Annotated in this window: 119 protein-coding genes, 2 pseudogenes and 1 riboswitch (2 of these 122 only partly in view); of the genes and pseudogenes, 85 read left to right on the forward strand and 36 right to left on the reverse strand. The window is 43.3% G+C overall.

Going from position 1 to position 114,177, the window contains the following annotated elements:
• The 3 genes from J8Z23_RS01065 to J8Z23_RS01075 form a co-directional block, all read right to left on the reverse strand.
• On the reverse strand, positions 1-610 hold the 5' portion of the coding sequence (locus tag J8Z23_RS01065; RefSeq protein WP_301659471.1) for a YjbF family lipoprotein. It extends 80 nt beyond the left edge of the window; only the first 610 of its 690 coding nucleotides appear in the window; the start codon lies at positions 608-610; its stop codon lies beyond the left edge, outside the window.
• Positions 611-692: 82 nt separating this feature from the next.
• The gene (locus tag J8Z23_RS01070) at positions 693-926 is read right to left on the reverse strand and encodes a hypothetical protein (RefSeq protein WP_258459862.1); all 234 of its coding nucleotides are present in this window, start codon (positions 924-926) and stop codon (positions 693-695) included.
• 161 nt (positions 927-1,087) lie between these two features.
• Positions 1,088-2,425 carry a hypothetical protein gene (locus J8Z23_RS01075; protein ID WP_074191941.1) on the reverse strand — a complete coding sequence of 446 codons (1,338 nt, stop codon included), beginning with the start codon at positions 2,423-2,425 and terminating at the stop codon, positions 1,088-1,090.
• Between the two features lie 571 nt (positions 2,426-2,996).
• On the opposite strand from J8Z23_RS01075, the gene gspG reads away from it, so the two are divergent.
• From gspG to J8Z23_RS01180, 21 genes and pseudogenes are all read left to right on the forward strand, one after another.
• Positions 2,997-3,410 carry a type II secretion system major pseudopilin GspG gene (gspG, locus tag J8Z23_RS01080; RefSeq protein ID WP_301659472.1) on the forward strand — a complete coding sequence of 138 codons (414 nt, stop codon included), beginning with the start codon at positions 2,997-2,999 and terminating at the stop codon, positions 3,408-3,410.
• Positions 3,407-5,071, forward strand: coding sequence for a GspE/PulE family protein (locus J8Z23_RS01085; protein ID WP_301659473.1), 1,665 nt, complete (start codon positions 3,407-3,409; stop codon positions 5,069-5,071). The genes gspG and J8Z23_RS01085 overlap by 4 nt, the downstream gene beginning before the upstream one ends.
• A complete protein-coding gene (locus J8Z23_RS01090; protein ID WP_301659474.1) occupies positions 5,071-6,267 on the forward strand; it encodes a type II secretion system F family protein in 1,197 nt (398 codons plus the stop codon). Before J8Z23_RS01085 ends, J8Z23_RS01090 begins: the two co-directional genes overlap by 1 nt.
• Positions 6,268-6,672, forward strand: coding sequence for a pilus assembly FimT family protein (locus J8Z23_RS01095; protein WP_033004862.1), 405 nt, complete (start codon positions 6,268-6,270; stop codon positions 6,670-6,672).
• 37 nt (positions 6,673-6,709) lie between these two features.
• Positions 6,710-8,758, forward strand: coding sequence for a secretin N-terminal domain-containing protein (locus J8Z23_RS01100; protein ID WP_074191944.1), 2,049 nt, complete (start codon positions 6,710-6,712; stop codon positions 8,756-8,758).
• A 96-nt stretch (positions 8,759-8,854) separates the two neighbouring features.
• Positions 8,855-9,244: a PilW family protein gene (locus J8Z23_RS01105; protein ID WP_301659475.1), complete on the forward strand. Its 390-nt coding sequence runs from the start codon at positions 8,855-8,857 to the stop codon at positions 9,242-9,244.
• A complete protein-coding gene (locus tag J8Z23_RS01110; RefSeq protein WP_074191946.1) occupies positions 9,241-9,912 on the forward strand; it encodes a prepilin-type N-terminal cleavage/methylation domain-containing protein in 672 nt (223 codons plus the stop codon). The genes J8Z23_RS01105 and J8Z23_RS01110 overlap by 4 nt, the downstream gene beginning before the upstream one ends.
• The gene (locus J8Z23_RS01115) at positions 9,912-10,766 is read left to right on the forward strand and encodes a hypothetical protein (protein ID WP_074191947.1); all 855 of its coding nucleotides are present in this window, start codon (positions 9,912-9,914) and stop codon (positions 10,764-10,766) included. The genes J8Z23_RS01110 and J8Z23_RS01115 overlap by 1 nt, the downstream gene beginning before the upstream one ends.
• Entirely contained in the window at positions 10,766-11,839 is a 1,074-nt protein-coding gene (locus J8Z23_RS01120) for a hypothetical protein (RefSeq protein ID WP_104968995.1), read from the forward strand. Before J8Z23_RS01115 ends, J8Z23_RS01120 begins: the two co-directional genes overlap by 1 nt.
• Complete coding sequence (locus J8Z23_RS01125) at positions 11,836-12,390, forward strand: hypothetical protein (protein WP_206949325.1); 555 nt, start codon at positions 11,836-11,838, stop codon at positions 12,388-12,390. Before J8Z23_RS01120 ends, J8Z23_RS01125 begins: the two co-directional genes overlap by 4 nt.
• The gene (locus J8Z23_RS01130) at positions 12,387-12,911 is read left to right on the forward strand and encodes a hypothetical protein (protein WP_206949324.1); all 525 of its coding nucleotides are present in this window, start codon (positions 12,387-12,389) and stop codon (positions 12,909-12,911) included. Before J8Z23_RS01125 ends, J8Z23_RS01130 begins: the two co-directional genes overlap by 4 nt.
• Before the next feature lie 387 nt (positions 12,912-13,298).
• Positions 13,299-13,811 (forward strand): porin family protein, encoded by a 513-nt coding sequence (locus J8Z23_RS01135; RefSeq protein ID WP_074191951.1) that lies wholly within the window; start codon positions 13,299-13,301, stop codon positions 13,809-13,811.
• 379 nt (positions 13,812-14,190) lie between these two features.
• Positions 14,191-16,641: pseudogene (locus tag J8Z23_RS01140) on the forward strand (SLBB domain-containing protein); the annotation flags it as partial.
• 61 nt (positions 16,642-16,702) lie between these two features.
• Positions 16,703-17,605 (forward strand): Wzz/FepE/Etk N-terminal domain-containing protein, encoded by a 903-nt coding sequence (locus J8Z23_RS01145; protein WP_074191953.1) that lies wholly within the window; start codon positions 16,703-16,705, stop codon positions 17,603-17,605.
• Entirely contained in the window at positions 17,598-18,905 is a 1,308-nt protein-coding gene (locus tag J8Z23_RS01150; protein WP_301659477.1) for a hypothetical protein, read from the forward strand. The genes J8Z23_RS01145 and J8Z23_RS01150 overlap by 8 nt, the downstream gene beginning before the upstream one ends.
• An 11-nt stretch (positions 18,906-18,916) precedes the next feature.
• Positions 18,917-19,753, forward strand: coding sequence for a glycosyltransferase (locus tag J8Z23_RS01155; protein WP_301659478.1), 837 nt, complete (start codon positions 18,917-18,919; stop codon positions 19,751-19,753).
• Positions 19,754-19,755: 2 nt separating this feature from the next.
• The gene (locus J8Z23_RS01160; protein ID WP_104969001.1) at positions 19,756-20,568 is read left to right on the forward strand and encodes a glycosyltransferase family 2 protein; all 813 of its coding nucleotides are present in this window, start codon (positions 19,756-19,758) and stop codon (positions 20,566-20,568) included.
• A 13-nt stretch (positions 20,569-20,581) separates the two neighbouring features.
• The gene (locus J8Z23_RS01165; protein WP_434634533.1) at positions 20,582-21,892 is read left to right on the forward strand and encodes a flippase; all 1,311 of its coding nucleotides are present in this window, start codon (positions 20,582-20,584) and stop codon (positions 21,890-21,892) included.
• Positions 21,893-22,158: 266 nt separating this feature from the next.
• Entirely contained in the window at positions 22,159-22,965 is an 807-nt protein-coding gene (locus J8Z23_RS01170; protein ID WP_165616009.1) for a nitroreductase family protein, read from the forward strand.
• Positions 22,965-24,107, forward strand: a complete 1,143-nt coding sequence (locus J8Z23_RS01175) for a polysaccharide pyruvyl transferase family protein (protein WP_434634536.1) — start codon at positions 22,965-22,967, stop codon at positions 24,105-24,107. Before J8Z23_RS01170 ends, J8Z23_RS01175 begins: the two co-directional genes overlap by 1 nt.
• Positions 24,108-24,208: 101 nt before the next feature.
• A complete protein-coding gene (locus J8Z23_RS01180) occupies positions 24,209-24,973 on the forward strand; it encodes a glycosyltransferase family 2 protein (RefSeq protein ID WP_074191960.1) in 765 nt (254 codons plus the stop codon).
• A 115-nt stretch (positions 24,974-25,088) separates the two neighbouring features.
• Here the strand turns inward: J8Z23_RS01180 and J8Z23_RS01185 are convergent, their stop codons facing one another.
• Positions 25,089-26,096 (reverse strand): sugar transferase, encoded by a 1,008-nt coding sequence (locus tag J8Z23_RS01185; RefSeq protein ID WP_302470817.1) that lies wholly within the window; start codon positions 26,094-26,096, stop codon positions 25,089-25,091.
• Between the two features lie 224 nt (positions 26,097-26,320).
• A pseudogene (locus J8Z23_RS01190) lies at positions 26,321-27,636 on the reverse strand (MBL fold metallo-hydrolase).
• A 1,117-nt stretch (positions 27,637-28,753) separates the two neighbouring features.
• On the opposite strand from J8Z23_RS01190, the gene wecA reads away from it, so the two are divergent.
• The 12 genes from wecA (at position 28,754) to galU (ending at position 42,213) form a co-directional block, all read left to right on the forward strand.
• Complete coding sequence (gene wecA, locus J8Z23_RS01195) at positions 28,754-29,860, forward strand: UDP-N-acetylglucosamine--undecaprenyl-phosphate N-acetylglucosaminephosphotransferase (RefSeq protein ID WP_434634541.1); 1,107 nt, start codon at positions 28,754-28,756, stop codon at positions 29,858-29,860.
• 25 nt (positions 29,861-29,885) lie between these two features.
• Complete coding sequence (locus J8Z23_RS01200) at positions 29,886-31,172, forward strand: UDP-N-acetylglucosamine 1-carboxyvinyltransferase (RefSeq protein ID WP_213907289.1); 1,287 nt, start codon at positions 29,886-29,888, stop codon at positions 31,170-31,172.
• Positions 31,173-31,242: 70 nt separating this feature from the next.
• Positions 31,243-32,166 (forward strand): UDP-N-acetylmuramate dehydrogenase, encoded by a 924-nt coding sequence (gene murB / locus J8Z23_RS01205; protein ID WP_434634544.1) that lies wholly within the window; start codon positions 31,243-31,245, stop codon positions 32,164-32,166.
• Positions 32,151-33,455, forward strand: coding sequence for a lipopolysaccharide biosynthesis protein (locus J8Z23_RS01210; protein WP_434634546.1), 1,305 nt, complete (start codon positions 32,151-32,153; stop codon positions 33,453-33,455). The genes murB and J8Z23_RS01210 overlap by 16 nt, the downstream gene beginning before the upstream one ends.
• Positions 33,452-34,645, forward strand: a complete 1,194-nt coding sequence (locus J8Z23_RS01215) for a hypothetical protein (RefSeq protein ID WP_434634549.1) — start codon at positions 33,452-33,454, stop codon at positions 34,643-34,645. The genes J8Z23_RS01210 and J8Z23_RS01215 overlap by 4 nt, the downstream gene beginning before the upstream one ends.
• Positions 34,638-35,768: a hypothetical protein gene (locus tag J8Z23_RS01220; protein ID WP_434634552.1), complete on the forward strand. Its 1,131-nt coding sequence runs from the start codon at positions 34,638-34,640 to the stop codon at positions 35,766-35,768. Before J8Z23_RS01215 ends, J8Z23_RS01220 begins: the two co-directional genes overlap by 8 nt.
• A gap of 1 nt (position 35,769) precedes the next feature.
• A complete protein-coding gene (locus J8Z23_RS01225) occupies positions 35,770-36,819 on the forward strand; it encodes a glycosyltransferase family 4 protein (RefSeq protein ID WP_434634555.1) in 1,050 nt (349 codons plus the stop codon).
• Complete coding sequence (gene pssD, locus J8Z23_RS01230; RefSeq protein WP_139061071.1) at positions 36,806-37,288, forward strand: PssD/Cps14F family polysaccharide biosynthesis glycosyltransferase; 483 nt, start codon at positions 36,806-36,808, stop codon at positions 37,286-37,288. Before J8Z23_RS01225 ends, pssD begins: the two co-directional genes overlap by 14 nt.
• On the forward strand, positions 37,285-37,737 hold the full coding sequence (gene pssE / locus J8Z23_RS01235) for a PssE/Cps14G family polysaccharide biosynthesis glycosyltransferase (RefSeq protein ID WP_258513513.1): 453 nt from the start codon (positions 37,285-37,287) through the stop codon (positions 37,735-37,737). The genes pssD and pssE overlap by 4 nt, the downstream gene beginning before the upstream one ends.
• A 171-nt stretch (positions 37,738-37,908) precedes the next feature.
• Entirely contained in the window at positions 37,909-40,002 is a 2,094-nt protein-coding gene (locus J8Z23_RS01240; protein ID WP_434635283.1) for a YjbH domain-containing protein, read from the forward strand.
• A gap of 97 nt (positions 40,003-40,099) precedes the next feature.
• Complete coding sequence (locus J8Z23_RS01245) at positions 40,100-41,266, forward strand: nucleotide sugar dehydrogenase (RefSeq protein ID WP_053807569.1); 1,167 nt, start codon at positions 40,100-40,102, stop codon at positions 41,264-41,266.
• Between the two features lie 68 nt (positions 41,267-41,334).
• A complete protein-coding gene (gene galU / locus J8Z23_RS01250; protein WP_005397961.1) occupies positions 41,335-42,213 on the forward strand; it encodes a UTP--glucose-1-phosphate uridylyltransferase GalU in 879 nt (292 codons plus the stop codon).
• Positions 42,214-42,313: 100 nt separating this feature from the next.
• Here the strand turns inward: galU and tpiA are convergent, their stop codons facing one another.
• A complete protein-coding gene (gene tpiA / locus J8Z23_RS01255) occupies positions 42,314-43,084 on the reverse strand; it encodes a triose-phosphate isomerase (protein ID WP_434634562.1) in 771 nt (256 codons plus the stop codon).
• A 269-nt stretch (positions 43,085-43,353) separates the two neighbouring features.
• Between tpiA and J8Z23_RS01260 the strand changes: the two genes are divergently transcribed.
• The 3 genes from J8Z23_RS01260 to J8Z23_RS01270 all read left to right on the forward strand — a co-directional run bounded on the left by J8Z23_RS01260 (position 43,354) and on the right by J8Z23_RS01270 (position 45,516).
• Positions 43,354-43,701, forward strand: a complete 348-nt coding sequence (locus J8Z23_RS01260; protein ID WP_114323085.1) for a 5-carboxymethyl-2-hydroxymuconate Delta-isomerase — start codon at positions 43,354-43,356, stop codon at positions 43,699-43,701.
• Positions 43,702-43,916: 215 nt separating this feature from the next.
• A complete protein-coding gene (locus J8Z23_RS01265) occupies positions 43,917-44,339 on the forward strand; it encodes a DUF805 domain-containing protein (protein WP_434634565.1) in 423 nt (140 codons plus the stop codon).
• A 961-nt stretch (positions 44,340-45,300) separates the two neighbouring features.
• Positions 45,301-45,516, forward strand: a complete 216-nt coding sequence (locus J8Z23_RS01270) for a GIY-YIG nuclease family protein (RefSeq protein ID WP_420918773.1) — start codon at positions 45,301-45,303, stop codon at positions 45,514-45,516.
• On the opposite strand, the gene J8Z23_RS01275 is transcribed toward J8Z23_RS01270, so the two are convergent.
• The 3 genes from J8Z23_RS01275 to glpX form a co-directional block, all read right to left on the reverse strand.
• The gene (locus tag J8Z23_RS01275) at positions 45,510-45,860 is read right to left on the reverse strand and encodes a DUF3135 domain-containing protein (protein ID WP_085342723.1); all 351 of its coding nucleotides are present in this window, start codon (positions 45,858-45,860) and stop codon (positions 45,510-45,512) included. The genes J8Z23_RS01270 and J8Z23_RS01275 overlap by 7 nt on opposite strands.
• Positions 45,861-46,020: 160 nt before the next feature.
• Positions 46,021-46,641, reverse strand: coding sequence for a helix-turn-helix transcriptional regulator (locus J8Z23_RS01280; RefSeq protein ID WP_048626579.1), 621 nt, complete (start codon positions 46,639-46,641; stop codon positions 46,021-46,023).
• A 191-nt stretch (positions 46,642-46,832) separates the two neighbouring features.
• A complete protein-coding gene (glpX, locus tag J8Z23_RS01285) occupies positions 46,833-47,840 on the reverse strand; it encodes a class II fructose-bisphosphatase (RefSeq protein ID WP_005383180.1) in 1,008 nt (335 codons plus the stop codon).
• A 348-nt stretch (positions 47,841-48,188) separates the two neighbouring features.
• Here glpX and zapB point away from each other — a divergent pair, with 348 nt between their 5' ends.
• Entirely contained in the window at positions 48,189-48,431 is a 243-nt protein-coding gene (zapB, locus tag J8Z23_RS01290) for a cell division protein ZapB (RefSeq protein ID WP_005379536.1), read from the forward strand.
• Positions 48,432-48,566: 135 nt separating this feature from the next.
• Here zapB and rraA read toward each other — a convergent pair whose 3' ends face one another.
• The 7 genes from rraA to priA all read right to left on the reverse strand — a co-directional run bounded on the left by rraA (position 48,567) and on the right by priA (position 57,204).
• Entirely contained in the window at positions 48,567-49,073 is a 507-nt protein-coding gene (gene rraA, locus J8Z23_RS01295) for a ribonuclease E activity regulator RraA (protein WP_434634571.1), read from the reverse strand.
• A gap of 76 nt (positions 49,074-49,149) precedes the next feature.
• Complete coding sequence (locus J8Z23_RS01300; RefSeq protein ID WP_047009017.1) at positions 49,150-50,067, reverse strand: 1,4-dihydroxy-2-naphthoate polyprenyltransferase; 918 nt, start codon at positions 50,065-50,067, stop codon at positions 49,150-49,152.
• Positions 50,068-50,874: 807 nt separating this feature from the next.
• A complete protein-coding gene (gene hslU / locus J8Z23_RS01305; RefSeq protein ID WP_006742475.1) occupies positions 50,875-52,206 on the reverse strand; it encodes an HslU--HslV peptidase ATPase subunit in 1,332 nt (443 codons plus the stop codon).
• 23 nt (positions 52,207-52,229) lie between these two features.
• Entirely contained in the window at positions 52,230-52,781 is a 552-nt protein-coding gene (gene hslV / locus J8Z23_RS01310) for an ATP-dependent protease subunit HslV (RefSeq protein WP_005383176.1), read from the reverse strand.
• A gap of 115 nt (positions 52,782-52,896) precedes the next feature.
• A complete protein-coding gene (ftsN, locus tag J8Z23_RS01315; protein WP_017820300.1) occupies positions 52,897-53,445 on the reverse strand; it encodes a cell division protein FtsN in 549 nt (182 codons plus the stop codon).
• A gap of 224 nt (positions 53,446-53,669) precedes the next feature.
• Complete coding sequence (cytR, locus tag J8Z23_RS01320; RefSeq protein ID WP_005379543.1) at positions 53,670-54,677, reverse strand: DNA-binding transcriptional regulator CytR; 1,008 nt, start codon at positions 54,675-54,677, stop codon at positions 53,670-53,672.
• 325 nt (positions 54,678-55,002) lie between these two features.
• Positions 55,003-57,204 (reverse strand): primosomal protein N', encoded by a 2,202-nt coding sequence (gene priA, locus J8Z23_RS01325; RefSeq protein WP_434634577.1) that lies wholly within the window; start codon positions 57,202-57,204, stop codon positions 55,003-55,005.
• 295 nt (positions 57,205-57,499) lie between these two features.
• Here priA and rpmE point away from each other — a divergent pair, with 295 nt between their 5' ends.
• The 29 genes from rpmE (at position 57,500) to rplQ (ending at position 71,837) form a co-directional block, all read left to right on the forward strand.
• Positions 57,500-57,721 (forward strand): 50S ribosomal protein L31, encoded by a 222-nt coding sequence (gene rpmE / locus J8Z23_RS01330; protein ID WP_005379546.1) that lies wholly within the window; start codon positions 57,500-57,502, stop codon positions 57,719-57,721.
• Between the two features lie 456 nt (positions 57,722-58,177).
• A complete protein-coding gene (gene rpsJ / locus J8Z23_RS01335; protein ID WP_004410492.1) occupies positions 58,178-58,489 on the forward strand; it encodes a 30S ribosomal protein S10 in 312 nt (103 codons plus the stop codon).
• A 14-nt stretch (positions 58,490-58,503) separates the two neighbouring features.
• Positions 58,504-59,133 carry a 50S ribosomal protein L3 gene (gene rplC / locus J8Z23_RS01340; protein ID WP_005379555.1) on the forward strand — a complete coding sequence of 210 codons (630 nt, stop codon included), beginning with the start codon at positions 58,504-58,506 and terminating at the stop codon, positions 59,131-59,133.
• 17 nt (positions 59,134-59,150) lie between these two features.
• Positions 59,151-59,753, forward strand: a complete 603-nt coding sequence (gene rplD, locus J8Z23_RS01345) for a 50S ribosomal protein L4 (protein ID WP_005379556.1) — start codon at positions 59,151-59,153, stop codon at positions 59,751-59,753.
• On the forward strand, positions 59,750-60,052 hold the full coding sequence (rplW, locus tag J8Z23_RS01350; protein WP_004398471.1) for a 50S ribosomal protein L23: 303 nt from the start codon (positions 59,750-59,752) through the stop codon (positions 60,050-60,052). Before rplD ends, rplW begins: the two co-directional genes overlap by 4 nt.
• A gap of 15 nt (positions 60,053-60,067) precedes the next feature.
• Entirely contained in the window at positions 60,068-60,892 is an 825-nt protein-coding gene (rplB, locus tag J8Z23_RS01355) for a 50S ribosomal protein L2 (RefSeq protein WP_005383168.1), read from the forward strand.
• 21 nt (positions 60,893-60,913) lie between these two features.
• A complete protein-coding gene (gene rpsS, locus J8Z23_RS01360) occupies positions 60,914-61,192 on the forward strand; it encodes a 30S ribosomal protein S19 (protein WP_004394525.1) in 279 nt (92 codons plus the stop codon).
• A gap of 10 nt (positions 61,193-61,202) precedes the next feature.
• The gene (rplV, locus tag J8Z23_RS01365; protein WP_005383164.1) at positions 61,203-61,535 is read left to right on the forward strand and encodes a 50S ribosomal protein L22; all 333 of its coding nucleotides are present in this window, start codon (positions 61,203-61,205) and stop codon (positions 61,533-61,535) included.
• Between the two features lie 18 nt (positions 61,536-61,553).
• Positions 61,554-62,252 carry a 30S ribosomal protein S3 gene (gene rpsC, locus J8Z23_RS01370; protein ID WP_005383161.1) on the forward strand — a complete coding sequence of 233 codons (699 nt, stop codon included), beginning with the start codon at positions 61,554-61,556 and terminating at the stop codon, positions 62,250-62,252.
• Between the two features lie 11 nt (positions 62,253-62,263).
• Positions 62,264-62,674, forward strand: a complete 411-nt coding sequence (rplP, locus tag J8Z23_RS01375) for a 50S ribosomal protein L16 (RefSeq protein WP_005379577.1) — start codon at positions 62,264-62,266, stop codon at positions 62,672-62,674.
• On the forward strand, positions 62,674-62,865 hold the full coding sequence (rpmC, locus tag J8Z23_RS01380; protein ID WP_005379576.1) for a 50S ribosomal protein L29: 192 nt from the start codon (positions 62,674-62,676) through the stop codon (positions 62,863-62,865). Before rplP ends, rpmC begins: the two co-directional genes overlap by 1 nt.
• Positions 62,865-63,119: a 30S ribosomal protein S17 gene (gene rpsQ, locus J8Z23_RS01385; protein ID WP_005379575.1), complete on the forward strand. Its 255-nt coding sequence runs from the start codon at positions 62,865-62,867 to the stop codon at positions 63,117-63,119. The genes rpmC and rpsQ overlap by 1 nt, the downstream gene beginning before the upstream one ends.
• Before the next feature lie 162 nt (positions 63,120-63,281).
• The gene (rplN, locus tag J8Z23_RS01390; protein ID WP_004410450.1) at positions 63,282-63,653 is read left to right on the forward strand and encodes a 50S ribosomal protein L14; all 372 of its coding nucleotides are present in this window, start codon (positions 63,282-63,284) and stop codon (positions 63,651-63,653) included.
• Positions 63,654-63,666: 13 nt separating this feature from the next.
• Positions 63,667-63,984 carry a 50S ribosomal protein L24 gene (rplX, locus tag J8Z23_RS01395; RefSeq protein ID WP_005379574.1) on the forward strand — a complete coding sequence of 106 codons (318 nt, stop codon included), beginning with the start codon at positions 63,667-63,669 and terminating at the stop codon, positions 63,982-63,984.
• Between the two features lie 23 nt (positions 63,985-64,007).
• Positions 64,008-64,547, forward strand: a complete 540-nt coding sequence (gene rplE / locus J8Z23_RS01400) for a 50S ribosomal protein L5 (protein ID WP_005379573.1) — start codon at positions 64,008-64,010, stop codon at positions 64,545-64,547.
• A gap of 17 nt (positions 64,548-64,564) precedes the next feature.
• A complete protein-coding gene (gene rpsN / locus J8Z23_RS01405) occupies positions 64,565-64,870 on the forward strand; it encodes a 30S ribosomal protein S14 (RefSeq protein ID WP_012841173.1) in 306 nt (101 codons plus the stop codon).
• A 29-nt stretch (positions 64,871-64,899) separates the two neighbouring features.
• Complete coding sequence (gene rpsH, locus J8Z23_RS01410) at positions 64,900-65,292, forward strand: 30S ribosomal protein S8 (protein ID WP_005379572.1); 393 nt, start codon at positions 64,900-64,902, stop codon at positions 65,290-65,292.
• A 13-nt stretch (positions 65,293-65,305) separates the two neighbouring features.
• Positions 65,306-65,839: a 50S ribosomal protein L6 gene (rplF, locus tag J8Z23_RS01415; RefSeq protein WP_005392377.1), complete on the forward strand. Its 534-nt coding sequence runs from the start codon at positions 65,306-65,308 to the stop codon at positions 65,837-65,839.
• 9 nt (positions 65,840-65,848) lie between these two features.
• Complete coding sequence (gene rplR / locus J8Z23_RS01420) at positions 65,849-66,202, forward strand: 50S ribosomal protein L18 (protein WP_005379568.1); 354 nt, start codon at positions 65,849-65,851, stop codon at positions 66,200-66,202.
• A gap of 14 nt (positions 66,203-66,216) precedes the next feature.
• Entirely contained in the window at positions 66,217-66,720 is a 504-nt protein-coding gene (gene rpsE / locus J8Z23_RS01425; RefSeq protein ID WP_004745894.1) for a 30S ribosomal protein S5, read from the forward strand.
• Positions 66,721-66,727: 7 nt separating this feature from the next.
• The gene (rpmD, locus tag J8Z23_RS01430) at positions 66,728-66,904 is read left to right on the forward strand and encodes a 50S ribosomal protein L30 (protein WP_005379565.1); all 177 of its coding nucleotides are present in this window, start codon (positions 66,728-66,730) and stop codon (positions 66,902-66,904) included.
• Between the two features lie 5 nt (positions 66,905-66,909).
• Entirely contained in the window at positions 66,910-67,344 is a 435-nt protein-coding gene (rplO, locus tag J8Z23_RS01435) for a 50S ribosomal protein L15 (RefSeq protein WP_005383155.1), read from the forward strand.
• A gap of 20 nt (positions 67,345-67,364) precedes the next feature.
• Positions 67,365-68,699 carry a preprotein translocase subunit SecY gene (gene secY, locus J8Z23_RS01440; protein WP_005379562.1) on the forward strand — a complete coding sequence of 445 codons (1,335 nt, stop codon included), beginning with the start codon at positions 67,365-67,367 and terminating at the stop codon, positions 68,697-68,699.
• 38 nt (positions 68,700-68,737) lie between these two features.
• Entirely contained in the window at positions 68,738-68,851 is a 114-nt protein-coding gene (rpmJ, locus tag J8Z23_RS01445) for a 50S ribosomal protein L36 (protein WP_000868186.1), read from the forward strand.
• 149 nt (positions 68,852-69,000) lie between these two features.
• Entirely contained in the window at positions 69,001-69,357 is a 357-nt protein-coding gene (gene rpsM / locus J8Z23_RS01450) for a 30S ribosomal protein S13 (RefSeq protein ID WP_005383154.1), read from the forward strand.
• An 18-nt stretch (positions 69,358-69,375) separates the two neighbouring features.
• Positions 69,376-69,765, forward strand: a complete 390-nt coding sequence (rpsK, locus tag J8Z23_RS01455) for a 30S ribosomal protein S11 (protein ID WP_001118870.1) — start codon at positions 69,376-69,378, stop codon at positions 69,763-69,765.
• 27 nt (positions 69,766-69,792) lie between these two features.
• On the forward strand, positions 69,793-70,413 hold the full coding sequence (rpsD, locus tag J8Z23_RS01460; protein WP_005383146.1) for a 30S ribosomal protein S4: 621 nt from the start codon (positions 69,793-69,795) through the stop codon (positions 70,411-70,413).
• Positions 70,414-70,437: 24 nt separating this feature from the next.
• Positions 70,438-71,430: a DNA-directed RNA polymerase subunit alpha gene (locus tag J8Z23_RS01465; protein ID WP_005383143.1), complete on the forward strand. Its 993-nt coding sequence runs from the start codon at positions 70,438-70,440 to the stop codon at positions 71,428-71,430.
• A gap of 26 nt (positions 71,431-71,456) precedes the next feature.
• Positions 71,457-71,837 carry a 50S ribosomal protein L17 gene (gene rplQ / locus J8Z23_RS01470; RefSeq protein ID WP_005383141.1) on the forward strand — a complete coding sequence of 127 codons (381 nt, stop codon included), beginning with the start codon at positions 71,457-71,459 and terminating at the stop codon, positions 71,835-71,837.
• 135 nt (positions 71,838-71,972) lie between these two features.
• On the opposite strand, the gene J8Z23_RS01475 is transcribed toward rplQ, so the two are convergent.
• Complete coding sequence (locus J8Z23_RS01475; RefSeq protein WP_222133144.1) at positions 71,973-72,452, reverse strand: DUF2780 domain-containing protein; 480 nt, start codon at positions 72,450-72,452, stop codon at positions 71,973-71,975.
• Positions 72,453-72,605: 153 nt separating this feature from the next.
• Positions 72,606-73,226: an FKBP-type peptidyl-prolyl cis-trans isomerase gene (locus J8Z23_RS01480; RefSeq protein WP_005392370.1), complete on the reverse strand. Its 621-nt coding sequence runs from the start codon at positions 73,224-73,226 to the stop codon at positions 72,606-72,608.
• 232 nt (positions 73,227-73,458) lie between these two features.
• On the opposite strand from J8Z23_RS01480, the gene J8Z23_RS01485 reads away from it, so the two are divergent.
• Entirely contained in the window at positions 73,459-74,055 is a 597-nt protein-coding gene (locus tag J8Z23_RS01485; protein WP_047009022.1) for a LysM-like peptidoglycan-binding domain-containing protein, read from the forward strand.
• 81 nt (positions 74,056-74,136) lie between these two features.
• Here J8Z23_RS01485 and J8Z23_RS01490 read toward each other — a convergent pair whose 3' ends face one another.
• Positions 74,137-74,598, reverse strand: coding sequence for a GNAT family N-acetyltransferase (locus J8Z23_RS01490; RefSeq protein WP_031780248.1), 462 nt, complete (start codon positions 74,596-74,598; stop codon positions 74,137-74,139).
• Between the two features lie 142 nt (positions 74,599-74,740).
• Between J8Z23_RS01490 and dbpA the strand changes: the two genes are divergently transcribed.
• On the forward strand, positions 74,741-76,120 hold the full coding sequence (gene dbpA / locus J8Z23_RS01495; RefSeq protein ID WP_047009023.1) for an ATP-dependent RNA helicase DbpA: 1,380 nt from the start codon (positions 74,741-74,743) through the stop codon (positions 76,118-76,120).
• 43 nt (positions 76,121-76,163) lie between these two features.
• On the opposite strand, the gene J8Z23_RS01500 is transcribed toward dbpA, so the two are convergent.
• Positions 76,164-76,742 carry a Crp/Fnr family transcriptional regulator gene (locus tag J8Z23_RS01500; RefSeq protein WP_256951355.1) on the reverse strand — a complete coding sequence of 193 codons (579 nt, stop codon included), beginning with the start codon at positions 76,740-76,742 and terminating at the stop codon, positions 76,164-76,166.
• A gap of 97 nt (positions 76,743-76,839) precedes the next feature.
• Positions 76,840-78,801 carry a 2',3'-cyclic-nucleotide 2'-phosphodiesterase gene (gene cpdB, locus J8Z23_RS01505; protein ID WP_434634609.1) on the reverse strand — a complete coding sequence of 654 codons (1,962 nt, stop codon included), beginning with the start codon at positions 78,799-78,801 and terminating at the stop codon, positions 76,840-76,842.
• A 275-nt stretch (positions 78,802-79,076) separates the two neighbouring features.
• On the opposite strand from cpdB, the gene cobA reads away from it, so the two are divergent.
• The 5 genes from cobA to cysC all read left to right on the forward strand — a co-directional run bounded on the left by cobA (position 79,077) and on the right by cysC (position 84,988).
• Positions 79,077-79,952, forward strand: a complete 876-nt coding sequence (cobA, locus tag J8Z23_RS01510; RefSeq protein ID WP_048626585.1) for a uroporphyrinogen-III C-methyltransferase — start codon at positions 79,077-79,079, stop codon at positions 79,950-79,952.
• 59 nt (positions 79,953-80,011) lie between these two features.
• Positions 80,012-80,920 (forward strand): sulfate adenylyltransferase subunit CysD, encoded by a 909-nt coding sequence (gene cysD / locus J8Z23_RS01515; protein WP_005379592.1) that lies wholly within the window; start codon positions 80,012-80,014, stop codon positions 80,918-80,920.
• A gap of 18 nt (positions 80,921-80,938) precedes the next feature.
• Positions 80,939-82,369 carry a sulfate adenylyltransferase subunit CysN gene (gene cysN / locus J8Z23_RS01520; RefSeq protein ID WP_046874053.1) on the forward strand — a complete coding sequence of 477 codons (1,431 nt, stop codon included), beginning with the start codon at positions 80,939-80,941 and terminating at the stop codon, positions 82,367-82,369.
• A 252-nt stretch (positions 82,370-82,621) separates the two neighbouring features.
• Entirely contained in the window at positions 82,622-84,346 is a 1,725-nt protein-coding gene (locus J8Z23_RS01525) for an SLC13 family permease (RefSeq protein ID WP_005392351.1), read from the forward strand.
• A gap of 24 nt (positions 84,347-84,370) precedes the next feature.
• Positions 84,371-84,988, forward strand: coding sequence for an adenylyl-sulfate kinase (gene cysC, locus J8Z23_RS01530; RefSeq protein WP_139060150.1), 618 nt, complete (start codon positions 84,371-84,373; stop codon positions 84,986-84,988).
• Between the two features lie 89 nt (positions 84,989-85,077).
• Here cysC and J8Z23_RS01535 read toward each other — a convergent pair whose 3' ends face one another.
• The 7 genes from J8Z23_RS01535 to J8Z23_RS01565 form a co-directional block, all read right to left on the reverse strand.
• Positions 85,078-85,983 (reverse strand): TIGR03899 family protein, encoded by a 906-nt coding sequence (locus J8Z23_RS01535; protein WP_206946797.1) that lies wholly within the window; start codon positions 85,981-85,983, stop codon positions 85,078-85,080.
• A gap of 322 nt (positions 85,984-86,305) precedes the next feature.
• Positions 86,306-86,800, reverse strand: a complete 495-nt coding sequence (locus tag J8Z23_RS01540) for a DUF3299 domain-containing protein (protein ID WP_012841166.1) — start codon at positions 86,798-86,800, stop codon at positions 86,306-86,308.
• Positions 86,801-86,804: 4 nt separating this feature from the next.
• Positions 86,805-88,064, reverse strand: a complete 1,260-nt coding sequence (locus tag J8Z23_RS01545) for an ABC transporter permease (RefSeq protein ID WP_434634615.1) — start codon at positions 88,062-88,064, stop codon at positions 86,805-86,807.
• Entirely contained in the window at positions 88,061-88,789 is a 729-nt protein-coding gene (locus J8Z23_RS01550; RefSeq protein ID WP_301659498.1) for an ABC transporter ATP-binding protein, read from the reverse strand. The genes J8Z23_RS01545 and J8Z23_RS01550 overlap by 4 nt, the downstream gene beginning before the upstream one ends.
• A 52-nt stretch (positions 88,790-88,841) precedes the next feature.
• Entirely contained in the window at positions 88,842-89,507 is a 666-nt protein-coding gene (gene zrgA / locus J8Z23_RS01555; protein WP_134647699.1) for a zinc uptake protein ZrgA, read from the reverse strand.
• Positions 89,508-89,641: 134 nt separating this feature from the next.
• Positions 89,642-89,941: a DUF2607 family protein gene (locus J8Z23_RS01560; protein ID WP_005392338.1), complete on the reverse strand. Its 300-nt coding sequence runs from the start codon at positions 89,939-89,941 to the stop codon at positions 89,642-89,644.
• Positions 89,942-90,177: 236 nt separating this feature from the next.
• On the reverse strand, positions 90,178-90,729 hold the full coding sequence (locus J8Z23_RS01565) for a YtfJ family protein (protein ID WP_005392336.1): 552 nt from the start codon (positions 90,727-90,729) through the stop codon (positions 90,178-90,180).
• A gap of 214 nt (positions 90,730-90,943) precedes the next feature.
• On the opposite strand from J8Z23_RS01565, the gene J8Z23_RS01570 reads away from it, so the two are divergent.
• Entirely contained in the window at positions 90,944-91,144 is a 201-nt protein-coding gene (locus tag J8Z23_RS01570; RefSeq protein ID WP_012841164.1) for a DUF1107 domain-containing protein, read from the forward strand.
• An 86-nt stretch (positions 91,145-91,230) separates the two neighbouring features.
• Here the strand turns inward: J8Z23_RS01570 and msrA are convergent, their stop codons facing one another.
• Positions 91,231-91,869 carry a peptide-methionine (S)-S-oxide reductase MsrA gene (gene msrA / locus J8Z23_RS01575; RefSeq protein ID WP_005392333.1) on the reverse strand — a complete coding sequence of 213 codons (639 nt, stop codon included), beginning with the start codon at positions 91,867-91,869 and terminating at the stop codon, positions 91,231-91,233.
• 167 nt (positions 91,870-92,036) lie between these two features.
• On the opposite strand from msrA, the gene tamA reads away from it, so the two are divergent.
• Genes tamA through J8Z23_RS01595 form a run of 4 tightly spaced genes read left to right on the forward strand, consistent with a single transcriptional unit; the run spans position 92,037 to position 98,315 of the window.
• On the forward strand, positions 92,037-93,749 hold the full coding sequence (gene tamA, locus J8Z23_RS01580; RefSeq protein WP_046874047.1) for an autotransporter assembly complex protein TamA: 1,713 nt from the start codon (positions 92,037-92,039) through the stop codon (positions 93,747-93,749).
• A complete protein-coding gene (gene tamB / locus J8Z23_RS01585) occupies positions 93,746-97,510 on the forward strand; it encodes an autotransporter assembly complex protein TamB (RefSeq protein ID WP_301659499.1) in 3,765 nt (1,254 codons plus the stop codon). Before tamA ends, tamB begins: the two co-directional genes overlap by 4 nt.
• 45 nt (positions 97,511-97,555) lie before the next feature.
• A complete protein-coding gene (locus tag J8Z23_RS01590) occupies positions 97,556-97,903 on the forward strand; it encodes a gamma-glutamylcyclotransferase family protein (protein WP_012841162.1) in 348 nt (115 codons plus the stop codon).
• Positions 97,904-97,952: 49 nt separating this feature from the next.
• Positions 97,953-98,315, forward strand: coding sequence for a DUF2799 domain-containing protein (locus J8Z23_RS01595; RefSeq protein WP_145474456.1), 363 nt, complete (start codon positions 97,953-97,955; stop codon positions 98,313-98,315).
• 74 nt (positions 98,316-98,389) lie between these two features.
• Here the strand turns inward: J8Z23_RS01595 and ppa are convergent, their stop codons facing one another.
• Positions 98,390-98,920: an inorganic diphosphatase gene (ppa, locus tag J8Z23_RS01600; protein ID WP_012841160.1), complete on the reverse strand. Its 531-nt coding sequence runs from the start codon at positions 98,918-98,920 to the stop codon at positions 98,390-98,392.
• 127 nt (positions 98,921-99,047) lie between these two features.
• Positions 99,048-100,064 carry a class 1 fructose-bisphosphatase gene (gene fbp, locus J8Z23_RS01605; RefSeq protein WP_005392321.1) on the reverse strand — a complete coding sequence of 339 codons (1,017 nt, stop codon included), beginning with the start codon at positions 100,062-100,064 and terminating at the stop codon, positions 99,048-99,050.
• Positions 100,065-100,376: 312 nt separating this feature from the next.
• Here fbp and mpl point away from each other — a divergent pair, with 312 nt between their 5' ends.
• The 5 genes from mpl to thiQ all read left to right on the forward strand — a co-directional run bounded on the left by mpl (position 100,377) and on the right by thiQ (position 105,945).
• Complete coding sequence (gene mpl / locus J8Z23_RS01610) at positions 100,377-101,735, forward strand: UDP-N-acetylmuramate:L-alanyl-gamma-D-glutamyl-meso-diaminopimelate ligase (RefSeq protein WP_170902406.1); 1,359 nt, start codon at positions 100,377-100,379, stop codon at positions 101,733-101,735.
• A 4-nt stretch (positions 101,736-101,739) separates the two neighbouring features.
• The gene (locus tag J8Z23_RS01615; protein WP_006742964.1) at positions 101,740-102,375 is read left to right on the forward strand and encodes a flavin prenyltransferase UbiX; all 636 of its coding nucleotides are present in this window, start codon (positions 101,740-101,742) and stop codon (positions 102,373-102,375) included.
• A gap of 37 nt (positions 102,376-102,412) precedes the next feature.
• Positions 102,413-102,549, forward strand: a riboswitch (TPP riboswitch).
• A 71-nt stretch (positions 102,550-102,620) separates the two neighbouring features.
• Positions 102,621-103,613, forward strand: coding sequence for a thiamine ABC transporter substrate binding subunit (thiB, locus tag J8Z23_RS01620; protein WP_006742963.1), 993 nt, complete (start codon positions 102,621-102,623; stop codon positions 103,611-103,613).
• A gap of 77 nt (positions 103,614-103,690) precedes the next feature.
• Positions 103,691-105,241 (forward strand): thiamine/thiamine pyrophosphate ABC transporter permease ThiP, encoded by a 1,551-nt coding sequence (gene thiP, locus J8Z23_RS01625; protein ID WP_048626594.1) that lies wholly within the window; start codon positions 103,691-103,693, stop codon positions 105,239-105,241.
• Positions 105,241-105,945, forward strand: coding sequence for a thiamine ABC transporter ATP-binding protein (gene thiQ, locus J8Z23_RS01630; RefSeq protein ID WP_006742961.1), 705 nt, complete (start codon positions 105,241-105,243; stop codon positions 105,943-105,945). Before thiP ends, thiQ begins: the two co-directional genes overlap by 1 nt.
• 18 nt (positions 105,946-105,963) lie before the next feature.
• Here the strand turns inward: thiQ and J8Z23_RS01635 are convergent, their stop codons facing one another.
• Entirely contained in the window at positions 105,964-106,911 is a 948-nt protein-coding gene (locus J8Z23_RS01635) for a LysR family transcriptional regulator (protein ID WP_048626595.1), read from the reverse strand.
• Positions 106,912-107,003: 92 nt separating this feature from the next.
• On the opposite strand from J8Z23_RS01635, the gene J8Z23_RS01640 reads away from it, so the two are divergent.
• Positions 107,004-108,080, forward strand: a complete 1,077-nt coding sequence (locus J8Z23_RS01640; protein ID WP_048626596.1) for an alkene reductase — start codon at positions 107,004-107,006, stop codon at positions 108,078-108,080.
• 63 nt (positions 108,081-108,143) lie between these two features.
• Here J8Z23_RS01640 and J8Z23_RS01645 read toward each other — a convergent pair whose 3' ends face one another.
• The 4 genes from J8Z23_RS01645 to argR form a co-directional block, all read right to left on the reverse strand.
• A complete protein-coding gene (locus J8Z23_RS01645; protein ID WP_005392306.1) occupies positions 108,144-108,581 on the reverse strand; it encodes a universal stress protein in 438 nt (145 codons plus the stop codon).
• A 42-nt stretch (positions 108,582-108,623) separates the two neighbouring features.
• Positions 108,624-111,203, reverse strand: a complete 2,580-nt coding sequence (locus J8Z23_RS01650) for a TRAP transporter permease (protein WP_048626597.1) — start codon at positions 111,201-111,203, stop codon at positions 108,624-108,626.
• Positions 111,204-111,498: 295 nt separating this feature from the next.
• Positions 111,499-112,467: a TAXI family TRAP transporter solute-binding subunit gene (locus J8Z23_RS01655; RefSeq protein ID WP_005392302.1), complete on the reverse strand. Its 969-nt coding sequence runs from the start codon at positions 112,465-112,467 to the stop codon at positions 111,499-111,501.
• Between the two features lie 405 nt (positions 112,468-112,872).
• Positions 112,873-113,343: a transcriptional regulator ArgR gene (gene argR / locus J8Z23_RS01660; protein WP_031780246.1), complete on the reverse strand. Its 471-nt coding sequence runs from the start codon at positions 113,341-113,343 to the stop codon at positions 112,873-112,875.
• A gap of 359 nt (positions 113,344-113,702) precedes the next feature.
• On the opposite strand from argR, the gene mdh reads away from it, so the two are divergent.
• Positions 113,703-114,177 carry the 5' portion of a malate dehydrogenase gene (gene mdh, locus J8Z23_RS01665; protein WP_005392300.1) on the forward strand. 461 nt of this gene lie beyond the right edge of the window, so 475 of the gene's 936 nt are visible here — the first part of the coding sequence; its start codon is at positions 113,703-113,705; the stop codon falls past the right edge of the window.

Consider the following 114,177-nt stretch of genomic DNA (forward strand, 5'->3'; position numbering starts at 1 on the left):
GAACATTTCCCGAAGTATCAACCCAGTATCTATTCGTAATTTTAGAGTCTAAAGCTTTAAAATAAATGCTTTCTTCAAATATCTGAGCTGGAGAGTTATAGAGTGCGGTTTCTACCGTTGAAGTAATACTTTTAGATAACTGTGCTGTAGCAGAATAGTTGTAGCGATACTTAGGCATCCAATCATAAGTTAATGAATAGCTATGAATAGTATTTACTTCATTAAATTTTGGATAAGTGCCGGATATAGCAACTAGGTTGTTTTTCTGTAAGCCTATTGTTTTTATGATACGTCCGTTCTCTGTCACAATCATTGACTTATCAGCGCTGACCCATTTTAATTGTTTGGTTCCTGTGACTTTGTTTTCTTCAGCAAAAGCTAGCACAACGAAGACTTGCTTTTGAGAGCCTATTCTCAGGTATGCACTAGCATAAGGTACTTGTTTTATCTCATCGGATGTTAACTCTACATCTATATAGTTTGAGTATGCTTCTTCTACCGTTGCGGAAACATCATTAAACTTTTGCGTACAGCCCGCCATCAATAAAATTGATATAATGATCAAGAGCTTTGATTGAGTGTTACCCTCATTACTTCTCATTTTACCCATGCCGTCCTCACCTTGGGTTGGATGCAAATAAAATCGCCCTGAAAAGATCAGGGCGATTAACTTCTTTATCAGACAGTTAAGATTAGTTAGAAACTGAAGCTGAAGTAGAAGTAGAAGTAGAAGTAGAAGAGCTGTCTGAGTCAGACGCTGCTACTGCAACTACAGTTACAGCTGCTGCTGCGCCGACAGCTACAGCCGTTGTACCAGTTGCAGATGCAGATGCTACGCTAGCACTGCCTGCTTCTGTACCTGTTTCAGCGAAAGCAGAAGTAGAAGCACCTAGTGCCACTAACATTGCCAATGCGATATTTTTCATAATTATTCCTTGCAAGGTTCAATAACATCGATGTGAGGGGAAACCTCAGACTGCATTTTAGGGTATATATGCATATGTTGTAAACAGTTGCTTTAAGCCAGAGTAAACAAAAAAAGCAGGCCGAAGCCTGCTTTTGAACGAGTTATACTAAAAGTATTTAATTACTTTTTGTATTGGTCGTTGATTGATTGAACGCGAGAATCGCCTTGACGGTAGTAAGGTACGATGCTTACGTTTTCTTCATCAGCGTCAGAGATGAACGTGATGTTTAGTTTAGTTGCTTCAGTGATACCTAGAGCAGCCATAATATCAGCTTCAGAGTACTTAGTTACAGTCTTAGGAGCAGCGTTAGCTAGTGTACCAGTGTACTCATTGCCGTTGTTGTCGAAAGCAGAAATGCTTACTTCAGCAGCAGCTGAACCATGGTTAGAGTACTCAACGTTTGAAGAAAGATTCTCGTAACCTACTGGTAGGTAAGGTACATTAACTACAGATGCATCCAATTCCCACTGACCTAGATCAGCTGCTTGTGCAAGAGTTTTTGAACCTGTAGTAGTTGGACTTGTAGCTAGGTTGCCATACTCAACGTCTGCGTCGATGGCAAAGCTAGTAAGGGCGATTTTCTCACCAGAACCGTTAGTGAATGTAATAACAGTTGATTTATTAGCATCTAGAGCTGTAAGAGTAGAAGTGAAACCAGCAAGTTTAGAATCAACAATTACTGCAGCTGGGTTAGTAGCTGTTGTACCTGTGATAGCAAATGCTGTCTGATCAGCTTCACCTAGGTGTAGATCTGCAGAAACTTTGATATCTGAGTCGACAGTGAATGCTGCTACATCAAATTCGCTAGCTTTATCCAAGATGTTAACACGAGCGACGTCTTTTAGGTCTGACTCGTCAGCCGCAAACGTTGCAAATGTCTCTTGGTTTACGCGCTCAACGCGGTTGTTGTACTCAGTTTGAACTGCGAATGAGTACTGAGATGCTTCTGTTGCAATCACAGCAGAACCTGTTTCGATCTCTGCACCACCTAGGTTAGATGAGTAATCTAGGTTTGAAGAACCTGCAATTGACATGTCTGCAATTGAAGTACGGAACGCAGAGTTAGCGATCATCGGGTTACCTAGGTTAACATTAAAGCTAATTGTTTTAGCTGTGTTATCAACTGTAACCGCATCAAATGTAAATGAACCAGTACCAACATCGAATGTTAGGTCGTTACACGTGAAAGTACCAGAGTTCAAACCTGAACACGCACCGCCATCAACACCTGATAAATCAACGTTTTCGCTGAAAGAAAGAACAATTTCTGCACCGGCAGAGTGATCTTTTTTAACAATAGTGTCAAAAGTTAGGACACCATTATACTTTAGACCTACTTCTTTCGCTTCAGTAGAGATTTTTACTGAATCACCGTTTACTGAGATATCAGCTGCGTTTGCGCTGAAAGTACCAGCCACTGCTAGCGCAACAAGAGATGCGTTAAATAGCTTTTTCATTTGAAAATTTCTCCAATTTCATGAAATCGGTGTCATGAAAGTCTAACCAAAAGTTATTGTTTTCCATAACTGCCAACTAAAAGAGATTTTGCCATTACCGACGAGGCAGCATTGCCACCCGGGTTGGAACTAATGATGCCCGTGACACCGATCAGGACAAAATCTAATTATTGTGTAGCTACCCCCTCCAAAGGTTTAACTACAAGCAGAAATATAAAGGAATTAAATACCAACATCAACTACTGAAACTGGGTTATTGTCAAAAAAAATTGTTCTAACTCACACTTATGTCAGTAAAATGTTCGAAGATATAGTTTAATTTATAAAAGTGTCATTTATCTGTTCAAATAATGTTCAGGCGTGACGTTTTTATAACGTATTCTGTTGGTTTTATAATTAGTGGCGCTATTATTGGTATTGTTAATAATATTTTATTGACAAAGTTGTGCATTGTCTTATTAACGGTTTTGTAATGTTGTTTTGAGCAACTGATTCTATATAGAGAAGTGGTATGGATTTAAAAATGGCTATGATAATATCGCCTTCCAATTGTCTATCTGGGAGCAAACTTGTGGTTGTTAATTCTTTAGGTTCTCGCAAACGTGGTTTCACTCTAATGGAACTACTGATTGTTATTGTAATTATGGGTTTGTTGATGTCGTTAGTCGCTCCAACGATGTTTTCGAAGGTTGGTGCTTCTAAAACTAAGACAGCTGAAGCACAAATGCAGATGATGGCAACAGCCTTAGATGTCTATCGCCTAGACGTTGGTAACTATCCTTCTACTTTAGATCAACTTCGACAAGATGATAAAGCTGGATGGGATGGCCCTTACCTTCCAAAAGCTATTCCTCTAGACCCTTGGAATCGAGTATACATTTACAAAGTGCCTGGTGAAAACGGTGCACCATATAGCCTTAGAAGCCTAGGTGCTGATGGAGTTGAAGGTGGGGAAGGTGAAGCGGCGGATGTGGTTTATCAATGAGTCAAATTGAGGCCATCTTCAGGTCGCACTTCGATGTCTCTAGTGAAGATTTAGTGAAAGCTCGTCATTTCCAATCGCGGAATGGCGGGCAACTAGAACAGATTTTAGTCAACATAGGCGCGTTGACAGAAGAGAATCTTCCTGAATTTTACGCGACTTACTTAAAGCTACCGCTTATCACTGGTTTCAAATTGCCACAAGATTTGCTGTTTGAAAACGGTGAAAAGTATTCTGCTTTGCAGAACATGGGTTGGTTGGTTGCCAAAAGAGATGAGGGTGAACTCGTTGTTTTTGCACAAAACCCCCTTCACCCAGAAGCTATTGAGCTTTTATCAAGCTTGGTTCCAACCGAACATGTCCAGTTTGTTGTTGTAAGTGAGTCTCAGTTTGATGAGCTAATACAATCTCATGTTTCTGATGGCGAGAACTCTGATGAAAATGACTTCAACAACCTCAGTTCATTAGAAGAGGACAAGCTGAGAGAGCTTGCTTCTGAAGCTCCAGTAGTAAACCTTCTTAACGGCCTGATCACGAAAGGTTTAAAACTTGGTGCATCTGATATGCACTTAGAACCGAGTGAAAATACCTATCGAGTGCGAATGCGTGTTGACGGCGTACTCCATGAAGTGGAAAAAGTTCCCGCTCGCTTGAGTGTGCCGATAATCTCACGATTGAAAATTCTCTCAGGTATGGATATCGCGGAGAAACGACGACCTCAAGATGGCAAGATCGCAATTAAGATCGCGAATGAAAAACTAGACATTCGTGTATCAGCCCTGCCTCTTGCAGATGGCGAAAGCATGGTTTTGCGTTTCTTGCGACAACAGTCGATTCGTTACGATATTGGTAGTTTGGGTTTATCCAGTGATATTCAAAGCGCTATTCTAGGCGATATAAAAAAAACAGCAGGCGTGGTATTGCTTACTGGCCCTACAGGCTCAGGTAAAACGACCAGCTTATATACCTTTCTGAGTTTATTGAACGACGAATCTCGTAAAATCATTACTTTGGAAGACCCTGTAGAATATCGTCTAGACGGTATTAACCAAGTACAAGTTCAATCGGATATTGGATTTGGCTTTGCTGAGGGCTTGCGTTCTATTGTTCGACAGGACCCTGATGTCATTATGCTGGGTGAGATTCGTGATGCAGAAACGGCGCGTATTGCAATGCAATCTGCATTAACCGGACACTTGGTGTTTAGTACAGTACATACCAATGATGCTCCTTCAGCGTTTACTCGTTTACTCGACCTTGGGGCTGAGGAGTATTTGTTGAATGCGGCGTTGGTATCTATCGTAGCTCAGCGACTGGTTAGGAAGTTATGCATTCATTGTGCGGAGCCGATCGACCCTTCAGAAACATTGAAAAGGCACCCAACACTGGCAATCTTAGCCGAAAGAAGTGGACATACGCTCAACCTAAAGCAAGCAAAGGGATGCGAACACTGCGGGAATACTGGTTATAAAGGTCGTATGGCGATAATTGAATACATGTCTATTGACGATGAGATTCGAGCCCTCAAGAAAGACCAACACTTTCTGCAAAAAGCCATCGCTTATCATAGAAGTATTGGTGGTCGCGGTTTGACTGATGATGGGTTATTAAAAGTATCTCAAGGACTTACAACCATCGAAGAAGTTATGAGGGTGGCTAACTAATGAAGTTTGACTATCAGGCGTATGATCGTCATGGAGCCAAACATAATGGTGCAATTGATGCGTCTTCACTAGAGGACGCAAAAAAACAGCTCAAGCAACAAAATTTAACGGTCGTAAAGCTACAAGAGACACTGGCAAATAACCGTAGCAAGGCGAGCGGGCCAATTAAACCATTAACGTTGAAAGAGCTAGAAATTATGACATCTGAGCTTGCTCTTTTACTTGAGAGTGGTGTTCGGATTGATAGAGGTTTAGAAATATTGGCAAAAGGCAGTGAGAGTAACTTAGGCCGCGTCATGTCTCAACTTGCCAGTGCTGTTCGAAAGGGGGACTCTTTATCTTCTGCAATGTCAAATCTTAAAGGTTTTGACCATGTCTATGTCAGCTTGGTTAAAATGGCGGAAGAGAGCGGTAACCTACCTCTAGTATTTGGTCAGCTAGCCAAAGAACTTAAGTTTAAATGTGAGTTGAAAGCAAAAATCATTCAGTCACTTACCTATCCGGCAGTGATTTTGTTTGTTTGTGTAGCCTGTATTTTATTTGTCTTTAACTTCATAGTTCCGAGAATGAGTGGGTTATTTGAGCAAGCAGCGGAGTTACCTGTTTATACAGAAATGCTCCTAGGGTTAAGTGCTTGGATGCAAAGTTACCAAATCTACTTGCTGATTGGAGTCATCGGGTGTGTGTGTTTTACTCTTCACTTAGCTAATACGGGACAGCTTAAGTCTTGGGTTTCGAGGGTTTTTAGTCAAACGCCAGGCCTTAAGAGCTCAATATTGCTTGTTAATCGAATTCAAGTCAGTAGTTCAATGGCAATGCTATTAACTAGTGGAGTGAAGTTAGATCAAGCTTTGAAGCTAGCTTGTGATGGAATCACTTGGATTGAATTACAAAATTCACTCAATGCGGCCCGTAGCAAAGTGAGTGGTGGCGAGAGCTTAACGTTAGCTCTGTCAAATACAGAGTTATATTCAGATCTTTCTCTCTCTTTAATTGAAGTTGGTGAAGAAAGTGGTGAGCTAGCCAGGGTTTTTGACGAGGTTGCACATCGAAGCCGAGCTGATTTTGAATCTTGGACGTCGAAATTAACTTCTATTCTTGAGCCATTGATGATCCTTGTTATGGGCGGGATTGTTGGTGGTGTTGTTGTGGTTATGCTTTTGAGCATAACTTCATTGAATGATGTGGCGATTTAAATGCACCCACGTGGCTTTACTCTAATAGAGCTATTAATTGTTTTGGCTCTAATGGGACTTGCAGCCTCATTAGTTGGGCCAGCTACAATTGCCCAAGTTGAAAAAGCTGAAGCCAGAGCTGAACTACAAAAGCTAAAAAGTCTAGTTCGCAAGACAAGTAATCTTGCGTTTAACCGTGGTGGTGATATCGGGCTATATGTTCGAAATAATGAGCTAACGTTGTTGGATACTTCTCAACAGCCCACAAGTGAAAAGCATATTACTTTTAAATTTCTAGGTTTTCCGGAAGAGCAAATGGTGGCCTTTAATCGCAATGGATATCCAGATCCTGAATATCTCATAGTTGTGTTTAGAGGCGCTCGTCAGGAAATCAATTTATTCCGCCTCGTCGAAGCGACAGATTGATATAACGACTGAGGCAAACTCGTTTCATGGAATCAAAATGAATAAACAGTTCAAGTTAACAACGTCTGCACTGTTATGCAGTTCATTGTTGTCAGGGTGTGTGTTAACAGACGCTTCTGAGCGTCAATACCCGGTCAGCGGTTCATTTTTAGAGTCTGAGGCAACAAACAGCGTACCATCAAAAGATGAGGTCACTGAAAAGAAAGCTAGTTCAGACTTAGAGCCAAAAGTAGCAAAACCAGGGGCTGTGTATAAAACAGTACCTACTCTAAAGGTTAGTAATGACCGTTTTGAGGCGGGTCAGGCACTCTCAACGAACTTCAGTGATGAAGCTAGCTTAAAGCTGGCTGCTGACGCTATGCCTTTGAATGATTTCTTGCATTATGTTTTTGGTCAGATACTGCAAGTTGACTACATTCTTGGGGATAACTTGCAAGGAGTTACAACTCCGGTCACTCTGAATGTTCAAAATGATATTAGCCCAAGACGTCTGTTTGATTTGACACAGGAGCTTTTGGTTCAGCGTGGTATTAGTGTGCAGGCTCGTGATGGTTTATATGTCATTATGAACTTGAAACAAGATGGTAAATCTAGTGCCGTTTTGGGTTATGGCTCCACGCCTGAATCCGTGCCAGATGGTGCTATCGATGTAGTTCAAGTTGTTCCTCTGAAGTTTACTTTCAGCAACTCGACTATGGGCGTAATTAGAGAACTTACGTCCGTTAGAGTTTCTCCTGATTTGAGGCAGGGTGTACTAATTTTGAGCGGAAAGCGCTCGGAAGTTGTTAGAGCCATTGAACTGCTAAAAATCCTTGATGCGCCTTCGAATACGAGTAAGCATATAGGTTTAGTCAAGTTGAGGTATATCACAACCGAAGACTTTATTGCTACTGTTACTGAGTTGTTGCAGAACGAGGGGATCGTTTCAGATGGAGGTGCGAATGATAAACGCCTATCAATGGTACAAATTCCTCAGTTAGGCGCTTTAGCGGTATTTGCTTCTGAGGATTCTTTTATTAAACGAGTTCGATATTGGGCTGCGCAAATGGATCGACCAAGTCAAGGTGCTGACTTGCGTTATTTTATATATCAACCTAAGTATGCTAGAGCAGCTGATATAGGTGACAGCTTAAGTAAGTTAATAGGTGGACGTTCACTTTCGGTGCAAAAAAGTGCAGATAAAGATTCCTCTAAAATAGAAGTAAATAGTCAAAGTAGCAATTCAGTATCCAATGATAAACTGAGTTTAGTTGTTGATGAGAGAGCAAATACATTGATATTCAGATCCAGTTCTACCGAATATCAAGCTTTGCTACCGCTTATTGCTCAGCTAGATGTAATGCCTAAGCAAGTTATTTTGGAAATGACAATTGCGGAGGTAACGATGACTGATGAATTTAAGTTTGGGGTCGAGTGGGCCTTTTCTAATGGTAATTTTTCAGCTAGCACAAAAGATGCTTTTGGTTTGGATAAAGTCGGAGGTGGCTTGATCAAATGGATGAGCGGTGATGACTTCATTAACTTACAGGCATTCGAGAGTAATAATAACGTTAATATCATGTCAAAACCTAGCTTGTTAGTAAGAGATGGTGTTGAAGCAAATATTAATGTCGGTACAGATATTCCTGTAGTTGGACAAACAACTACAGACAGCAATAATGGTGTAACACGTTCAGTGGAATACCGAAAAACTGGTGTAAAAGTTGCCGTTACTCCAACAGTCAACGCTCAAGGTATTGTTTCAATGGTTATTTCGCAGGAAAACAGTAACCAAGTTGATGGTGGTACCTCTGTAGAAGGCAACCCTTCAATTTTTGATCGTAGCATTACAACAGAAGTAGTTGCTGAATCTGGTCAAACAGTAATTCTGGGTGGCTTGATCAGTGAAAATGTTACAAACAATGGTTCAGCAGTACCATTCTTAGGTTCTCTACCCGTTGTTGGTGGTTTGTTTGGAACTAAAACTGATAACAAGACCAAAACTGAGCTTGTGATTATGGTGACGCCAAGAATCGTTGAAAGCAGCAGCCAATGGGATGATCTGAAAGCACGTTTTGCTCAGGGGCTTGAGCACGTCAAAATTTAAGATATATAGTGCATAGGCTCATTAATTTGGGCCTATCGACACCTTTTTAGTTATACGTTATACGTTAATTTTTGCCTACTATAAGCGAATGGGAATATGTATAAGCACAAAGGCTTTACGCTTATTGAAGCTCTGGTAGCAAGCATGATCCTTTTTGCTGTCATCACATCTATGTCGATGCTTTATCAAAGCACAATAAAAGCAGAGCTCAAAGCCAAGCAATCTATCGAATACTCAAGTGCAATCCCTTTTATTCTTGACCAGATCCGTTATCAAATCCGCAATGAGAGGATTGATAATGGAGAGGGGTACGCCCAAGGAGCTTATTATCATTGGAATGCATCAGAAATAGATAGAAAAGCAGGATACGTGCCTGAGGGGTTGGAAGATGAGTATGGTGCCCAGCAACGTCGTTTTGTTTTATGGTCCGTTACGCTGACGGTCGAAAACCGGGCTCCTATTGTCTATAAGGAGTTTAGCTGGTGAAGGGGCAACAAGGTTTTACCCTAGTTGAAATGCTAGTGGCTAGTGTCATCATGATGGCTGTTTTGTTGATAGCTAGTACGAGCTATAGCTTCTTTCATGATAGATGGTTTAAAGACAAGGGGCAGTTTTATCAGTTGGTCGTTGAGAAAAAAAGCCAATTAATGATGCTCGATGTTCTAAACGGCACATTACCATATCTAGTCAGGGGGAAGGGTAAAGCTTCTTACTTTTTCGAAGGTGATGGGCGGCAGTTTGAGGCCGTGACTGAACTACCTATTTTTGGTACTGATCCAGCACTAGTTCAGATATCTGTACAGGCTGTCGGAGATGGTACATTCCAAGTCATATACAAAGAGGCACCAATACTCAATTCATCTTTTGCACTTGATTCTTCCAAGCCTGACTTTAAGTATGAAAAGGTTCTATTTGAAGGGCTGGAAATAGCAGGTTTTCGATATTTGGGGTGGGAAAGCTTAGAGGATAAAAACCTATTCCTAGATGAATTTGAAGGGAAGCCTCAATGGAACGATGACTATAGCGCACAGGCTGTAAAGACGATGCCCGTCGCTATCGCTCTTACAATAGGTGACGAAGTATTGCGATTTCTGCTTCCAGAAGATAACAGTTACATGCTCAATTTCTCAACTGACACATGGGATGAAGCGTAGTGAACTTTTTCTACACTAAGCAGTCCGGCGTTGCCTTACTGCAAGTTTTATTAATGAGTGCTGTGATTAGCGTACTCGCTTTGCAAATGAGTTATTCGGCAAAAGATAAAGTATCTATCGCTCAGGTCATACAGGATAAAGTTATGGCTGAGGTTGCGGTAAGAACCATGGAGTCTGAATTACTTTTTGCCTTGTCAACGGCTCGCTGGGCCAAAGACGAACAACACGAAAACAAATTGGCTCAGATATGGAATTTTTATGGTTCTCCTTTTGAGTATGAAGATATTGGAACAATCACAATCCAAGATAATTCAGGGCTGATTTCAGTGTTTAACGGAGGGGATCGCTCAACTGTGGAGAGAGCATTTGAGCGTTTACTAGGCAGTAAGCATCAGGCTAGAGTTGCACGTAATGCTCTGATTGATACGCAAGGCTTCCAGAGTTCGACGAATGGGGCTGGCATTAGTGGTCAGTTTTTTCAAAGCCGACAAGAAATGTTACGAGCTTTGAAAGAGTTAGGAATACCTTCGTCAAAGGCGGAAGTGTTTACACGTATTCCTTATAGTGCCTATTTACCATTACAGGCCCCAGACGAATCTTTAAAATTATGGTTGCCTGAACGCCAGGCAAAGGCCGTGATCGAATCGAGACAAAATGGCGAACTTACACCTCAACTATTTACCCAGCTGACGGGGTTGCGGAAAAGTGATTATATGCTGTTTTACCCTAGTGGCCGTTTTATTATTACGTTGAAGAAACAAATTGGAGATGCTCGAGTGCAGAGGAAAATGTTCATCAATGTGTCTCCCACAAATAAATCCCAACCCATTTGGAGTTTTGGAGTCGAAGGGTAGTGAAAAAAGAAAAGTTTCAGTTGGATACTCTATTGGGTGTGTTGTTTAAATACGTCACGCCGGAGTCAGTCGGTGAACATCAAGAGCGTTCGGGGGCGAAAAGGCCTGTTTATGTACTTAATCGAGAGTTATACCGAGAGCAAACACTGACGTTGCCAGTGATGGAGCGCAAAGCCCTCAAGCAGGCTATTGAATTTGAGCTTCAAGGAAAAGAAGAGCATGGTTTATACGTTGTAAATCAGAATTCTAACAACTCGATTACTGTGGATATATATTGGATCGCCCCGTCCCTAAATGAGCTTACCGGTGTATTAATTCCCGAGAGCCTCATTATTGGCCGCTCGATAAAAGAAGGGGAGTTTGTTCGGTATCAAAATGGCAGTAATTTGGTTTACTTGGCAAAGAATAGTAAAGGGATATTTTCAAAGCTTTCGGCGGGTATGTTTGCTAATGCGGAGTATTTTTGTGCTGCGCATGGTATTGCTGCCTTAGAATTTCGACACATAGAGGTCGTTGAGTTTAGAAAAATCCTAAACGAAAACTGGTTCCGCTTACCTTGGCATAAATGTATGGGCTTGTGGCATCAAGCTCCGGGAAGTGATGAGTCTCTTTTTGATAGATTGAGTAAAGCTGTCTTTCCATTTTCTCTTCTATTTACCGTTTACTTGTTACTTAGCTCTGCCTTTGTGAGTATGCAAATGAATTCTGCTTCTGATGAGCTTAGCGATTTAAAGGCTAACGTTGGTAGTGCCTTAAAGGTTCGAAATGAAGTCAGAAATTTGGATGAACACTTGCACAAGCTCTCTGTTGTACAAAATGCAGTGCAAACAAGATGGGAGCTATGGCCAGTCTTAGTCCCTCTATACGAAATGGGGAGCCAAATTGAGCGAATTACGGTGGTGGATGATTTAGTCAATATTCGTGTTAGAGCTGACTCATCGAGTGCAGTTCTACAAAACTTAATTAATAACGTGAACGTTTCATCTGCAAAGTTCAGCGGTCCTGCGAGAAAGGTGCGTGATAAAGAAGTTGTTAACGTTGAGGTTAAGCTGGCTCAGAAGGTAGAGAGATGAATACAGAACAGTATAAGAAGTACTTGCCTTGGCTCAGCTTACTTGTGATCGCCAAATTTCTGTGGGTACCTGTACTTGAAAGCCGAAATGAGCATCGAGAAGGGTTAAGTGCACTTCAAAGTCAGATTATCAAGACGCAAGAAGTCATCAACAACAAAGATGCATTCGAACTACAGAAAACGTCTTTGGAGCGAGCCATCGAGAAAGTTGAGCATAGGTTTTACCATTCAGATGATGAATCTGCTTTTCGACTTGAGTTTCAAAAACGGCTTGAAGTCGAGGCTCAGGCGCTTGATGTCAAAGTTCAGTCTATTACCTGGTTGGAGCCAATTAGAGATGAAGTTGTGAGCTGGTATAACTTGGAGGTTGTACTTTCCGGTTCAGTTGATGACATCGCGGCATTCCATCGTTATTTAGCACAAAGCAAAGAACAAGTCGCAATATCGAGTTTTAGCTGGAGAACTCCAAATACAAGAGGTCGTAATTGGCAATGGTCCATACAGAGTAACTACAAACTCGCGGTACCAGTATTAGAAGGAAAGGAAGTATGAAAGCGATTTTGACGACGCAATCTCTATCTTGGGCTATTCCTCTAGTTTTACTGGCCGTTATTATTGATATTACCATTTCTCCTAAGGTGGCAGTTCAAAGCTATGGGGCTCGTTCGCTAACGCATAGAGACGTTTCGTATGTAGAGAAGTCGACGCCAAAGAGTGAAGAGGTCAGTTCTTTGCTCGCTCACTTTGCATCGATTAACCCCTTAAAAGCTAAAGAATCAGAAGAAGTTATTGATGGTAAAGCTGAGGTTGAAAGTTCAGAGAAGGCTCTTGAAGCTGGTGAGAAAAAAATTATGTCTTCAGCTATTCGACTCTCCGCTGTTTTTGAGCAAGAGAACTCAATGTTTGCTGTAATTCAACTTCGCAATTTAGAAACGGGAGAGGTGTCGAGAGAGGTACTAAAGGACAACTCTGTTTTGTCAAACTACAAAGTGAGTCATATAGGTAGAGATAGGATTGTTCTTGATAGCTACGGGGCTGATGTACTCGAATTGGTATTGTTTAAGCAAAACTGAGAAATAAGAACGATATTAAAGTTGTGGAACTTATCCGCAACTTTTTCTTTCGTAAGTTAGTAAATGTTTGTGATGTCTAGTCGAGCATTTACTACTAGCTTAATGTTTCTGCTTGTTCTTTGACAGTTGTAACCTTGCCGTTTTTAATCATTACGTGCATAATTTGCCAGCTTTTGTGCTTATATCGAGTTGAATCGCAATTTTCTCTCTAGTGGGTACATATGTGATTAATTCAATGTGTCTAACCTATAGGTGAGTTTAATGTTACTGCGAAACGGTGGTTATTCGCTTGCCTCAGGGCGGTAGCGTAGGCAAAGAATGTGGCTGTAAGTAAGCTGCGTGTACAAAGGTAGTGCTTTATAAGTTACTGATTTAAAGGAAGTGTTCGTGATAAGTAAACGAGTTTTGTTGAATGTGATTAGTACTCTAGGTTTAAGCTTGTATTCTATCTCGGCTTCGGCGGATTATTATGCAGGAGTGTTAGCAAGTTACTCTAACGCAGAATATAAGCAACCAGCTTCTACTCTAGAAGCAAACCCTTATGTTCTGCAAGGGCAGCTGGGCTATTTTTTCAATGATTATCTGGCCTTAGAGGCTCGTTATGGTACTTCAATACAACGAGATAACAACCTCAATATTGATAGCATTACCAGTGCGTTTACTAAGTTCAATATTCCGGTTTCAAATCGCATTGCAGTTTATGGCTTAGCTGGCTATTCATTTTTGCAAATGGATCAACAAAACGTCGGATCTAATTCAGAAGAAAGCTTCAGTTTTGGTCTAGGTATGCACTACGCCTTAGATACAAACAATGCCGTTACATTCGAGTTTGTAGATGTATCTTCAGATAACACTGCTCGTCTCAATACTATTAGTATTGGATTTCAACACCGATTCTAATTTTAAGTAGACAAAAAGCTTCATGGCGACGAATGTTGCTAGATCGCAAACGCCCTTGCTCTTATTTTTTCATCCCATATAACTAAAGCGACCCATCATGCTTAAAGGATATATCTCTCTTGCTATAGCTCTACTAGTAGGCCTATTTGCATCAGTCAGTTATGCAGCCACTCCAACACCTGAACAGATCCAAATGTTCCAAAGTTTACCAGCAGATCAACAGCAAGCTTTGGCTACGAAATACGGGTTTGCCATCCCTTCGGGTTCTTCTCAACCTAGTTCATTTCAACAACCTGATGTAATTAAACCTAGAGCGGAAGAAAGTTCAGCATTTTCTACAGCAATGGAAAAAGAATTTGGTAAAAATCCAGACGACGAAGAGCTAAAACGTTTCGGGTTAGAGTTATTCGCAGGTTCGCCAACTACATTTGCACCTATTAGTGATGTTCCAGTACCCGCAGATTATACTATTGGGGCAGGTGATGAGATTATTGTTCAATTATTCGGTAAAGATAATGTTACTCATCGTTTGAGAGTTAACCGAGCTGGCATAATTAATTTTCCGTCTTTAGGGCCTGTGAGCGTTGCAGGTATGAGTTTCTCAGAGATGCGCGCGTCACTAAGCAAAAGAGTCGAAGAGCAAATCATCGGGGTACGTAGTGATATTTCCTTAGGGGAAATGAGGACTATGCAAGTATTTGTGATGGGCGATGCATACAAACCCGGGGCTTACACGGTTAGCGCTTTGACTACGATATCACAAGCTATTTACTACAGTGGTGGCTTTGGTGAAAGCGGTGCTTTGCGAAATATTAAGTTGAAGCGAGATGGTCGAGTTATCAGTCAGTTAGATATGTATGACTTACTCTTGAAAGGTGACTCAAGTCGAGATGTACGTTTAATGTCTGGCGATGTCGTATTTATCGGCTCTGTTGGCAACACGGTCAGTATTGATGGTGAAGTTAATCGCCCAGCAATTTATGAGATCAAACCAGGTGAATCTTACGAACAAGCTATTAAATATGCAGGCGGCTTTACTGCAAATGCATATTCTGAGCAAGTTGAAGTAAGAAGGTATGAGTCAAAAGGTAATAGAGAGGTTCTCTCTCTTGACTTTTCAATTCCCTCTCAACGCAAAATTCAAGCAAAAGATGGTGATGAAGTTAATGTGCATAAAAAAAGCGAGGAACTAACTCGCTATGTACAAATAGAAGGTGATGTTAAACACCCTGGCTTTGTAGAATGGAAGTCTGGCCTAAAGGTTGCAGATTTGTTCCGTTCGGTTGATACGGCTTTTAACTCTACAGCAGATATCAACTACGCAGTTGTCGTTAGAGAAATTAACCCACAGCGCGATATTAAAGTACTCCAGCTAAACCTTGCAAACGCTATTTTATCACCAAATAGTTCCGACAATATTACATTAAATTCTCGAGATCGAGTTTTAGTCTTCAACAGATTCAACAACGAAGATCTTGATGCTGTTGTTGAGAATGAAGTAGTAAATAAAGCCAAGACACTAGAGCAAGCTCAAGAGAAAGCAGAGCTTGAGCAACAAAAAGAGCAAGAACAGGTGAGCTCGTCAGTTACGATTGGCTCTAACCAAAACAACATTCTTAATAAAGACAACACAAACAACGCTAATCCCAACGGTAAGAATAATCTTCAATCAAGAGAACCGTTACCTAAGATCATCTTTAGAGGTAAAGAAATTACTCAAGAAGATTTTGAAAAGATCAAAATGAATACTCGCAGAACGTTGTTAGCACCTATTTTGTTGCAATTGCAGCAACAATCACGGTTAGGGTTAGCACCGCAAATAGCTGAAGTTTTTGGTGAAGTAAAGCATCCAGGCCGATACCCAATCACTCAAACAATGAAAGTATCTGACTTAATTGCAGCAGCAGGTGGTTTGACATATAACGCATTTACTATCAATGCAGAGCTAGCAAGAAGTATTGTAAACGATCTAGATGAAAGTGCTTCTATATCAGTAGAAAGAATTGATCTTCGAAGCGCTATCCAAGGTGACGTTTCTAGTGATGTAAAAGTTGTAGGTAGAGATAGACTTAATATTCTAGAAAAGCCTAATGTTAATTTGCAAAGTACAGTTGTACTGCAAGGTGAAGTTCGTTTTCCTGGGACCTATACCGTTAGCCAAGGTGAAACTTTGGGTAGTCTGTTAGCTAGAGCTGGTGGTCTTACTCAATATGCACATCCTCAAGGAGCTATTTTTACTCGAGAGGCATTGCGTTTACAAGAGCAGAAGTTATTAGATCAATATGCAGCAGATATAAGAGCTGAAACTGCTAAGAAAACTTTCCGTGCAGATAGCAATATTGGTTCAGTTATCTCTGACCCAGATAAAACACTGAAGTTTGTTGAAGAGGCGAGCAAAAATAAGGCTCTCGGAAGAATGGTTGTACAGCTTGACAGAATCATAGCTAAGGATAAATCTGCTGATTTTGTGCTCGAGGATGGCGACTTTCTATTTATACCAACATTCCGCAATACGGTCTCTATTATGGGAGAAGTTCAAGTCAGCATAACATACTTACTTGATAATCGTTTAGATGTAGATGATTACATAAACAAAGCTGGTGGCGTTAAGAAACAAGCTGATGAAGATCGTATTTTCGTAGTACGTGCAGATGGCTCAGTGTATAAGCCAAGTTCTGGCTACTGGTTTGGTAATGACAAGCAGGAATTGAAGCCTGGTGATACGATCGTTGTTCCAATTGACACCGATTACAGAGATGCACTAAGTACTTGGACTGCTGCGACACAGATCCTATATCAAACAGGTGTAGCGATTAACGCACTCAAGTAATAAATAATTAGATCAAAGAATAAAATTGAGAGACGGGGGGAGTAATCTCCCCTTTGGTATAATGGAAAAAAATCAATTTGAAGTGGATATTAGTGAACTAGTTCGATTGCTCTGGAAACAAAAGTGGTTGATTATTTCAATTACATTTACTTTTGCAGTTGCATCGGTGTTGTTTGCTATTTCAAAACCAAACATCTATAAATCTGAAGCAGTGTTGTTCCCTGTTACTGATAACTCTACAAGTTCCGCAATGGGGCAGTTAGGTGGTTTAGCTGCATTAGCGGGTTTTGGTGGGCAGGAAAGCTCAAAACAAGCGATCGCATTGGAAGCATTGCGTTCGAGAGCTTTTTTAGGATCTTTTATCGAACGACGTGACATCTTAATTCCATTAATGGCAATTGATAGCTGGGATGCATCTGCAAAACGAATCGTTATTGATCCAGAAATATACGATGAATCAACAGGCGTTTGGACTCGTTCAGTCAGTGAAGGAAAGTTGCCAAAGCCAACTAAGCTTGAAGCAATTAAGTTCTTTAACGAATTGTTATCAATTGACTCCAATAAAGTAAGTGGCGCTACGATTATTTCATTAACAAATCAGTCTCCAGATCTAGCAGAGCAATGGTTGACGTGGTTGATCTCTGATCTAAATGAATGGATGAAGAATAAAGATATTAACCAAGCTAAGAAGAATATTGAATATTTGGATAAGCAGCTGAAGTTGACTAACCTCTCTGAAATGCAAAATGTTTTTTATCAGCTTATTGAAGAACAGACTAAAAAATTAATGCTAGCTGAAGCTCAAGATCAATATATATTTGAAGTGATTGATCCTCCAGTAGTACCAGAAGAAAAGGATAGTCCTAGCCGGGCAATAATTTGCGTCTTAGGTACATTGATTGGTGGTATTCTTTCTATATTCATTGCATTAATTAGAATTGCAGTAAAAAGAAAACATGCATAGCATAGATCTAGCACCGAAAAAGCTATTAGAGGCACATATGTGCCTCTTTGCTCTCTTTGCACCTTTGTCAGTGACACAATGGAATAAAATTTTTTTAGTTATCTTATTCTTTTCCTCATTATTAGCATTTTCATACTACTTAATTAATTCAAGAACAGTTAGTTTTGAAAAATACCCTGTATTCGTTTGCCTTTCATTTTCTTCCGTTTTTATTATCTCACTTTTTAGTATATTAATTAGTCGAGATTACTTGGTAGCGGAGTATTTGAGAACAGTAATCATAGGCAGGATGTTTACATTTTTTGCTCTTATGCTGAATGTTATTATCTTTCTTCTTTGGATCTCGAATGCAACAGAGTCTTCCTTAAAGAAATTTATGAAATTAGCCTTGTTAAGTGTACTGGCTTTTATCGCTCTTGGTTACTGGCAAGTAATTGGTAAGTTCTTGGGTATCCCATTCTTTATTGAAACACGAGACTGGATGCATGGCGTCCCTGCAGCTTTGAGGGCGGTGTTTCCTTCTCGCGTAACTTCGATCGCTGAAGAGCCAAACTATTTATCGCCTATCCTAATGGAGTCATTGATTCTTATCACTTTTTTGGTAAGACATAGCTTCTCAAGATTAGTATTGTTGTTGCTGTCATTTGGCATTGTAATACTCTCTTTCTCTGGTGGTGCATATGTAAACTTTGTCTTATTACTAGGCTTTGTATTCGTATTTACTTTTCTAAAAACAGTTCTAACTGGTAAAACAAGGATAAGTCACTTTTTCATACTTGTTATTGTAATGGTATTGGTGTTGCTTCTAATATATGTAGGTACTATTTTAATTGAATTTATCTATTATAAGATGTCGACAGAAGCTTCTGGTGGGTCTTCTCGTAGCCAATTTATGATATCTTTTGTTCAATTAATAACAGAGTCAAACTATACTCAACTTATCTTTGGGCACGGACTTGGTACAATGTCTGTTCTTGATGAGTTTGGAATGAAAAGTGAAGACTATTTATTTAGGATCACCAATAACTATATTTTAGACATGTTTTGGGAAAGTGGAGCAATTGGCGTTCTTATGATCTTTACTTTCTTTATGTCATTATTCTATCCTTGCTTTAAATATGGTTTTACCTCTGTAAAGTACTTTCTTGGTGGCCTATTAACGTTTCATCTTTTAATTGCTTCTACTTATCGCTCTGAGTATCTTAGCACTCACTTTGCTTGGATCGTATTTCTAATACTATGTATTTATAAGTTGGCAGAGCTCGAAAGAGCAGAAAAACTAATTAGTAAAAATAAATAATAGAGTTGAATATGAAATTAGTGACTATTTATATTGTTACTCATAATCGGAGTCAACTGCTCAAACGAGCAATTGAATCTGCTTATAACCAAACTTACGAAAACATCGAAGTTATCGTAGTAGATGATGCGTCAACAGACGACACCCAAGATGTTATTAAACAGATGCAAACAACTTATCCATTAAAATACTTCAGAAACGATGAAGGGAAAGGAGCTTGCTACTCTCGAAATGTTGCATTGAACGCTGCATCGGGTGAGTTGATTACAGGTATGGATGATGATGATTACTTTGGAGCATCCCGTGTAGACGATTTAGTCGGTGTGTATGAGGACAAGTATTCTCTAGTTTGTGCAAACATTATTGAAGTTACCATCGACAGAGAAATTCATCGAAAATTTGGATTTGAGCAGGGTGAGTTTGATCTGAATAACCTAATGTATCAAAATTTGGTTGGAAACCAGATGCTAACCAGCGTTTCTAAGCTCAAGGCTATTGGCGGCTTTGATGAAGCGATGCCAGCATTTCAAGATTACGACACTTGGGTAAGACTTGTAGATCGATTTGGTAAAGGTTACAAAACTGATAAATACAACTATTACCTAAATACGGAACATGCGGGAGAGAGAATCTCAAGTTCGAGTAATCGTAAAACGAGAGGTTTTGAACTGTTTTTCGAAAAGCATCAAAACAAAATGAATGCCGATCATAAAAAATCAATGGAAATCATGAGATACAAGGTGACAGGAGAAACTCTCCCTCTTTTGACTATGGCTCGATTGATTTCTCGTGATAACTACAAGTCTGCACTTTCACTTTTCTTGAAGCAGCGAAATTTGAGAAAATAAAAATGGAAAAGGTTACATTTTTAGTTGCTGCTTATGGTGATCGGTTGCTCAACGTTCCTGACATCTTTTTGAAGCAGAGGGAAGAAGTGTCTTACATTGTCGTTTCCCAGTGCACCTCAAAGTCTACTCAAGATGAATTTCTCAAGAAAATCTCACAGCGTAGCGATGTGTTTTCTGTATTTTCAGATGAAACGGGTGTTACAAAAAGCAGAAATCTAGCGATAAAGCACATCCCAAACGACGCAAGTTATGTGTTCTTCCTTGACGATGATGTCGAGTTAGAGGAATTCGCTTACGAGAGGGTTGTTCAGGCTTTTGCGAAAAATGATTACGAAGTGTTGACTTTCTCAGTGTCAGACCTAACAGGAAACAGGCTGATCAAAAACTATGCAGATAAAGAATTTAAGCATAATAATATTTCCATCTTGAAAGTCGGAACGATTGAGATTGCAGTTAAAGCTTCTGTTTTATTAGAAAAGCCCCATATTACTTTTCCTGAAAACCTTGGGGCTGGTGCTAAATACCCTCTTTGTGATGAACCAGTATTTTTGAACCGATTGAGTAAATCTGGATGTAAGCTAGGCTATGTTCCGGAGGTGATAACTCGACATCCATTAGAGTCATCAGGTAAGGAAATAAAAAGCAGCAATGAGATGATAGCTAGAGGTATTGCCTTTCGAGAGATATTTGGTAGTTTGAGCCTGGTTCTCAACGTTGCATTTTTTATAAAGTCATTTAAAAAGATACGATATAATAAGGCTTTAGCCTTACGAGATATTTATAAAGGCTATTTTTACAATGATCAAGTCTATTAAGTGATTTAGAATAATGAACTCAACAAAAAAAGCATTGAGAAATACAGCTTGGTTATTTAGTGAGAGAATAATAACTTTAGCCATTACCTTTTTAATAAATATTTTTCTAGCGAGATATTTAGCCCCGGAACAATTTGGGCAATACAACTTTATAGTTTCTTTTTTAGCCCTTTTAGCTCCTTTTACTTCTCTTGGCCTCAACGCACTTGTTACTCGTGAAATTGTAAACGGTCGAAGCCAATACGAAGTATTGTGCTCATCCTTCTTATTGCGGTTAATCGGAGGATTAGTTGGGGCAACGATCGCTGTGGTTGGTATTTTGATTTGGCAGAGTTCGATTGAACTCGTCGATCCTAAATGGTTGATTGTAGCCGCAGTTATAAATATTTCATCCGCCTTATATGTTATTGAATTTTATTTTCAAGCTGAGGTGGCATCCAAATATATTGTCTTTATTCGAGTCACCACACTAATAATTTCAAGTGCAGCTAAGTTAGTTGGGATTTTGTTGAAGGCTGATCTTGGCTTCTTTATTTGGGTGTTTTTTGTTGAGCTAATTATACGTGGTGTATTGTATGTATCTGGTTATATTTACTACAATAAACACTTTTCTGAAGTTATCACACTTAAACATTTTTCTTGGAATAAGACGTATGCATTTTCTTTACTAGACCAATCGAAATGGCTAGTTTTATCTGGGTTTATGTCCGTTGTTTATCTTAAAATAGATCAGCTAATGATCGGCCAAATGGTAGGAGCAACAGAGTTAGGTGTTTACTCTGTTGCCGCTCGTTTGTCTGAAGTTTGGTATTTTTTCCCACTAGCTCTAACAACTTCTTTCTTCCCTAAACTGCTTAAAGCTCGAGGAAACAGGGAAAGCTATAATTTCCAGCTTGAACAGCTATGTGGCGTGTTACTTTGGATGGCCATAATAATTGCTATTGCCGTATCACTGTTGGGCGGGTGGCTTGTTCCGTTTGCTTTTGGAGAACCTTATGCTCCAGCTGCGCCAATTCTGACTATTCATATTTGGGCTGGTTGTTTTATCTTTATGCGCGCTTTATTGAGCAAATGGCTCATTGCTGAAGGGTTACTAAAATTTTCTTTGTTTACTCATGGTATCGCAGCAATTGTTAACATTGTACTCAACTACTTCCTTATTCCTAAATTTGGAGGGGAAGGTGCTGCTATTGCTACGCTCATTTCATATGCTAGCGCGAGTTATTTCGTTCTTTGGCTACATCCAAAGACACAAATTATGGCATTAATTATGACTAAATCTGTATTTATGCCTGCAACATACTGTATTAGGAAATTTAAATGAAAAGCCTGTTATTGAAGCTTCTGAGTAAAAATACCAAAAATCGTATTAAGACGTTCATTGAAAATACAAGAGCAGGTTTGATCCGTACAATGTCAAAAACCAGATTTACCTCTTCTCTATATTACACGTTCTTCAGTACTAGGTTTTACAGAGAGCACCAATCGGTTTTGAAAGGTAGTTTGAAATACTATGATGACAACGCCAAAGCCAAGGACAGTCGAGTTCTTTTAAGACGAAATGTACACCGTCTTGAAAAGGGCTTGATTATGCGTCCGAGAAGGGATGTATTTGCTACTCGTTACATTCAAGAAACCGTTGACGCTTTTGTTGTCGCTTGCAACAACCAACAACTTAAGAAAGAAGAGTTGGATTGGTGTGTGAGCGTACTTAGCCATTTCTTCGAAATTGCGGGTAAAGACAATGATATTGAGAAAGCAAAAGTTGATTACTTCGCGTGCTTAGAGAACGTTCAATCTCTAGATGAGCTAACTATGCGTTCAGTTCCGTATGCGAAAAACGCGAGTGAAGTTTCAGAAATTACGACAGAGCAGCTAGAAAAATTGTTTAGACAACGCCGCTCGACCCGCTGGTACCTTGAGCAGGCGGTTGAAATAGAAAAGATTGAGCGAGCAATGACAATTGCAAAGCAAGCGCCTTCTGCTTGTAACCGCCAACCATTTAAGTTTCATGTTGTAACCGACAAAGACATGGTGAATAAAGTTGCCGATAGCGCTATGGGAACTGTTGGTTTTGGGCATAACTTCCCAATGATTATTGCTATCGTTGGAGATCTTTCAGCATACCCAGCAGAGCGAGACCGCCATGTTATTTATATTGATGGCTCATTGGTAGCAATGCAATTTGCGTTGGCACTGGAAACTATGGAGCTAAGCTCTTGTATGATCAACTGGCCAGATGTAGAGGACCGTGAAAAGAGACTTGAAAAACTGCTAGGTTTGGAGTCTCACGAACGTACGGTTATGCTGATGTCAGTAGGTTATGCAGATCCTGAAGGTTTTATCCCGTTCTCTCACAAAAAAGACAACTCAGATTTAATAAAGGTAGTGAAATAATGATCGTTGAAATTAAAGGTGTTCAATTTGTTAACAAAGGCGCGGAGCTTATGTTGCACGCTGTTATTCAAAAATTGAATGAGTTTGATCCTAGTGCAGAGATTGTTTTGGCACCTAATGGTAACTCGGCATATAAAGCGCGTGCTGAGGTCAACGCTTATCAGAAGCTGTCTTTGAAAAAGCGTTTTTTGGACCTAAACGAGTTGTCTTACCACCTACCGACAAAAATTAGAAAGTGGCTAAAAACCAATTGGGGTATTGTGACAGAAGCGGATGTGGATGTAGTGCTGGATGCATCTGGGTTTGCTTATGGTGATCAATGGCCGACTAAGCATTTAGAGGCAGTAGCTAAAGAAGTTAAGCGACTAGCAAAACACAACAAAACATTCATTTTCATGCCTCAAGCACTAGGCCCGTTTGCTGATCCAGAGAAACAAGCGGCAGTAAAAGATGGCTTTAGCAAGGCTACATTGATTTTTGCTCGTGAGCAGAGCAGTTTTGATGGCATTCGACCTTACCTTGAGGATACATCAAAGTTAAAAATTGCTCCTGACTTCACTAACCTAGTGAAAGGTGAACTCGAAGAAGATTATGCGAAGTATAACAATACCGTGTTTATCATCCCTAACTACAATATGGTAAACGAGCGCAATAACAATACTACTTGGAAATCACGTTACCTAGACTTCTTAGTAGAATCTGTTGAAAACATTCTTGAGCTAGGCTACGTGCCAGTACTGTTGAACCATGAAGGCAAGCACGATGGTGAGCTGTGTGAAAAAGTGAAAGCGGCAACACCTCATTCGATTGAAATTATTCAAGAGACCAACCCTTTAAAAGTGAAAGGTTTGATTGGCTCAAGCCGAGGCATTATTTGTTCTCGATTTCATGGCTGTGTTAGTGCGTTAACCCAGGGCATCCCTTGTGTAGGTACTAGCTGGAGCCATAAATACGAGAGCCTTTTTGACGAGTACAATCGTGCCGACTTCTTAGCGAAGCCAGAGTGGTCGAAAGAAGAACTGAAGGAAGCATTAAGATTATCTATCTCAACAGTAGAAGAAGAAACCTACAATACCAAAATTGCAGAGTACAAAGCTCAGACAGAGCAAATGTGGGCAGAAATCTTCAATCGAATTAAATAACTTATAGCCCCCTCCAAGCTAATAATCGCGTTGTTTGGGGGGACTTAAATCTCGTCAATCAACTTAAAGCAAGTCGAATAGGTCCTTAAGTAGTCTGTATTATGCCAAATACTCAACCTCTTGTTTCTGTCATCATGCCGTCCTATAACTCAGAAGGTACGATTGCAGAGAGCATCAAAAGCGTTATATCCCAAACTTATACAAATTGGGAAATTATAGTTGTTGATGACAAGTCTACAGATGGTACATGGACAATACTCAAACGTTTTTCTGAGCAATATCCTAACATTCATATCTTCCAAAATGACATGAACCGAGGCGCTGGTGCAAGCCGAAATTTAGCCATAGAAAAGGCTCAAGGCCGATTTATTGCATTTTTGGATTCTGATGATTTATGGACAGAAGATAAATTGTCAGAGCAAATCGCGTTCATGTTAAATAATAATTACGCTCTAACATATACGCACTACAGTCGCTTTAATAGCGAAGAAGAAATTAGCGTTGTGACTGCACCTGATTCCACTACGTATAAAAAGTTATTATACAGTAATGTTATTGGATGCCTGACAGCAGTTTATGATGCTCAGACTTTAGGTAAACGTTATATGCCACTGATTCGTAAGCGGCAAGATATGGGCTTATGGTTGGAGATATTAAAAGATACTCCTAAAGCTTATTGTTTGCCCAAAACATTAGCCAAGTATCGAATGGATACTGGTATGACAGCGAATAAGCTTAGTGTTTTGTCATATCAATGGAAGTTCTATAGAGATGTAGTGGGTTTGAGTTTCCCTAAAAGCTTACTAACATTTTCTGTGTATGCTGTAAAAGGAACAATCAAGCATAGAGCGAAGCGCAAGTTTTAGTCTCGTTCCTTTTAACTCTTCACTACAGTGCTATAAACGTAAAAAGAGCAGACCCCGTAAAAGGGCTGCTCTTTTTATCTACAGTTACTTAAAAACGTATTGTGATACTTCTTGTTTAACGTCCCATACCGAACAAGACCGTTTTTACTGTTAGGAATAGAATTTTCACTTCCATAATCCAGTTTTGGTGTTTGATGTAGTAGATATCGTATTTATGCTTCCAAATAGCATCTTCTACCGATGCGCCATAAGGGTATTTAACTTGAGCTAGACCAGTTACCCCAGGTTTCACTGCATGACGAAAGCGGTAATAAGGAATTGCTTTTTCCAATTCAGAGATGAACACTTCGCGTTCTGGGCGAGGGCCAACCATCGACATCTCTCCCTTTAGAACATTGATCAACTGAGGGAGTTCATCTATACGAGTTTTACGAATAAAACAGCCGACTCTCGTCACACGGGTGTCGCCTTTGGTCGCCCATTGGGCACCGTTCTTTTCCGCATCGTTTCGCATAGAGCGAAACTTGATCACTTCAAACTCTTCATTATATTGGCCAGTACGACGCTGCTTAAAGAATACCGGGCCTGGTGACTCAAGCTTAATGAGCAGTGCCGTAATAAGCCCTACTGGGATAGCAACCCACGATAGCATAAAAACAAACAAGAGATCGATGAAGCGCTTTTGCCAGCTGTTCTTACGATTAGAGAGGATAGAAAAAGCTTTTTGGTGTAAGAAGTAGCCACTATGCAAGAGCTCAGTTTCTGTGTAGCCTAAAGAGCGGTCAAAGTAGCTGACTAGAGGTTCGACCCAAGCTCCAAGCTCTGTAGCTGCAACCAAAAAAGCCTGCTGTTCTACACTCAAATTTGAGCTTTTGAAGTGACAAAGAGTTTTACTCTTAAACTCCCTGAGCGCATAGTTGTTTACCTGAGCGTTGATCTCAGGATGTCTCTTAAGCACTTGAGCAATCTTTGCCTCATCTTCTTTTGGGCAGTAGATGTAAAGGCAAGTTTCTGTTTCACTTGCTGATAATTCGTCCAATGCTGATATGGTGTTGATAGAATTATTTTTATTTAATTCAGAAACTTCGCGTTCTTGAAGCGTGTCGCTCATACTGTCTGTCATAGGAATGGAATAAGTTGTTTTCGACTAGCCAATGCTTATAGGTCGGCGATTATAGTTTATTTCGTATAGAAATTATATCCCTTAATCCTGAACATGCTTACAACTTTGTTAGCTTTCTTGAACTTGAGCCCTCTATATTTAGTTACTCAAGTGGGCGAATTTTATAAATCTCACCCGGATAATTATGCTATTTCCCGATGAAAATTTGATTTTATATACTTTACTTACAGTATGCTTGTATATCCGAGATTGATGAGTTGCGTATGTAAATGCCTTTTCGAATCTTCCTCACCATGTATAAGGTGAACTTCTTTAGGAGGAGTAGGAATTGAAGTCACAAATTGTATTAAGTCGTTCATATCGGCATGCGCAGAGTATCCTGACATCGTATGAACTTGAGCTTTCACTTTCACGCGCTTACCTTCAATCAATACACTTTCTTCTCCATCCTGGATACGCCGACCTAAAGTCCCTTTCGCTTGATAGCCGGCAAATAGAACATCATTTCTTTCATCAGGCAGTAAAGCTTCCAAATAATTGACGACACGGCCACCTTCACACATTCCGGAGGCCGCAACTACGATAGCGGCTTCTGATGTACTTGCTAGTCGGTTAATGAGCTGTAAATGGTCGGCGTGGCGTTCGATCGTGATGCATTGGTCAAACGCGAGAGGGTGTCTATGATGATCGAGTCGCTCTTTCGCTTCAGATCCCCAAAGTTTTTTAAATTGGCGATAGGTATTGGTCACCTTTTTAGCCAAAGGAGAATCGAGAATAATAGGCAGTGAATCTTGCAAAGCGTGCTCATGTATAAGCTGCTCTATATCAAAGAGTAACTCTTGGGTTCTCCCGACACTAAAAGCTGGTATCACAATTACGCCACCATCCCGAAGTGCGTGCTCAATAATAGAAAGTAATCGCCTGCTGCGGGACTCTACATCCTCGTGAATTTTATTGCCGTAAGTTGACTCGATAAACAAGTAGTCAGCTTTTTCCGGTGATAAAGGATCCGGTAGGAGAGGTGTGTTGCGAGGTCCCAAATCCCCAGAGAAAACAACAACCTCTTGATTTGGCAGGTGAAATTCAACATACGCAGAGCCTAAAATGTGCCCTGCAGGTTGAAACCGGAGAGAAGTATTCTCTTCTATTTCTATCCACTCTGAGTAAGGGCAAGGGCGAATAAGCGTTCGAATAAAATCGAGCACTTTCTCTCTTTGATGGCGTCGCATACCCAATTGGAGCTTTAAACCATCTTCTAACATAAGCGGCAGGAGCTCTGCGGTGGCTTCCGTACAGTAGATGGGGCCCTTATAGCCAGCAGCTAACAGCCAAGGTAGCCTACCAATATGATCGATATGAGCATGGGTCAGCACAACCGCCTTGAGATGAGGGATAGAGAAGTCGATATCCAAACTCTGCTGCTGAGTATTGTCCTGACCTTGTAACAAACCACAGTCGATCAGCACACTTCCATTTTGTAACACGAGCTCGTGACAAGAGCCTGTGACCGTATTTTCCCGCCGTGGTGGAATACCTGCATAAAAAGTCTCAAGATCTCTCTAATAAATGGCTTAGTATATCTCCTCCTAGATCTGATGATATTGTGAAGCGCGTATCTGACTAAGTTGTAGGTGGAGATGCAGTAAGCAAGTATTCATATTTTAAATAAGAAAAACAAAGGGAAGAAAACAGTAAGTCGGAGAACCTGTAAAGATTTAGATGTCTGTCATAAATTTGACGTCTATTGTCGCGACCAAAGTGGAAGTCATTCATAGTATCGTAACTATGCGTACGTAAAATGAAATCAATACATGGAGAAACTATCTATTGAGTATGTTTCTGTACACTAATTATAATATTGTAATTAGTGTCATGTTTATGACGGAATGAGTGTCAGGGAAAGAGCATTCCACTGCCAGAGTTTTATAAATGTTACTTTTAGTTGCAACGTGTTTACTATACAATGCGTCCCTCATTTAGAAATGCAACGCATTTACATTACGTGCAAAACTTGCTTCTAGGAGCCAGACCTAGGGGCGGTAGCGTGCCCAAATCATCGGTGAAGCCTCCTTCCTAATAAAAGAAAGAGGTCAAACTAAAGAATTTTCAATAATAATAAGCACCTAAGTGCATTTCTGGCAAGATTGATTTATAAAAAACGAGAACTATTACAAATTTATGTAATTCCCTTTTGTCAGAGGGATGCTCAAAGCTAACAAAGTGGCGAGCAAATGTTGGTTAGGCATAGGTTACAATTTAAATCTCCATTTCTCATACCTATCAAAACCAAGCACTAAGCGTGTAGAAGTAGTTAACTGTCGGCTCAAACCGTTAGTTAGCATATACAAGCTTTGTATTTGGCCTGCCTATAAAAAGCTGTGAAACCGTGACCGTCATGAGCGAGTATCGGGGTGATTCAGTTACTTACATATTCAATATTAAAAATTAGCGTTTGCTGTGCGTTACAACCCATGTTGTCTAATGTGGTTTTGTCACGCCAAAAAATCACCTGCTTGTTCTTAGGTTCGGCTTTATTCAGATATGAGCGAAAAAGAATCAGCAGTATCGGACCTGTGATGCAATGGAATCCGTAAAGGGAATCAGTCGGATGCGTTATAGATTTACCTCAAACTTATTTAATAACACAGTTGGCTATCATGAATAATGCATATTTATTTGTATTTATTTTGTCGTTCGTTCTACTTTTTGTTATGCGCAAGGTCGCTAAGCGCGTAGGTCTAGTAGATAAACCCAATGCAAGAAAGCTTCACCAAGGTGTGGTGCCACTTGTAGGAGGGATCTCCATTTTCTCTACTATACTGGTGGGGTTCCTTCTGTTCTTACCAATGAATGACAACCTATCACTCTACTTATCTTGTTCGGCTGTACTCATCGTGCTCGGCGCATTAGATGACTATTACGATGTAAGTTTCAAAATTCGCCTTATAATCCAAGCAGGAATATCCCTTGCGATGATTTACATCGGAGGCCACAGCTTGCACGATTTAGGTTATCTAATGGGAAGCGAAACCATTGCCCTGAATGAAGTCGCTGGCGCGGTGATCACCGTGATTGCGGTAATAGGCGCCATTAACGCATTTAATATGGTCGATGGTATAGACGGCTTGCTGGGCGGGTTAGCCTCGGTCACCTTTACAGCATTAGGTATTGTGTTTGCCTACAATGGAAACGAATATTTAACCACGATCTGTTTATTGATCGTGACTGCGATGCTTCCTTACATCTTCCTGAACTTAGGTTTCCCACTTGGTCGTCGCTTTAAGATCTTTATGGGTGATGCAGGCAGTATGTTCATCGGCTTTACCGTGGTCTGGATGCTAATTCGTGGCACGCAAGAACCAGGAGCTGTAGCCTTCAAGCCAGTCACTGCACTGTGGTTAATAGCCTTACCATTGATGGACATGGCAACCATTATGATTCGTCGCGTTCGTAAAGGTCAGTCACCATTCCAACCAGACAGAGAACATCTACACCATATTTGCCAACGTATCGGGCTTTCTCCAGGTGCAACGTTAATTTTCATCTGTTCGATGGCATCAATTTGTGCTGCGGTAGGCTTATGGGCTGATTTTACTGATGTCAGTGAATCTACAATGTTCCTCGCCTTTATAATTCTGTTTGCGTGTTATTTCTCCATTATAAGCCACATATGGAAGATTACAGCTTTTATGAAGAAAAAAATCAAAGTATTAGGTACTAAAACCACAAGTTACGTCAGAAAATATAAATTGCAAAGTAAATGAAGCTATTTATTGTTAGGAATTAATAATGTCATTGTATAAAGATATATTAGAAATTGAAGGTGGTCAAAAGCCTACAGGTAAGGTCGTTATTTCCGGTGCGAAAAACTCCGCAACGAGGTTGTTAGCAGCTGCAACACTTTGCGATGAACCTGTTAAATTGAGCGGTTATCCGATAAACTTAGTAGATTCAAGACATAAAGAAAGATTTTTAAACTCCAATGGGGTATATACTTATTATGAGGGCATTGAAACTGTAATTATCAATAGCAATGAATATAGTCCAAGAAAACTTGATGATTACTTTTATCCGATAAGAACAACATATTTGTTAGTAGCTGGTCAATTAAAGCGCTCAAACAAAGCATATATACCTTATCCTGGTGGATGCAATATTGGCTCTAGAAAATATGACATTCATATTGCTATATGGGAAGAGTTTGGTTGTCAGGTAGAAGAAACCGAAGATTGTATCATCGTAACTAGACCTGAAAAGCTTGTTGCAACAGAGTATGAGTTCCCGATTTCAACAGTTGGTGGAACAGAAAATGCGCTTTTAATGGCATCTATTTCCGAAGGGACTACAACGCTCGCCAACGCATATATAACTCCAGAAATTGAAGACTTAATTGAGTTTCTTAAGAGGTGCGGAGTTGGAGTTGAAGTTGTAGGACAGAGTCATGTGAAAGTAACAGGTAAGACATACTTAAAAGGACACCATTACCATGTTCTTCCTGATCGAATAGAAGCCTTAACTTGGCTTGTTTACGGGGCAATCTCAGGAGGAGATATCTTGATTGAGAATGTTCCATTCTCTTCAATGGAAATTCCTCTAATGTATCTACGTAATGCCGGAGTTGACTTTTTTCAAAACAGCACAAGTATTTATATAGATTCCTCTTGCCTAGTTAATGGGCACGCTCATTCTTTTGAAGTTGCTTGTGGTACACATCCAGGTATTATTTCAGACATGCAGCCGTTTTATGTGATGTTAGGGTTAATGTCGATAGGTAAGTCAAGAATACATGATTATAGATATCCAAAGAGAATCTCTTATATTGATGAGTTGCAGAAGTTTGTGAATCTAAAAATTGATGCTGAAGATGGGAAAATTACAACAAACGGACCTGTGATTTTCAGTTCTTCTGAAGCAAGCTCCACCGACTTGAGAGGAACCATGGCTGCTGTATTAGCTGCGTTATGTGCAAAATCAGGTACTTCGAAAATATATGGAGTTTCGATGGCCTTGAGAGGATATAATGATCTTATACCCAAGTTAGAAGGTTTAGGTATAAAAGTTAAATACAAGTCTTGATGAAGCAAAATATTAACTGAGAGTTGGAGATTTAGCAGCCTGGCTACTACTGGGCTGCTGCTGTGTTTTTATGAAATTATCAAACAAAACATTTTGGAAGATTGGTGGGGGATGTGAGTCCTTCTTTGAATTTAATACAGAAAGTGATGTCTGCAACTACCTAAGTACTGAATCAAGCTCTCCTGTAGTTATTGGTAATGGGACAAACACTTTGTTTTGCTCCTCAGGCTTTAATGGGCCCATTATAAAATTAGGTCAAGATTTTGATTTTATTAATGTTATTAATTCTACAGAGATTGAAATTGGAGCTGCAACATATGTTCCTAAATTAGTTCGTAAACTTTCGAATAAAGGGCTAGGTGGTATAGAACACTGTGTAGGCATTCCTGCCACATTTGGTGGTTTAGTTGTCATGAATGGAGGTAGTCAAAGACGATCCATCTCGGAGAATTTAATATCAGTAAAGGTTGTTGATTGTGATGGAGTTATAAAAGTCCTTTCAAAGGAAGAGTGTAACTTTTCATACAGAGAATCAATATTTAAACATGAAAATTTCATAATACTAAGTGCAAGGGTTAAGCTTGAGAAAATTAATATTGGCGAAAATAGAAGAGTGCTTCTAAATATTCTAAAAGAAAGGAAGAATAAATTCCCTATAAAGTTTCCAAGCTGTGGTTCTGTTTTTTTAAGCAGTCCTGAACTTTTTAATATGGTAGGGCCTCCAGGTTATGTTATTGAATCTCTTGGTCTAAAAGGTTACAAAATAGGGAATGCTCAAATATCAGAACAACATGCTAATTTTATTGTTAATTTAGGCGGGGCAAGTTCTGATGATGTCTTGTCTTTAGTAAGTCTTATTAATGAAAAGTGTAAAGATAAATATGGTTTTGAACTCGAGTCAGAAGCATTATTTTATAGCAATGATATGAAAGGAGTTCCATTAAATAAGGCAGTGGAAATAAAAGGGAAACAATCAAAGTGCGAGATTTTTTAGGGTTACTGTTCTCGAAGTTTACAGTTTTGATATTATCCGTTTTTGTGGTTTTTGTTCAAGCGAAAGCTCTAGGTGCAGAACAACGAGGGATGCTTGCGATGATACTATTGCTCCCTCAGTTATTTGTTTCCATTACTGATGGTGGAATGAGGCAAGCTATCAGTTATTTACTAGGAAAGAAATCTGAATCTGAAGCTAATATACTTGGAAGTGTAAGACTATTTACATATATATCTGTGATGTTTTGGGGAAGTATTTTACTAGTGCTTCAATATTTATACCTAAAAGATGACGTAGATATATATATATTACTTCTTTCAGTTCTAATTCTACCCTTTATAGTATTAGTAAACTCTTATCGAGGGGTTTTTATTGGTAGAGAACGTATTAATAACTTTTCAAAAACGTTGCTAGTCCCTAGAGTTACGTATTTTTTTGTTATAGTTTTACTATACTATATGGATCAACTGACTTTAGAATTTGCCTTTTTCTCTTTTCTATTTTTTCATTTTTTTTCATTCGTGTTGTCAAGGTTTCTTTGCAAAAGAGACAATGTGTCTTTCAATATTTCACTAGCATCAAGGACCACACTTTCAAAAATATTTCGACTAGGAATAATCTATGCCGTATCACTGTTTTTTATTGACTTTAATTACAAAGCAGGTTTGTTTATTATCAGTCAGTTAAGTGATAGTTCTGATGTCGGTAATTATATCGTTTCTACACAAGTCGTTGAATTCATATGGCAGATTCCTGCAGCACTATCCATAATTATCTTTTCAAAAAGCGTGAATAAAAAAGAACACGGGGATGTTTGGGTAGATAAACTCAAAAAGGTTTCTAGAGTTCAGTTTTTTATCGGAGGTGTTTTTAGTTTATTTATTGGTTTCGTTCTCCATTTTTTTGTTCCTTTAGCGTTGGGGCAAGAATATGATAAAGTTTCAGCTCTATTTTTTATCCTTATTCCTGGAATTGTTTTTATGAGTGTATTTAAGCTGATTAATGTAGACTTTGCTGGGCGAGGAAAACCAATTATTTCACTTTATTTTATGCCGATAATTTTAGTTTTAAACTGTCTGATGTCATATATTATATTTCCATATTATAATGTTTATGGGGTTGCGATTTCTGTATCTATTTCTTATGTTTTATCTACCCTGATTGCAGTGTTGATATATGAAAAAAAATATTCGGAAAAATTATCAATATTAGATTACTTTATTGTGAATAGAAAAGACTTTAATGAGTTTCATGATAAAATTAAATCTATTAGGTCTGAGAAAGCATGAAGAGATTAAGTGAAAATCAATTTGTATCATTGTCTTGTTTATTCTTGTTTTTTGATGCATTGAATGGCTTTTTTCTAACGGTTGTAGGCTTAGACATAAAAATATCGATAGCTTATAAGTTGTTTTTCTTATGCTTTGCTTTAGTTTTTTTGGCTAAGAAAAATAAAAATTATTTCTTTTTTTCATTATTCCTTATAATATACTCATTCATTTGGAGTGTTTTTCAAAATATTTTTGGTAGCGGTGACTACCTTTTGAATGACTTTTCTGAAATACTAAAGTTATTTTACACATTTATTATTTTTTTTACTTTCTCGAGTTTTCAAACAAGCAACCCAAACGTGGCTTTAATTAAGATATCCTTTTTCTCTACAATAGTTTTGTTATTTAATGTAACTATTGGTTATCTTGGTGTCGGGAACACAAGTTATGATGATTATGGATTTAAAGGTCTTTTTTATGCGGGTAATGCGCTTTCTGGTGTATTAGTGATTATATTCTCTTTCTATTTGTTTTCCAATTACTCCAATGGAAAGTATCGCTTCACTTCATTTTTTATTCTTATGTTCATTGCTTTGATGTTAGGAACTAAGAGTGCTGTTCTTGGTTTAGTATTAGTATTTTTTCTGTCTTATACCAAACTTTCGGAACTTAAGAGTTTTCTAGTTTTAATGGTTATTCTTTTTCTAATTACTTTTTTAGTGTTTAGTAATTTTGAATTGATAACTAACTCAGCAGTTTACACAAGGATTAGTTATTTTTATGACAATGGAGGGATTATTAGAGTTTTGTTGTCTGGCAGAGATGTTTTTTTAGACAATATTTTTCCCATCTATTTAAGTACACATGTTGGCGGATTGATTTTTGGACTCGGGTTTGAAGAACTTAGAGAAGGCGGTAAGCCTTTAGTTGAGATGGACTTCTTTGATATTTTATTTATATTCGGCATGTCGGCTTTATTGTTTTATGTAATTTCTATTCTTACTTATGTCTGTGTTTCAGTTAAAAAATTTGCATTTATTAATGGTGTTAGGGTCGTTTTTTCATCTCTGTTAGTTTTATCATTAATTGCTTTTTGGGCCGGACATATATTGTTTAATGGCTTAGTTACTCCTTTTCTTGGGATTCTGCTTTCTATACCTTTCTGGAAATATAATTATTTAAAATGGAGTGAGTGTGACAATGAGTAATGTACTATTTATGGTTTATACTATGGATACCGGACTGGGTGGCCATATTTACAGTTTAAAAAACATTTCAGAGCGATTAGAGTGTGAGTTTAAAATTTTATACTTTGGATATATGCCACCTAAAGTTGAGCTTAAAAATTTAACATTTGTCGATTTAAACAAAAACTCTATTTTTGATTGTATAAAAATATCTTGTAAAGAAGGTAAAAATACTCAAGTAATTCATTCTTTTAATGAACACTCATATTTCTTTTCTAGGATATCATCTCTAGTAAATAAGTCTAAACTAGTGCTTAACAAGTGTGGTGGTAAAAATAATAAATATTATCCTAAGACTAAATCGTTAGTTGTTTTTTCCAAAGAAAACTATGATTTTTTTAAAAGAAAAGGAAATGGTAATGTTTATTTAATACCTAATAGGGTCTCAAGCCCTACAGTTTTACCCCAAAGTATTACAATTGATAAAGAAAAGAAGAATATAATATGCATATCTCGATTTAGTAGAAAATATAAAGAAAAAATAGAAAAATCAATTCATCTATTAATGTTTTTGAATAAAAAAAGAAACTCGACAACACTGTCTATTGTTGGAACAATCGATGATGTAAGTGTTTTCGAACAGATAAGAGATTCTTATGGGAATATTCCTAATCTTTTTATTTATACCGATCCTGTATATACCTCAAATGCTCAAAGACATATACCTTATTTTGATCTTACTATCTCCGCAGGAAGAAGTTTAATGGAGTCTTTTTCTTACGGAGTTCCTGCTGCGATCGTAACAGAAGATAGAGAATACCCAACTTTAATAAATCAGAAAAATTTTGACACAGCATTTTATTACAACTTTTCTGAAAGAACAAAATTTGAATGCGAAAAAGAATTAGATAAACAAGAAGTTTTTGATTATTTTTTCTGTGACTCAAACTCAGTGGTAAACTTTACAAAAGATATGTATGTAAAGTACTTTGACTCATCAGTCATAAACAATAGGTATCAAGAAGTTTATTTGAACTCAAATGGAGAGTCTTTTTATAATTTTGTTGATATTATTTTGAATGGACTATATATATACTGGATAAGAAGAAGTGTTAATATTTCTAGTCTGACTCAGGAATACTAAGATGAGAATCTTGTTGATATCTAATATGTACCCATCAGAGTTTAGTCCTAGCTTTGGTGTCTTCGTAAAAAATATCTATAATCAACTACGAGATGAAAATAAAAGCATTAACAAAGTAACAATTAGTAAGAGCCATGCTAATAATTTGAGAAAAGTTTTTGATTATTCTTTTTTCTTTATTTTTATTTTTATTAAAATTCCGTTTTATCAATTGTTTTATGTTCACTTTGTTTCTCATTCAATGATTCCATTTGTCTTGTTGTCATATATCGGAATTAGGCCTAGAATTGTAAGTCATGTGCACGGTGGTGATGTTAAATTACTAGATGGCTTCAGTCGTAATCAATTTAAAATTAAGCGTAAGATCGTACAGAGAGCATTAAGTATATCAGAAAAAATTGTCGTCCCTTCTTACTCATATTCTAAGTATGTACAACAAGAGTATGGAGTTAGCGCTGATAAGATATTAGTTTATCCCTCTGGAGGTGTTGATCTTGATAAATTTAAGCTCCTACCAATTGAAAGAGAACAGAAGTTGCTTGGTTATGCAGGTAGACTTATAAAATCTAAGAATGTTGATATTATTATTCGAGCATTAGTCGATCTTCCTGACTTTCATTTAGAAGTGGTAGGTGATGGAAATCAAAAAAATGCTTTAATTGAACTAACTAAAAACCTTGGTGTTGAGAACCAAGTAAAGTTCCTTCCGCCTATGTCCCAAAGTGAACTAGTTCTTTGGTACAATAAGATTAATACTCTTATATATCCATCAGATAGCGAAAGTTTGGGGTTAGTGCCTATCGAGGCTATGGCATGCGGCGCGCAAGTTGTATTATCAGATATACCTGCTTTTACTGAGTTAGTAGATCTTTCTTTCAATGTCTGTATTGTTAACGAAAAGAAACCAGAGCGTTACTCTAAGGCTATTTTAGAGAAAATGGATATTGAGAATCAAGATCGTAAAAAAATAATAGAACACAACCTGGATATTATTCGTAAAAATTATTCATCCGCTGTAACCTTAAAGAGTTTAAAAAATGTCTTGTTCTAAAAGTATCCTTTTTTGTTATGGTGTCGGTGGGCACAATAGTCAAATGAATCGTTTAGTTAAACGTTTAAAACCTCATTTGGAAAATGCGAAATTAATTTCACTTTCCGACAAAAAAGATGCTCCTGATTGGGCTGATGAACATTATGTCTGTGGCGAGTTACGCTCTAAACATAGACATATAGACTCTCTTTTAAATACAGGCCCAGCGAAAATAGTTACTTGTCTCATTAAAATTCGTCGTAACCATCATATTCATAGCGTTGTATCAACAGGACCTGGTATCTGTATAGTTGCTGCTTTATTTTATAAGATTATGGGAGCAAAAATCGTTCATGTGGAAACATGGTCCAGATTTAAAACTAGATCATTAACTGGTCGTATTATGTATAAATTAGCGGATAAGTTTTATGTACAAAACGAATCCCTTGTACGTCTCTATCCCAATGCTATTTACGCAGGATTATTATGAAGATTTTTGTGACTGTTGGTACAACAAAATTTGACACTTTGATTCGAGCAGTTGATTTCTCTTCTGATACTGAAAGCCATCAGTATACTTATCAAATTGCTGACGGCGAATACAAACCATCATCTGGAAGCTATTTTACTTTTACTTCAGATATAGAGGATTACTATAATCAGGCGGATGTTGTTATAACTCATGCTGGTGCAGGTTCTATTTACGGTCTTTTGGAGCGAAACAAGACCATAATCATTGTTCCAAATCTAGACCGCGTAGATAAACATCAAAGCGATATTGCAGATTTTATGGAAGAAGGTGGGTATGCAAGAGTATGTTACAATATGGAAATAATAGGAGAAATAATTAACAGTATTGTTGAATTTCAACCCAAAAGGTTTATTAAGAAAGACTTTTTTAAGCAAGAAGAAATTTCCAGATTTATCTTGGGTGTGTAAAAACTTATTTGATGTTTTTTTACTATATGGTGTTTTTTGTAAAATACATTATAACCTTAATAAAAGAACATTTATGTCGTTATTAATCATTTCGATATTTTTTATTACTGTTATGGTTAGCGATTAACTTCTGCATTCTGAATGCAAACTTAATATATTGAAAATGGAATGATGGTAAATAAACCTAATGCACTAGGGATTGTATTTTTTGCATTATCTCTATATACAGGCGAAACGCTTGCAACATCCTTAAAAGAATTACCTTCTAACCAAAGTTTTACTGGTTTGACTTTTATACCCAATGCCCAAGTTCAAAACTACGGGAGCTTTGGCTTTGACTTTGCACATGGGTTACCGCTTAGGAATAACGTCTCTGATATAGAGTCTTTAACGTTCTCTCTCGGACTAATCGAAGGGTTAGAGGCACAAGGCCGAATCGTGACTGAAGACTATAGTTCTAATGGGTTTGTTGTGGGGAGTGTTAGAGACCTATCAGCCTCTTTTAAGTATCAACTTCCTTTTTTTAAAGATTTTAATAAACTCAAGTTGGCAGTTGGCGTGCAAGATCTTGGAGGAGAGTTAAACTACTTTAATACGAATTATATAGTTGCTGACTACTCTTTCGATTTTGCTCCAGTTCGAATGTCGTTGGGGTATGGTCAGTCAGATATTCCGCTTGGTGTTATGGATGGCCCATTTGGTGGTGTTGAGTACCAACCATTCAATTTTATTCAGTTGGTAGGTGAGTACGACTCAGAAGAGTTTAATTCTTCAGTAAAAATTTTTACGCCAAAAGAGCTGCTCCCGTATGATATAACAGCTTCCCTTAGTTATCAGGTCTATTCAGGCCATGACACTGATACTAAAAATGTATGGAATGCCGCTTTTTCAATCCCTCTGATATCTGATTACACACGCTCAGTTAGCTTTTTTCAAAACGATATTTCTTTGATAGATAAGCTTTTTGTAGAGCAGAAGAAGTTTCAAGATGCTTCGATCTTAACTTTGGTGAGTGCGTTAAAAAACGAAGGTTTCGTTAATGTTCAAGTGGGGTTAGTCAATGGTAGAGTCGTGGTGGCTTTAGAGAACCGTCGATACAACCATAATCAAGCAGATGGATTAGGTGTAGCTCTGGGGATTGTATCGAGTTATTTCGGTCAAAATGCGGCGCAAGATATTGGCGCTGCATCGGGTCAATTTGAACTTGTGATGCTTGCCAACCAAAAACCAGTGGTCAGCGTTTTGTCTGACTCTAACTGTTACCAAAGTTTTGTCAATGGCAGCGCATCTTGTGATGACATTCAGTTTATCACGCGCGGCTTGTCGGAAAGATTAGACATGGTTGATTGGAAAACGGAACGAGTCAATTCAGGCACTTTAGATTCGCAGATCGTATTTTCCCCTATGGTAAGGCATGGCGTAGCAACCGAGTACGGTGTGTATGATTACTCTTTTGCCATGTCCAGCAACTTATACACCTACCTATGGTCTGGCGCGGCAATAGATGTTCGTCATATTTTACCTTTAGCAGAAAGTGATGATTTTGAAGAGGGCGGGTATTTCGAAGACAGCGTATACGAGAACGAGATTGAGCGTGCAATGGTACATCAGTTCTTCCGTTTGCCATATGTCGATATAGCCAACCAAGTATCTCTAGGCTTGGTTAAATCGGACTATATCGGTGCGCGTAGTGAATCAGCTTGGTTCTCTCAATCGGGCAACCATTGGTTGGGATTAGAGATGAGCTATTTCCAACATCAAGACGAAAAAGACAAAAATGGTTATGCGAACCCAGATCGCCAAACCTTTTTAACTCGTTACACATTCTCTATGCCAGAGTGGGATTGGCAGTTTAATGCGACTGCTGGCGAGTTTTGGAAAGGGGATGTTGGCGCAAAATTCACGACATCACATTGGTTTGAAGACATAGAAGTATCCGCAAGTTATCAGGTGACAAAGTTTAACGATACAGACGAAGAGCAGTTTGTCACTGTGTCGGTAAAGCTGCCATTAACGCCATGGCGTGATATGTCACCGGGAGTGATACAAGTTCGTGGTAACGAGGCTTATGATTTCAACGTTACGACACGAGTTGGCAATGATTATAACTACTTAGCGGCAGACCAAGGGGATGAACTTGTGATGGATAATAGCATGCTTCGTCGCTACTTTAACCGAGGCCGTTATGGCCAAGAGTACTTTGAGCAGAACAGGCAGCGAATCCGCAACGCTTATTTGCGTTACTTGGGTACTCAATTGAATTAAGTTGTGTTGCTAGTTAGGCTTTGAGTTAATCACTGTACTCTACCGAGAGTGCAGGTATTTTGATATGCTAGCGTCAGTTAAATAATAGGAAATAAAAATGAAAATTGCTGTAGCAGGCACGGGCTACGTCGGTTTGTCCAATGCCATGTTATTGTCACAAAACCATGAGGTTGTGGCGGTTGATATTATCCAAGAAAAAGTGGACTTGTTGAACGACAAGAAGTCTCCAATTGTTGATGCGGAAATCGAACATTTTCTTGCAAACAAAGAGCTCAACTTTGTCGCGACGCTAGATAAAGAGCTGGCTTACAAAGGCGCAGAGTTTGTTGTTATTGCCACACCAACGGATTATGACCCTCAAACGAACTACTTTAATACTTCTTCAGTTGAAGCAGTGATTAAAGATGTGATGGCAATTAATCCAGATGCGGTTATGGTGATTAAGTCGACTGTACCTGTGGGTTATACTGCGCGTATTAAAGAGGAGCTCGGTTGTCAGAATGTTATGTTCTCTCCAGAGTTTCTTCGTGAAGGTAAAGCACTTTACGATAACCTCCACCCGTCTCGCATAATCGTTGGTGAACGCAGCGAACGTGCAGAGAAGTTCGCTAACCTTTTGGTTGAAGGTGCGGTAAAAGAAGACATCTCGGTTCTGTTTACTGACTCTACAGAAGCAGAAGCGGTTAAGTTGTTCTCAAACACATACCTCGCGATGCGCGTAGCTTACTTCAATGAGTTAGATTCGTATGCTGAAGCACACAACCTTGATGCTCGCCAAATTATTGAAGGTGTTGGCTTAGACCCTCGTATTGGCAATCACTACAACAATCCGTCATTCGGTTATGGTGGTTACTGCTTACCAAAAGATACAAAGCAATTGTTAGCAAACTACCAAGAAGTTCCTAATAACATTATTGGTGCAATCGTTGATGCGAACCGCACTCGTAAAGATTTTGTCGCAGAGTCTATTCTCAAGCGAGAACCAAAAGTCGTGGGTATTTACCGCTTAATTATGAAAGCTGGTTCAGATAACTTCCGCGCTTCGTCTATTCAAGGCATTATGAAGCGTATTAAAGCGAAAGGTATTGAAGTAGTGGTGTACGAGCCAGTACTTAAGGAAGATGAGTTCTTCCACTCTGCTGTTATCCGCGATATTGAAGAATTCAAACAAATGTCTGATGTCATTGTTTCTAACCGCATGGTGGAAGAACTAGCTGATGTGGCTAATAAAGTTTACACCCGCGACCTGTTCGGTAGTGATTAATTAGTCTTTATATTCAAATAATATAATAGGCTCCCTTAAGGGAGCCTTTCTTTTAGTTGGTAATGGTTATGATTAAAAAATGTTTATTCCCTGCTGCGGGTTACGGTACACGTTTCCTTCCTGCAACTAAGTCGATGCCGAAAGAAATGATGCCAGTGGTGAACAAGCCATTGATTGAATACGGTGTTGAAGAAGCGATTGAAGCCGGTATGGACGGTATGTGCATCGTCACTGGTCGTGGTAAGCACTCGTTAATGGATCACTTTGATAAAAACTACGAGCTAGAGCATCAAATTAGCGGTACAAGTAAAGAAGCGCTGCTTGATGATATTCGTTCTTTGATTGATTCTGCGAGTTACACTTACATCCGTCAGCGTGAAATGAAAGGCTTAGGTCACGCTATTCTTACGGGACGTGAATTGGTCGGTGATGAACCGTTTGCTGTAGTGCTTGCGGATGACCTTTGTGTGAATGAGGACAAAGGCGTTCTAGCTCAAATGGTTGAGCTGTACAAACAGTTCCGCTGTTCAATCGTTGCGGTACAAGAAGTGCCGGAATCAGAAACGCATAAATACGGTGTGATTGCTGGCGAGATGATCAAAGATGATATCTTCCGCATTGATAACATGGTTGAAAAGCCAGAGCCAGGTACTGCACCTAGCAATCTAGCGATTATTGGTCGCTACATTCTGACCCCTGATATCTTTGAGCTGATTGAAAATACAGAGCCGGGTAAAGGTGGCGAGATTCAAATCACCGATGCGTTGATGCAACAAGCTCAATCTGGTTGTGTTTTGGCATACAAATTTAAAGGTCAGCGCTTTGATTGCGGTAGCGTAGAAGGCTACATTGAAGCAACAAATTACTGCTACGAGAACCTTTATAAGAAGGATTCCAGTGCGGAGCTCGCGAAAAAACCAACCGTGAAAATTGCCGAGCCAGCATAATTCAGAACTTCCTATCGGTGTACTCCGAGTGGATAACACGCAAACAAAAAGGGATGCATGATGCATCCCTTTGTTATTTCGACTCTGAGTAAAAACGAGATTAAGCTTTTTCTTTTGCCGCTGCTTTAGCGATTGCCGCGAAGCTTTTCGCGTCTAGAGAAGCGCCGCCAACTAGAGCACCGTCGATGTCTGGTTGTGAGAAGTAAGCTTCAGCGTTTTCTGGCTTAACAGAACCGCCGTATTGGATGATTACTTGTGCTGCAACTGCTTCGTCTTTCGCTGCGATTAGTGCACGGATAGAAGCGTGGATGCGTTGTGCATCTTCAGCTGTTGCTGCTTTACCAGTACCGATAGCCCAGATTGGTTCGTAAGCGATGATTGCGCCGTTTAGAGCTTCAACACCGTAAGTGTCGATAACTGCGTTGATTTGACGTGCACATACAGCTTCAGTTTCGCCAGCTTCGTTTTGCGCTTCAGATTCACCGATACAGAAAACAGGAGTTAGGCCGTTTTCTTTTAGGAAGTTGAATTTCTTCGCGATGAACTCGTCAGATTCGTTGTGGTATTCACGACGCTCTGAGTGACCGATGATGATGTGAGTAGCACCGAAATCTTTCAGCATTTCTGGAGACATATCGCCAGTGAACGCACCGCTGTTGTTTAGGTCAGTGTTTTGAGCACCTAGGATGATCTTGTTACCGCCTTCAGCGATTACGCGCTCTGCTAGGTCGATGTAAAGTGCTGGTGGAGCGACTGCTACGTCAACACCTTCAACGCCTTCAAGCTCAGCGTTAAGACCAGTTAGCAGCTCAGTTACCATTGCTTTGCTACCGTTTAGTTTCCAGTTACCCATCACTACAGGACGACGCATAGGAATATCTCCCTTATCTTTAATGTAAATAGTCAATTAATGTAAAAAATCTACGTAGGAATATAACAGAATAATGTGAACAGATCATGATTGGCGTCATGTCTTGTCCGGCTTTCTTTACTGATTCGACCAAGCATCGATCCTGTTATTTTTGTCAAAAGCAATCGATTGGTGATCACGTAGACAGAATGATAGTTCATTCCTCGGAAATTGCTGCTGAGATTGGTATTACTACGCGCTGGAGTTAATTGTTGTAGAAAGGAATCAAAATGCCAAATCTCGTTTTAGAGTATTCAAACTCGGTGGAAGAACGCGTCAATGTTCAGGGGTTGCTGGAGGATTTACATAAAACGGCGTTAGAGAGTGGCCTTTTTGAACTCGCGTCAGTGAAATCTAGAACGCTCAGGTGCCACAATTGGTTAATTGGGGAAGAGGGCGATAGCCTCGACTTTATCCATATCAACTTTGATTTGCTATCTGGCCGTTCCCAAGAGCAGAAGCGGGAACTGTCACGAGCCTTGATGGCGACACTTCAAGAGCAAGCCAGTCACGTGCACAGCTTAACGGTCAACATCCGAGACATGGACGTAGAAAGCTTCCAGAAGGTAGTGAATTAGGTTGAACAGAGTTTCTTGAGAATAACGAGTAGGGTTAAGCATCGCGAGATGCAAGGGAACTGAAAGCTAATAGGCCTTATCGAGTGTTTATCGTTGCTTGAGCTTAGTCTCTCTGCTTGTTATAACGGCGTTGTTGGCGCTTACACTGCAGGTGTACTTTCCAAACTATATCGACTCGGCTAATCTATAACCTTTCTATTTTGGGGTAAAATTTGATGTCGACTAAAGAGTTACTGTTTTCTTTTCAAGGGCGTATAAACCGTAAAACCTACTGGATTTGGAACGTCATTTACTATGTCTCTATTCTAGGTTTTGGTGCTGGAATCAGTAAGCTATTTCCTACTTTCTCCTATTTACTTCTCCCTATTTTCTTGGTGATTTTGTTAATCCCTGATTTGGCGATCACCACCAAGCGTTGGCATGACCGCGACAAATCAATCTATTGGCTAGCGCTGAATATTCCGCTGATTATCGGACGAATCGCTACGCCAATGACCAGCCCTGTCGCACAAGAGCCGTCGACACCGCAAATGTTCGTTGCATCCATTTCTCTGATTTGTGGTTTATGGATTCTAATTGAATGTGGCTTCTTAAAGGGGACATCAGGACCAAACCAATATGGCCCTGAGCCGGAGTAATCGCTTTAAGTAACGTGCTCGCTGAAAGTAGACTCTTAGTCTCGCTGAGGCTCGCTAGAATGACGAACTCCTTTGGTCTAGGGCTTGCTATTATAACCGTCATTCTGAACAACGAGGTACGAGCGTGATTCAGAATATATTGTCTGGTTGCGAAGTGGTTAAGGTGAGTGGGTAAGAATAGGAGTTTGCTGTTACTTGATTCTTAGTCTCGCTGGAGCTCGCAAGAATGACGAACTCCTTTACTTTAGAGCTTGCTATAGTGACGGTCATTCTGAACAACGAGGTACGAGCGTGATTCAGAATCTATCGTCCGCTTGAGCAGTAGCTAAGGTGAGTGGGAAAGAATAGGAGTTTGCTGTTACTTGATTCTTAGTCTCGCTGGAGCTCGCTAGAATGACTAGCTTTTTTGATCTAGAGCTTGCTATTTTAACCGTCATTCTGAACAGTGAGGGACGAGCATGATTCAGAATCTATCGTCCGCTTGAGCTGTGGCTAAGGTGAGCGGGAGAGAATAGGAGCTTGCTGTTACCAGATTCTTAGTCTCGCTAAGGCTCGCTAGAATGACGAACTCTTTTGATTTAGAGACTGTTAAAGCCACTGTCATTCTGAACAACGAGGAACGAGGTGATTCAGAATCTATCATCCGGTTGAGCAGTGGCTAAGGTGAGTGCGAAAGAATAGGAGCTTGCTGTTACCAGATTTTTAGTCTCGTTTGAGCTCGCTAGAATGACGAACGCTTTTGACCTAGAGCTTATTAAAGTCACCGTCATTCTGAACAACGAGGCACGAGTGTGATTCAGAATCTACGCACAGAGCGCTCCGAGTTTGAACTGAGCGATTGAATTACAATGGAAAAGTAACAGCGAATCATGAAGGAGAATGAATCATCGATAGGACACCTTGCGTTTATATCCTAACGTCAAACAACAACGCCGTTCTTTACATTGGTGTTACCAGTCAGATGCCCCAAAGAATATGGCAACATAAAAACGGAGTAGTGGAAGGATTTACTAAGAAATACAACGTTCATAAGCTCGTTTACTTTGAGTTATTCGACGATATGGCTACTGCTATAAACCGAGAAAAGCAGCTCAAGCAGTGGAAGCGTGAGTGGAAGTTAGCCTTGGTAAGAGAAACGAACCCTAACTTTCTCGATCTATCTACAGAGTATCAGTAAAAATCATCCCTACCTTTAAATGCCTCTAAGCTAACCACATCCGCTTTTTGAGTCGGTGCCGTTTCCCCTTGTAGAGCCGCTCTGAACTTCACGACCTGTTTTTGTAATTCGTTCATCAATACCACATTGGTGTGGTGAGGGTTTTTACACGTGCTGATGACCCTATCGATGTGGCTTTGCTGAGCCCACAGTCTTTCTTGCATGTTTTCTGATGCGCTTTCGATCATCTCTTTTGCCATTTCATGACGAAATTGCTCAAAAGCTTCTGGGTCTCGCTCAGCCATTCGAACCATTTCATCGAATGGCGGAAGCGTTTGAGAAGAGTAGTGACGTAGAGTAGACATCAATGTTCTCCAAATCCTTATGGAAATTGCCTTTAGTTACTAAAAGCCTATACCACTAGAAAGAGGAGAGAGGATGAATTCTTCAGCCGTCTCATTTATAAGAGAAGCTTTCAGGCTTGAGATTGAATAAGTGCGGCATGTCGATGTTTGTTTGTGGTGGTTACTGCAGTTGTTGGATGCGGTACACGCAGCGTCTTTGACCGCTAATGATATGCTCGGTGCGCTCTATTTTGGTGTCACGTCCAAGCAAAGACTGAAAGACGCTCAATTCCGATTGGCACAAGCTTGGGCAGCGAGTTGCGGCTTTACAAATCGGGCAGTGATTTTCGATCAAGATAAATCCGTTCTCATCTTGCTCAAGCTCGGCCATATAGCCTTCTTGCTCTCTGAGTGTCACAAGAGTTTCTAGTTTGCTTTGCAGAGAGTTACATTGCTCAAGATGCTGACGATAACTTTGTAACGTGAGTTTTTCTCTTTCCGATGTGACTTTGTCCAGTCCATCTTTGCCAAAAATGTGTTCGACAGCCTCTATAAACTGAATGGTCAACTCACCGTGACGGTCAGCAAATTGCTCATGACCTTTCTGAGTGAGAGACCAATGGCGAGCGGGGCGACCCACTTTGACTTTGACGTCATGAATAGACAGGATGCCATCATCTTCTAAACTCTGAAGGTGCTGACGTGCCCCCATAGTTGTCATACCCAGTTCAGAAGAGAGTTGTTTTGCAGTGACGGAACCATCACGCTTAACGATTTGCAATATCCTATCTACGGTCTTCATATACCCACCATTTATACGTCAGTACATATTATGCGCGATAGGGTTAGTAAAGAAAAGTGTTGACTTAGTTTGAGTGGGGATCTGTTGGGTCTATGTTCATGCGAACCAATATATATCGCCACTCTGAACAGCGAGAAACGAGTGTGAGAAAGAAAGGCTCCAACTCAGATTGGCTAGAGCCTCGAGAAATGCTAAAGAATAATATCACGCACTTCTGGATCTTTACGATCTAGGTAGTGAGTCGACTTAATACGACGAATAGTACGGCATCGACCACGCACGAGCAGCGTTTCTGTGGTTGCGATATTGCCTTGGCGAGAGATGCCTTCTAGCAAGTCACCTTTAGTAATGCCTGTTGCTGAGAATACCACGTTGTCGCTGCGTGCCATGTCTTCCATTTTGAGGACAACATTCGCTTTTACGCCCATTTCATCGCAGCGTTTTAGTTCGTCTGCGCCGTAAATGCGGTTTTCTTCAGTATCGCCTTTTACTTCGTGACGCGGAAGTAGACGACCGTGCATGTCACCGTCTAGCGCTCGAATCACCGCGGCTGAGACGACCCCTTCTGGCGCGCCGCCAATACAGTACATCATGTCCACTTCACTGTCTGGCATACAAGTCAGAATAGAGGCAGCCACGTCACCATCAGGCACCGCAAAGACACGTACGCCCATTGCTTGCATTTCTGCAATAACGTCATCGTGGCGAGGTTTCGCAAGGGTAATAACGACTAAGGTATCAAGTGGTTTGTTCAGGGCTTTTGCTACGTTTTCTAGGTTCTCTTTTAACGGCTTTTCTAAGTCAATCACGCCTTTTGCACCAGGGCCAACAACCAGTTTTTCCATGTACATATCTGGCGCTTTAAGAAAGCTGCCTTTCTCACCTGCGGCAAGTACGGCTAGTGCGTTTGATTGCCCCATTGCCGTCATGCGCGTCCCTTCAATCGGGTCGACTGCAATATCTACTTCATCACCACCAATACCCACTTGCTCACCAATGTATAGCATTGGCGCATCATCGATTTCACCCTCACCAATGACAATTTCACCACTGATATCTGTTTTGTTCAGTAGGGTGCGCATAACTTCAACAGCTGCGCCATCGGCTGCATTTTTATCGCCACGGCCAAGCCATTTGTAACCAGCCAAAGCTGCACCTTCAGTCACACGGGAAAATGCCATTGCTAAATCGCGTTTCATGATGTCTCCAAGTAAGCAAGAGGGAAGAAGAATTTGCGCGGCGATTCTATCACAACGCAGGGTAAACGTTTGCCTTTTTGCGGAGCTTTTACTTTATCTAACTTGAATTTGATCAATACTTAGGGCGATTTTCAGCGTTGTGGGAGGCAAAATCCTTGCTCAAAAATGCTTCGGCGATAAGAAAAGTCAGCGTTTAGTGAGATTGCGCCGATTTTTTGACCGAATGATGCGAAATATCGAATATAGTGAGTGTTTCTCATCGCGACGCTGAGTAGAATGAACCTTATATAGGTTAGGTGTGCATCAATCTTGCACATCGTCCCAACGGAATAACATAGGTAGGCCAAGATGTCTTTTGAAGTACTAGAACAACTAGAATCTAAAATTCAAACTGCAGTTGACACAATCACTCTTCTTCAGATGGAAGTCGAAGAGCTGAAAGAAGATAAAGCAAAACTTGCGGAAGAAGCGAACGAGCTTCGCTCTCAACGTGAAGAGCTAGAGCAAAAAGCACAGCAAGCACAACAAGAGCACGCGCAATGGCAAGAGCGCATTCGTGCACTACTTGGCAAAATGGACGAAGTGGAATAATCCGGCTTCTTCATTCCAAATTAAAAACACCCGCGTTAAGCGGGTGTTTGTGTTTTGGGCAAGTTGAAAATCGTTAGGACAAGCTCGATTCTGATAGCCAAGAGAAGGTCCTATAACTTAGGTACCTAAGACTCGTTATTCTTCTTCATCCAACTCTAAATCAATATTCAATGGCTCAGGCGACAGGATGATCCCAGTGCTATCAGCATAAATATAATCTTCAGGTAAGAAGCTGACGCCGCCAAAGTTGACTGGTATATCTAATTCGCCGATACCCTGGCTGGTCGCTCCAACAGGAATAGAAGCGAGGGCTTGAATGCCTAAGTTCATATCTTCAAGTTCATCTACTTCACGAACACAGCCGTAAACGACAATGCCTTCCCACTCGTTTTCTTCCGCAATAGTTGCGATTTCTGCATCGATAAGGGCTTTACGTAGGGAACCGCCACCGTCAATTAACAAAACGCGACCAAGTCCATCTTGCTCTAATGTCTCGCGGATCAACGAATTATCTTCAAAACACTTGATGGTGGTGATTTGCCCGGCAAATGAAGCGCGACCGCCAAAATTACTGAACATTGGTTCAACCACATCTACCTGATCGAGGTAGATATCACAGAGTGCTGAGGTATTGTATTCCATAGCGTACCTTTCTAAACAGAAATTGGTTGTCTTTGAGTATATCTAGGCATTAAGTCAATGCAATGACAATCCTTTTTTAACTTACTAGAGTTTGAGCTACCACAATTGTTGCAAACAAAACGTTGGTGACTAAAGAACATTTCACGATGACTGGCATCATTGGTGCTATCTGAGCAGGCTTTTGTGTATGCCAAACCGCTTTACCATGATCGGCCACGAAATAAATACTAAGTAAAAATGGCAAGCTAATCCAAACGGGTTTGTCTTGAATTAACAAGTAAGCCGCAAAGGCAAGAATAGCACCGCCAAGTAAAACAAAGTGATACTGCTTGGCTTTGCGTTGACCCAAACGCACTGCGACTGTGCGTTTACCACACTCTCGGTCGTTCTCGATATCACGCATATTGTTGATGTTGAGTACTGCAACGGCGAGTAAACCGCAGCCTAGAGCAGGTAAGAATAGCGTGGTATCTACGTGACCAGTATGCAAGAAATAGGTACCGGATACGCCGAGTAAACCAAAAAACAAGAAAACTGAAATATCGCCAAGCCCCACGTAACCGTATGGTTTGCTACCCATGGTGTAAGCAATCGCCGCGAGGATGGCTAAAATTCCCAGCCCGATAAACGTCACAATGCTTTCTAGTGAGCTTAGTGAATAGAAAACTAACACTAAGCCAGAAATGGCGGTCAGAACGATGTTAAAGATAATCGCCTGTTTCATCTGTTTCGCACTTACCGCGCCAGACTGCATCGCTCGTAATGGGCCAAGGCGTTTGTCGTTATCTGTACCTTGAACGGCATCGCCGTAGTCGTTCGCAAGATTGGATAGAATTTGCAGCAACGTCGCGGTTACGAAAGCCATGATGGCAATTGTCGGTGAAAAATGACCCGCCGAGTAGGCGAGTACACTACCCGTTAAGATAGAGACTAATGCCAGAGGTAGTGTTTTTGGGCGAGCGGCTTCAAGCCAGATCTGTAAAGATTGTTTCATGGAAATTTCGTGCTAGTAACCAATGTGCCCAGTATAAGCACAAAGAGGCAGATACGCTATTGACCTAAAACAACTCAACTAAAAGTCAAATGGTGAAGGAGAAGGAAAGCAGTTTCGATATTTGAGGCGATAAAATAGCCCTCTTTTTGGAAAGTGGAGGGTACGGAGAACGCTGCTATTAGATTCTTAGTCTCGCTTGAGCTCGCTAGAATGACGAGATCTTTTGATTTAGATGTTGTCAAAGCCACCGCCATTCTGAACAACGAGGAACGAGGTGATTCAGAATCTATCATCCGATTGTGCGGTGGTTAAGGTGAGAGATGAAGAGTAGGCGTCTGCTGTCAGCAGATTCTTAGTCTCGCTTGAGCTAGCTAGCATGACCAGATCTTTTGATTTAGATGTTGTCAAAGCCACCGTCATTCTGAACAACGAGGAACGAGTGTGATTCAGAATCTATCGTCCGATTGTGTAGTGGTGAAGGCGAGTTCGGAAGAATAGGCGTTTGCTGTTACTAGGTTCTTAGTCTCGCTTGAGCTCGCTAGAATAACGAGATCTTTTGATTTAGCTGTTGTCAAAGTCACCGCCATTCTGAACAACGAGGAACGAGTGTGATTCAGAATCAATCGTCCGATTGTGCGGTGGTTAAGGTGAGCTGGAAAGAATAGGGTGTGCTGCTACTAGATTCTTAGTCTCGCTGGAGCTCGCTAGAATGACGAGTTCTTTTGATTTAGCTGTTGCCAAAGTAACCGCCATTCTAAACAAAAAGCCCAGAAACAAGGCTCTGGGCTTTGGTGGGATAGATTACGATTAAAGAATAAAGCGGCTTAGATCTTCATCTTCAATCGTGTCGCCTAGGCGCTCTTTCACATAAGCGGCATCGATAACAAACTTCGCGCCAGATTGCTCTGCTGCATCGTAAGAGATTTCATCCATTAAGCGCTCCATAACGGTATGCAAGCGACGAGCACCGATGTTTTCTGTGCTTTCGTTGACCGTCCATGCCGCTTCCGCGATTTGCGTGATGCCATCTTCTGTGAACTCGATGTCCACATCTTCCGTTTTCATCAACGCAACGTACTGCTCTGTTAGAGAGGCTTTTGGCTCTGTCAGAATGCGTTTGAAGTCGTTGCTGCTTAGTGCTTCTAGCTCAACACGAATTGGTAGACGACCTTGCAATTCTGGGATCAAGTCAGATGGTTTTGCCACTTGGAATGCACCAGATGCAACAAACAGAATGTGGTCTGTTTTTACCATGCCGTGCTTGGTTGATACCGTGCTACCTTCAATCAATGGAAGTAGGTCGCGCTGAACACCTTCGCGTGAAACGTCTGGGCCTGAGCTCTCTCCGCGTTTACAGATCTTGTCGATCTCATCGATAAATACGATGCCGTTGTTTTCAACGTTGAAAATCGCCGCTTCTTTTAGCTCTTCTTGGTTAACCAGTTTTGCCGCTTCTTCTTCCGCTAACGCTTTCATTGCGTCTTTGATTTTCAGCTTACGCTTTTTCTTAGTATCGCCAGCTAGGTTTTGGAACATGCCTTGCAGCTGATTTGTCATCTCTTCCATACCTGGGGGCGCCATGATCTCTACGCCCATTTGCGGTGCGGCTACGTCGATTTCAATTTCTTTATCGTCCAGCTGGCCTTCACGCAATTTTTTACGGAAAATCTGGCGAGTGTGAGAAGACTCTTCCGTTTGCTCTGCTTGACCCCAGCTATCACGTGCTGGTGGCAGTAGCGCATCAAGAATGCGTTCTTCCGCTTGCTCTTCAGCGCGGAATTTTACTTTTTCCATCGCTTGTTGATGCGTCATTTTCACAGCGACATCAGTCAGGTCACGGATGATGGTTTCAACTTCTTTACCAACGTAACCCACTTCTGTGAATTTTGTCGCTTCAACTTTGATGAATGGTGCATTTGCCAGTTTTGCGAGGCGGCGTGCTATTTCAGTCTTACCAACACCAGTAGGACCAATCATCAAAATGTTTTTTGGCGTCACTTCGGCACGCAAACTTTCTTCAAGCTGCATACGGCGCCAGCGGTTACGAAGTGCAATCGCAACCGAACGCTTGGCTTTTTCTTGACCGATAATGTGGCGGTTCAATTCATGAACGATTTCGCGAGGCGTCATTTCAGACATATTCTTTCCTTACTTCGTTACGATTACGCGGTTGGTTTTTCAGGCTCTACCGTTGAGTCTAGCTCTTCTACTGTGTGGTGGTGGTTGGTGAAGACACAAATATCACCCGCGATGTTGAGGGCTTTTTCCGCGATCTCACGAGCATCTAGATCTGTGTTTTCTAGTAGGGCGGTTGCTGCAGCTTGTGCGTAAGCACCACCAGAGCCAATCGCAATCAGGTCGTGTTCTGGCTGTACGACATCACCATTACCAGTAATGATTAACGATGCAGTTTCGTCGGCAACGGCAAGTAAGGCTTCGAGCTTGCGCAGAGCACGATCGCTACGCCAGTCTTTGGCTAGCTCAACTGCCGCTTTAGTTAGGTGACCTTGGTGCATTTGCAGTTTGCTTTCGAAGCGCTCAAAAAGGGTGAAGGCATCCGCAGTACCGCCGGCAAAGCCCGCTAGTACTTGGTTGTTATATAAGCGGCGAACTTTGCGCGCATTACCTTTCATTACGGTATTGCCTAGAGATACTTGGCCATCACCCGCGATGACGACTTTATTATTTCGACGTACAGATACAATGGTAGTCACAGTCGACCTCTTGATTATTTCTCTTTGGATTTAATTCAGTATATGGGGGAGGGAAAATAGGGATTCAAGGGGGCAAAAAGAAAGGCCCTAGGATCTTAGCTCCTAGGGCCTGAGTTTAAAGATTTTCTTTCCAAATCGCACATGGCTCGATTTTCGCGCGTTGCAGTTTATGACGGTCACGTTCTGCATCACGTTTGAACTTATACGGACCTAGCACCACGCGATACCATGAACTGCCTTCTTTCTTACGAATCTTGCTCGACATCCCTTGGAACGCGATTGCAAGCTTGCGCTCTTCCGCTTGTGCCTGGGTTTTGTACGCGCCACACTGCATGATGTAAGGAATTTTAGAAACTTCAATTTCTTTGGCCACAACTTCAACTTCACGTTTCGGTAGTGACTCAACATATTCCCACTTTTCTTCTGGTGGTGGCGGCAAGTCTTTTTTCGGCTTTGGTTTGCTTACAGTGGTTGTTGGCTGCTTCACGACAGGTTGTTTGGGTTCTGGGTCGCTACTCAAAAGGTAAAGACCATAGCCAAAACCACCCACGAGCAAGATAGCGAGCAGGCCACTACGCCAAGGTTTTTTTCTTCTCGGCGGCTGTTTTTTTGTCGACTTTTTTGGGGCGCCTCGCCCCCGTCTTACATAATCTCTATTTGCCACGGTTATTTCTGGTCATCAAGGATTCTTGCAAATATGTTAATCCAGAACGAGTTGAGAAAACACCCTATTGATAGAATCTTGATAGCTAAAGCGCGACAACGCCCGAGTGTAGGAGTGTGTTTCCGTTCTTGCTTATATTTATTCGGGGATACACAAAAAGCAGGAGGGGCAAATAAAAAGCGGCGCCTTAGCACCGCTTTGGGTATGAATACCTAATCTTTAGGTTAAGGGCGCTGTGGTGGCGCTGCACTTCCGCGAATGACGAGGTTAGTTTCAAGTAGACGCGAGCCTGAATGCACGTCGTGTCCTTTTAACATCTCAAGCATCATTAGCATCGCTTGTCGACCAATCTCATAGCGAGGCTGAGAGATAGTGGTCAACGGTGGATCGCAGTACTGAGCGAAGTTAATGTCATCAAAGCCCACAACAGAGAGATCTTGCGGTACTCGTAAGCCAAGCTTTTTCGCTTCTTGAATTGCGCCGATGGCCATTGTGTCACAGTGGCAGAAAATAGCCGTTGGTGGCTCTGGCAATTCGAGCAGTTTACGAACGGCTTTTGCTCCGCCATCAAAAGAGAACTCAGTAATGACACTATATTGTGGATCTTTATTGATGCCGGCACGGCGCAGGGCTTGTTGGTAGCCTTGCTGGCGGAACTGACACAATATTGCTGTATCTGGTCCAGAGATTTGAGCGATGCGTTTATGACCTAGTTGGGTTAGGTAATTCACCGCTTCAAATGCTGAGGTCAGGTTGTCAATATGTACTGTCGGAAGTTCTAACTCTGGCGCAAATTCACACGCCATTACCATCGGAGGTAAGTTCTTTTGTTCTGGCTTACTGACATCGAACGGTAGATCTGTGCCAAGCAGTAGCATTCCATCCGCCTGCTTAGTAAATACGAGGTTAACGAAAGAACTTTCGCGTTTCTTCTGTTGTCCGCTATCGCCCAGCAGGACTAGATAGCCATGTTCCATGGCAGCATCTTCAATGCCGCGAATAATTTCAGAAAAATAAGGATCACAGATGTCGGGAACGATAGTGACAATGGTTTTTGATTCGTTTCTACGTAAGTTACGCGCTAATGAGTTTGGAGAATAACCCGCTTCAAGTACGGCATCTTCTACTCTTTTTCTCGTTGAAGAAGAGACCTTCTCTGGGTTCATTAATGCTCGAGATACCGTAGCCGTAGACACTCCCGCAAGCTGGGCAACATCCTTCATTGTCGCCATAGTTTTTAACCTCTCGTTTATTTTTTTGCCAAGATGACGTTATTCCGGTTTGAAATCATAGTAATCACGCTGAGTTAGAGCAGCGTTCGCTCTTCGCTCAGTTCGTGTTAACAAGTGGAAAAATGGATTCTTCACTGCGACATCAATTTGTGGGAATAGTCATTGTTTTAATCTAAGTCTGTGCGAACAAGTCACTTTAGACTTTTCTAATTTGGATAGTCTATTCATTTCTAAAGTGAAAGTTACGGTCTGTTTAACAAAAATTGCAATCCCGTCGTGATGCTCGTCACATTAAATGGTAATTCATTACATAGTTAAACGTTTGCTAGCTGAGATCTTGTGGCTCTATGTCTAAATTCCAGCGAACTTTCTTGGCATTTGGCAACAACTCAATAGCAGGTTTGGCACTGGTTAATAACTTTTGCATCAATGAACGATGCTGGGTTTGAAGTAACAGCTGCCAGCGGTATTTGCCTGCGCGTTTGGCGAGAGGTGATGGTGTTGGACCCAGCACCATGCAAGTGTCGTCAAATAAAGGGTGCGATTCTAAGGTAAAGCGAACCTGACGTAAGAAGTCTTCAACCACTTCACTTTGGTTTGCTTCTGCTTTAAACAGAGTCAAGAAACTATAAGGCGGAAGCTGAGCCAGTTTGCGTTCTTCCAGAGCTGTCATAGCAAAGTGACGATAGTCTTTTTGAAGTAGGGCTTGCAGCAAGCTGTGCTCAGGATGGTGAGTTTGCAGGATCACTTCGCCAGGTTTACTTGCTCGGCCAGCACGACCTGCGACCTGAATAAACAGCTGAGCTAATCGCTCCGAAGCGCGAAAATCACTACTATACAAAGAGCCATCAACATCCAAAAGAGCAACGAGCGTTACATTTGGAAAGTGGTGCCCCTTAGCCAGCATTTGAGTGCCTATCAGTATTTGGTATTCACCTTTACGAATCGATTCAAGGGCATCTTCCAAACTACCTTTACGACGTGTACTGTCTCTGTCGATACGAATGGCTTTGTATTCTGGAAACAACTGAGCCAATTGTTGTTCGAGCTGTTCCGTTCCTACGCCGACGGTAACCAGTTGAGTTGAACCACATCCCTGACACTGATGAATGACAGGTTGTTGTGAGCCGCAGTGATGGCAGCGTATTTCGTTGCTGTAATGGTGGAACGTATAGTACGCATCACAGCGTTTACATTCTGCAATCCAACCACATTCATGGCACATCAAAGCGGGCGAGAAACCTCGGCGGTTAAGAAACAACATAACCTGATTGCCCATTTTTAAGTGTTTGCGCATTTCGGCAATCAGTTGGGCGGATAAGCCACTTTCTAAATACTGACCTTTTACATCTAACACTTTATTGGTGGTTGGCACGGCAGAGCCAGCTCGTTGGGTGAGTGTTAAATGGTGATATTTACCAGACAGCGCATTATGTAGGGTTTCTAACGCTGGCGTCGCTGAGCCAAGGACAATCGGCACTTGCTCTTTATGGGCGCGCATGACAGCAACATCACGAGCGTGGTAACGCAAGCTGTCTTGTTGCTTATAAGAGGAGTCATGCTCTTCATCAACGATAATAATCCCCAAGTCAGCAAAAGGTGTCAGTAGGGCTGAGCGCGTACCAATGATGATTCCCGCGGCTTTATCGCGAGCCGATAACCAGGCGTTCAAACGCTCTGTTTCATTCAAACCGGAATGAATCACATCTACCGGGACATTAAATCGATGCTTAAAGCGGTTGATGGTTTGGGGCGTTAGACCGATCTCAGGTACTAAAACTAATGCTTGCTTCCCTTGCTCTAGAACGGGCTTGATAAGGTTTAAGTAAACTTCGGTTTTACCGGATCCCGTGACCCCTTCTAATAAATAGCAAGCAAAGCCCGTTTGGCTATTTACGCTGGCAATCGCGAGTGCTTGTTCGTGGTTAAGCTTTGGTTTCTCTACCGCACACTCTACATTTTGACTCCATTTCGTAATAACCGGCTTTTTCTCGATGCGCTCGACCCAACCTTTTTCTTCGAGGTTTTTTAAGATGGTTGAGTTTACTTCTTGATCCAAGAGCTCTTGATGCGGGATCGGTCCGTTGACCATCATTTGGAGTGCACGCTGTTGTTTTATTGCACGTCCAAGCCCTTGCATTAGCTTATTTCTTCCTGCTTCTGTCAGTTGCCATTCTTGTAGTGTTGCAAAGTCAGCCGGTTTGCCTTTCCTCAGCGCGGCAGGCATTGCATTGTGTAGAGTGTCACCTAGAGGGTACTGATAGAACTGGCTGCACCAATTTAGCAGAGAATAAAGCGTCTCTGACCATATCGGTTGGGAGTCTAATACCGCTTTGATTGGCTTAAGCTGATCTTTAGGAAAGTCGGAGTGGTTCACCATGGCGGTGACGATGCCGACTAAGGTTTGGCGTCCAAAAGGTACGGAAACGCGTCCACCAATGATCGGAAACAGGTGCCCCGGAATGGCGTAATCGAATTGTTGGTCGAGCGGAACGGGTAATGCCACTCTAGCAATGGTTGGACGCATAAATTCTTAGCTATTAAAAAGAGGGAAAGGAAATGAGAGTCTATTAAAATCGGTATGGAAATTCGAGTAAAGCCATGTGATTCAGCGTGAATCGTGCCTCTATGATTAGTCTGGCTAAAAAAGTGGCGAAAAAGTTGCCAAATGTGTTGATCCGAGCAATGTGATTCTTTACTATATCGCGCCTTGAGATATGGCTTCGGCAATTAGTTGATGCGGTATCCCATTTTATTATTAATTGCGTGTGGTGTGCGGCTTAGATTCGTATAGCGACACGGCCTACTATTGAGGTTATCCCATGAAAGCTGGTATCCACCCAGAATACAAAGCAGTAAAAGCGACTTGTTCTTGCGGCAACTCTTTTGAGTTCAACTCTACTCTAGGTAAAGAGTCTATCCACCTAGACGTATGTGACAAGTGTCACCCATTCTACACTGGTAAGCAACGTATCGTTGATACAGGCGGCCGTGTTGATCGCTTCAACAAGCGTTTCGGTGCACTATCAAGCGGTAAGAAATAATAGCAGCCGCTATTACGATTACAGTTTAGAAAAGGACGCTTCGGCGTCCTTTTTGTTTTAATGGCTACCAAGCGAAGAGGAATGTATGGGGTTTGGAATATTCCCGATTATTTTTCACTCAGCGCTTGCAACCTAAAGTGTGATCTGTATAATGCAGCGCACTGGTTAAGCCAGTTGTGAACCAATGAGCAGTGAGGAGCGAGCAAATCTAAGGATTTGCGAGGTAATGTATACTCAGCTTATGTTCGCGGTTAATACAATTAGCTATCTTTTCTTCGGAAAAACTATCCTCAAAGGTGACTTTGGCATATAGGGATAGTTAATCGAAAATTAACTGACAATGCGTCCTAATCTTGGATGCTACGGTTTCACATAAATCAATCGGCATTCTCTCGTCTTGACGAGTTTGAGTGGCGATATTGTTTGTGTAATTTATTAAATTTGGAGCTCTGTCTCATGCAGAACCAACGTATCCGTATCCGCCTAAAAGCTTTCGATTACAAACTAATCGATGCTTCTACAGCGGAAATCGTTGAAACAGCTAAGCGCACTGGCGCACAGGTTCGTGGTCCAATCCCACTGCCAACTCGTAAAGAGCGTTTCACAGTTCTTATCTCTCCACACGTTAACAAGAAAGCACGTGACCAGTACGAAATCCGTACTCACAAGCGTCTAATCGACATCGTTGAGCCAACAGACAAGACTGTTGATGCTCTAATGCGTCTAGACCTTGCTGCGGGCGTTGACGTTCAAATTAGCCTAGGTTAAGGGAGATTAGAAGTATGATTGGTCTAATCGGTCGTAAAGTGGGCATGACCCGCGTATTTACTGAAGAAGGCGTTTCTATCCCAGTAACTGTTGTTGAGGTTGAAGCTAACCGTGTTTCTCAAGTGAAAACTCTTGAAACTGACGGCTACGCAGCAATCCAGGTTACAGCTGGTTCTAAGAAAGCTAACCGCGTAAACAAAGCTGAAGCAGGTCACTTTGCTAAAGCTGGCGTTGAAGCTGGTCGCGGTCTTTGGGAATTCCGTTTAGAAAACGGCGAAGAGTTCGAAGTTGGTTCAGAACTAACTGTTGAACTATTCAACGAAACTAAGAAAGTAGACGTTACTGGTACATCTAAGGGTAAAGGTTTCCAAGGCGCTGTTAAGCGTTGGAACTTCCGTACTCAAGATATGACTCACGGTAACTCATTGTCTCACCGTGCTCCTGGTTCTATCGGTCAATGTCAGACTCCAGGTCGCGTATTTAAAGGCAAGAAAATGGCAGGTCACATGGGTGCTGAGCGTGTAACGACTCAAAACCTAGAGATCGTACGTGTTGACGCTGAGCGCAACCTGCTTCTTATTAAAGGTGCAGTCCCAGGCGCAACTGGCGGCAACGTGATCGTTAAACCAGCTGTTAAAGCATAACGTCTCAGGAGTAAGTAATGGAACTAATGGTTAAAGGTGCCGATGCACTAACTGTTTCCGAAACTACTTTCGGACGTGAGTTTAACGAAGCTCTTGTACACCAAGTAGTTGTTGCGTACGCAGCAGGTGCTCGTCAAGGTACTCGTGCTCAAAAAACACGTTCAGAAGTTTCTGGCGGTGGCGCTAAGCCATGGCGTCAAAAAGGTACTGGCCGTGCGCGTGCTGGTACAATCCGTAGCCCAATCTGGCGTACAGGTGGTGTTACTTTTGCTGCGAAACCACAAGATCACAGCCAAAAAGTAAACAAAAAAATGTACCGTGGTGCTATGAAGAGCATTCTTTCTGAGCTTGTTCGTCAAGAGCGTCTAATCGTTGTTGATAACTTCTCAGTTGAAGCACCAAAGACTAAAGAGCTAGTTGCTAAGCTTAAAGAGCTTGAGCTAACTGACGCTCTAATCGTGACTAGCGAAGTAGATGAGAATCTATTCCTAGCTGCTCGTAACCTATACAAAGTTGACGCACGTGATGTTGCTGGTATCGATCCAGTATCTCTAATCGCGTTTGACAAAGTTGTAATGACTGCAGAAGCAGTTAAGCAAGTAGAGGAAATGCTAGCATGATCACTGAAGAGCGTATCCTAAAAGTTCTACGTGCACCGCACATCTCTGAAAAAGCAACTATGGCAGCTGAGAAAGCGAACACTATCGTTTTCAAAGTAGCTAAAGATGCGACTAAAAAAGAGATCAAAGCAGCTGTAGAAAAGCTATTTGAAGTTGAAGTTAAGTCTGTAAATACTCTTATCACTAAGGGTAAGACCAAACGTCAAGGTCTACGCCAAGGTCGCCGCAGCGACGTTAAGAAAGCGTACGTTACTTTGAAAGAAGGTCAAGATCTTGACTTCGTTGGCGGCGCGGAATAACAGGAGTAGTTAAAAATGGCTATTGTTAAATGTAAGCCGACTTCCCCTGGTCGTCGTCACGTTGTTAAAGTTGTTAACGCTGACCTACACAAGGGCAAGCCATACGCACCTCTTCTAGAGAAAAACTCTAAGAACGGTGGTCGTAACAACAAGGGTCGTATCACAGTACGTCACATCGGCGGTGGTCACAAGCACCACTACCGTGTAGTTGACTTCAAACGTACTAAAGATGGTATTCCAGCGACAGTTGAGCGTCTTGAATACGATCCAAACCGTAGCGCAAACATTGCTCTAGTTCTTTACAAAGACGGTGAGCGTCGCTACATCCTAGCACCTAAAGGTGTTGTAGCTGGTGATGTTATTCAGTCTGGTGTTGATGCACCAATCAAAGCTGGTAACACTCTACCAATGCGTAATATCCCAGTAGGTTCAACAGTACATAACGTTGAACTTAAGCCTGGTAAAGGTGGTCAGCTAGCTCGTTCGGCTGGTGCTTACGCTCAAATCGTTGCTCGCGACGGTGCGTACGTAACTATCCGTCTACGTTCTGGCGAGATGCGCAAAGTTCTTTCTGAAGGCCGTGCAACAATCGGTGAAGTTGGTAACTCTGAGCACATGCTACGTGAACTTGGTAAAGCAGGTGCATCACGTCATCGCGGTATCCGTCCAACGGTTCGTGGTGTTGTAATGAACCCGATTGACCACCCACACGGTGGTGGTGAAGGCCGTACTTCTGGTGGTCGTCACCCAGTATCTCCTTGGGGTATGCCTACTAAAGGCTTCAAGACTCGTAAGAACAAACGCACTGACAAGTACATCGTACGTCGTCGTAACAAGTAATCTATATAAAGAGGAATCGCCATGCCACGTTCTCTCAAGAAAGGTCCTTTTATTGACCTACACTTGCTGAAGAAGGTAGAGAAAGCGGTGGAAAGCGGAGACAAAAAGCCTATTAAGACTTGGTCCCGTCGTTCAATGATCATCCCTACGATGATCGGTTTGACCATCGCTGTCCATAATGGTCGTCAGCACGTACCAGTATTTGTAACTGATGAAATGATCGGTCACAAACTGGGTGAATTCGCACCAACACGTACTTACCGCGGTCACGCTGCGGATAAGAAAGCTAAGAAGCGCTAAGGAGTAAATAATGGAAGCAATTGCTAAACATAACTTTGCTCGCATTTCGCCTCAGAAAGCTCGCTTAGTTGCGGATCTAATCCGTGGTAAATCTGTTGACCAAGCTCTAGAAATCCTAACGTTCAGCAACAAAAAAGCTGCTGCACTAGTTAAGAAAGTTCTAGAGTCTGCTATCGCTAACGCGGAGCACAACGAAGGTGCAGATATTGACGATCTGAATGTCGCAAAAATCTTTGTAGATGAAGGCCCAACCATGAAGCGTATTATGCCTCGTGCTAAAGGTCGTGCGGATCGTATCTTGAAGCGTTCAAGCCACATCACTGTTGTTGTAGCAGATCGCTAGAGACTAGGAGAGTAAGCAATGGGTCAAAAAGTACATCCAAATGGTATTCGTCTAGGCATCGTTAAGCCTTGGAATGCTACATGGTTTGCTAACACCAAAGATTTCGCTGACAACCTAGACGGCGACTTCAAGGTACGTCAGTTCCTTACAAGTGAACTGAAAAAAGCGTCTCTATCACGTATCGTTATCGAGCGTCCTGCTAAGAGCATCCGTGTGACTATTCACACAGCTCGTCCAGGCGTTGTTATCGGTAAGAAAGGTGAAGACGTTGAGAAGCTACGCGCAGCTGTAGCTAAAATTGCAGGTGTACCAGCGCAAATTAACATCGCTGAAGTACGTAAGCCTGAACTAGATGCGCAACTTGTTGGTGACAGCATCGCGTCTCAGCTAGAGCGTCGTGTTATGTTCCGTCGTGCTATGAAGCGCGCAGTACAAAACGCAATGCGCCTAGGCGCTAAAGGTATCAAAGTGGAAGTAAGCGGTCGTCTAGGCGGCGCTGAAATCGCACGTTCAGAGTGGTACCGTGAAGGCCGTGTGCCTCTACACACTCTACGTGCTGACATTGATTACGCAACTTCTTCGGCTCACACTCAATACGGTGTGATCGGCATTAAAACTTGGATCTTCAAAGGTGAAATCCTAGGTGGTATGCCAGCAGCTAACGCTGTAGAGCCTAAAGGCGACAAGCCTAAGAAGCAGCGTAAAGGCCGTAAGTAAGGAGTCGACAGATGCTACAACCTAAACGTACTAAGTTCCGTAAGGTTCAGACTGGTCGTAACCGTGGTCTAGCTAAAGGTACTGATGTAAGCTTCGGCGAATTCGGTCTTAAAGCTGTTGGCCGTGGTCGTCTAACTGCTCGTCAAATCGAAGCGGCACGTCGTGCAATGACACGTCACGTTAAGCGTCAAGGTAAAATCTGGATCCGTGTGTTCCCAGACAAACCAATCACAGAAAAACCACTTGAAGTTCGTCAAGGTAAGGGTAAAGGTAACGTTGAGTACTGGGTAGCCCAAATCCAACCTGGTAAGGTTATGTACGAAATGGGTGGTGTACCTGAAGAATTGGCACGTGAAGCGTTCCGTCTTGCGGCACGTAAACTGCCTTTCAAAACTACATTTGTAACTAAGCAGGTGATGTGATGAAAGCACAAGATCTACGCGAGAAAAGCGTTGAAGAGCTTAACGCTGAGCTAATGAATTTGCTACGTGAACAGTTCAACTTGCGCATGCAAGCTGCGACTGGTCAACTACAGCAAACTCATACTCTGAAAGCTGTACGCCGTGATATCGCACGTGTGAAAACTGTTTTGACTGAGAAGGCAGGCGCATAATGAGCGAAGTAAAACGTACTCAACAAGGTCGTGTTGTTAGCGATAAGATGGACAAGTCTATCACTGTTGCTATCGAACGTTTCGTAAAACACCCAATCTACGGTAAATACGTAAAACGTACGACTAAAGTACACGCACATGACGAGAACAACGAGTGTGGCCTAGGCGACACAGTTGAAATCGCAGAGTGTCGTCCACTGTCTAAGACTAAGTCTTGGACTTTGGTAAAAGTTCTAGAAAAGGCGAAGATTTAATCTCGTTAATTCTATGAAACTAAAGCGGCTCCAAAATATTTTTGGAGCCGTTTATTTTTTGACTACCCAATCACAAAAAAGGGTGGTACAATTCGCGTCCCTTTTAAAGAGGCAGCCCGACCCGTGATGGGTCTAGTTATTAATATTTAGCGGAGCACTAACATGATCCAAATGCAAAGTATGCTGGACGCAGCTGATAACTCAGGCGCACGCAGCGTAATGTGTATTAAGGTTCTGGGTGGCTCTCACCGCCGTTATGCACATATCGGTGACGTCATCAAAGTTACTGTGAAGGAAGCAATCCCTCGCGGTAAAGTTAAAAAAGGTGATGTTCTGAAGGCGGTGGTAGTGCGCACCCGTAAAGGCGTACGTCGTCCTGACGGTTCTGTCATTCGCTTCGACCGAAATGCTTGCGTATTGCTAAACGACAATACTGAGCAACCAATCGGTACACGTATCTTTGGTCCTGTGACACGCGAACTTCGTGGCGATAAGTTCATGAAGATCGTTTCACTGGCTCCAGAAGTTCTGTAAGGAGCACGTAGAAATGGCAGCTAAAATCCGTCGTAATGACGAAGTAATCGTTCTTGCTGGTAAAGACAAAGGCAAGAAAGGTAAAGTAACTAAGGTTCTAGCAACTGGTAAAGTTATCGTTGAAGGTATCAACCTAGTTAAGAAGCATCAGAAACCTGTTCCAGCTATGGGTATCCAAGGCGGTATCGTAGAGCAAGAAGCAGCAATCGACGTTTCTAACGTGGCGATTTTCAACGCAGCTACTGGTAAAGCTGACCGTATCGGTTTCCGTTTTGAAGACGGCAAAAAAGTTCGTTTCTTCAAGTCTAACGGCGAAACCGTTTCTAACTAATAGAAGTAATTTGGAGTTCTACTATGGCGAAACTGCATGATTACTACAAGTCGTCTGTAGTCGCTGAACTGACCAAACAGTTCGGTTACACAAGCGTCATGCAAGTCCCTAGAATCGAGAAAATCACCCTAAACATGGGTGTTGGTGAAGCAATCAACGATAAGAAACTGCTAGAAAATGCAGCGTCTGATATGGCAACGATCTCTGGTCAAAAGCCACTTATCACAAAAGCGCGCAAATCTGTTGCAGGTTTCAAAATCCGTGAAGGCTACCCTATCGGTTGTAAAGTAACCTTGCGTGGCGAACGTATGTGGGATTTTCTTGAGCGTTTAATTAACATCGCTCTTCCACGTGTACGTGACTTCCGTGGTGTTAGCGCTAAGTCTTTTGACGGTCGCGGTAACTACAGCATGGGCGTTCGCGAGCAAATCATCTTCCCGGAAATCGACTTTGATAAAGTTGATCGTGTACGCGGTTTAGACATCACTATTACGACGTCTGCTGGTACTGATGAGGAAGGCCGTGCTCTGCTGGCTGCCTTTAACTTCCCATTCCGTAAGTAAGGTGAAGGGTTACTGTTATGGCTAAACAATCAATGAAAGCACGTGAAGCTAAACGTGCACAGCTAGTAGCTAAGTTCGCTGAAAAGCGTGCAGCGCTAAAAGCTATCATCAGCGATGTAAACGCATCTGAAGAAGATCGTTGGAACGCGGTTCTTACACTGCAATCTCTTCCACGTGATTCAAGTGCATCACGTCAGCGCAACCGTTGCAACCAAACTGGTCGTCCACACGGTTACCTACGTAAGTTCGGTCTAAGCCGTATTAAGGTTCGTGAAGCTTGCATGAAAGGCGAGATTCCGGGTCTTCGTAAGGCTAGCTGGTAATTGCCACTTAATCATTTGGAGTAAATCATATGAGCATGCAAGATCCGATTTCGGATATGCTGACCCGCGTTCGTAACGGTCAGGCAGCAAACAAAGTTGCTGTAAAAATGCCTTCTTCAAAGCTTAAAGTTGCAATTGCTGCACTACTAAAAGCTGAAGGTTACATCGTTGACTTCGCTGTTGAAGGCGAAGCAAAACCTGAGCTAGAAGTTACACTTAAGTACTTCCAAGCTAAACCAGTAATCGAGCAACTTAAACGTGTTTCTCGTCCAGGTCTACGTGTTTACAAGAAGAAAGATGAACTTCCTTCTGTAATGGGTGGTCTTGGTATTGCTATCGTTTCAACTTCCAAGGGTCTTATGTCAGACCGCGCTGCACGTAAAGCAGGTCTTGGTGGTGAAATCATCGCTTACGTAGCTTAATAAGGAGTAGACTATGTCTCGTGTTGCAAAAGCACCTGTCGCTATTCCAGCTGGCGTAGAGGTGAAACTAAACGGCCAAGAAATCACTGTAAAAGGTGCGAAAGGCGAACTAACTCGCGTTCTTAACGATGCAGTTGTAATCGCTCAGGAAGAAAATAACCTGACTTTCGGTCCTAAAGAAGGTGTTGCTAACGCATGGGCTCAAGCAGGTACTGCTCGCGCTCTAGTTAACAACATGGTTGTTGGTGTTACTGAAGGCTTTACTAAGAAGCTAACTCTTAAAGGTGTAGGTTACCGTGCTGCTATCAAAGGCAACGCTGTAGGTCTAACACTAGGCTTCTCACACCCAGTTGAGCACGAGTTGCCAGCGGGTATTAAAGCTGAATGTCCAAGCCAAACTGAAATCGTGATCACTGGTGCTGACAAGCAACTAGTTGGTCAAGTTGCGGCTGACATTCGTTCTTACCGTGAGCCTGAGCCATACAAAGGCAAAGGTGTTCGTTACGCAGATGAAAATGTGCGTACTAAAGAAGCTAAGAAGAAGTAAGGTAACACTATGGATAAGAAAGCATCTCGCATCCGTCGTGCTACACGTGCACGTCGTAAGATTGCAGAACTGGGTGCGACTCGCCTAGTTGTACACCGTACTCCTCGTCACGTGTACGCACAGGTTATCGCGGCTAACGGCTCTGAGGTTATCGCAGCAGCTTCTACTGTAGAAAAAGCGATCCGTGAGCAAGTGAAATACACTGGTAACGTTGATGCAGCTAAAGCAGTGGGTAAAGCTATTGCTGAGCGCGCTCTTGAGAAGGGCGTAACTGCAGTTGCATTTGATCGTTCTGGTTTCCAATACCACGGTCGAGTAGCGGCGCTAGCAGAATCTGCTCGCGAAGCTGGTCTGAAATTCTAAGGTAGGGTTGGAAGATGGCTAAAGAACAACAAGTTCAAGCGAATGATTTGCAAGAAAAGCTAATCGCAGTTAACCGCGTATCTAAGACGGTTAAAGGCGGTCGAATCATGAGCTTCACTGCACTAACAGTAGTTGGTGACGGTAATGGTCGTGTAGGTTTCGGTTACGGCAAAGCTCGTGAAGTACCTGCAGCGATTCAAAAAGCAATGGAAAAAGCGCGTCGTAACATGACTACGATCGCTCTAAACGAAGGCACTCTTCACCACCCAGTGAAAGGTCGCCATTCGGGCTCTAAAGTTTACATGCAGCCTGCTGCAGAAGGTACTGGTGTTATCGCAGGTGGTGCGATGCGTGCAGTACTAGAAGTTGCTGGTGTACACAACGTACTATCTAAAGCGTACGGTTCTACGAACCCTATCAACATCGTTCGTGCAACGATCGATGCACTAGGTAGCATGAAGTCACCAGAAATGGTTGCTGCTAAACGTGGTCTAACTGTTGAATCTATTTCGGAGTAAGAACACCATGGCAACTATTAAAGTAACTCAAACTAAAAGCTCAATTGGTCGTCTGCCAAAGCACAAAGCTACTTTGCGCGGTCTAGGTCTTCGTAAAATCAACCACACAGTAGAACTTGAAGATACTCCGTGTATTCGCGGTATGATCAACAAGGTTTACTACATGGTTAAAGTTGAGGAGTAATCAGAATGCGTTTGAATACTCTAGCACCGGCTGCTGGCGCGAAAACTTCTGCGAAGCGAGTAGGTCGTGGTATCGGTTCAGGCCTAGGTAAAACTGGTGGCCGTGGTCACAAAGGTCAAAAATCACGTTCTGGCGGCAGTGTTCGTCCAGGTTTCGAAGGCGGTCAGATGCCTCTGAAACAACGTCTACCAAAATTCGGTTTCACTTCTCGTAAGAGCCTAGTGTCTGCTGAAGTTCGTCTAGCTGAGCTAGCGAAAGTTTCTGGTGACGTAGTTGATCTAAACAGTCTTAAAGCTGCTAACATCATCACTAAGAACATCGAATTTGTAAAAGTTGTTCTTTCTGGTGAAATCAACAAAGCAGTGACTGTGAAAGGTCTACGTGTGACTAAAGGCGCTAAAGCTGCAATCGAAGCTGCAGGCGGTAAAATCGAGGAATAATCTCGAGGAACGAGGTACAGATGGCTAAGAAACCAGGACAAGATTTTCGTAGTGCTCAGAGCGGCTTAAGTGAACTAAAGTCGCGCTTGTTATTCGTAATTGGTGCACTTTTAGTATTCCGAGCCGGCTCCTTTGTGCCGATTCCTGGTATTGACGCTGCTGTACTTGCCGATTTGTTCGAACAGCAAAAAGGTACCATCGTTGAAATGTTTAACATGTTCTCCGGTGGTGCTCTTGAGCGTGCATCTATATTAGCATTGGGCATCATGCCGTATATTTCGGCATCTATTGTTGTCCAATTGCTAACTGTAGTTCATCCAGCGTTAGCTGAACTCAAAAAAGAGGGTGAAGCAGGCCGTCGTAAGATCAGCCAATACACACGCTACGGCACGCTTGTACTTGCAACCTTCCAAGCTATAGGTATTGCAACTGGCCTACCAAACATGGTCGACAATCTGGTTGTTATCAACCAAACCATGTTTACGCTAATTGCTACCGTAAGTTTAGTAACCGGTACCATGTTCTTAATGTGGTTAGGTGAACAAATTACAGAGCGAGGAATTGGTAACGGTATTTCGATACTGATTTTTGCAGGTATTGTTGCTGGATTGCCTTCTGCAATCGGTCAAACAATCGAGCAAGCGCGTCAAGGTGAATTGCATGTACTTCTTCTGTTGCTAATCGCGGTATTAGCTTTTGCAGTCATTTACTTCGTTGTTTTCATGGAACGTGGTCAACGCCGAATCGTCGTTAACTACGCGAAGCGTCAACAAGGTCGTAAAGTATTTGCTGCGCAAAGCTCGCATCTGCCTCTTAAAATTAACATGGCAGGTGTAATCCCAGCGATTTTTGCATCAAGCATTATCTTGTTCCCAGGAACATTGGCTCAGTGGTTTGGTCAAAACGGCGAGAGCAGCGCGTTCGGTTGGTTAACTGACGTGTCTTTGGCTCTTAGCCCAGGTCAACCGTTGTATGTAATGCTTTATGCAGCAGCAATTATCTTCTTCTGTTTCTTCTACACGGCGTTGGTTTTCAACCCGCGTGAAACAGCAGATAACTTGAAGAAGTCTGGTGCATTCGTACCCGGTATCCGCCCAGGTGAGCAGACAGCGAAGTACATTGATAAAGTAATGACACGTTTAACCCTTGCTGGTGCACTGTACATTACCTTTATCTGTCTGATTCCCGAGTTCATGATGGTCGCGTGGAACGTACGTTTCTACTTCGGCGGTACATCGCTACTAATCGTAGTTGTTGTAATTATGGACTTTATGGCACAGGTACAGACTCATCTGATGTCTCAACAGTATGATTCTGTGTTGAAGAAAGCGAATCTGAAAGGCTACGGCCGTTAATCCGGCGGTAGACTCAGTTTCATTTACGGAGTTTAGCAATGAAAGTTCGTGCTTCCGTTAAAAAAATCTGCCGTAACTGTAAAGTAATCAAGCGTAACGGTGTCGTTCGCGTGATTTGCAGTGAGCCAAAGCACAAACAGCGCCAAGGCTAATTAGCAGAAATTTTTACTTGAAAATGAAGGTTGGGTCGAGTATATTCCTCGGCCTACCTTTTGCGTGCAAAAGAAGTAGTATTCCGCAGCGTATCCATAACGGGCTTTGCTGCGGCTAATTCTTTTATAGAAACACTTAGGAGTGAATAATGGCCCGTATAGCAGGCATTAACATTCCTGATCAGAAACATGCAGTAATCGCTCTAACAGCGATCTACGGCATCGGTAAAACTCGCTCTCAAGCTATCCTAGCTGAAGTGGGTATTGCTGAAAATGTTAAGATCAGTGAACTAACTGAAGAGCAGATCGATCAACTGCGTGATGGTGTAGCTAAGTACACTGTAGAAGGTGATCTACGTCGTGAAGTATCTATGAACATCAAGCGTCTTATGGACCTTGGCTGTTACCGTGGTCTTCGTCATCGTCGCAGTCTACCACTACGTGGACAGCGTACTAAAACCAACGCTCGCACCCGTAAGGGTCCGCGTAAGCCGATCAAGAAATAATCGGGAAGGTAGAGTACAATGGCTAAACAACCAACTCGCGCTCGTAAGCGCGTACGCAAGCAAGTTGCAGATGGCGTTGCGCACATCCATGCTTCTTTCAATAACACAATCGTAACCATTACTGACCGTCAAGGTAACGCTCTTGCATGGGCTACTGCAGGTGGTTCTGGTTTCCGTGGTTCTCGTAAGTCTACTCCGTTCGCTGCACAGGTTGCTGCTGAGCGTTGTGCTGAAATGGCTAAAGAATACGGCCTAAAGAACTTGGAAGTTATGGTTAAGGGTCCTGGTCCAGGTCGCGAATCTACTGTTCGTGCACTAAACGCCGCTGGTTTCCGCATCACAAACATCGTTGATGCTACACCAATCCCTCATAACGGTTGTCGTCCACCTAAGAAACGTCGCGTATAACGTTTCTAGGACAATTGGAGAAGAATCATGGCAAGATATTTGGGTCCTAAGCTGAAGCTTAGCCGTCGTGAAGGCACTGACTTATTCCTTAAGTCTGGTGTTCGCGCGATCGATACCAAGTGTAAAATTGATAACGCACCAGGTGTACACGGCGCTCGTCGCGGTCGTCTATCTGAGTATGGCGTTCAGCTTCGTGAGAAGCAAAAAGTACGTCGTATGTACGGCGTTCTAGAAAAACAATTCCGTAACTACTACAAAGAAGCTGCTCGCCTAAAAGGCAACACTGGTGAAAACCTACTTCAGCTTCTTGAAGGTCGTCTTGATAACGTAGTTTACCGCATGGGCTTTGGTGCAACTCGCGCAGAAGCACGTCAGCTAGTTAGCCACAAAGCTATCCTAGTAAACGGTAAAGTTGTAAACGTTCCTTCTTTCAAAGTAGCGGCTAATGACGTTGTTTCTATTCGCGAGAAAGCTAAACAGCAAGCTCGTATTAAAGCTGCTCTAGAAGTTGCTGAACAACGTGAAAAACCAACTTGGATTGAAGTAGATGGTGGCAAGATGGAAGGTACATTCAAGCGTATGCCTGAGCGTTCTGATCTATCAGCTGACATCAACGAACAATTGATCGTCGAGCTTTACTCTAAGTAAGGTTTAAACTAAAGAGAGGACACAATGCAGGGTTCTGTAACAGAATTTCTTAAGCCACGTCTAGTTGACATCGAACAAATCAGCTCGACTCACGCAAAAGTAACTCTTGAGCCATTAGAGCGTGGCTTTGGTCATACTCTGGGTAATGCACTTCGCCGCATTCTTCTATCTTCTATGCCTGGTTGTGCAGTGACAGAAGTAGAAATCGAAGGCGTACTTCACGAGTACAGCACTAAAGAAGGTGTACAAGAAGATATTCTTGAAATCCTTCTAAACCTTAAAGGTTTGGCAGTGCGTGTTGCTGAAGGCAAAGATGAAGTGTTCATTACTTTGAACAAATCAGGCTCGGGCCCTGTGGTTGCAGGTGACATCACCCATGATGGTGATGTAGAGATCGCTAACCCTGAACACGTTATTTGTCACCTAACGGATGACAACGCTGAAATCGCAATGCGTATTAAAGTAGAACGTGGTCGTGGTTATGTTCCAGCTTCTGCGCGTATCCATAACGAAGAAGACGAGCGTCCAATCGGTCGCCTACTAGTAGATGCTACTTACAGCCCAGTAGACAAAATTGCCTACGCTGTAGAAGCAGCTCGTGTAGAACAGCGCACTGATCTAGACAAGCTTGTTATCGATATGGAAACAAACGGTACTCTAGAACCTGAGGAAGCAATCCGTCGTGCAGCTACAATCCTAGCTGAACAATTGGATGCATTCGTAGATCTTCGTGATGTACGAGTTCCTGAGGAGAAAGAAGAGAAGCCAGAATTCGATCCGATCCTACTGCGTCCTGTAGACGATCTTGAACTAACAGTTCGCTCTGCTAACTGTCTGAAAGCAGAAGCGATTCACTACATCGGTGATCTAGTACAACGTACTGAGGTTGAGCTACTTAAAACGCCTAACCTTGGTAAAAAATCTCTTACTGAGATTAAAGACGTACTTGCGTCACGTGGTCTGTCTCTGGGCATGCGCCTAGAAAACTGGCCACCTGCATCAATCGCTGAAGATTAATCGATACTAGTTAGAAGGATTAGGTCATGCGCCATCGTAAGAGTGGTCGTCAACTCAACCGCAACAGCTCACATCGCAAAGCGATGTTCAGCAACATGGCTAGCTCTCTAGTACGTCATGAAGTTATCAAGACTACTTTGCCAAAAGCAAAAGAGCTACGTCGCGTAGTTGAGCCTTTGATTACACTAGCTAAGACTGACAGTGTTGCTAACCGTCGTCTAGCATTTGCACGTACTCGTGACAACGAAGTAGTTGCAAAACTATTTAACGAACTAGGTCCACGTTTTGCTGCTCGTCAGGGCGGTTACACTCGTATCCTAAAAGCTGGCTTCCGTGCTGGTGATAAAGCTCCAATGGCTTACATTGAGCTTGTAGATCGCCCAGCTGCTGAAGAAGCTGCTGAGTAATCAGTTCGTAAGAACGAGAAAGCCGAGCGTTAGCTCGGCTTTTTTGTATCTGCGATTCAGTAAATCTTTATATCCAGCCTGCATTTATTTTACTCCATGTAGACTGGCAATTTAAAAAGTGATTATCACTTGCGCTTATTTACTAGTATTCCACAACCCGCCCAATGAACTTAGAAGTCCCTCGCTAGCGCCTTGCTTGTTCAAGTAATCCAAGATTACTGGAGCAAACTGACTGATCATAGAGGGATCTAAACCCAACGTATCGAATGCACTTTTTACTGCACTGATATTCTCAATATTCCCCAGTAAGCTTTGTGCTCCTTGCAAGTTTGAAAGCCCAGGAATCAAAGACTGTAATTCACTGCTATTTTCTTGTGAAAGCTGGCTTTGAGCCAAAGCGAGTAGTGCGCCACTACCTCCAGCCGCTTGTTCTGTAGATACAGGTAATTGGCTAGTTAGCATGTCTGTTAATGGAGATGCTTCAGTGTTCAGGCTACTACCTACCATATCCATTAGGCCACTTTCTTTACTTTTTTGCGTGACGGAATCTAAGAATGCGTGTGCACTACCAATGTTCATTGATAAGAGTGCCAGAGTCAGGAGTGTTTTACGCATAGTACCTCCGAAGGTTGAGCGTTTTTAACGTGATTTTATTGTTTTAAAGGCTATCAGAATGAAAGGTTTAGAGGTGAGAAAGTCTATTCAGTTTAGACAAAAAAACGGCGCTAATGCGCCGTTTTATTAAATCATAATTGAAAATGGTTTCAATTAAAGAATATCTAGTAGTTCTACTTCGAAAACTAGTGCTGCGAATGGAGGGATAGCTGCACCAGCGCCACGCTCACCGTACGCAAGGTCTTGTGGTACGTATAGTTTCCACTTAGAACCAACAGGCATTAGTTGTAGTGCTTCTACCCAGCCTTTGATTACGCCTGTAACAGGGAATTCAGCTGGTTGACCGCGAGATACAGAGCTATCGAATACAGTACCGTCAGTTAGCTCACCGTGGTAGTGAACGCGAACTGAGCTTTCTGCTGTTGGAACTGCACCAGTACCTTCAGAAATGATTTCGTACTGAAGGCCAGAGTCTAGAACATTAACTTCAGGGCGTAGTGCGTTGTCTTTTAGGAACGCTTCGCCTTCTGCTGCTGCAATTTTCGCTGCTTCTTGGCGAGCGGTTTCTGCACGAGTGTGAAGCTCTTGTAGTGCTTTGTTGATTTCATCAATTTCGATTGATGGCATGTCACCAGTTAGTGCTGTTGCAATACCCGCTGCGATAGCATCAACGCTAAGACCTTCAAGACCAGAACCGGCAAGTTGCTGACCCATTTGCAGACCAATGCCGTAGCTTGCTTTTTGTTCTGCAGTTTCAAATTTAATTTCAGACATGAATGTCGCTCTTGTTAGGAGTGATAAAGGTAACAGGATATCAGTTTCGAGCTTAGGTTTAAATGATTGCGACTGAATGCTTAATTGAGGCGGCCAGGGTGTGACTTATCTCTTACTCCAAGTGAAATTTCTGCTAATTTAATCCAAATTCCATTTTAGTTTAGTGAAAAACATATACTCTCCGCGTCGGTATTTTTATACTGGCAGTAGAAGTATTAAGGGACTCATTAAAATGAATCGTCGCAGAAAGAAAAAGCAGCAAGTCGACTATGTCGAATTGGTTAAACAAAAATTCGCTGCTATCGACTGGAAGCAGCCGTTCAACAAAGAGCAATGGTTGGAGCGTATACAGCCTGTTAAGCAGTTTTGGCTGCGCCTACCGAAATTCCATCAGCGAGCTTTGATGGTTTTAGTACCATTGATTCTGGTACTCCTTGTTATTCCTTTGCCGAATAAAACAGAACAATCAGTTGAGCAAGCTGAGGTCGATCATCAGCGCGTAGCGATTCAGCTGAACGCACAGAGTTTAAGCCAGCAAAGAACCTCTCAGAATTCTGGGCCGAAATCCGAAGACTGGAAAGAGTACACGGTTAAAAATGGCGACACGTTAGCGCAGGTTTTCAGAAGTAATAAGCTCTCGATGGCGGATCTTAGCGCTCTAGTAAAAATCGAAGGCAGTGATAAGCCGCTGAGCCAAATTAAACAAGGACAATTGATTCGCTTTAAGCTTAGCGATGAAGGCGAGTTGGATATGCTGCAACTAGAAAAAAGCGGCCGGTCCGTCATGTTTTTCCGCTTATCGGATGGGACCTTTGGGCGCAACAAGTAGATGCTTCAAATGAACTAAAGACGCGAAGGTATCGCGTCTTTTTAGTTTATCTATAAATTAGTTAACCTAGCAATGAACGCGTTATATCGCTACGGCTTCTTTTCGCATATCCACATGAGGAATACCATCCTCTAGGTAGCGATCAGAAATAACTTTGAATCCATGACTCGCATAAAACTGGATGAGATGCTCTTGAGCTCCTATATCAATCGTCTGTCCTGGCCACAATATTTCACACTGTGTTAATGCCTCTTCCAGCAACTTATGTCCCAGACCATCACCACGTGCAGTTTGTTTGGTGACGACTCGACCAATGCTCACATTGTCATACGTCGTGCCAGCGGGTAGCAATCGTGCGCAAGCAACAAGTTCATCACCGTGGTAACCTATTAGATGATAAACACCTTCTAGTGTGTCTTTGCCATCCAGTTCAGGATAAGGGCAGGTTTGTTCAACGACGAATACATCCACACGTAATTTCATCATTGTATACAATTGTGTGGTTGTCAGTTGAGCAAAGGGCAAAGTAATCCAAGTGAGCATGTTGTCATCCGTCATGAGAGTAGAGTGACTGACTTTACTTTGTTTTGTACTCATACTCATTAACAAAGGTTAATTAGCACTGGTTTTCCCACCAAATCTGGTGATAATGTGCCCTCTTTTCATCTCACCTGAGGATATTCCCGTGAGCAAACAAACTTTTGATCAAGTCGGGCTAAACCCAGCGTTACTTGCCACACTTGATTCCCTGAACTACACCCACATGACGCCAATTCAAGCTTTGAGTTTGCCTGCAATCCTAAAACATCGTGATGTCATCGGGCAGGGTAAAACGGGCTCAGGTAAAACCGCTGCATTTGGTTTGGGTGTTTTATCGAACCTGAACGTCAAACGCTTTCGTGTCCAGTCATTAGTATTGTGTCCAACTCGTGAGCTTGCGGATCAAGTCGCGAAGGAAATTCGTACTTTAGGTCGTGGCATTCATAATATTAAAGTGCTTACTCTCTGCGGTGGGATGCCAATGGGGCCACAAATTGGTTCTCTGGAGCATGGCGCGCATATCTTAGTCGGCACACCTGGCCGTATTTTGGATCACCTTGAGAAAGGCCGAATTAACCTTAGCGAGCTGAATACCTTGGTGCTAGATGAAGCTGATCGCATGTTGGACATGGGTTTCCAAGACGCATTAGATGCGATTATTGATGCAGCGCCAAAGCAGCGTCAAACTCTACTTTTCAGTGCTACTTTCCCAGAGAAAATTGAGCAAATTGCGCAGCGTATTATGCAGACGCCTGAAGTCATTAAGGTGGAATCGACTCATGATACCTCAAGCATTGCTCAGCATTTCTACAAAGTTGAAGGTTCGGAAGCGCGTGATGAAGCGTTGGCGAACTTGCTACTGACTCACCAACCAGAGTCCGCTGTGGTTTTTTGCAATACCAAAAAAGAAGTGCAAAGTGTCGCAGATGAGTTGCATCGCAAAGGGTTCAGCGTTATCGATATCCATGGGGACTTAGAACAGCGTGAACGCGATCAAGCATTGGTGCAGTTTGCTAACAAGAGTGTTTCTATCCTTGTCGCAACAGACGTCGCGGCGCGTGGTTTGGACGTAGATAACCTTGATGCAGTCTTTAACTTTGAGCTATCGCGCGATCCTGAGGTTCATGTACACCGTATCGGTCGTACAGGCCGTGCAGGTAGTAAAGGTTTGGCGTTCAGCTTCTTTGGAGAGAAAGACGGTTTGCGTGTAGCTCGTATTGAAGAATACCTGGACATGGACGTGGTACCAGCAACATTGCCTGCCAAATCAAATCAGCAGCCATACCAAGCGAAGATGGTGACGATTAACATTGATGGCGGTAAGAAACAGAAAGTACGACCGGGTGATATCTTAGGGTGTCTGACTGGAAAAAATGGTATCCCAGGCTCTCAAGTTGGCAAGATTCACCTTTTCCCGATGCGCGCCTACGTTGCGGTCGAGAAGTCAGCTGCCAAAAAGGCTCTACAAACCATTAGTAATGGCAAGATGAAAGGGCGTCAGTTCCGAGCGCGGCTTCTTAAATAGCATAGAAAGGCTCTTCGTTTGAAGAGCCTTTTCTTTTTCGAGTTTACTTGGATGTGTGATCTTTAGTTAAGCGCGCTTTAATTCGGCTCAAACTGATAGGCGTGATCCCAAGATAAGCAGCTATTTGGCTATCGGTAATACGTAGCTTTAAGTCTGGGTAATGGGCGCAAAATAGTTGATATCGTTCCTCTGGGGAGTAGAGCAGCATAAAGCGTTCTTTGTTCTCTTTATTAACCAGTTGGTTTTCGAGTAGCTTTAAGTAAATGGCGTGCTTTTCTGCTCGCCAGTGATGCAACGTTTCAATTGGCAAGCAAAATAGCTGACAAGCGCTCAGCGTTTCCAATAAGTAAGGCGAAGGTTGGTCCTTTATTATGCTCTCAAAGCCGATAACCCAGTCTTTCTCCCAATAAAATTCTTTACTGAACTCTTTGCCCTGCTCAGTGAGATAGCTTGCATGGCATAACCCTTCAATAATGAAGTAAAGGTGCGAGCTAAACTCTCCTTGGTGGTTAAGAATGTGGCGCGTAGGCAGTTCGAGTAACTCACCATTTTCGATAAGTTGGTTTGCTTCTGTGTCTAAGAAGCCATGATTGACTAAGTCTGAAAAAAGATCGCTGTGCATGTGATAACTCAGAAACGGTTTTCTTTATTCTAACGGGTTTTATTGATAACAAAAAAGCGGCTCATGAGAGCCGCTTAGCGTTGTTGTTAAATCAGCCTTACTTATTCAGATCGATTTGGTAAATCGCGAAACCAATATCGTCAGTCGCGACACGTTTCATTGGGTATTGACCTTTATCTTTAATGAATTGCGCCGCTTTATCGCTAGGAGATGTTTCGAAGCGAATATCTAGCTTTTTATCGGATTTAATCGGTGCGAAAGACCAGTTGTTGTCAGCGCTTGGTGTCACTTCACCTTTTTCTTCACTCACGCGAGAAATATAAGTGGCGACGACAGAGCGGTTTTCATCTGGTGCGTCAAACGCAATAAAGTCTGGGCCCGTACCAGGGAAGGTATTGCTATAAGCACGGTAGTTATTGGTTGCGATGATGAAGTCTTGTCTTGGATCAACTGGCTTACCGTTGTAAGTCAGGTTCACGATACGCTGTGAATCTGGATTAATCACTTTGCAACTCGCATCGTATTTGGGCGGTTGGGTGATATCGATCTGGTAGTTCACCCCATCAATGACATCGAAGTTGTACGTACGGAAATTATCCCAATCAATCAAAGATTGCGGTTCAGGATTGTTGATGTCGATGTGGTTGAATTGACCCGCGCTGCACTCTAGCCATTCGCGAACCTCTTTACCTTTCACTTTCATCGCGACCAAGGTGTTGGGATATAAATAAAGATCGGCCGCATTACGGAAGGTGAGCTGACCGGATTCGACTTCTGTAAAGTTATTCGGATCGTTCTTACGCCCCCCGACTTTAAATGGTGCTGCGGCACTCAATACTGGAATGTCAGCGAGATCTGGGTCGCCTTGAATAAAGCGTTCCACGTAATCTTTCTGAGCAAGGTTAACGATCTGAATGGTTGGGTCGTCCTGCACTAATGCCAAGAAGCTGTACATGACATCATTTGCTTTGCCGATTGGTTGGTTTACAAATTCACGAGTGCCTTTGTGATCCTCTTCTAACGCTTTCACAATACCTTCATCGGCTTTAGCTAATGACTTCTTATTTACTTTATCGAAGATAGGGCGTGCTTCTGCTTGGCCTTCAACTACTTGCCATCTGCCGTCTTCCTCTTTCAGCATCAAGTCCATCACACCTACATGACTTCCCCAGCGACCAGGCATCACTGACGTCACACCATTGATGGTCCCTTTCTCTGTATCAACACCAGGTAGGTTTGCGAAGTCTTTCCCAGGGAAGACGGCGTGAGAGTGGCCAAAAGCAATCGCATCAATCCCATCAACTTGCGTTAAGTAATAGACAGAGTTTTCTGCGCCAAGCTTGTATGGGTCAGTGGAGATGCCTGAATGAGGAATGGCGATGATAACGTCTGCACCTTCTTTCTTCATTTGAGGAATCAGTTTTTCTGCCGTTTCCTTAATGTCTTTAGCAAAGACTTTGCCTTCTAAGTTCTTCTTGTCCCACACCATTATTTGTGGTGGTACAAAGCCGATATAACCCACTTTTATTTGATGCGCTTCGCCGTTTGTGTCTTTAAAGGTGTGGGTTTTGATCAGGTAAGGCTTGAAGTAATGCTCACCGGTTTTTTTATCAAATACGTTTGCGTTGATGTAAGGGAAGTTAGCGCCCGCCAACGTCTTTTGTAGAAAATCTAAGCCATAGTTGAACTCATGATTGCCAATGTTGCCCACATCGTAGTCTAGTTGGTTCATCGCCTTGTAGACTGGGTGGACATCGCCAGCGTTAATCCCTTTCGCCGCCATGTAATCGCCCATTGGGCTGCCCTGAATTAAGTCGCCGTTATCAACTAATACACTGTTTTCAGCCTCTGACTTTGCCTGCTTCACTATGGTCGCGGCGCGACTAAGACCGATTTGCTGTGATGGTTGGTCTTTATAGTAATCGTAATCCATCACGTTGGTGTGAATGTCGGTGGTTTCGATAATACGAAGCTTGATGGTATCGGCCATCGCAGGGCCCGCAAGCGTTAGCATGCCACTTAACACTGCGAGGGAAATAGGGTGAACTGCCACTTTCATTTGGTGCTCCAATTCAATGGGAAGGGGGAATCGTACCGCGTAATGTATCAAACGCTGGTGCAACTTAATGATAAAGATACAGAAAACTGTGAACAGAAATCAGTTTACTGAACCTTATTCATATTAACCGCCGACTTTTTCACGCTTTTGAATGAGACCAAACAAAAACTTCTTAGCAGATTTTTGAATAAAAAATGAAATTTTAGAATTTCAGGTAATATAAACGCCCCGCCATAATGCTTGCATAACGATATCAATGGACGATGAGCAAGCACATGGCAACGAACGATTCAGTCACTTCTTTTCCTAAACCAAAGCCCCGGTTAGTTTCTGACAACTCAGTAGCTGGTGTTACTCGTTTTGCAAAGCAATCGCTACAGCCTGGTGAAGTCGCCTTAGTGGGGGCGGGGCCGGGTGATCCTGAACTTTTGACAGTGAAAGCACTGAACTGTTTGCAGCAAGCCGATGTGGTTTTGTACGACTACTTGGTGTCAGAAGAAATCATGGCATTGATTCCAAGCGATACGATTTTGGTGTGCGTTGGGAAGCGAGCTGGGCATCACAGTGTGCCGCAGGAGAAGACGAATCAGCTATTGGTGGATTTTGCCAAGCAGGGCTACAAAGTAGTGCGCATTAAAGGTGGTGATCCGTTTGTATTCGGTCGTGGTGGTGAAGAGTTAGAAGTGCTTGCTGATGCTGGCGTTCGTTTTCAAGTTGTCCCTGGCATTACCGCGGCAGCTGGCGCAACGGCCTATGCTGGTATTCCACTGACTCATCGTGATTATGCGCAATCTGCCATCTTTGTGACTGGCCACTTGAAAGAAGAAAGTGATGAGATGGATTGGTCCACGTTGGCGCGTGGGAATCAGACTTTAGTGATCTACATGGGGCTGATGAAATCACACTATATTCAGAATCAACTCATTAAGCATGGTCGTTCAGCGTCGACTCCTATTGCCATTATTGAGCGTGGCACGCAGATTCAACAAAAAGTATTTACGGGAGAACTATCCCAACTCTCTGATTTATCGAAGGAAGCACAATCGCCATCTTTGATTGTTGTCGGAGAGGTAGTGCGACTGTCTCAAAAGTTAGACTGGTTTTTGTCTAGTACTGAATTCAACAAAAGTGCTATTGCCAACTCCATATAATTTCAGACCAAAGATTAGAGACGTAATGCGCCTTCAAGCTTAAAAAGGAAATACAAAACATGGACCAACAACGTTTAACTCACCTTAAACAACTCGAAGCGGAGAGTATCCATATTATCCGCGAAGTTGCGGCTGAGTTTGATAACCCAGTCATGATGTATTCGATTGGTAAAGACTCATCAGTGATGCTGCATCTAGCGCGTAAAGCGTTTTACCCGGGCAAAATTCCATTTCCACTTTTGCATGTCGATACCGACTGGAAATTCCGCGAGATGATTGAGTTTCGCGATCGCACCGCTGCCAAATACGGCTTTGAGCTTTTGGTGCATAAGAACCCAGAAGGTCTAGCAATGGGCTGCAGTCCGTTTGTTCATGGCTCGTCAAAGCATACGGACATCATGAAAACGCAAGGTCTTAAGCAGGCGCTAAACAAATATGGCTTCGATGCTGCTTTTGGTGGTGCTCGTCGTGATGAAGAAAAATCACGCGCAAAAGAGCGAGTGTATTCGTTCCGTGACAAGAACCATACCTGGGACCCTAAAAATCAACGTCCAGAGTTGTGGAAGACGTACAACGGTCAGGTCAATAAAGGGGAAAGCATTCGTGTATTCCCACTTTCGAACTGGACGGAGCTTGATATCTGGCAATACATCTATTTAGAAAACATCGAGATCGTACCGCTTTATCTCGCTGACAAACGTCCAGTTGTTGAACGCGACGGCATGCTAATCATGGTTGATGATGATCGTATGGAGCTTCAACCGGGTGAAGTGATCGAAGAGAAGAGTGTGCGTTTCCGTACTCTTGGTTGTTATCCATTAACTGGGGCTATCGAGTCTGAAGCGAACACTTTGACCGGCATTATCGAAGAGATGCTGGTGGCAACGTCGAGTGAGCGCCAAGGTCGAGCGATCGACCACGATCAGTCAGGATCGATGGAGCTTAAGAAACGTCAAGGTTACTTCTAAAGGATCTAAGGAAAGATAATGAACAGTGCAGTTGAAGCTCAATTAGCCGAGCTTGGTATCGAAGGCTATTTAACACAACACCAGTACAAGTCGTTACTTAGATTCTTGACTTGTGGCTCGGTAGATGACGGTAAAAGTACACTAATCGGTCGCTTACTCCATGACTCAAAACAAATTTATGAAGATCAGCTAGCGGCAGTACACTCAGACAGCCAACGTGTGGGCACCACGGGTGAAAAGCCTGACCTTGCGTTGTTGGTCGATGGCTTACAAGCTGAGCGCGAGCAGGGGATCACGATTGATGTGGCTTACCGCTATTTCTCGACGCAGAAACGTAAGTTCATCATCGCCGATACTCCTGGGCACGAGCAGTACACGCGTAATATGGCGACAGGCGCATCGACGTGTGACTTAGCGGTGATCTTAGTTGATGCACGTAAAGGCATTCTTGATCAAACTCGTCGTCACTCTTTTATTTCCAACCTACTGGGTTTGAAACACTTTGTTGTGGCGATCAACAAGATGGATTTAGTGGATTACTCGCAAGAGCGCTTTGAAGAAATCCGCGATGAGTATCTTAAGTTTTCTGAGAACCTAACCGGGGATATTGATATTCAAATCATCCCGATTTCGGCGCTTGAAGGTGACAATGTGGTGGATAAAGGGCAAAACCTAAGCTGGTTTAAAGGCCCGTCATTGCTTGAACTTCTTGAAACGGTCGATGTGGATCAAGAAAAAGGTGCGGGTGAGTTCCGCTTCCCTGTGCAATACGTTAACCGTCCTAACCTCGATTTCCGTGGTTTTGCGGGGACGATTTCTTCAGGTTCGATCAAAGTCGGTGATGCCATCAAAGCATTGCCATCGGGGAAAACGTCAACCGTGGCGCGCATTGTTACGTTTGATGGTGATATTGAGGAAGCTCGTGCTGGGTTGGCGGTCACTCTGACTTTAAGCGATGAGATCGATATTAGCCGTGGCGATTTGATTGTTCTAGACAATGCTCAAGTGGAAACCACAAACCACTTGCTTGCCGATGTGGTATGGATGACAGAGCAACCTCTGCAACCGGGCCGTGACTACGACATCAAAATCGCGGGTAAGAAAACTGTGGGCCATGTTGAAGCGATTCGTCACCAATATGATATCAACAACCTATCAACTCATAGTGCGGCAGAGCTGCCATTGAATGGTATTGGCTTGTGTGAATGGTCTCTCAATGAGTCAGTTGCGCTGGACAATTACCAAGATTGTGCTGATACCGGCGGCTTCATCATTATCGATCGTCTGACGAACGTGACGGTCGGTGCAGGCATGGTCAAAGAAAGCCTCGCGGTGGTTGAGCGCGATTTGACGGACATCTCTGCGTTTGAAGTTGAGCTGAATGCACTTGTGCGTAAACACTTCCCACACTGGGAAGCAAAAGACGTCAGCCAATTGCTGAAAAAGTAGTTGGCGCGCCCGAGCACGATAAGCTCTGATTCTGTCTGTTGTTGTGCTTGGGGCGTCGCTGCCTAACTGAGTTGCGAAATGCAGTTAGGTTATTCTCCTAATACCAGAATGCTTCGGTGAAGCCCAAGAAAACCGAGCATTCTGATGTTCTTTTCGCTTACGCTGATTTTGGTCTGTTTACTCGTTTGTCTGGTGTCTCACGGATAAATGAGCCGTTGTTGTGCCCTTTGGGCGATTTGGTAAGGAAAGGCTATGTGGGAACAAGGGTTTGTATTAGCGATTTTGCTTGGCATTATCACTTGTTTGCTTGTCACAAAAATTAAGCCTAGTTATGTCTTTGCGGGTGCCGCTTTTATTGCATTTATGGCGGGAATGATGGATTCAGCCACGATCGCATCCAACTTTACCAACTCTTCGTTATTGACTCTGGTTCTGTTGATTCTTGCATCGTGTGCTTTAGAAAAAACGTTACTAATCAGTTGGGTGAGCCGTAGTATTTCTGAAGGCCAGTTAGGCAGTGTGATCGCTAAGCTCGGTGTATCAACGGCCTTGCTCTCTTCATTCACGAATAATACCGCCGTGGTTGTCTCATTGATTGGGGCGATTAAGCGTAATCAGCAGCATGCACCTTCGAAATTACTTATCCCATTGTCTTACGCCGCCATTTTTGGTGGCACGTTAACTTTGATTGGTACGTCGACTAACTTAATCATCAACAGCTTTGTTGAAGATGCCGGTTTGCCGAGCCTGAGCTTTTTTACACCCACGATGATTGGCTTGGCGGTGTTGGTGGGAGGAATGCTGATTCTTATCCCGCTCAGTTACTTACTGCCGAACTACGATGATCAAAGCCAAGAAGATTTACCGTACTTTCTTGAGTCTCGCGTAGAGCCTGGTTCACCGTTAGTTGGGCGCACGGTCAGCGAGAATAATTTACGTGCGCTACGCAAACTGTTTCTTGCGGAGGTTGTACGAGATGGCGTGACGGTTTCCTCTGTAGGACCGGATTTTGTACTCAATGCGAAAGACCGTTTGTTGTTTTGTGGTGATGTTGAGAGCGTCGCGACCCTGCAAGAAATTCCGGGCCTCAAGCTTTTTGGTCAGCAGCACTTGAATGGGCAAAATTTTATTGAAGTTGTGGTGAGCTCATCCGCGACGTTTTGCTATAAAACACTTAAAGAGAGCCGATTCCGTGACCGCTTTGATGCCGTTGTTGTCGCTATTCGTCGTGGCCATGAGCGCCTAGAGGGCGGTTTGGGTAGCATTACCTTAGCGCCAGGTGACACGTTAGTTCTGGTTCCGGGGAAGCGTTTTGAATCGGAGCGCCGAGCTCATCGTAAAGAGTTTGTTTTAGTGCATGATTTGGACTCTAGCGCTCGGCTTGATACAAATAAATCCTCCATCGTGCTACTGGGCTTTGCTGCCGTAATTGGGTGTGCGCTATTAGAGCTAGTACCGATTATTAAAGGCCTTGCCGCGTATCTTATCGCACTTATCGCGTTTGGCATTGTACAGATTTCAGAACTGCGCCGCCGTTTCCCAATTGATATCGTTGTGATTGTCGGCTCTGCTTTGTCCATCGCTCAATTGATGATCTCTTCCGGCTTGTCAGAGAGAATGGGAGCGATGTTTATTGAAGCGTTCAATGGCTGGGGCGTGTTTGGAGCCTTGGTCGCAACTTACATCATGACATTAGTTCTTACTGAACTGGTGACGAATAATGCCGCGGCTGCGCTTTCTTTTCCTATTGGCTATAGCATGGCGGTCGGTTATGGCGTTGATCCGATGCCATTCATTATGGCGGTCTTGTTTGGCGCCAGTGCGAGCTTTATTTCTCCCTACGGTTATCAAACCAACTTACTGGTGTACAGCGTAGGAAATTATAAATTGACCGACTATGTGAGAATTGGTGTGCCGATTTCGATTGTGTACTCTGTATTAGTACTTACTTTGATTCCGGTCTTCTTCCCGTTTTAATTCCGATATTTACAAGGATACGTTATGACTGCCGAAACGACGGTAAAAGATGAAAATATTGTTTGGCACCAGCATTCGGTCGATAAACAGTTTCGTGCTGAATTAAAGAAGCAAAAACCTGCCGTATTGTGGTTTACTGGCTTATCTGGAGCGGGTAAATCAACCATAGCGGGGGCGTTGGAAAATCGCCTTGCAACATTGGGTTACCACACCTATTTATTGGATGGTGACAATGTGCGACATGGCCTGTGTAGCGATTTGGGCTTTTCTGAACAGGATCGTCGCGAGAACATTCGTCGTATTGGTGAACTGGCTAAACTGATGGCGGATGCAGGCTTAATTGTGTTGTCGGCGTTCATTTCACCGCATCGTGCAGAGCGACAGCTAGTGCGCGACTTATTGCCAGAAGGTGAGTTTATCGAAGTGTTCGTCAATGCATCTCTAGAAGTCTGCGAAGGTCGCGATCCTAAAGGTTTGTACCGCAAAGCACGTGCGGGAGAAATTCCTAACTTCACTGGTATTGATTCTGAATATCAAGCACCGAAGAATCCGGAAGTCGATTTACCAGCGGGCGAAAAAAGCGTCGATGAGCTGGTGGACTTGTGCTTGGAAGCGCTTAAGTCGCGTGCAGTGATCCGATAAATAAGCATTTGGATCATTGGTGACCTCAAGCTCTTTGATCGGCTTAAGAAGCATTTGGATCATGGGTGGTCAAATGCTTCTCAAACTGCCTACACGGTATGATGAACCGTACTTTTAGCGTCACTATGGACACTAAATCTATGATTTAAAAGCGCAAGCATTTGGTCGTAGTAGTCGGCATGTGGTTTGTTACCGAGCAAGGTACAGAGTTCATTGCCTGTTGGCGTGAAGCGGTAATATAAAAGACGGACGCCTTTGCTGTTCACGTTCAGCGACAAGTTTTTACCTTGGTAGGTGAGGATCAATGGCGTCTCGATACCAATTTCGCCAGATTCAAGCTCGGTACTATGCAGTAACCCTAGTTCAATCAACAGCAACAAACTTGAATAGGGCAACTGAAAACTTCCCATGTTTAAGCTGTTGGCGATGTCTCGTTTGCCGAAGCTAAATATTCCTCCTTGCGCTTTATAACCAATTAACAGCTTGCGACTGTGATCCCCTCCAAAACTGCACGCCAGAGAGGCGGCTCTTTGCAGAGTTTGCGCTTCTTTTGGTGACATATCTTTGAGGATTTTGAGCGCTTTCATAGACGTCGAGCCTGGGTTTGTCACTTCACGCTTCATCACTTGAGCCCATAACTTTTGCATCGCGTTGTTATGGATGTCTTGAGCCATTTCAAAAAAACGATACAACCAGTCTTGGTCGGGCTCTCCGGCAGTTTCATCTCGGCATGAACTGTGTGCTAGCTTTAGAATCTGCTCTAGGTTTTTTTGTCGCTGTTCTTGGCGTCTCTGTTCACGCAGTTGGGCTCTTTCAAGCGCGGATTTGGCTGGTGGATCGGTTTGTAGTAAGGCATCAAGACCGTGTATTTGGGCAATGGTTTTTACCTTGCTGGCACTGTCTTTGATGTAGCCCTGCTTCTTTTCTTGTTGCGTATTTTTTTGTGCGTTTGACTGATGTTCGATGACAACAGGTTGCTTTGTCGGTTCTGCCATTAATTTTCCTACCAAGAACTGCGCTGTTCGCTTGTTTAAATTTACACCTTATCTAACCAGGCGACCAGATAGGAGTTCTCAGTTTTTGAACGAATAGGGCTATCCAAAATGATAATGAGTTGTTAAAATTGTTATCGTTATTTTGGAGGGACAATGAAGTTCTCAGAAGCAGGTAAACTCAAAAAGCACCTGTCGATAGCGTTTCTTTTGGTTATTTATGTTGGCGTATTAGCGTATTTGTCTCGTTATATCGTGTAACACAGAACTAAAAAAGGCGCCGATGTGACGCCTTAGGTGTACCGATGCATGTCAACGACTTAAACTACATATCGTCGTAGGCTTCTATTTTCGATCCCTCAATAACGTAAGCCGTTTCAGCCAGCTCGTGGCTTATCGTCTCGGTTTTCAACTCCCCAACCACATATATGACATCCCACAGTTCTTGAACGGGTGCGCCTTTGGGAAACTTCACGTAAATGATTTGGTTTGGTGGAGGTGGTGGAACGTGGATACAAGCTCCAAAGTATGGCACCAACAAAAACTCGGTGACGGTATTCGCGTCACCTTCAAGCGGGATGACAAAGCCTGGGATTTTAACTTGGCTTCCATTTAGCTCTGGTCGAACGTTACCAATTTTAGACTGTTGCGCTGCGCCGCCACTGTGATCAGAAGCTGGCATGCCCACGCTGTCGAACAGTTTGCGTTCTTTCTCAGGTACTAGATCAATCCAGTCGAGCGTTAATGGCTCCTCGCTTGCGAGTACTGGTGCTATAAATGAGACGATCAGCAAGCAACTTGCGAGTATTTTTCTCCACATTTTATTAAATCCTTATTGTCATTCCGTCACTTAGTGACTGTCGGTAGGCGCGAAAAGCCGGGATGAAACCAATTACAATTCCAGCGCATTGTACGAAACCTAATAGCATCCATTCATAGGGCGATAAGAGGCTTAAAGTCAGATGTATTCCATAATGTTGTTGAATGATGGGTTGCACGATGGCGAGAATGGCATACAGCCCTGCCACTCCGGTCACAATTCCGGCAGCAGTAAGTAGACTGGCTTCGCTGATCAACAATGAGAAAACATGACGAGGTCTTGCCCCCATAGCGCGCAAAATCGCCATTTCACGGCGGCGCTCCTTTAAGCTGGTTAATAAGCTGCTTAGCATGCCGAGTAATCCTGCAATCACCACAAAGCCAGACACTGCCATTAAGGCTTGCTCGGCAACAGACATCATTCCCCACAATTCATGCAACGCAACCCCGGGCATAATCGCGCTAAGCGGTTCTTTGGGATAAGTGTTGATTTGCCTTTGTAGGGCGAAAGTCTGAATACGAGATTTCAAACCGACCAGCATCGCGGTAATTTGCTTGGGCTGAAAGTCTCTGTTTTTGAGGTCTTGTGCCTTGGGTGTTGGGCCTAAACGTGCACCGCTTTCCCATCCGACGTGAATAGCTTCGATAGCTTCTAGCGAGACATGAACGGTTTTGTCGACTGGCGTGCCTGTGGGCGCAAGAATCCCGACAACTTTGAATGGTAGGTTGTCATGTCGGCTAAAGCCTACATCACTAATGCCGTGGGCAATGATGATTTCACTACCGACGTGATACCCCAGCTGTTTTGCGACATCAGAACCGAGCACTGTTTCAAATAAGCCATTGAATTCTCGGCCTTCTGAAAATGTTAGTGGTTGCTTACTTCCGAATTTATAGTGTTCAAAATAGCTGTGGTTGGTTCCCATTACTCGGAATCCTTTGTGCGAGTCGCCAAGTGAGATTGGAATCGCCCAATCTACTGCTCGATGATTGGCAAACTCTTGGTAGCTCTTCCAGTCAATGTTGTTGGTGGCATTGCCAATGCGAAACACAGAGTAGAGCAGCAAGTTCACTTGTCCAGAACGGCCACCAATGATGAGGTCGGTGCCTGAAATTGTATTGGCGAAGCTATTTTTTGCCTGAGTACGAATGCGTTCTACTCCTAAAAGGAGTATGACCGAAATCGCGACTGTCATGATGGTTAATATTGCCGTCGCCTTACGATTGATTAAGCTCTTCCACGCGAGCTTTGCAACAGCGCTCATGATGCGGCTCCTAGGTTAGATGCTTGGTTAATATCTGGTAGGTTAAGTGTGCGGTCAAATAAGGGCTCAAGCGTTGGATCGTGACTGACGAAGATCAGCGTAGCATTGGCTTGATTCGTTTGCTCCATCAGGAGTTCAATAAACGCTTTACGGTTATCATGGTCTAAAGCGGAGGTTGGCTCGTCAGCAATCACTAACCCTGGATACCCAATGAGTGCTCGTGCAGCCGCAACACGTTGTTGTTGGCCAATGCTCAGTTCCGATACAGGACGCGCATGAAGCTCGCTGGGTAGGTGGAGCCTTTCAAGCAGAGCTTGAGCTTGCTCTTCTAACGTTTGAGATGACGTTCTTGAATGAGCGCGGCCACGTCGTGTTTGACTGAATTGGCAAGGCAGTAGTACGTTTTCAAGTACGTTTAAATAAGGCAATAAATTGAACTGCTGAAAGATATAGCCAATGTGATTGGCGCGAAATTTGTCTCTTTGACTTGCACTTAAACTAACAAGGTCAGTATTCAGTACGGATAGAGAGCCTGATGTTAACGTGTTGATGCCAGTTAGTAGGGCAAGCAGCGTAGATTTACCGCATCCACTGGGACCTTTGATAAATACGTGCTCACCTTGGGCAATATGTAACTGTGGAATATGAATGGTTGCGTGTGTTGAACCGGGCCAGACAAACTGGGCATTATTTAGCTCAACAACGTTTGACATGATTTCAGTCATACTAAATCACCAAAGCATTGGCGTGTAAGTGTGTACTTACACGCCACTCGTGTTATTTGATTACGATTTGGGAGTTATCTTTGCTCAGTTTGATGGCTGATTGCATGGTGTCAGTGAATATATTGACGTTGATTGACTCAGTCGTTGGAAATTGATTAAACCAGTCGGTTTGAATGTGACTGAGTTGGTTAACTTGGTCACAGCTGAAGCGATATTGCACCGAAAACTCACCATGTCCGCCATTTTCATGCTCCTCATGGTGAGCATCGTGACCGTCATGGTGCTCATGTTCATCATGATGTTCATTGTGGTGATCATGGTGTTCGTGCCCTTCATGATCGTGATTTGCATGGTCATCATGGTCGTGTTCGCTATGATCATGGTCTTCATGAGGGGTGCTGAGGTTATGGTTTACGTAAGCTTCTTCAATATCACAATTGGCTTGCGCGTTAATAGCAAACAGTGTGTTGCTGTCTTCTAGGGTGGCAATGGCTTGTTTAAGTGCTTGCTCTTGCTGTTCATTTTCTGGAGCATGCTCGAAACCGACCACATCGGCTCCGGGAGCAGTAATCTCCACTAACAGATCCTTTCCATCTTGGGCGATATTAAATTCGACGTGACCATGCACATGAGCACCGTGCTGGCGGTATTCGTCCGCATTTGCTGCTGTCGATAAAGAGAGACCAATGACAAGCGCTAAAACATGTTTCGATGACATTTTGTGTTTCCTAATTTTGCTGGCACTAACCCGAGCAATACCGGATCAGATTTGTATTTACTAAGGTGCGATTCGCTGACACGTTAGGTGCAGGAATACGCACAAATTATGTTGAGTGTGGAATAGTTTGGAAATTAAGCAAAATAAGGCGGGGCACGAGCTGCACCACGAATGTCTTCACTATTAACAAGGCGCTGAAAGACATCATGGTATTGGATGCGCGTAAATGTTGGCGTCGATAGGGTCGGTTGAGCTTTGGCTATGCCGTGCTGAACCCCAGAAAATAGCTGGCAATGATGGTGTGTGTGGTGTTCGGGAGTCAGATCAACTTGATGAAGGATTACCGCAAAGTTCCAAGCGATCAGCAACGCGACACTGAAAAATAAAACAGTGCGATGCCAATGCTTCCGTATCTTTTGCTGGTGGTGGTACATCTGAGCTCCTCTTACCGACTGTTATAATATAACACCCATAATGAGTAAAAGTTCACTCTTTTGTTGGCTAGTGGGAAAATTTACGTCAACACATGCGATGTCGCCGAATCTGAGACAGTCTCCTTGGTGGAATCACTGAGCGTTAAACTAGGGGCAACAGAAATCTCAAGCTTTAAGTTTGGTCGCATGGCTCCTTATACTGCGTACTACGGATATTAAGGAGCCAAGCAACGAGACTAGATGTTCTGTTTAATTAGCTCGATCACCTTTGCAATTTCATCTTGCTCAAGTGCGCCTTCTTTTACAAACAGCACTTTGCCTGTTTTGTCTTGAACAATAATGGCAGAGCTTTCTTCTTTAAGATCCCAAGTGTTGGCGACTACGCCATTTTCATCCAGAACCATAGATGACCAAGGAAACTCTTTTTTGCTGTCTTGGGCTGAAGATTTCACGAACGAACCTGTCCCCCAGATCGCATCATCTTGGTTAATGATCGTAGTTGTTTGGTAGCTTTCTTGCGGGAATTGCGCGGCGGTTATTGCTGACATCAAAGGGGCGTTCATTTCTTTTGAACTGCTACGACCTGCGATTGCTTGAATAACACGAACCTTACCCTGCATATGCTGGGTTGCCCATGGTTGGTATGCCACGCCCTCACCTTGCAAAACAATCTCGCCATAAGCCGCGACCTTGGCAGAAGGAACGGTCTCACCGACAGATAGGTTGTGTGCAAACGCAAAGCTTGGCGTTATAGCCAATAGTAAAGGTAGGAGAGTCTTAGTTTTCATATTGTTATATTCCGTACGAGTTGGAAGTTTTCCAGTATATATCCAGATCTAGGAAATTTGTAGAACTGTTGATAACATTTATTTAACGTATGGGGTGGTGTAATATTGCGTTATATTTAGAATTTGCTAAAATGAACCTCGTCGCAGATTGCGCATAAAGATTGCAGAGGATAAATAAGCAATCCGTGTTTTCTCAAAGGAATTGAGGTGAGTTATGCTACGTGAGTTTGCTGTATACCGACCATTACAAGTGGCACGTTTCGTTAAAACGTTGTTCAAAGGTCAATTCTTTATTGCTGGGGTTGGATGTTTTCAGTTCGACAATGGCAAAGTTTTGCTCCCTGACGTCAACGATCAGAAAAGACTCACCATCTTTAAAGAAGTCAACCAAGTGATTGCTTCGTTGTCTGTTTAAGCGCCCGTTGGCTTGAATTTAGTTTTCGATTTCAAAAAAGAGCGACCGAATAGGTCGCTCTTTTTGGTTTCAGTTAGTCCTAGGAACTAACTTTGTAAGCTGGGTGGAAAGCAAACACCTGTACCACCGATACCGCAGTAACCGTCAGGGTTTTTAGCCAGGTATTGCTGGTGGTAAGTTTCGGCAAAATAATACGGGCCCGCTGGCTGTATCTCAGTGGTGATGTTCGCGCGTAGTTCCTCTTGCAGTGCTTGTTGATACAAGAGCTTCGATTTTTCTGCGCTCTCTTGCTGCTTCGCGGAATAAGTGTAAATAGCCGAACGGTATTGTGTGCCCAAATCGTTACCTTGACGCATCCCCTGGGTTGGGTCATGTTTCTCCCAAAAAACGGCCAGTAGTTTTTCTAAGGAAATCACGCGTTCATCGAAGACGACTCGTACTACCTCTGTATGGCCTGTTTTACCCGTACACACCTCTTCATAAGTAGGATTGGGTGTATATCCACCGGCGTAGCCAACCGAAGTGGAGATAACCCCATCCAGTTGCCAAAATACGCGCTCAGCCCCCCAAAAGCAGCCCATTCCCAGCAGAATTTGTTGTTGATGCGGCTCCAATGGTGCCTTTAAGTTAGATTTATTTACAAAATGATGATCTTCAACCTGCATCGGTTGATCTCTACCTGGCAAGGCATCTTCTATACTGATCAATGTTTGTTTGTTGAGCATGGTATTTGTCCTTCAATACGTGTCTTAAATTTGCGAACTTTTTCATTTCGTCTGTATCTGATGCTGTGATGACATAGACCGCGTTAAACCTATTAATATTACAGACTTAGACTTTAATTGGCGTTATCATTATTTACGTTTACTTAACCTCATTCAGCCAAAAAAGCATGATAAAAAAAGCTCTCCTCACCATTGTTGGCCTGTTTGCCTTTTCTCATGGTGCCTATGCCGATGTTTCTTTGACTTTAAAAGGCATCGATGGCGCTTTAGAAGAGAATGTCAGTGCGTACCTGTCGTCCATTCCAGCGAAGGACTACTCCACTTCTCTGCGTTTTCAAGCGAGATTAGATCAAAGTATCACTGAAGCTCTCAATGCGCTTGGGTATTATCATGCAAAAATTTCATACTCTATTCCGGAAGGGAATGATGAGTTGATCGTCAGCATCAAGCCGGGTTTACCTGTGAAAGTGAAAGTCATGGATGTGGTGATCACAGGTGAAGCAAAAGACGATGAAGAGTTCGCCAAACTTATTGAACGTTCACCGCTTAAAGTCGGCAAAGTATTGAATCAAGGTGAATACGATAGCCTGAAATCGGGTATTCGTAACTTGGCGTTGCAGCGTGGTTATTTCAATGGTGATTACAAGCTCAGCAAACTTGAAGTGATTCCTGACTTCAATGAAGCGAACGTGCGTTTGCATTATGACAGTGGTATTCGTTATCACTTTGGTCCGATTAACATTACTGGCAGTCAGATTTGGGAAAACCGTGTTGAATCAATGCGACCTTTTGAAATTGGTGAACCTTACTTGGTTTCGCAAGTGGGGGAGTACAACCAAAACCTGTCTAATACCGATTGGTTTTCATCGGTTTTTGTGGAGCCTGATTTAAGTAAATTGGATGAGGGACGCGAATTGCCAATTAAGGTCTCGCTCGCGCCAGCGTCAAAAAACCAAATAGAAACCGGTCTTGGTTACTCGACCGATACTGGTGTGCGTGGCACGTTAAAATGGAAAAAACCATGGGTTAGTTCACGTGGCCACAGCTTTAATACGGCGTTATCACTATCAAAGCCAGAACAGACGATCACGGCAGGCTACAAAATCCCGCTTGATGATGTATTGCGTGAATACTACCAACTGCAATTTGGTTTAAAGCACCTTGATAACCGAGATACGGAGAGTTTGGAATCCAACCTGGCAGTTGAGCGACATTGGCTAACCGATGGCGGCTGGCATAAAACCATTTATGTTCGTCACTTGTACGAAAACTTCTCTCAAGGTCTGCAAGATGATGGGGTGCAATTTGTGTTACCCGGAGCTACTTTTTCACGAACTCGTGTCCGTGGTGGCAACATGCCAATGTGGGGGGATAAGCAAAGTGTAACGATCGAATATGGTGATCCTGCTTTGCTGTCAGAAACGCGAGTATTGCGCCTATTAGGGCGATCATCTTGGATCCGCGGGATCGGTGATAATCATCGTGGTTTGTTCCGTTTAGAAGGTGGTGCGAATATCACTGACGAATTTGAAAAGCTTTCGCCTTCTCTGCGTTTCTTCGCTGGTGGTGACAACAACATTCGTGGTTATGGATACGAGTCTATTTCACCTGTGGATGAAAGTGGCGCCTTGACGGGTGGTAAATACATCGTTAGCAGCACATTAGAATATCAATATCGCGTGTATGGAAACTGGTGGGCAGCCACCTTCTACGATATTGGTGATGCATTTAACGAAACACCTGAATGGAAATCGGGTGCTGGTGTGGGTATCCGTTGGGCATCTCCGGTTGGACCGGTTAGCTTTGATTTTGCGTGGGGACTGGATGAAAAACCAGAAAGAGAGTTCCGCATCCACTTCTCATTGGGGCCTGAGTTATGATCAAAATGATGTTTAAGTGGACCAAATGGCTGTCGCTAAGTTTGATTGGTCTATTGCTGTTGCTCATCATTTTTGTTGCGACAGTGCTATTTACTCACCCTGGTCTTAAGCTCGCGTTGTGGGGAGCAGAAAAGGCTTTACCGCAACTACAGATAGAGCAAGTTCAGGGCTCATTATTTCCTCGTTTTGAGCTACAGAACGTCAGTTTTGTCGACGAATCTTTGAACATCGACGCAAAAGTCGATCGTTTAGCGTTAGCGGTTAACTTCCGTTGTTTCTTTGATCCTAAAGTCTGTGTCGATGAGCTAACCCTGCAAGGTGTTAACTTTCAGATGCCAGAGCTCCCTCCGGCAGGCGAAGAGCCAGAGGAGACACCGCCATTACGTACAGTCAGTACACCAGTCCCTATTTTTGTTAATAAGGTCAGTTTTGATGACATTAACTTAAACATTTTAGGCAACCAAATTGACTGGCAAGATTTCTCTACCGGGCTTTCTATGCAAGGCGACCGTTTAGTGATTGCGCCGACGGCATTAAAAGACATCAATGTTGCACTGGCTCCAAGTGAAGCTGAACCTGAAGCGGCCACCGACGAGCCGAAAGACGCTGACGTTCCGCCGCAAGATATTGTGTTACCTGAGGTGTGGATTCCACTCACTGTGGAAGCAAGACGCCTCGATATTCATAACTTCAAGCTTGCAGGTGAGAAGCCGGTGATCGTTCACCACCTTGGTGCTGTAGCGAAAGCGGGGGGCGACCGTGTTGATGTGAAAACATTAGAGCTCGATATGCCTGAAGTGGAAGGTAAGTTAAGCACGCAAGTAACGCTTTCTGCTGACTATCCTCTCAAAGCTCAGCTCGATGCGCTGGTGAAGCAAGCGGATGCGAAAGGGCAAAAGTTGTCGCTGTCAGCTGCTGGTTCGGTGGGAGACCTTTCTCTCACTGCGACCTTATCTGAACTAGTCGAAGCGGAGATCAAAGGTGAACTTCAGCCCCTGAAAGCGCAGTTACCCTTTGATGTTGCAATCAAAAATGTGCAAGCGCAATGGCCGTTAATCGGTCAAAGTGATTATCAAGTATCGGTACCAAGTTTATCTGCAAAAGGTTCCCTGGACGGATACATCGTGGCACTAGAAACACAAGCTTCGGGTAAAGATATTCCTGCTGTAGATGTTGCACTAAACGGCAAAGGCACATTAGAGCAAATCGATCTTGAAAGCCTGGTGGTTAAAACATTGGGCGGTGAGTTATCCGGTCAGGTGATGGCGAATTGGGCTGCGCCAATCAACTGGCAAGCTGACCTTAATTTGCAACATATTCAACCAGGGCTTCAATGGGAAGAAGCGGAAGGCGATATTAGTGGTAGCCTCTCGACTTCAGGTTCTTTAACAGAACAAGGCGGTTGGCAAGTCAGTTTACCTAAGTTAGATATCGATGGCATTTTGCGCGGTTATCCGCTGAATGTTGAAGGCCAACTGGAAGCGTCTGATAAGAATGGCAAAGGTGAAGACATTCAGCTTACCACGCAAGGTTTAGCGCTTTCTCATGGCCCTAACCAATTGAGTGCCAAGGGTAAGATTGATAAGCAGATATTAATGGATGTTGAGGTTAACTTCCCCGATTTTGCGAAAAGTGTTCCGGATCTAGCGGGTAAGATGCAAGGCAACGTGGCGCTGCGTGGTAGCTTGAAAGAGCCTGACATCAAATTAGACCTAGCGCTAAATCAAGTGAACTGGCAGCAGCAAGCGAACGTCGAAAACATAACTTTGAAGGGGGATGTGACGCCTCTGCCAGCACCGAAAGCGAACTTAAGCCTCATTGCGAACAACATTACCTACGACGAAATTAAAGTTGATAGTGCAGACCTTGAAGTCTCTGGGGATGAAAAACTGCACCAACTGACGCTAGATGTAGTGTCTGACATTGTATCAACCAGCTTAGAAATTGAAGGCTCATTCATACAGAAGCCGCAAATGATCTGGGATGGTGCATTGCGTCGTCTTACTTTGAGCACGCCGCAGGGACCTTGGGCGTTGCAGAAGTCGACGGCGGTTAAAGTCAACATTGATAAACAAATCGCTGATGTTCAAGCACATTGTTGGCTGCAAGCCAATTCGAGTGTTTGTTTGACCGAAGATATTAGTGTTGGTCAAAGTGGCGAAGCCAAGTTAGCCGTGAACGACTTTGACTTTGAACAAATCAAGCAGTTCCTGCCGCCAGAGACGAAATTACAAGGGGCGGTCAACGCGCAAGCAGCAGCAAAATGGGCACCAGAGATGAAGCCGGAAGTTACGGTGAACGTTGATATGCCTAAAGGTCAAGTAGAGCAAGCACTAGAGCAGCCGATAACTCTTGGTTGGGAAAGCTTTAGCTTTAAAGCGGCGCTGGCAAAAGACAAGTTAGATGCTGAGTGGTTATTTGATGTGAGAGACAACGGTGACTTATCTGGTCAGGTTTCTTTGGTCGATGTAACGTCTGAGCAGCCTGAGATTGACGGTAAGGTCTCGCTATCGACATTCCATCTGGATTTCTTAGCGCCGTTGATAGGTGAGTACAGCCTATTCAAAGCGAACATGAATACTGATTTGGCGATATCTGGTGATGTTATGCACCCTAAAGTCAACGGTCAGTTCTTGATTGAACAAATGAAGCTACAAGGTGAAGTCACGCCGATAGACATTAACTCCGGTCAGGTCGCGATCAACTTTAAAGGTCACCAAGCGGATCTTGATGCGGGTATCATGACGCCAGATGGTGAGTTGGAAGTGACCGGTGAGGCCGATTGGCAGGATCTACAAAATTGGCATACCAAAGCGCGTGTATTTGCGAAAGAGCTTCAGGTGGATCTTCCACCAATGGTAAAAATCAAAGTTGAGCCGGACATGACCATTGATGTCACACCACAGCTTGCTAAGGTCGAAGGTAATATTAATCTGCCTTGGGGACGAGTTGTGGTTGAAGAGCTGCCACCAAGTGCGGTTGGTGTTTCAAGCGACACCGTGATTTTGGACCAGAACTTACAGCCTGTGAGTGATATCGAGCCAATGCCATTTGATGTTGAAACGGATATCAACATTAAGATCGGTGATGACTTTCAACTGGCCGCCTTTGGCTTGAAAGGTGGTCTGAAAGGTAACCTCAATGTGACACAGAAAGATAAAGGTCCGTTCATCGTTGGTGAGGTTAATATCGTCGACGGTTCTTACCGTTCTTTTGGTCAGGATTTGGTGATTGAAGAAGGTAAGATCTTAATGAATGGTCCGGCAGATCAGCCGTACGTTTCTATTAAGGCGATTCGAAACCCAGATAATACCCAAGATGATGTGATTGCTGGTGTGCGTGTAACAGGACCAGCATCGGATCCAAATGTGGAGATATTCTCTGAGCCAGCGATGCCTCAAGCGAATGCGCTCTCTTACTTACTTCGTGGTCAAGACATTGATGGCGAAGCGGGTGGCAATGCTATGACGACCACGTTGATCGGCCTAAGTTTGGCAAAGAGTGGACGCGTGGTTGGTGAAATCGGCGAAGCCTTTGGCGTACAGGATTTACAATTGGATACAGCGGGGTCGGGCGATGATTCTCAAGTGACCGTCAGTGGTTACATTCTGCCGGGATTACAGGTGAAATACGGCGTCGGCATCTTTAACTCACTAGGCGAGTTCACTGTGCGTTATCGATTGATGCAAGATCTGTATTTAGAGGCGGTTTCTGGTGTAGATAGTGCGGTTGACCTACTCTATCAATTTGAGTTCGATTAGAGCTTGTTCGCCTGCGTACATAAAGTTCATGACTAAGGAGTGGTTATGCAGCATTTAGTTTTTGTATATGGGACCTTGCGTAAAGGAGAGTGTAATCATCACTTTCTGAGCTCGGCCCAGTTTCTTGGTCAGCATGAAACGGATGCTCAGTTCGCACTGTATGACTTAGGTCCTTATCCCGCGTTGTCTGTTGGGCAGCGTTCGATACAAGGTGAAGTGTATCTGATTGATGATGAAACCTTATCCGAGCTAGATAAGTTGGAAGATGTGCCAGTAGAGTATCGTCGAGAGAGCATCGTCACGCCGTTTGGCCAAGCTTGGATCTACTTGTATCAAGATACTGAACAACTGACCGAAGAAATCGCTTCCGGAGATTGGTGTCAAAAGGTGTGAGCTATACTGACATTATCAACAGCGACGAGCTGGTCACTAAGGAGTCATGATGAAGGTATTCGTAATTGGAGCAATGGCGTTGATTCTTGCTGCATGCGCGCAAACAACCCTGCCGACCTCGAGTAATGCTACCGACTGGCAAGCGTTTGGTAAGCAGTCTGCCTTAGATGGATTAAGAGTTTTATCTGAAGATCGCATCGCTGCACTGGATGGTACTAATCATGCTACGCCTGAACTGATCATTGCCTATCAAACGGGTTATCAGCAAGGGAAGCAAGAGTATTGTGAACAAAGCGCGTATATGCTTGGTGTTATCGGGCGTCCGTATTTTGGTATTTGTGATGACCTAGACCCTTTCTTTCAGCATGACTATGACGCCGGCCGAATGTCTTCTGCAGGCGCGCCTATCTAGTTGACTTACACAAGATGAAAAGCAAAAGAGCTGCCCTAAAGCAGCTCTTTTTAATTTTGTATCAGCCGTGATGCTTATTTTTTCTGAGCGCGCTCGTAAGACTCTAGGATCTCAGCTTTAGCGGCAGCAACATCTGCCCAACCATCCACTTTCACCCATTTGCCCGCTTCAAGCTCTTTGTAACGCTCAAAGAATTGCGTGATCTGCGCTTTCAGTAGTTCTGGGATATCGTCCACATCTTGGATGTGATCGTACTCTTTCGAGATTTTGGTGTGTGGAACCGCAAACACTTTTGCGTCTTCACCTGACTCATCCGTCATCTTCAAAACGCCAACAGGACGGCAGCGAATCACTGAACCTGGCATGAGTGGGTATGGTGTTGGTACCAGTACGTCGACGGGGTCGCCATCAAGAGACAGCGTATTGTTCACGTAGCCATAGTTACATGGGTAGAACATTGGTGCAGACATGAAACGGTCGACAAATACCGCACCAGAATCTTTATCTACTTCGTACTTGATTGGATCTGCATTTGCAGGAATTTCGATCACGACATAGATATCTTCAGGCAGCGACTTGCCTGCTGGCACATGGTTTAAGCTCATTAGAATATTCCTTTTCATTAACGATGAGTCACACAGAAGCGGCTTCATCTGATGATAAATTCGCGTTTCACTTTAGCGACAAAAACGCGGCAGGTAAACACCTGCCGCGTTGGACAAAGGTCTGAAATTATTCTTCGTCGCGGTGCAGTTCAAGGAACTCTTCAACTTTGCGAACCATGTTCTTAGAACCAACAAAGAAAGGCACACGTTGGTGTAATTCGGTTGGTTTGATATCCATGATGCGATTGACGCCGTCTGATGCAATACCGCCCGCTTGCTCAATTAAGAACGCCATTGGGTTACATTCATAAAGTAGACGCAGTTTGCCCTGAGGATGGCTTTGCGTACTAGGGTAAAGGTAGATACCACCTTTCAGTAAGTTGCGGTGGAAATCAGCAACCAATGAGCCAATGTAGCGAGAAGTGTATGGACGACCGTCTTCTGGCACATTCTCTTGGCAGTACTTGATGTACTTCTTCACCCCTTGAGGGAAGCGAATGTAGTTACCTTCGTTGATCGAATAAATCTTACCTTCTTCTGGAATCATCATGTTTTCATGAGAAAGGCAGAAGCTGCCGATAGATGGGTCGTAAGTAAAGCCGTTTACGCCGTTACCCGTGGTGTAAACCAACATGGTTGATGAACCGTAAATCACGTAACCAGCGGCAACTTGCTTATGACCAGGCTGAAGGAAATCTTCTTCTGTCGCTGGTGTGCCAATAGGTGAAACACGGCGATAAATAGAGAAGATAGTACCGACAGAGACGTTCACATCGATGTTAGAAGAACCATCAAGCGGGTCCATCAGTACCACATATTTGGCGTTTTGGTTGAGCTCTTTGTTGAAAGCAACCGCTTCGTCTTCTTCCTCACTGGCAACGCCACACACTTGGTCACGAGCTTCAAGCGCGGCTTTGAACTTATCGTTTGCGTAAACATCGAGCTTTTGCTGGTCTTCACCTTGGACATTTTCCGTGCCTACAGCACCAGTGATATCACCGAGACCCGCTGCGTTGATTTCGCGGTTAACGATTTTTGCAGCTAAACGAATGGAGGCTAAAAGGGATGATAGATCACCGCTAGCGTGGGGGAAATCCGCTTGTTTTTCGACAATGAACTCGCCTAGGGTGCGCAGTCCTGACATGGTTAATCCTTACATTTTCATTTCATTGGGGGTAGTGCGCAAGTGAGCATCTCTTTATGGATGTTAAACGATTGCGCTGGATGTAAGTTTAAGTCGCAGATCTTTTTAATGGTAATGAAGTAACTGTTTGAGATCTCAATTTATTTGTAGACTTGTTTGAGGGATTCATCAGTAAGCAAGAGGTTGTACAGTCTGTGTTCAACCTTGTCATATTTGTGAAAGGGACTGCAAGAAGAAGGCTAAAGTCTCTCGCTTTTCTGGTTGTGATCGCGATAATGAAAGCATTAAAGAACGCATTACAAGGTTTAGTTTATGCACATTCATATCTTGGGTATCTGTGGCACATTTATGGGCGGCGCTGCGATTTTAGCGCGCCAATTAGGGCATAAAGTCACTGGTTCTGATGCCAACGTTTACCCACCGATGAGCACGTTGCTTGAGTCTCAAGGTATTGAAATTATTGAAGGCTTCGACCCGTCTCAACTCGACCCTCAACCAGACCTTGTGGTGATCGGTAATGCCATGAGCCGTGGTAACCCATGTGTTGAACATGTGCTCAATACCAACATGCGCTACACCTCTGGTCCGCAGTGGCTCAACGAGTTTTTGCTGCACGATCGCTGGGTATTGGCGGTATCGGGTACACACGGTAAAACGACCACGTCGAGCATGCTGGCTTGGATACTCGAAGACTGCGGTTATCAACCTGGTTTCCTAGTTGGTGGAGTACTTGGTAACTTTGGAGTCTCTGCTCGTTTGGGTGAAAGCATGTTTTTTGTCGTTGAAGCGGACGAATATGACAGTGCTTTTTTCGATAAGCGTTCTAAGTTTGTGCACTACCATCCTCGAACCTTAATCATGAACAACCTTGAGTTTGATCATGCAGACATCTTCGATGATCTAGAGGCGATCAAGCGCCAATTCCATCATTTAGTGCGAACGGTTCCCGGCAATGGCTTAATCTTAGCTCCGAAGCAAGACCAAGCTTTGGCGGATGTATTAGAGCGTGGTTGCTGGACAGAAAAGCAGTTTTCAGGTGTTGATGGCGACTGGCAGGCGCACAAATTAGTGGTCGATGGCTCAAAATTTGAAGTTGCTCTACAAGGCGAGAAGGTCGGTACCGTCGAATGGGATTTGGTGGGTGATCATAACGTTGATAATGCGTTAATGGCGATTGCCGCGGCGCGACACGTTGGCGTAACGCCGGAGCTTGCTTGTCAGGCTCTGGGCCGTTTCATTAACACCAAGCGCCGTCTTGAGTTAAAAGGTGAAGAGCAAGGTGTGACGGTTTACGATGATTTTGCGCATCACCCAACGGCAATTGAACTCACCGTCGGTGGTTTGCGTAACAAGGTAGGCGAAAAACGCATTCTTGCCGTGTTGGAACCTCGTTCTGCCACCATGAAGCGCGGCGTGCACAAAAACACACTCGCGGATTCGCTACACAGCGCGGATGAAGTGTTCTTATTCCAACCAGACAACATCGAATGGTCGGTGCAAGATATCGCGGAACAATGTCAGCAACCTGCTTTTGTTGACGCTGACATCGATAACTTTGTAGCGAAAATCGTTGAACGTGCGCAGCCAGGTGACCAAATCCTCGTGATGAGTAATGGTGGCTTTGGCGGTATTCACGGCAAGATTCTCGAGCAACTTAAACAAAAAGTCTGATTTTATGCAAAACAAACAGCAGCAAGCAGAAAAAGCCATCACTTTAGCGTTAACTGGAGCATCTGGTGCGCCTTATGGTCTGCGCCTTTTAGAATGTTTGGTCGCGGCGGATTATCATGTCTACGTTCTGATCTCTTCGGCGGCTCGTGTCGTTATGGCAACCGAACACAACCTTAAGTTGCCAAGTGGGCCAGAAGCCGCAAAGCAAGCGTTGGTGGAACACCTCAACTGTGACCCAAATAACATCACCGTTTGTGGTAAAGATGACTGGTTCTCACCGGTAGCATCTGGCTCTGCGGCACCCAAGCAAATGGTGGTTTGCCCATGTTCTGCGGGAAGTGTTGCGGCGATTGCGCATGGTATGTCGGATAACTTGATTGAGCGCGCCGCTGACGTGGTGATGAAAGAGCGTGGGCAGTTGTTGCTCGTCGTTCGCGAAACGCCATTTTCAACGCTGCATCTGGAGAACATGCACAAGCTATCGCAAATGGGCGTGACCATCATGCCAGCGGCTCCGGGCTTCTATCATCAGCCAAAGAGCATTGAAGACTTAGTGGATTTTATGGTGGCGAGAATTCTCGACCACTTAGGTATTGAGCAAGGTTTAGTGCCTCGTTGGGGTTATGACCAGCGTTCGTGAGCTGATTGTGTAACCACTCAAATACCTTTACAATCCATCCAACTCATCGGGGAGCAAACCCATTTAGCATTGAGTCAATCAATGCATTTGGGCGCTGAGACCTAAGTTCTTAACTAGGGACCCGTATTACCTGAACCAGATAATGCTGGCGTAGGAATTGAGTCTGGATATTGGAAGTCCTTAATAGCCGCCTCAACCCTGTGCCGCTCAACTTATTTCTCTGAAATACTCATGGAGAGCGAGCAGTGAAAACCACTTCAAGTCTGATTGCCTTAGCTGCAATTACTTCAACTTCAGCGTTTGCTGCTGAAAACCCATTAACTATTTATACCTACGATTCTTTTGCCGCAGATTGGGGACCAGGTCCTAAAATCGAGCAAGCTTTTGAAGCAAAATGTGGCTGTGACGTTAACTTCGTGGCGTTGGACGATGGTGTGTCGATCCTGAATCGTCTTCGTCTTGAAGGTGGTAATAGCAAAGCCGACATCGTGTTAGGTTTGGATAACAACCTGATGGCAGAAGCGAAGAAAACCGGCCTGCTTACCGAGCACAATGTGGATACGGCTAACACAGTGTTACCAAATGGTTGGAGTGACACGACGTTTGTACCGTACGATTACGGCTACTTCGCGTTTGTGTACAACACAGAAAAACTTGCTAATCCGCCGAAAAGCATGAAAGAGCTGGTGGAAACGCGCGACGATTTGAAAGTGATTTATCAAGATCCGCGTACGTCAACGCCGGGCCAAGGCTTGATGCTGTGGATGAAATCCATTTATGGCGACGATGTGACGCAAGCGTGGCAGAAGCTAGCGAGCAAAACCGTAACGGTCACGAAAGGTTGGTCAGAAGCGTATTCCATGTTCCTTAACGGCGAGTCGGACTTAGTGCTTTCTTACACTACGTCACCTGCGTACCACTTAATTGCGGAAAACGATTCAAAGTTTGCGACGGCGAATTTTGCTGAAGGTCACTACATGCAAGTTGAAGTCGCCGCTAAAGTGAAAGGGGCAAAAAATTCAGAACTTGCTGATCAATTTATGAATTTCATTTTAAGTGATGAGTTCCAGTCAGCGATGCCAACGGGTAACTGGATGTACCCTGTTACTGACGTTGAGTTACCTAAAGGTTTTGAAACCTTGAGCGTTCCAAACAAGTCGTTGAGCTTTAGTGCTGATGAAGTGGCAAAAATGCGTAAGTCTTGGATTCGCGAATGGCAAAGCGCACTGACGTTTTAGCTGACGTTCCACCCCTCATCTGAATGAGATAGGTTTTACCTTTGAATTCTGTTCCAAAAATAGGTTTAGGGGTCGCGATGATCATCGCGGCCTTTGTTGTTTCTGCCCTAGGTGCTTTGATTGTTCAAGCCCCTTCACTTGATGTGTCTGTGGTATGGGACGACCCGTATTATCAACATGTCACCAAGTTCAGCTTCTACCAAGCTTTTCTTTCCACATTGCTCAGTGTTGGCTTTGCCATTCCAGTTGCGCACGCGCTTTCACGTCGCCAATTTTGGGGTAAGTCATTACTGCTTAAGCTGTTTGCATCGACGCTAGTTTTGCCTGTTTTGGTTGGTGTTTTCGGGCTGTTAGCGATTTATGGCAACAGCGGTTTGTTAGCGCAGTGGTTGCAAAGTTTCGATACTAAACTGCCATTTTCTATTTACGGTTTGAACGGCATTTTACTCGCCCATGTGTTCTTTAATTTACCTTACGCGGCGCGCTTGCTGTTGCAAGCATTAGAATCTATTCCTGCCGAGCAGCATAAGCTGTGTGCGCATTTAGGTATGAACCATTGGAATAAGTTTCGTTGGGTGGAATGGCCGCGTTTAAGGCAGCAACTTCCCCACGTTTGTGGCTTGGTATTTATGTTGTGCTTCACCAGTTTTGCCACTGTAATGGCGTTGGGGGGCGGGCCAAAATCTACCACCATTGAATTGGCAATTTACCAAGCGATTAAGTTTGATTTTGATTTACAAGCTGGGGCGTTATTGGCGCTGTGGCAGATGCTGTTATGTGGACTGCTTGCCATTGGAGTGCAGAAGTTAACAAAGCCTGTTTCTATCAGTGCTGGCAGCACATCGGTACAGCAATATTTAACGAAGGATCATGGGTGGTCAAAAGCTTGGGATAGCTTTTGGATCATAGGTGCCTTTTTACTGGTGATACCACCGTTATTGATGGTGCTACTGAGCGGTATTAACCAACAAGTTTGGTCAGTGTTAACCGATGAGCGTTTTTGGTCGGCGTTATCTAACTCACTCAAAGTTGCCGGGTTAGCCAGTGCGCTTGCGGTCGCTGCGGGCGTGTCTATATTGTTGACCAGTCGCCGTTGGCGATTGCAGTACAAAAATACGCGAGCCGATCAGATTGAGCTAATCGGCACCATTATTTTGGTGACGCCGGGTTTGGTGATTAGCACCGGATTATTCTTGCTGTTGCGATCATTTACCGATGTTTTTAGCTTGGCGTTTTTTGTTGTGATTTTGGTAAATGGTTTGATGGCTTTGCCTTACGTGATCAAAACGCTGGCACAGCCAATGCTGCACATCGAGCAGCAATACCAGTATGTGTGTGCCAGCTTAGGCATGCGTGGCTGGCAACGCTTTAAAGTGGTGGAGTGGCAGGCGCTGCGCAAGCCATTCGCACATGCGTTTGCGATCAGCTTTATGTTTGCGATTGGCGATTTAAGTGCTATCGCGTTGTTTGGTGGACAAGAGTTCCGAACTTTACCTCTGTATTTGTTCCAGTTACTTGGCAGCTATCAGATGGACGCGGCTGCGGTGGTATCGGTGACCTTGTTGTTGTTGAGTGTGGGCTGTTTTGCCTTGATTGAGAAAGTATTGAAAACGAAGGAGAGAGCGTAATGTTAGTGTTGGATGATGTGCAGTACACCTACCAACGTGAGCTGTTTCGTTTTGACTTAACGATTGAGCAAGGTCAGATAGTGTCGTTGATGGGACCAAGTGGGGCTGGAAAATCGACGTTGCTGGCGTTGGTGGCTGGGTTTATCCATCCTGACCAAGGTGACATTCGGGTTGATCGTGAGTCGATTGTGCACAAAGAGCCTTATCAGCGTCCTTTCTCCATGCTGTTCCAAGAGCATAACTTGTTTTCTCACTTGTCGGTGCGTGACAACATTGGCTTAGGTTTACACCCAGGGCTGAAGCTCACTGTAGACCAAAAGCGTCAGGTTGAACAAGCCGCTCAACAGGTTGGTGTTGCTGAGTACCTCGACCGTTTGCCAGAGCATCTTTCTGGTGGCCAGCGTCAACGTGTTGCCTTAGCGCGTTGTTTTGTTCAGCCTCATCCCATGTGGCTGTTGGATGAGCCGTTCTCGGCGCTTGATCCGGTTTTACGTGAAGAGATGCTGAGCTTGGTAAAAAAACTGGCGGCAGAGCGGGGAATAACCGTATTGATGGTCACGCACCATTTAAGCGATGCCAAAGCCATTGCCAGCCACTTTGTGTTTGTGGCTGATGGCAAAGTGGAAGCGGCGGATAGTATGTCTGCATTGAGTGAACAGCATGCTAGTGAGAAGCTTGCGGCATTTATCCGAGCCGCACGCTGATGCTCAATGGTGGCGGGATTATGCTTCACCGCAACACAAACCATGTCGAGGACCAAATTCAAACTGAGATCTTAGGCTCATGATATGGTCAATCATCGCTTGTACTCGTCGCGTTCGGTTTGCGCCAGGACGATAGACTAAATAAATGGGCATTGGTACCGTGTGCCATTGAGGTAAGACTCTGACTAAGGAGCCATTTTCCAGCTCTTGCGTCATGTTTTGCATAGGTAAGTTAGCGATTCCCAATCCTTTGAGCGCGCCTTTTAATACCGCTTCTACGGTGGTGCTAGAGAAGTTACTGGTTACCGAGACGTTGACCGTGTTGTCCTGAGAAATCAACGTCCAAGGGCCTATCTCTGAAACATACTGATATCTCAAACAGTTGTGTGTTGTCAGATCTTCTGGCGTTTTAGGTACGCCACACTCAGCTAAATACTCAGGACTGGCGGCCAATACTCGGGTGGTGTAACCCAATTTTTTAGCAATCAGTCGATCATCGACGATCTGGCCGACTCGAATTGCCATATCAAAACCGTGTGAAAACAGATCAACAAAATCGTTCGATGCTTCTAACGCAATTTGTACTTTTGGCCATTGTTTTAAAAATGGTAAAAAGATGTGTTCCGCCATATACGCATCCAACGCTGGTGGCGCGGAAATACGCAGCCGACCTTGGATCTGCTGTTCCATTTCTTGAACGTCTTGACCAATCGAGTGAAATTCCTCAACTAAGCTTGCAGCACGCTCTAAAACCATTTGACCAGCTTCGGTAATCACCAACTTTCGGGTCGTGCGCTCTAGGAGCTTGGCTTCAAAGTGTTGTTCGAGTTTGGTTATGGCTTTACTAACAGTAGATTTTGGTAGGTTTAACTCCAGCGCGCACTTGGTTAAGCTCAGTAGTCGACAGCTTGTGACAAAGATAGAGAGCGTCCTAAAGTCAATTGTTTCTAAATTTCGAACAATCACTTTCAATTATCCATATTGTTTCAATATTGATCTGATTATAGTCTGGCTCTTCATCCTTAGCCATCAAGTTATTGTCATTTGAGGTAAACAACATGTCCAACTCTGTAGACTTATTTTCTCCTATCGAACTCGGTCAATTAGCATTAGATAACCGTGCCATTATGGCCCCTTTAACGCGCGCTCGTGCCAGCGCAGATCATATCCCGAATGACCTTATGGTTGAGTACTATGCTCAACGCGCGAGTGCTGGACTTATCATTGCTGAATGCACCATGGTGATGGAAGGAACGTCTGCTTTTATGGCAGAACCGGGCATTTATAACGAAGAACAAATTGCAGCTTGGAAAAAGGTAACGGATGCGGTTCATGAGAGAGGCGGTAAGATCGTATTGCAAATTTGGCATGCGGGACGCGCTTGTCATCCTGAACTGAATGATGGGAAAACGCCTGTTGCAGCGAGCGCACTAGCCATTCGTGATGAGTTAGTCCATACCCCTTCGGGTAAGCAAGCATATACGGTACCACGAGCACTCGAAGTGGATGAGATAGCTTCCATTGTTGCGGCGTTTAAACAAGGTGCAGAAAACGCCAAGAAAGCCGGCTTTGATGGGGTCGAGATACATGGCGCCAATGGTTATCTTATTGATAACTTCCTTCGTGACGGTTCAAATTTACGTACCGATGAATACGGTGGCTCGGTTGAAAATCGTGCTCGATTTTTACTTGAGATAGTGAAAGAAGTCGTTGAGGTGTGGGGACCTGGAAGAGTCGGTTTGCGTACATCTCCGCTAAATGGATTTAATGACATGAAAGACAGTGATCCAGTTGGTTTGGTGCGTTACTTAGCAGAGCAACTTAATTCTTTCGATCTTGCTTATTGGCACGTGATGCGTGCGGATCTAAAGGGCGTACAAAAAGCAGATGTTCTCAAGCCAGCACGCGAAAACTATCAAGGTCACTTAATGGCGAACGTGGGCTACAGTGCACAAGAAGCGACAACGGCAATTGCAGAAAATCAAGTTGATGTGGTCGCATTTGGCGTTCCATTTATCGCCAACCCTGATTTAGTTGAACGATTTAAGAAAAATGCACCTCTTAATGAGGCAAAACCTGAGCACTTTTATTTAGGTGGAGCAGAAGGTTATACCGATTACCCAGTAATGGCATAATCCTTACTTGTTCAATATAAAAAGGACGCTAATGTTAGCGTCCTTTTTCGTTTCTTTAGTTGTTTAACCTTGCGGTTTCACGACCATCACATTGATTGGAGAATATTCCACGACCTTACTTGCGACAGAGCCAAGCATTACTTTATTGATTTTAGAACGCTTGTGACTTGGCATAATGATGAGATCAGCGCCCAAGCGCTCTGCATAATCAAGAATCGTCGCGTAGGCTTTGCCCTCAGCAACATGCACTTGGTACACAACATCTTCAGCAATATGCTTATTGGCGAAAGCTTTTAATTGCTGCTTCACGTCTTGCTTCATTTTGGCTGCTGCATCTTTTGGGAAGTATGTAGCAACCATCGACATGTGAATTCCAGGTAATACTGTTAGAAGGTGGATTTGCGCATTCGCTTGCTTTGCCTGCCAAACCGCTAGTTCAACCGCTCGGTCTGAAAAGCCTTGGTCATTTAGATCAACCGGAACAAGAATTTGTTTGTACATTCAATGTCTCTCACTAAGGCCCCTTCCTCGGGGCCAAATCGGTTATGCGCTCAATTGTTCCTTACGAGCACGACGTTTTTGGTTCATGGCAAGCACCAGCAAAATCATTAAGCATGGCACAAATACCCATTCTTTCATCGGACGTTCTGCATCTTGGATAACCCACTTGATCTCCCAATCAAAGTCGATACCAGCAGACTCTGCCGGGCTACCAAACTCGACCATATCGACAATCATTTTGTTGTCGCTTTCGGTCAGCATCAGACCCATAGACGAAATACGTGCTTCCGCTGTTGTCGCACTGTCTTCGAATGGAAGACGAACCGTTTTCTCGATGTAGTCGCCCTCAAGGTTTTCGCCGGCAACACGTAGCTCCAATGATTCTCCTACATTTAGCGTTTCCGTGATTTGAGCTACCTCAACGCCAGGAGAAAGAACTTTCGCTGGATATAGCATGTCCCACCAAAAACCAGGACGGAAAAACGAAAATGTCAGTACTAATAATAGAACGGTTTCCCACCACTTGTTACGCGTGAACCACCATCCTTGTGTTGCGGCGGAGAAGATCAGCATCGCAATGATCGATGAGATGACAGTGAGTGCTAAATGCCACCAAGAGTCTATCCCCATCAACAGTAGCTGGGTATTGAACACAAACATGAATGGCAAAATGGCGGTTCGAATATCGTAAGTAAAGCCTTGGATACCTGTACGAATTGGGTCTGATTTAGCAATCGCAGCCGCCGCAAATGCCGCAAGACCTACGGGTGGGGTGTCGTCGGCCAAAATACCAAAGTAGAAAACGAACAAGTGCACCGCAATGAGTGGGATGATCAAGCCATGTGCTGCACCTAGCGTGACAATAACCGGTGCCATCAACGTAGATACTACGATGTAGTTCGCCGTTGTCGGTAGACCCATCCCAAGAACCAAGCTGATTATCGCGGTAAACAGCAGCATAAGAATGATGCTACCGCCAGAGATAAACTCAACGAAGTCCGTCATGACCAGGCCGATACCCGTTAGGGTGACGACCCCAACTACGGTACCTGCCGCTGCCGTTGCAACGCCGATACCAATCATATTGCGAGCGCCAGCAACCAAGCTCTCAGCCAGATCGACGAAGCCATCTTTGGTTTGCTGCATCATGTCACCTTGCTTTGATAACAGAGCAATCAATGGACGCTGAGTCAGCAAAATGAAAATCATGAACACCGTTGCCCAGAATGCTGAAAGACCTGGCGAGAAGCGCTCTACAGTCAGACACCAAACCAATACAACGATAGGCAGTAGATAGTGCAAACCAGATTTAACCGTTGGGCCAGGATCTGGTACTTCTGTTAACTCTGCATCAATCTCAATTGCGCCATCTTGCACGTGATTTGCTGAGATCTTCACCAAGCCAACGTACGCAATTAACAGGGCAACCGTAACTATTGGCGTCGCGGCATCACCAAAGACATCTTTCGTCCAACCCACTCCGTAGTAAACCAATGCGCTGATCACACACAGTCCTAAGATTGTGCCAGTAAAGGAAAGCAAACTTTGTACTAACGTTGGGTTGTGGCGACGAGGAAGACCTGTCATACCCGCTTTACACGCCTCAAGGTGAACGATGTAAATCAAAGCGATGTAAGAGATAAGTGCCGGAAGTAGGGCAGCCTTAATCACCTCAACGTATGAGATACCGACATATTCCACCATCAAGAATGCCGCCGCGCCCATGATTGGTGGCGTTAACTGACCATTGGTTGAGGCCGCAACTTCAACGGCTCCCGCTTTGGTGCCCGGAAAACCGACACGTTTCATCAATGGGATGGTAAAGGTACCAGTGGTTACCACGTTTGCGATTGAAGAGCCAGAAACAAGCCCGGATAAACCAGATGCAACAACGGCCGCTTTTGCAGGACCACCTTTCATATGACCCAGTAAAGAAAAGGCGACTTTAATGAAGTAAGCACCTGCGCCAGCGCGTTCCAGCATGGCGCCAAACAATACAAACAAGAACACAAAAGAGGTTGAAACGCCTAATGCGACACCGAATACACCTTCCGTTGTTAGCCATAAGTGAGACATGGCCTTGTTTAAGCTCGCTCCTTTATGCGCGATGACATCGGGCATATAAGGGCCAGCAAAGGTGTAAGTAAGGAAGACAGCAGCAACCACCATCAGTGGTGGACCGAGCGCTCGGCGTGTTGCCTCTAAAAGGAGAACCATACCGATGACAGCAACGACGATATCTGCCGTTGTTGGTGCACCGGAACGTCCAGCTAGCTCGGTATAAAAAAGGTAAATATATGCCGCAGAAAAACTACCTGCTAGCGCCAATATCCAATCGACAAGAGGGATATGATCGCGAGGGGAATTTTTCATCGCTGGATAAGCAGTGAAAGCCAAGAAGATCGCGAAAGTGAGGTGGATTGATCGCGCTTCCGTGTCGTTCAGTACGCCGAAATTAAAAATAAATGGTAGCGGAGATGCGTACCATAATTGAAATAGTGACCAACACAGAGGAACAAACCAAAGGATTCGTCCTTGCATTCCCGAGGGGCTACGTGCACCTGTGTCTGCCTGAGCCACCATTTCTTGCACATCTTGTGACGGAGCTTGATTCGTCGCCATGTACTTTTTCCTTATTATTGATGGTCCTGTCGGATTTTTATCGAGAACCACACTTCGCCTTTATCAGTGTAGCGAATGGAGCGAAGTTTGCTTTCGAGTATTTTGCTGCCTGAACTCAAAGTGTTGAATTTTGGAGACTCTGCTAGGCGGCGTTTAAGTTTTTCTTGGGTATGAACTCGCAATTTTCGGAAGAAAACTGGCGAATGAAGCATGCAGTTAGCACGTGCTACAACCTGCATGCTCAAACAGGCAGAAAACCATCTTTTCCTGCCTGTGAGTTTGGAGTCTGAGGAAGTTACTTAAGTAGACCCACTTCTTTGTAGTATTTTTCTGCACCTGGGTGAAGAGGGATAGATAGACCCGCTTTCACCATGTCTTCTTTTTTCAGGTTTGCAAACGCAGGGTGTAGACGTTTGAACGTATCGAAGTTTTCAAACACGGCTTTTGCAACGTTGTAAGCGACATCGTCTGAAACGTCTGCTGTTGTAACCATCGTTGCTGCAACACCAAAGCTGTTTACGTCTTTGTCTGTGCCACGATACATGCCAGCCGGCACTGAGCTAAAGGCGTAGTATGGGTTATCAGCAACAATCTTATCGATTTTCGGGCCTGTTGCAGAAACTAGCTTAGCATCACATGATGTTGTTGCTTCTTTGATTGAACCGTTCGGGTGACCCACCATGTAAATGAATGCGTCAATTTTGTTGTCACAAAGTGCTTGAGAACGCTCAGAGCCCTTTAGCTCAGAAGCCAATTTGAAGCTGTCGTTTGTCCAGCCCATCGCTTCCATAACAACGCCCATGGTTGCACGGTCACCAGAGCCTGGGTTACCGATGTTTACGCGCTTACCTTTTAGGTCTTCAACGTTTTCGATACCTGAATCTGCACGAGCAATGATGTTGAAAGGTTCTGTATGAAGAGAGAACATTGCACGTAGTTTTTTGTACGGGCCTTGTTCCGCAAACTTACTCGTACCATTGTAGCCGTGGTACTGCCAATCCGATTGCACGATACCAAAATCTAACTCGCCAGCACGGATAGTGTTAACGTTGTAAATAGAGCCGCCAGTCGATTCTACTGAACAACGAATGTTGTGTTCTTTACGACCTTTATTGACCAATTTACAGATAGCACCACCAGTAGGGTAGTAAACACCTGTAACAGAGCCAGTACCGATAGTAATAAACTCTTGAGCGTTAACTGCGCCTGCACCCATTACTGCTGCAGCGATAGCGCCTACTTTGAGAAGTTTGTTAAATGCCATGAATTTCCCTTCCTTATATTCATTATTTACCCGGAAATAACCATAAATCACTTCTGGAGTTTCCTATTTGGAAACGGCATCTTTTCCAATCCAATCGTTTGAAAAAGCGAGCGAATCATAACAAAAAATTGGCAGAAAATTATCCAATTGTTAAATGTTATAGTTGATAAGTCTGAATCTTGTGCAGGAGGATAGTGTTAGATTTGTGATTTAATTCTTTTTATAACAAACACTTAATAAGTATTAAGTGAATGAAGTGAAAAAGATCAATTGCGTGATGTTAATCACAAAATGGGTGGTTAAATAATGGTCTGGATAAGCAAAAAATTTACATAAATCATGGGCTACAAAATGAGATTTCTTTTATAGCCCACAAAGAGTTAGCTGATCTAAATGTGAAAGAACTTAGCCAGTGTATTCGAACAGTTCACACACTGATTTGAACAACTGTTCAGTCGTAATCGCCATCGTTGGAGTGATAAAGATAGTGTCATCACCTGCAACAACACCAAGAATACCTTCTGATTTACCCAGTGAGTCAAGCAAGCGAGCAATCAACTGCGCAGCACCAGGGCCAGTATGGATAACAACTAATGCCGCGTTATGGTCAATGTCTAGCACCAGTTCACGCAAAGAGCTGCTTACAGTCGGTACGCCTAGCTCAGCAGGAAGGCAGTAAACCATTTCCATTTTTGCATTGCGTGTGCGGACGGCGCCAAATTTAGTCAGCATGCGTGATACTTTCGATTGGTTAATGCTTTCAAATCCTTGTTGTTTGAGTGCATCAACAATCTCACCCTGTGAGCCAAAGCTCTCTTCTTTTAATAGGGCTTTAAAGGCGCGGACTAAGTTGTCTTGTTTTTCTGAATTGCGCATAGTCATTACGAATCTCTTATTACGGGTCAGCAATTTTGCATATTCTCGCATATATATTCATGCGGTGCCAAAGAGTCCCAGTATTATGTTAGTTACGTCACTGTAAACTATATACCACATGGAATTCTTTAACTATATGAAGTAGGGCTGTTTTTGTTTTCTTGAATTCCTTGTCATTTCAACAGAATAAAAGAATAATCCAAGCCCCACTTGTAGCACGGTAACAGCGAGTTGCGCGAGGTCGCAAAGCTAGCGTTAATTGATTGTAATCAAGTTGTGATTCCGATAGCTTTATTTAAGTTGGTTACAAACTACCCTACGAATACGTTTATAAGAGAAATACTCTCAAGGAGAACTACATGAAAGTAGCCGTTATTGGTGCCGCTGGTGGCATCGGTCAAGCCCTGGCCCTTCTACTTAAGAACCGTCTTCCTGCTGGTTCTGATTTAGCCCTATACGATATTGCTCCAGTAACTCCTGGTGTGGCTGCTGATCTTAGCCACATCCCGACGCCAGTTTCTATCAAAGGTTACGCGGGTGAAGATCCTACTCCAGCACTAGAAGGTGCGGATGTTGTGCTGATTTCTGCAGGTGTTGCTCGTAAGCCTGGTATGGATCGCGCGGATCTATTCAATGTAAATGCTGGTATCGTTAAGTCGCTAGCGGAGAAGATTGCGGTTGTTTGTCCGAAAGCTTGTGTTGGTATCATCACAAACCCGGTAAATACAACAGTGCCAATTGCCGCTGAAGTACTTAAAAAAGCGGGTGTTTACGATAAGCGTCGCTTGTTCGGTGTAACAACACTGGATGTTATCCGTTCAGAAACATTCGTTG

It is taken from the genome of Vibrio sp. SCSIO 43086 (assembly GCF_051132235.1).
Classification (GTDB): domain Bacteria; phylum Pseudomonadota; class Gammaproteobacteria; order Enterobacterales; family Vibrionaceae; genus Vibrio; species Vibrio diabolicus.

Excerpts from the sequence above, each read along its gene's own strand:
- rpmC (WP_005379576.1), top strand. The coding sequence starts at position 62,674 with ATGAAAGCACAAGATCTACGCGAGAAAAGCGTTGAAGAGCTTAACGCT.
- J8Z23_RS01150 (WP_301659477.1), top strand. The coding sequence starts at position 17,598 with ATGCATAGCATAGATCTAGCACCGAAAAAGCTATTAGAGGCACATATG.
- cysC (WP_139060150.1), top strand. The coding sequence starts at position 84,371 with ATGACTGCCGAAACGACGGTAAAAGATGAAAATATTGTTTGGCACCAG.
- rplO (WP_005383155.1), top strand. The coding sequence starts at position 66,910 with ATGCGTTTGAATACTCTAGCACCGGCTGCTGGCGCGAAAACTTCTGCG.
- J8Z23_RS01640 (WP_048626596.1), top strand. The coding sequence starts at position 107,004 with ATGTCCAACTCTGTAGACTTATTTTCTCCTATCGAACTCGGTCAATTA.
- cpdB (WP_434634609.1), bottom strand. The coding sequence starts at position 78,801 with ATGAAAGTGGCAGTTCACCCTATTTCCCTCGCAGTGTTAAGTGGCATG.
- rplQ (WP_005383141.1), top strand. The coding sequence starts at position 71,457 with ATGCGCCATCGTAAGAGTGGTCGTCAACTCAACCGCAACAGCTCACAT.
- J8Z23_RS01185 (WP_302470817.1), bottom strand. The coding sequence starts at position 26,096 with ATGACAGACAGTATGAGCGACACGCTTCAAGAACGCGAAGTTTCTGAA.
- pssE (WP_258513513.1), top strand. The coding sequence starts at position 37,285 with ATGAAGATTTTTGTGACTGTTGGTACAACAAAATTTGACACTTTGATT.
- rplF (WP_005392377.1), top strand. The coding sequence starts at position 65,306 with ATGTCTCGTGTTGCAAAAGCACCTGTCGCTATTCCAGCTGGCGTAGAG.
- secY (WP_005379562.1), top strand. The coding sequence starts at position 67,365 with ATGGCTAAGAAACCAGGACAAGATTTTCGTAGTGCTCAGAGCGGCTTA.
- rplW (WP_004398471.1), top strand. The coding sequence starts at position 59,750 with ATGATCACTGAAGAGCGTATCCTAAAAGTTCTACGTGCACCGCACATC.
- rplE (WP_005379573.1), top strand. The coding sequence starts at position 64,008 with ATGGCGAAACTGCATGATTACTACAAGTCGTCTGTAGTCGCTGAACTG.
- mpl (WP_170902406.1), top strand. The coding sequence starts at position 100,377 with ATGCACATTCATATCTTGGGTATCTGTGGCACATTTATGGGCGGCGCT.
- J8Z23_RS01075 (WP_074191941.1), bottom strand. The coding sequence starts at position 2,425 with ATGAAAAAGCTATTTAACGCATCTCTTGTTGCGCTAGCAGTGGCTGGT.
- J8Z23_RS01090 (WP_301659474.1), top strand. The coding sequence starts at position 5,071 with ATGAAGTTTGACTATCAGGCGTATGATCGTCATGGAGCCAAACATAAT.
- J8Z23_RS01105 (WP_301659475.1), top strand. The coding sequence starts at position 8,855 with ATGTATAAGCACAAAGGCTTTACGCTTATTGAAGCTCTGGTAGCAAGC.
- J8Z23_RS01280 (WP_048626579.1), bottom strand. The coding sequence starts at position 46,641 with ATGAAGACCGTAGATAGGATATTGCAAATCGTTAAGCGTGATGGTTCC.
- rplV (WP_005383164.1), top strand. The coding sequence starts at position 61,203 with ATGGAAGCAATTGCTAAACATAACTTTGCTCGCATTTCGCCTCAGAAA.
- J8Z23_RS01550 (WP_301659498.1), bottom strand. The coding sequence starts at position 88,789 with ATGACTGAAATCATGTCAAACGTTGTTGAGCTAAATAATGCCCAGTTT.
- J8Z23_RS01220 (WP_434634552.1), top strand. The coding sequence starts at position 34,638 with ATGAGTAATGTACTATTTATGGTTTATACTATGGATACCGGACTGGGT.
- zapB (WP_005379536.1), top strand. The coding sequence starts at position 48,189 with ATGTCTTTTGAAGTACTAGAACAACTAGAATCTAAAATTCAAACTGCA.
- priA (WP_434634577.1), bottom strand. The coding sequence starts at position 57,204 with ATGCGTCCAACCATTGCTAGAGTGGCATTACCCGTTCCGCTCGACCAA.
- J8Z23_RS01490 (WP_031780248.1), bottom strand. The coding sequence starts at position 74,598 with ATGCTCACTTGGATTACTTTGCCCTTTGCTCAACTGACAACCACACAA.
- J8Z23_RS01500 (WP_256951355.1), bottom strand. The coding sequence starts at position 76,742 with ATGCACAGCGATCTTTTTTCAGACTTAGTCAATCATGGCTTCTTAGAC.
- J8Z23_RS01590 (WP_012841162.1), top strand. The coding sequence starts at position 97,556 with ATGCAGCATTTAGTTTTTGTATATGGGACCTTGCGTAAAGGAGAGTGT.
- J8Z23_RS01570 (WP_012841164.1), top strand. The coding sequence starts at position 90,944 with ATGCTACGTGAGTTTGCTGTATACCGACCATTACAAGTGGCACGTTTC.
- J8Z23_RS01275 (WP_085342723.1), bottom strand. The coding sequence starts at position 45,860 with ATGTCTACTCTACGTCACTACTCTTCTCAAACGCTTCCGCCATTCGAT.
- rpsC (WP_005383161.1), top strand. The coding sequence starts at position 61,554 with ATGGGTCAAAAAGTACATCCAAATGGTATTCGTCTAGGCATCGTTAAG.
- J8Z23_RS01645 (WP_005392306.1), bottom strand. The coding sequence starts at position 108,581 with ATGTACAAACAAATTCTTGTTCCGGTTGATCTAAATGACCAAGGCTTT.
- rpsM (WP_005383154.1), top strand. The coding sequence starts at position 69,001 with ATGGCCCGTATAGCAGGCATTAACATTCCTGATCAGAAACATGCAGTA.
- J8Z23_RS01160 (WP_104969001.1), top strand. The coding sequence starts at position 19,756 with ATGGAAAAGGTTACATTTTTAGTTGCTGCTTATGGTGATCGGTTGCTC.
- tpiA (WP_434634562.1), bottom strand. The coding sequence starts at position 43,084 with ATGCGTCGTCCTGTAGTGATGGGTAACTGGAAACTAAACGGTAGCAAA.
- rplC (WP_005379555.1), top strand. The coding sequence starts at position 58,504 with ATGATTGGTCTAATCGGTCGTAAAGTGGGCATGACCCGCGTATTTACT.
- J8Z23_RS01070 (WP_258459862.1), bottom strand. The coding sequence starts at position 926 with ATGAAAAATATCGCATTGGCAATGTTAGTGGCACTAGGTGCTTCTACT.
- rpsQ (WP_005379575.1), top strand. The coding sequence starts at position 62,865 with ATGAGCGAAGTAAAACGTACTCAACAAGGTCGTGTTGTTAGCGATAAG.
- cytR (WP_005379543.1), bottom strand. The coding sequence starts at position 54,677 with ATGGCGACAATGAAGGATGTTGCCCAGCTTGCGGGAGTGTCTACGGCT.
- msrA (WP_005392333.1), bottom strand. The coding sequence starts at position 91,869 with ATGCTCAACAAACAAACATTGATCAGTATAGAAGATGCCTTGCCAGGT.
- J8Z23_RS01100 (WP_074191944.1), top strand. The coding sequence starts at position 6,710 with ATGAATAAACAGTTCAAGTTAACAACGTCTGCACTGTTATGCAGTTCA.
- rplD (WP_005379556.1), top strand. The coding sequence starts at position 59,151 with ATGGAACTAATGGTTAAAGGTGCCGATGCACTAACTGTTTCCGAAACT.
- thiP (WP_048626594.1), top strand. The coding sequence starts at position 103,691 with ATGATCATCGCGGCCTTTGTTGTTTCTGCCCTAGGTGCTTTGATTGTT.
- galU (WP_005397961.1), top strand. The coding sequence starts at position 41,335 with ATGATTAAAAAATGTTTATTCCCTGCTGCGGGTTACGGTACACGTTTC.
- rpsN (WP_012841173.1), top strand. The coding sequence starts at position 64,565 with ATGGCTAAACAATCAATGAAAGCACGTGAAGCTAAACGTGCACAGCTA.
- J8Z23_RS01145 (WP_074191953.1), top strand. The coding sequence starts at position 16,703 with ATGGAAAAAAATCAATTTGAAGTGGATATTAGTGAACTAGTTCGATTG.
- pssD (WP_139061071.1), top strand. The coding sequence starts at position 36,806 with ATGTCTTGTTCTAAAAGTATCCTTTTTTGTTATGGTGTCGGTGGGCAC.
- J8Z23_RS01225 (WP_434634555.1), top strand. The coding sequence starts at position 35,770 with ATGAGAATCTTGTTGATATCTAATATGTACCCATCAGAGTTTAGTCCT.
- J8Z23_RS01270 (WP_420918773.1), top strand. The coding sequence starts at position 45,301 with ATGCCCCAAAGAATATGGCAACATAAAAACGGAGTAGTGGAAGGATTT.
- J8Z23_RS01615 (WP_006742964.1), top strand. The coding sequence starts at position 101,740 with ATGCAAAACAAACAGCAGCAAGCAGAAAAAGCCATCACTTTAGCGTTA.
- rpsK (WP_001118870.1), top strand. The coding sequence starts at position 69,376 with ATGGCTAAACAACCAACTCGCGCTCGTAAGCGCGTACGCAAGCAAGTT.
- rpmD (WP_005379565.1), top strand. The coding sequence starts at position 66,728 with ATGGCAACTATTAAAGTAACTCAAACTAAAAGCTCAATTGGTCGTCTG.
- J8Z23_RS01485 (WP_047009022.1), top strand. The coding sequence starts at position 73,459 with ATGAATCGTCGCAGAAAGAAAAAGCAGCAAGTCGACTATGTCGAATTG.
- rpsH (WP_005379572.1), top strand. The coding sequence starts at position 64,900 with ATGAGCATGCAAGATCCGATTTCGGATATGCTGACCCGCGTTCGTAAC.
- J8Z23_RS01215 (WP_434634549.1), top strand. The coding sequence starts at position 33,452 with ATGAAGAGATTAAGTGAAAATCAATTTGTATCATTGTCTTGTTTATTC.
- glpX (WP_005383180.1), bottom strand. The coding sequence starts at position 47,840 with ATGAAACGCGATTTAGCAATGGCATTTTCCCGTGTGACTGAAGGTGCA.
- argR (WP_031780246.1), bottom strand. The coding sequence starts at position 113,343 with ATGCGCAATTCAGAAAAACAAGACAACTTAGTCCGCGCCTTTAAAGCC.
- J8Z23_RS01540 (WP_012841166.1), bottom strand. The coding sequence starts at position 86,800 with ATGTGGAGAAAAATACTCGCAAGTTGCTTGCTGATCGTCTCATTTATA.
- hslU (WP_006742475.1), bottom strand. The coding sequence starts at position 52,206 with ATGTCTGAAATGACGCCTCGCGAAATCGTTCATGAATTGAACCGCCAC.
- rraA (WP_434634571.1), bottom strand. The coding sequence starts at position 49,073 with ATGGAATACAATACCTCAGCACTCTGTGATATCTACCTCGATCAGGTA.
- J8Z23_RS01265 (WP_434634565.1), top strand. The coding sequence starts at position 43,917 with ATGTCGACTAAAGAGTTACTGTTTTCTTTTCAAGGGCGTATAAACCGT.
- J8Z23_RS01200 (WP_213907289.1), top strand. The coding sequence starts at position 29,886 with ATGTCATTGTATAAAGATATATTAGAAATTGAAGGTGGTCAAAAGCCT.
- J8Z23_RS01595 (WP_145474456.1), top strand. The coding sequence starts at position 97,953 with ATGAAGGTATTCGTAATTGGAGCAATGGCGTTGATTCTTGCTGCATGC.
- J8Z23_RS01535 (WP_206946797.1), bottom strand. The coding sequence starts at position 85,983 with ATGGCAGAACCGACAAAGCAACCTGTTGTCATCGAACATCAGTCAAAC.
- J8Z23_RS01260 (WP_114323085.1), top strand. The coding sequence starts at position 43,354 with ATGCCAAATCTCGTTTTAGAGTATTCAAACTCGGTGGAAGAACGCGTC.
- J8Z23_RS01180 (WP_074191960.1), top strand. The coding sequence starts at position 24,209 with ATGCCAAATACTCAACCTCTTGTTTCTGTCATCATGCCGTCCTATAAC.
- J8Z23_RS01085 (WP_301659473.1), top strand. The coding sequence starts at position 3,407 with ATGAGTCAAATTGAGGCCATCTTCAGGTCGCACTTCGATGTCTCTAGT.
- J8Z23_RS01480 (WP_005392370.1), bottom strand. The coding sequence starts at position 73,226 with ATGTCTGAAATTAAATTTGAAACTGCAGAACAAAAAGCAAGCTACGGC.
- J8Z23_RS01560 (WP_005392338.1), bottom strand. The coding sequence starts at position 89,941 with ATGTACCACCACCAGCAAAAGATACGGAAGCATTGGCATCGCACTGTT.
- rplR (WP_005379568.1), top strand. The coding sequence starts at position 65,849 with ATGGATAAGAAAGCATCTCGCATCCGTCGTGCTACACGTGCACGTCGT.
- tamB (WP_301659499.1), top strand. The coding sequence starts at position 93,746 with ATGATCAAAATGATGTTTAAGTGGACCAAATGGCTGTCGCTAAGTTTG.
- J8Z23_RS01130 (WP_206949324.1), top strand. The coding sequence starts at position 12,387 with ATGAAAGCGATTTTGACGACGCAATCTCTATCTTGGGCTATTCCTCTA.
- J8Z23_RS01240 (WP_434635283.1), top strand. The coding sequence starts at position 37,909 with ATGGTAAATAAACCTAATGCACTAGGGATTGTATTTTTTGCATTATCT.
- rplN (WP_004410450.1), top strand. The coding sequence starts at position 63,282 with ATGATCCAAATGCAAAGTATGCTGGACGCAGCTGATAACTCAGGCGCA.
- rpsJ (WP_004410492.1), top strand. The coding sequence starts at position 58,178 with ATGCAGAACCAACGTATCCGTATCCGCCTAAAAGCTTTCGATTACAAA.
- rpmE (WP_005379546.1), top strand. The coding sequence starts at position 57,500 with ATGAAAGCTGGTATCCACCCAGAATACAAAGCAGTAAAAGCGACTTGT.
- rplP (WP_005379577.1), top strand. The coding sequence starts at position 62,264 with ATGCTACAACCTAAACGTACTAAGTTCCGTAAGGTTCAGACTGGTCGT.
- J8Z23_RS01165 (WP_434634533.1), top strand. The coding sequence starts at position 20,582 with ATGAACTCAACAAAAAAAGCATTGAGAAATACAGCTTGGTTATTTAGT.
- J8Z23_RS01300 (WP_047009017.1), bottom strand. The coding sequence starts at position 50,067 with ATGAAACAATCTTTACAGATCTGGCTTGAAGCCGCTCGCCCAAAAACA.
- cysN (WP_046874053.1), top strand. The coding sequence starts at position 80,939 with ATGAACAGTGCAGTTGAAGCTCAATTAGCCGAGCTTGGTATCGAAGGC.
- rpmJ (WP_000868186.1), top strand. The coding sequence starts at position 68,738 with ATGAAAGTTCGTGCTTCCGTTAAAAAAATCTGCCGTAACTGTAAAGTA.
- J8Z23_RS01155 (WP_301659478.1), top strand. The coding sequence starts at position 18,917 with ATGAAATTAGTGACTATTTATATTGTTACTCATAATCGGAGTCAACTG.
- rplX (WP_005379574.1), top strand. The coding sequence starts at position 63,667 with ATGGCAGCTAAAATCCGTCGTAATGACGAAGTAATCGTTCTTGCTGGT.
- cysD (WP_005379592.1), top strand. The coding sequence starts at position 80,012 with ATGGACCAACAACGTTTAACTCACCTTAAACAACTCGAAGCGGAGAGT.
- J8Z23_RS01565 (WP_005392336.1), bottom strand. The coding sequence starts at position 90,729 with ATGAAAACTAAGACTCTCCTACCTTTACTATTGGCTATAACGCCAAGC.
- rpsE (WP_004745894.1), top strand. The coding sequence starts at position 66,217 with ATGGCTAAAGAACAACAAGTTCAAGCGAATGATTTGCAAGAAAAGCTA.
- zrgA (WP_134647699.1), bottom strand. The coding sequence starts at position 89,507 with ATGTCATCGAAACATGTTTTAGCGCTTGTCATTGGTCTCTCTTTATCG.
- J8Z23_RS01245 (WP_053807569.1), top strand. The coding sequence starts at position 40,100 with ATGAAAATTGCTGTAGCAGGCACGGGCTACGTCGGTTTGTCCAATGCC.
- rpsD (WP_005383146.1), top strand. The coding sequence starts at position 69,793 with ATGGCAAGATATTTGGGTCCTAAGCTGAAGCTTAGCCGTCGTGAAGGC.
- thiQ (WP_006742961.1), top strand. The coding sequence starts at position 105,241 with ATGTTAGTGTTGGATGATGTGCAGTACACCTACCAACGTGAGCTGTTT.
- J8Z23_RS01465 (WP_005383143.1), top strand. The coding sequence starts at position 70,438 with ATGCAGGGTTCTGTAACAGAATTTCTTAAGCCACGTCTAGTTGACATC.
- fbp (WP_005392321.1), bottom strand. The coding sequence starts at position 100,064 with ATGTCAGGACTGCGCACCCTAGGCGAGTTCATTGTCGAAAAACAAGCG.
- J8Z23_RS01095 (WP_033004862.1), top strand. The coding sequence starts at position 6,268 with ATGCACCCACGTGGCTTTACTCTAATAGAGCTATTAATTGTTTTGGCT.
- J8Z23_RS01525 (WP_005392351.1), top strand. The coding sequence starts at position 82,622 with ATGTGGGAACAAGGGTTTGTATTAGCGATTTTGCTTGGCATTATCACT.
- cobA (WP_048626585.1), top strand. The coding sequence starts at position 79,077 with ATGGCAACGAACGATTCAGTCACTTCTTTTCCTAAACCAAAGCCCCGG.
- J8Z23_RS01125 (WP_206949325.1), top strand. The coding sequence starts at position 11,836 with ATGAATACAGAACAGTATAAGAAGTACTTGCCTTGGCTCAGCTTACTT.
- J8Z23_RS01545 (WP_434634615.1), bottom strand. The coding sequence starts at position 88,064 with ATGAGCGCTGTTGCAAAGCTCGCGTGGAAGAGCTTAATCAATCGTAAG.
- J8Z23_RS01655 (WP_005392302.1), bottom strand. The coding sequence starts at position 112,467 with ATGGCATTTAACAAACTTCTCAAAGTAGGCGCTATCGCTGCAGCAGTA.
- wecA (WP_434634541.1), top strand. The coding sequence starts at position 28,754 with ATGAATAATGCATATTTATTTGTATTTATTTTGTCGTTCGTTCTACTT.
- J8Z23_RS01170 (WP_165616009.1), top strand. The coding sequence starts at position 22,159 with ATGCGTCCGAGAAGGGATGTATTTGCTACTCGTTACATTCAAGAAACC.
- J8Z23_RS01175 (WP_434634536.1), top strand. The coding sequence starts at position 22,965 with ATGATCGTTGAAATTAAAGGTGTTCAATTTGTTAACAAAGGCGCGGAG.
- tamA (WP_046874047.1), top strand. The coding sequence starts at position 92,037 with ATGATAAAAAAAGCTCTCCTCACCATTGTTGGCCTGTTTGCCTTTTCT.
- ppa (WP_012841160.1), bottom strand. The coding sequence starts at position 98,920 with ATGAGCTTAAACCATGTGCCAGCAGGCAAGTCGCTGCCTGAAGATATC.
- rplB (WP_005383168.1), top strand. The coding sequence starts at position 60,068 with ATGGCTATTGTTAAATGTAAGCCGACTTCCCCTGGTCGTCGTCACGTT.
- J8Z23_RS01650 (WP_048626597.1), bottom strand. The coding sequence starts at position 111,203 with ATGGCGACGAATCAAGCTCCGTCACAAGATGTGCAAGAAATGGTGGCT.
- J8Z23_RS01475 (WP_222133144.1), bottom strand. The coding sequence starts at position 72,452 with ATGCGTAAAACACTCCTGACTCTGGCACTCTTATCAATGAACATTGGT.
- rpsS (WP_004394525.1), top strand. The coding sequence starts at position 60,914 with ATGCCACGTTCTCTCAAGAAAGGTCCTTTTATTGACCTACACTTGCTG.
- murB (WP_434634544.1), top strand. The coding sequence starts at position 31,243 with ATGAAATTATCAAACAAAACATTTTGGAAGATTGGTGGGGGATGTGAG.